This is a genomic window from Methylobacillus gramineus (assembly GCF_020532675.1).
Taxonomy (GTDB): domain Bacteria; phylum Pseudomonadota; class Gammaproteobacteria; order Burkholderiales; family Methylophilaceae; genus Methylobacillus; species Methylobacillus gramineus.
Genome location: NZ_JAJAVE010000003.1, coordinates 1 through 115,343, shown reverse-complemented (window position 1 = coordinate 115,343; position 115,343 = coordinate 1). Strand labels below are relative to the sequence as shown.

Sequence of the window (115,343 nt, the reverse complement as noted above, 5' to 3'; positions counted from 1 at the left end):
GTGAATAGTAGACAGAATGTCCATAATTGCGGAATTCACGCGTCACACCAGTTGTCTGGGTTAATACGCTATCCAGGGACGTCAGGTTCTGCTCGTCCATACGCTGGCGCGTCACCACGCTGACAGACTGTGGCACATCTCTCAGGGATTGCTCTCCCTTGCCGATAGTCACAGCCCGCGCAGCATAGGATTGGCTGCCTTCCGTCATGGCTTTTGATTCTCGGCTCCTGGCAGCCACCACGCCAACTTCGGGCAAGGTGGCACTGGATTTGGTATTGCTAGCAGGGCTGTTGAGGGTAGTTGCCTTGCGCAGCTTCCAGTTGGCGTTATCATCTACAACCGCCTCAAGACCACTTCCTGTCAACAAGCGGCTGAAGCCGTCCTTGAGGCCATAAGACCCTTGTAAGCCCTCACTCTGCAACCCGCTGGTCAATGCAGGATCCAGCGAGAGATTAACGCCACTCCGACCAGCGAAGCTAGCCAGTGCTTTATCTAGCGGTCCTGCGGGAATATTGTACTGCTGCTTGCTGCTTATCGCGGATGGTTCAGCGGCATATACCTGCATGCCCATTGTCCCTGTGGCCAGGACCCCAAATACCAGCCGCAAGGCGATCATGCTGCCCTTGAGCTGGTAAGCCTGTGTGTTGTTGCGTTCTTGCATAGATCATCCCTGTTCATTGGTTTTGTCGTGTTTACATTCCCAATGTCAGGCGAGCGCAAAAAAGGGGACAAAGTATCAGAATCTTTTATCTGGGTAGCAAGCGGGAATACAGCGAAACCGGACAGACGCTACTCTCTGCCAGCAATCGTCACCCAATACCGGGTACGCCACTTCAACTGCACAGGCAAGGTGTTGTGCAAGGCAGCCAGGATACGATCCGTATCATTCAGCTGGAAAACGCCAGACACTTCGAGGTGTGCCACTTCAGGCGCACAACGCAAGACCCCGGGCCGATAACGGCCAAGCTCGGAGATGAATGCATGCAGCGGCATTTTATCGACATAGAGTATGCCGTCCGCCCAGGCAATATGTTTGTCATCCAGAGGCTGGATTGCGTGAACTTCATTGGCGGATAAACTGGATTGCCTGCCCGCATGAAGGATGCTGGCCCTGGAGATATCCAGGGCTGGACTGGCTTCCACAGCGCCTTCCATCACAGCAAGCTTGGTCACCCCATCTTGCTGCCTGACCGTAAACCGCGTACCCAATGCGCGTAAACGTCCTTCTGGCGTATCCACCACAAATGGCCTATGCACCCGTGCGTTGTCCGGGGCAGTCTGGATCAGGATTTCTCCCGCCAGCAGCCTGACTTGTCGTAAATCGCCACTAAAATCCACATCAATGGCACTGGCGGTGTTGAGCAAGATGCGGGTGCCATCATCCAGCACCACCTCCCTAAGCTCGCCGGTAGCCGTACGGTAATCCGCCATCCACTGCTGCCAGGGAGTATGGCGATAGGCCAATATCCCTGTAGGCATGGCGACCATCAGCAATGTCAGGGGCTTGATGAAATCCCGGCGACTGATGCGCTCATTGCGATCCAACACGGGCATGCCAAGTTCAGAAGGGATATGCGCCAATTTGCGCGCCAGCTGTTCGGCCTGATGCCAGGCTTGCTCATGTTCCGGGCTGCTTGCACGCCAAGTAGCAAGTTTGCGGCGCTCGCCCTCCGTCATCTCACCCGAATGCCACAATGCCAGCCATTTGGCGGCCTGGCGGATTACTTCACGACTTGGGGCAGGGATGGTGAGGTCGCGACTCATACCATGGCCAGCAGGCATTGTTCAAATGCCAATGCCATATAACGCTTTACCGTCCGGCTTGATATTTCAAGCTGGATGGCAATCTCATCGTAGGTGAGGCCATCAAGCTGAGAAAGCAGAAAAGCACTTCGTGCCTTAGCTGGCAATCCATCCAGCATCTCGTCTACCTCATGCAGGGTTTGCAGGATCAGAAGGCGCTGCTCGGGGGAGATTGCCTGGGGTTCAGGCATGATGGCAAGCGCCTGCAGATAGGCCTGCTCCAAGGTTTGCCGCTGGTAATGATTAGCAAGAAGGCGTTTAGCTACAGTCGTCAGGAAAGCCCGTGGTTCCTTGATCCCAGCCAATTCGCTATGGGATGCCAGAATGCGGGTAAACGTGTCATGCGCAAGATCATCGGCCTGATTGGTACAGCTGAGTTTGCGACGCAACAAGCTCACCAGCCAGCTATGATGCGCTTGATAGAGATCCCCAAGGATGGCATTGCGGGAGACAGTGTGGTCGGGTATGGACATTCGCTAGCAGGCAATAATGTTAGGCTGCAACCAGCTATTACCACCACTGGTCAATCACAAGATAGCGAATGGTTATGCAAATAATAACCATTGTCAATAAAAACAATGACAAGCACTGGAATACGTCATGACAACGCACTCCAGTGAATGAATAGCGACTTAGAAGTTACCGCGCACTGTCAGCATGACGCTTTGTGGCTCGCCATAAAATGTTTGCAATGCATCCAGGTAGTAACGTTTGTCGAAAAGATTGTTGATGTTTAACGCCGCTGACCAGTGATCATCAATTTTATAGCTGGCTTGCGCACTCCAAACGGAATATCCACTTTGCTGACGCCTGATGTTAGTTCCAGTGATATAGGAAGTTTCACTTTGTACAAACACCCCTCCACCAATGGAGACACGATTCAAGTCCCCAGGCAGCTTGTATGTATTCCACAGGCGTAGTAACTGACGTGGATTATGATCTCCTGCCAGGCGATTAGAATTCACGCTATCGAATTGGGCTGTTTCATACTTGGCAGAGTTAAAAGTATATCCTGCAGACACTTGCCAGCCAGGACGCATCTCGCCATTGACTTCTGCTTCAAATCCCTGACTTTGCATCTTGCCACCATTGATTGAACAAGCACCTCCAGTAGGTGAACAATTGTTTCGATTCAAGGGGTCAGTAATTGCATAATTATCCTGAACGATACGGAATACAGTGAATGAAGTATTCAACTTACCGCCATATAGTTCACCTTTTATCCCGGCTTCATAGTTAGTACCAGTGGAGGGACTCAACGAGCTGCCACTAGCCGTAAAACTGTTACTTTGAGGCTTGAAAATATCGGTATAACTGCCATACAGTGACCACTCATCATTGATCTTGAAGATCAATGCTACATAGGGAGTGACCTCATTAGCCTGCTTGTAAGGCGCGCTGAAAGTGCTCTCATACTCATACCAACTCACACGCCCGCCAACAATCAGCTTGAGCGAGTCAACAAGTTGCAGTCTGGCGTTGCCGTAAACACCTTGCCTGGTTTCTTTGGATGAGTTGGGCACACCGTAAGCACCACGATACAGCCTGGGAACCTGGGACAGGTCTAGCGTATCCAGATTGATCGCATATAGTGGAGAATATGCTGTGCGTGCACTCTTGGTGGACGGTGTTTCATTCTGTTGCCAGTTTGCCCCCAAGAATAGTTCATGCGTTTGGCCCCAGCCATTGAATTTACCGTTAACTTGAGCATCTAGTGCTGTAGTTTCATACTGCACTTTCTGGAATTCCACACGGTTATATGCCACACCTGTCATGGTCTGTGGGTTTACCAGGCCATCATTGGTACGAATGATTAGATCATCTCTATCATTTCGCTGATGCATGGCACTCAGTTTAATCTTCCAATCATCATTGAAATGATGCGTCACATCACCAAAAATTTCCTTGGTCTTGCTCTCATACATTGTCCAGCTTGGACCCAATGATGTAGATCGTGATAAATTAAGGTTACTGCCATCTATAGACATCGGCAAACCGCCCCTCCAGCGCCCGCCGTCCTGTTGATAGTCCTGATAGCGAATACCAACAGCCGCCACAGTGTGGCGCCCTAGATCCGCCTCAAGAATGCCGTAAACCACAGGCAATTTCGATTGAGCTTCATCATGGAAATAATGCCTGTCCTCATATCCAGCTACCAAGCGTCCACGCAGGGTTCCACTCTCATTGAGCGGGCCTGTAACATCACCATCCAGGCGATAATAATCCCAGCTCCCAGCACGGGCAGTGATCTGAATCTGTTTCTCCGCCAAGGGACGCTTACGTACCATGTTAACCGTGCCACCTGGGTCACCATTACCAATAATCAGACCAGGGGCACCCCGCATCACTTCTATACGGTCCAGTATGATGGTATCTGGCGCGGTACCTATACCGCCATAATCACCTGTTGGCACACCATCCAGCATGTAATTGCTGATTTCAAAGCCCCGTGAAGCATACGTCGAATGCCCATAACCACGTAATTGTTTGGTCACTCCTGTCGTCTGCATCAACACACTGTCCAATGTGGTCAGATTCTGGTCATCCATGCGTTGCCTTGTGACAACAGTGACGGATTGCGGCGTTTCACGTAGCGATTGCTCACCTTTGCCTATGGTGACAGCCCGTGCAGCATAAGATCGGGTACCTTCACTCATGGCTCGTGAATCACGATCCAGAGCAGCCATGACGGTCACTTCAGGCAAGGCGGTACTACTAGAATGTGTCGATTCTTCGCGTAACTGGGTTGCTTTGCGCAACGCATAACCCGCGCTTGTTTTTTCAGGGGCATAGCCCGTACCAGCCAATAGCAGGTTAAACCCATCCTCTATGCTGTATGTCCCTTTAACGCCTTTGGTATTCAGCCCTTTGAGGTTCTGGGCGTCAACAGACACCGCAATCCCGGATTGCTGGGCAAATTTGGTCAGTGCAGGTGCCAAAGGGCCGGCAGGAATATCGTACTGTACGTTGGCTGCTGCGTTATCTGCATAAGCGACACTGGGGGTCACCATTGCAGCCGCGGGAATGAATGCAAGCTGTAAAGCCAATATGATGGGGCTTAAGCTGAAAGTAGTACTGCTGGAGAATTGCATGTTGTCATTGATCCTGGAATGAAGTGTTCAATTACCAAGACACTTGGCAAATGAAAACTGGAACCATTCAGGGAAAATATTCTGGTACCCCTCGTCATACCCAGCCAATTGAACGACGTTACAGGGATTAGGGATGGGGATCGACCAGCACGAACCAGGGGGTATAGCTGCGGACACTTAGCGGGAGACTGTCGGCAAGCAATTGCAGCGCATGATCCGTGTTATCCAGCGGCAATACCGCGGTAACGCGATATGCATGCAACTCATCAGGGTTAAACTGTATATGTCCACGCCTATGCCGTGAAAGGATAGCCAGGACATCCGATAGTGGCTGATCCTGCACCACCAGCTGGTGCAATTTCCAGGCATCATTCAGGCTGTCAGCATCAATCGTGCTGATAGACCCTACGCCATCTTGCTGGAACACGACACTTTGCCCCTGCGTCACTAAAGTGCCAGCCGCATGGTCAGCAAGTCCGCTGTTGACCATGACCTTGGACTCCAGCATCGCCAATGCCGTGGCATGATCATGATGACTCACCACAAACCGCGTCCCCAGCGCAGTGATGCTGCCATGCTCGGTTTTCACCACAAATGGCCGCGCAGCATCCTTGGCTACATCGACCAGGATTTCACCCTGCACCAGACGTAGCACCCGCTGATGTTGATCAAACTCGACATCAACCGCGCTGTTGCTATTGAGTGTGATGTGGGTGTTATCGGCTAATGTCTGGGATTTCCATTCCGCAGTTGAGGTACTGATATCCGCCATCAAATAATCCAGCGGGTAATGCTGTAATGCTATCCATACAGGCAGGCAAAGTGCGAGCAAGGTGAAGAGGGCGCCCGCAATCGGCTTGGCTTTGTGACGGCGCTTGCTCGGTGTCATCCCGGCCTTGAGGGCCGCATGCGCTGGAGTGCTGGCATGTTGAAAACCTTCCAGTTGCCCAATCAGGCCCTGCATCTGCTCTACCGCTTGTGCATGCCTGGGATCAGCCTGCTGCCAGCGGGCAAATGCTGCCTGCGTATCTGCACTGCTTTCATCAGAGAGCTGGATCAACCATTCGGCAGCCTGCTCGGCAATGTCTGTGCTGCTGGCACTCACGAGGCAATAGTCTGATCTTGTCCCAATGCAGCATGGCAATGCACCAGTGCCTGCACCAGGTATTTCTGGATCATCTTGGTCGAAACCCCCAATGCCGCAGCAATTTCGGCATGGGACAGGCCATCCAGATAGCGTAGCAAAAAGGCCGTGCGCGGTTTGTCTGCCAACCCTTCCAGCACGGCACTGATTTGCGCCAGGGCTTCGACGGCGACCAATACTTGTTCAGGAGAAGGCGCATGATCTTCCCCTAAAGCGATCAAACCCGCCAGGTAGGCTTCCTCTATGGCCCGGCGCCTGGCCTGGTTTATCAATAAATGCTTGGCCGTCGTAGTGAGATATGCGCGCGGCTCTTTGATGCTAAACAGGATATCGCGCGAGGACAGGATACGGGTAAACGTGTCCTGCACCAGATCTGCCGCTTCATGTGGGCAACCCAGCTTTTTACGCAGCCATGCAAATAGCCATGCATGGTTGTCTGTATACAGGTGACTGAGGCGCTGGGCCGCGGACGGCTCGGAAGAGGGCATGAAGGAGAAAGTAGATTAAGCAAGTTTATCGATAACAATTCTCATTTTAGTCTTTAACTGATCCTGCTGGCAAGCCACGCTCCCTTGGCCGTAAGACGGCCGTCATCCTCTGGCCTTGTGCTACCTGGCTACCTGCTGCCATCCTCCACCGAGCGCACGGTATAGATCAACCGATGCTTGCAAGCTGAGTTGATGCAACTGAACTGCCAAGTCCTGCGCCGCAAACAAGGTACGCTGGGTATCCAGCATGGTGAGCAAGGTCTCGGCACCCGCCTTGTAGCGAGACTCCGCCAGTGCAAAAGCACGCTGGGCATTTTCCAGCTCTACATCCTGTGCCTGGGTTTGGCGATCTATGCCATTGATCAGATTCAGCGCAGTTTCCACATCCGCAAATGCGGTAATAATGGCCTGGCGATAATTGGCTAACAATTCTTGTCGGCGCGCAATCGCGTAATCGCGTTGTGCGGCTAAACGGCCAGCATTGAAAATAGGGGCGGCGATCCCTGCAGCCAGGCTATACAAGGGGTTATCAAACACACTATGTAAGTGATCACTCCCAGTAGAAATGCCGCCAGTCAATGTGATGCTGGGTAACATGGTGGCACGGGCAACCTGAATATTGGCATCTGCTGCCAGCAGGCTGGCTTCTGCACGTGCGATATCGGGCCGTCGGGTCAACAACTCGGAAGGCATTACCAGCCCAATCATCGGCTTGGCCACCTGATTCAGGCTGTTGTCCGCGATTGCCAGCTCGCTGACTGACTTGGACAACAATACTGCCAGCGCCGCCTGGATATTGCCGTATTGCTGTTGCAACAAGGCCTGGCTACGACGCTGGGACGCCACCAGGCCGCGCTGTTGTGCCAGCTCTATCGGAGTGGCTGCGCCTGCCCGATAGCGGGACTCCACCAGCTGCAGCACCCGCTCGGCATTCTCCAGGTTACGTCCGGCAATCTGCACCCGGTCTTGCAGGCCAGTCTGCTGTATCCAGGCTGTCGCCACACTGGCCGTCAAGGTCAGTTGCAGGCTGTCACGGTCAAATTCACTGGCCCGCAACGTGGACAGGGCACCCTGGTAAGCCGCCCGGTTCTTGCCCCAGAAATCAATCTCATAACTGGCGGCCAGGCCTGCTGAGTAATTGCTCAGGCTGGCAGCATCACTACTGCCGCCCATCCTGCGCTGCCGACCCAGGCTACCGGTTGCCGACACCTCAGGCAACAACGGCGCTCCCGCCACCACGGCCAGCTTCTGTGCCTGCTCTACTCGCGCAATTGCAGCGGCCATATTGAAGCTGTCGGTGTGCACACTACGCACCAGGCGATCCAGGTCAGGGCTACCAAATGCCTGCCACCACGCCTGATCCAGCTTGTTATTGTCTAGGGATGAAGCATTGCGCCATGCAGCAGGCAGCGGAGACAGTCCATCTTCAGGTTGTAGCTGTAAAGGTTGCACGCTGGTACAGGCTGGCAACAATACCAGCAGAAATAAACTCAGGGCTTTCATATTACTCACTGGCAAGCGCCACTACCGGATCCAGCTTGGCGGCCTGACGCGCAGGCATAAAACCAAACACCACCCCGGTAATTACGGAACAGAAAAAAGCGCCGATGACTGCGCTAAAGGAAAAGATAACCGGCATGCCCCACAACACGAGGGCAACACCGATGGCCAGCCCGAGCACCACGCCGGTGACGCCTCCCACAGTGGTCACCAGCACGGCTTCAGTGAGAAACTGCTGCAGGATGTCGCGCTGGCGTGCGCCAGTCGCCATGCGGATGCCTATCTCGCGCGTACGCTCCCGCACCGTCATCAACATCACATTCATGACACCGATACCGCCCACCCCCAGGGAAACCACCGCAATCAAGGCCAGCATCACGCCCATGCTGTCCTGGGTCTTGGCTTGTGCCGCAATCCAGGCCGCAGCATTCTCCAGGGCATAATCCCGTACCCGATGCCGTTCAAACAAGAGATCATCCACCGCTTTTTCTGCCACATCGACCTGCTTCATATCGCCGACTTCCAGGGTGATGTAGGAAGGATCACGCTCGCCAAACACCCGCAGACTGGCAGTGGTATAGGGGATCACCACCAGGTCATCATCGCTCTGGTCGCCGGTCACAGCGCCCTTGGAATCCAGTACCCCGATCACCTGGAATGGCACATTGCCGATCAGTATGGTTTCGCCCACCGGATTCTCGACATCGGGCATGAGATTGCGCACCAAGCGTGGCCCCAGTACCGCCACGGTGGCCATACGCTGATCATCTTCCTCGGTAAAGAAACTGCCCCTGACCACAGGCCAGGACAACATCCTCGACATGGCCGCACGGGAGCCCTTGATGCGCGTTTGCACGTCCTCGTTGCCATAACGCACGATCTTGCTGCCAGAAAGATTAGGCAAAACATAGCTAATCTGCGGGATATCCGCCAAGGCTTCCAGATCGGCGCTATTAATGCCACGCCCGGGAATGCGCGAACTCTCTCGCTTGGGACTGATATAGATATGATTGGTGCCAAAGGCACCCAGCTCACTGACCACACGCTCCTTGGTGCCCATGCCGACTGCCAGCATCACGATCACCGAGGCCACGCCGATAATGATGCCGAGCAAGGTCAGTGCTGTACGGAAACGGTTGACCCACATCACCCGCCAGGCAGCACGGCAGGCTTCCAGCACATCACCACGCCATTGAGACTTGGCTGGGAGTGCTTTAGGACTGAACTCAAATGTCTGCCCTATGGTCTGCTCACCTAAAACACCAACACCGGTATCACTGATAATCTTGCCATCGCGGATTTCGATGATGCGCTTTGCACTGGCCGCCACGTCGCGGTCATGCGTGATCAGGATAACGGTATGTCCTGCATCGGCAAGCTCATTCAACAGGCGCATCACTTCCTCGCCACTACGCGAATCCAGCGCACCTGTGGGCTCATCGGCAAGGATGATACTTCCGCCATTCATCAAGGCACGGGCAATTGATACCCGCTGCTGCTGACCACCGGACAGTTGTTTTGGTCGATACTGGCAACGATCTGCCAGACCCAGGCGCATGAGCAAGGCCTTGGCCCGCTCTGCGCGCGCATGCTCTGGCATACCAGAGTAGAGCGCGGGTATTTCAACGTTTTCCTGAGCAGTCTCGTTTGCGATCAGGTTATAACTCTGGAACACAAAACCAAAGGCCTCACGCCGCAACCAGGCGAGCTCGTCTGCATCCATTTGCGCCACATTGCGCCCGGCGAAGTAATAACTGCCTTCACTTGGGCGGTCAAGACAGCCCAGGATGTTCATCAGCGTGGATTTTCCCGAGCCAGAAGCACCGACAATCGCCACAAACTCCCCTGCATGAATCTCCAGTGAAATACCGTGCAGGATATCCACGCGCGGCTTATCCCCGCCGCCATAGTGCTTGCGGATATCAAATAAGGATATCAGCGGCTTGGATTCACTCAAAACTGGAATCTCCAGGGGCTAGGTTTGCTTGCCTTGATGGCCGTGACCAGTTGCTCTCCCTCGTTCAGGCCAGATTGCACCTCTGCGCGTAAACGATTACGCACCCCGACCTTGACCTCGCGCCAGACTGTCTTGCCTTGGTCCGTCAATACCTGTACTTTGTACTGACTGGTTTTGGCATCCACCTCTGTCAGCGCTGCAACCGGTACGGTAATGGTCTGGTGTGCTGCCGCCACGATAAAGGATGCTTGTGCTGTCATTTGCGGCATGAGCTCACCATCGCGATTATCCACATCAAATAATACGGTGTAGAGCACCACCTTGTTGCCGCTGGTTGCCTGCGTAGCACTAGCCGTCTGGCCTTCAGGCTTGGGCGGTGCAGGAAGCACCTGGCGCACCGTACTGTTCCAGCGTCGCAGATCACCGCCCAGCGTCTTGAAATACACTTGCATGCCCGGTTTGACATGACGCACATCCGCCTCCGATACATCGGTCCATACCGTCATGGTCGACAGGTCAGCAATGCGCAACAGAGTAGGGGTTTGGTAGGTGGCATTTAGTGTCTGCCCGGCCTTGGCTTCGATGGAAATTACAGTACCTGCCATCGGCGCATAAATCTTGGTAAAGCCAAGCAGTGCCTCATTGCCCTGCAACGTGGATTGCGTTTGCTCAATCTGCGCCTTGAGATTCTTGATACGCGCCAATGCCGTTTTCAACGCAGCCTGCGCCTGTTGCACCTCTTCGGTCCGGGTCGATCCATCGGCTTGCATCTGTTGCTGGCGTTCCTGTTGCTGGCTTGCCAGCTCATATTGCGCCTCTTGCTCTTCCAGCTGGGCCTGCAGGCCTGCCAGTGCACCACGTCCTGCATCCACGGTGGCCTGAGGTACGCGCGGATCAATCTCGGCCAAAAGCTGACCCTTCTGCACCGCATCCCCAGGTTGCGCATGCAAAGCCAGGATCTGGCCAGATACCTGCGCGCCCACATCCACGTAACTACGCGGCTGCAAGGTACCAATGGCGGTCACGTTATACTCAATGTCACCACGCTTTACCTGTTCAGTCTCAAACGCGTGCGATGCGCGCCCGTTCCACCATAGCCACGCGCATATGAGTACGACCGCCAGTAATAGCGCCCAGGACAACCAGCCAAACCTGCGTGCTGCCATTTAATTCTTCACCACAAATGTCAGGGTAGCAGTATGCCGCACATCCTCGTACTTCTTGCCCTGATGTGTCATGGAGCCATTCACGCGTGCCGTCACTTCCAGCACATACAAGCCAGGAAAAGGGGTGGACATGGATACTGTGCCATCCTCGGCTGGTTTCAAAGTGCGTATCCAACCTTCACTGGTAGTGACATTGACCTGGGAGGCCGCGACTGGCGTGCCCTTCCACACCAGCTTGAAAGTGTTGCCGTTAGGTTCGGTAGGTACCAGCTCCAGGTCATTAACGGCCTTGGTTTCATTGCGACCCAGACGTGCCTGGTAAAAATTCAACACATTGCCATCGGTCACGGCCTGGGCTGTCAGCCTGACATCTGCACTGCCATCGGCATCCACCGTCAATTGATGTTTTTCCGCCTTTAATGGCAAATCCTTGCCATCTGCCAGATACGCGCGCGCAGCAGCCACAGTAGTGGGCGCCAGACGTTCGGATTCATAGAGCCCGATGTAAGCACTGGTACCTTTTTCTCCAGGCTCCAGCCACAGATAGTTAGCATAGGCATTCAGGCTGGCGAGCAAACCCAGCGCTCCGGCACAGGCCTTCAATATTGTTGTGTTCATCAGGTACCCCGTAAAGCATACATATTGTTATTGTTGAAAAATTGCGGTTCTTACTAGTAATGACACGCGAGATCGAAAAAAGGACACCCTCAAGCCCGAAAAATCATGAAAAATTCCAGAGTGCATGGGGTAAATACCCTGTTTATGCCATCTAAACTGTTGTTCCATCGTCACTTGTGACTAACATCAAAAAAAACGGGGCACATGGCCCCGTTTTGGTTACTGCATGAAATTTAACTGCAATTAATAGACGTCTCGCAGGTAGCGCTTTTCACGCTTGAGCTGATTGACGTAACCAGCCGCGGCATCTGCATCCAAGCCACCATGCTGGGCTATCACATCATGTAACGCCTGATCCACGTCCTTGGCCATGCGGCTGGCATCGCCACAGACATAGAAATGGCCGCCCTCTTGCAACCAGGCGAACAGCTCCTTGCCGTTCTCCTTCATGCGGGTCTGGACATAAATCTTGTCTGACTGATCGCGCGAGAAAGCCAGATCCAGACGACTCAATATGCCATCCTTCATCATGCCGGTCAGCTCATCTTCATAGATAAAATCGCTGGCACGCTTCTGGTCACCAAAGAACAACCAGTTACGTCCATTGGCACCAGACTCACGGCGCTCCTGCAGGAAGGCGCGGAACGGGGCAATGCCGGTACCAGGGCCCACCATGATGACAGGGGCAGCCTTGTCCGCTGGTACGCGGAATGCCTTGTTAGTCGTGACAAAAATCCCGGCCTGGTCACCTTCATTGACACGGTCAGCCAGGTAAGTTGAGCAGACACCACCGCGCAAACGTTCACCAGTGCGATAGCGCACACTCGCAATCGTGAGGTGTACCCGATCAGGGTTAGCCAATGCACTGGAGGAAATGGAATAGGCACGGTGTTGCAGTGGCTTGAGCAGACTGACAAAGTCATCCGCTTCAAGCGCTAGCGCTGGATTGAGTTGCAGCAGGTCCAGCGTATCCTTGCCCCACAACCAGTTTTCCAGGGCCTCTTTGTCACCACTGCGGACGATATTGCTCAAATCTTCATTGCCAGCACGCTGTTCAATGGCGGCAATCAACTCGCGTGACGGCGTTGAAATCTCCAATGAGCGGCTTAGCAGCTCACCCAATGGCTTGTCGTGCTTGGCAACCGCTTTATCGGCGGCCACGCCCAGGCGGTTCAACATCAACTCCACCAAGGCTGGGTCGTTCTCCGGCACCACATTGAGGGCATCGCCCGCTTCATAGGTCAGTCCGCTACCCGCCAGGTCAAATTCATAGTGGCGAATTTCCTTGGCAGAGTCATTGCCAGACAGGCGACGATTGACTGCCAGCGTGGAAACATAAGGGTTTTTACGGTTATAGGCCGATACCACAGGCGCAGCTTCTGGTGTATCAGGTGCTGCCGCCACTTCATCCGGGCCACCTTCTACTTCTGCGAACAACGGCATGGCAGCTTCTATCCAGCCATTGGCGGGCTCTTCAAAATCCACATCGCAATCCACCCTTGCCAGCAGGCGCTTTGCACCCAACTGCTCCAGGCGCATGTCGATCAGCTTGCCTGCTTCACAGAAACCATCGTAACCAGTATCCCCAATTGCCAGCACGCCAAAGGTCATCTCTTCCAGGCGTGCGATGGTTGGAGAGGAGATCGCCTCCCAGAACAGCTCGGCGTTATCCGGCATTTCGCCTTCACCATAGGTGGAAGTCACGATCATGACGCGCCGCATGGTAGCAAAAGCTTCCAGCTCAACCTCGTCCAGGGATTTGACGACCGGCTCCAGGCCATGGCTCTTGGCAGTGGCAGCCGCAGTACGGGCAAGGCCTTCTGCATTACCGGTCTGGGTGCCATAGAGGATATACACAGGCGGTTTGGCACGAGCAGCACCAGCTGCCTGATCACTCGCTAATAAGCGGGTATTCATGCCTGCCAGGAATCCAGCCAGCCAGGCTTTCTGGTCTGTATTGAAAGGGGAGTCTTCGGGAATGTAGGGAATATTCATGATTCAGTCGTTAGTCGTTCATGCCGTGCCCGCAAGCACGGCATGAGATCAAGCATATTATTATCAGTTGGACTTCAGCGCAGTGGCAAGCTCAAGCAGGGAAGACTTGGCAAACAGTTCTTCCAGGCTGGGCAACGCACCAATCAGGCCGCGGTTTTTGAAACTCTGGTGGATGATCCAGCCATACGTACCTGGGCTATCCATGGAGAGAATATTGCGCTGACTCAATGCAGCCTTGTAATCAGACAAACGCTTATCTGCGATCAATACGGCAAGCTCTTCATCACCATAGTCCTCAATCGCTTCACGCGCGTAGCGTTGCAGCTTCTGCATCAGCACAAAATCTTCCGTCAGAAGCAAGTTACGCACTGCCTTCTGCACGGCAGGATCAGCAGCATCCTTTGCTTGCGGTACCTTCGCCAGCGCTACCTGTTGTGCCATGTTCAGTACGGTATAGTTGTTCAGCAGCTCAAACATGTCCTGAGTGTCGGTGTCGCCATAAGCAGGCACCTTGCCGCCCAATACTGGCTTGCCATCCCGGTATGCCAGCTTGAACTTGCGCACTTGGAACGAAGCCAGCGCAACCGACAGCTCTTCCAGCAGGTCTTTCCGGGGCTTGGCCTTGAGGATTTCCGTACTGTCCTGATATAACAACAGCGCACGCGGCATGACATAGGCAAAGTTGTGCTGTTCAGCTTCCCAATTCTCCAGCAACCACGCGGCACGCTTGGAACCCGTGGCTTCCAGGTGCCATTGCAACAACTGCTGTACAGCCTGGCTATGCACCAGCGCCATTTCGCTACCGTCTGTAATAGAACCTAGCAGCACAGAGTCCGCAGCAGCCTTGCCCGCCAGCTCACCATAAGGATCATACTGGTAAGCAAAACCACCACTCATGCCGTTACCGAAGCCCTTGCCGAATGCACCCAGGTTCAGTACCGCGCCATTGGTCATGTATTCACAGGCAAAATCGCCCACGCCTTCAACCACGGCAGTGGTGCCTGAGTTACGCACGGCAAAGCGGTCGCCAGCCTGGCCTTCGACAAACAGGCGGCCACCGGTAGCGCCAAACAAGGCAAAGTTACCCACCAGCACGTTGCCACCAGCTTGCTCAGAACCGCCACCTGGAGAGGTGACGATGATGGAACCACCGCACTGGCCCTTGCCCACGCCGTCGTTACAGGTACCACTGTGACGCATGATCATGCCATCGTTGCAGAATGCTCCATAAGACTGACCAGCAGAACCACTGGTGCTGACCACCACGCTACCTGGCTTGAGGTAACGACGACCGCGCTTATCCATGGCCGCTGCTGGCAAGCTCAATGCCTGTTGCGCGTTCATGTCATGATTAAGCATGCGCTCGATATCAATAGCCAGCTGGCCACCCACACTCTTATGACAGTTGTTGAGTCTGCGGCCTTCACCCAGGCTCACTTCCAGTGCTTTGCCCTCTACAAGAGCAGCTCGCAGCTGGTCGATGAAAGCATCGTCCAATGCGTAGTCTTTTTCCATGTAGACAGGATTTTCAATCTTCACTTCAGGCACTACGGTCAACATGGCACGCAGGTCAAGCTGGCCGACGCTGGAAGGGTGATCAAGTAATTGCAGCAAGTCGGAACGACCACGCGCTTCCGCCAGCGAGTGCAGGCCAATCGTCGCGAGAATCTCGCGAGTTTCATGGGCCACGTTCAACAGGTATTGCGCCAGGGCACGTGGGTCACCATCAAATACTTCCGCATTGGTGGTCAGGCCAGCAGGGCACTTGACGTTACAGTTCTTCGCCATCACGCATTTCAACATCATCAATGCGGTAGTGCCAAATTCAAAACTGTCGCCTCCCAGCATGGCAGATTTCACCACGTCGCTAGCTGTCTGGTGCGCGCCGGAGCAACGCAGGATCACTTTGTCGCGCAAACCGTTGGCAGACAATGCCTGGTGCACTTCAGCAATACCGATTTCCGCAGCACGACCAGTGTATTTCAAGCTGGTCACAGAAGCGGCACCAGTGCCGCCAGTATTACCGGCCACGTTGATCACGTCGGCACCCGCCTTGGCAACGCCAACAGCAATCGTGCCTATCCCTTCTGAAGACACCAGCTTAACGATCACGCGAACGCGCGCAGCCTTGCAGTCATGGATCAACTGCGCCAGATCTTCAATCGAATAAGTATCGTGATGGGGCGGCGGTGAAACCAGCTCAACCCCTGGTGTACCGCCACGCGCAGCAGCAATTTCCACTGTTACCTTGGGAGCAGGAAGCTGACCGCCTTCACCTGGCTTGGCACCCTGACCAATCTTGATTTCCAGCTCTTCCAGCATAGGGTCAGCCAGATAGCCTGCCCATACACCGAAGCGACCTGAAGCCAACTGTTTGATACGCGAGGCACGGATAGTGCCGTAACGCGTCATATGCTCGCCACCTTCACCGGAATTGGACATACCGCCCACCATATTGGTACCGTGCGCCACCGCCTCATGCGCAGGTGCCACCAGCGCGCCATGACTCATGGCACCGGAAGCAAAGCTACGGGTAATCTCACTTGCTGGCTGCACGTCTGCCAGTGGCAGGCTTTCCGGGGCCACCCGCAATAGCTTGAGATAATCAGCGGCATTGCCACTGGCTTCTACTGTCAGGGCATCACTTTCCATCCAGTGACCACTGATATCGTGACCAAAATGTGCCACCAGCGCCTGGCCAAGGGTAGAAAGACGGGTAATGTCTGAGGCAAGAGGGCCAGTCAAATGCAGGCTGAAACGCCCATTTTCCAGTACCTCGCTCTTCAAGCCACGAATCATCACGCTGTTATTGCCAACAATGGCAAAGCGTCCCAGCACCTTGCGGAATTCGGCTTCAGTCTTGAGCTTGCTGACATCTGCCGGGAACTCCAGCACATCGCGCAACGCCGCAGGCCGCTTCTCGCGCTCTTCTGCCATCATGTGGGAAAAACTGCGATAGCTGCTGGTCACGTCAAACTGGTTGATCGCTTCATTACTCAGACGATCAAAGCTGCCATTATTAAAGGCATCTTCCTTTTTCAGGGCAAATGCATCTTCCAGGCGTGACAGTGTCATCAGGCGCAGGAACTCATCTTCAGGCCGCTTTTCCTGCTTATCGAAATGGATTTTTTCTTCGGTCATGTCGACAAAACCGCGAACCGCGATGGTGCCATAAGAGTGACCAGCACCTTCTGAACGCTCCTTGAACAGGCCGAGTAAAGGCACACTGTTTTCATCGGTCACGATCAGGGCACGCTGATGCCAATCCACCACCATTTGCGCGATCACGGCAAAGTCAGCCCCACCCACGGTGTTTTTCAGGTTGGGGAAATATTTTTTCAGCACCCGGTCGTTGGTATTCAGGAAGTTAGGCTCAAAGAACTCACCGCCAATATAGCTTTCAACAGTACAGAGGCCGACCTTGCCCATGGTCTTCATCAGGGCTTTTTCGGCAGCCTTGGCATAACGCTTGAAGGCCTTGTCCGCATCCGCTGCATACTTTTCTTCAGCACGAATCTGTACGCCCAGCGGATACACCGCAGAAGCGCCAAAACCCAGTGCCGCAGCAATATGATGGGAAGACACAACCTGGCCGCTTTCCGCTACCAGGGAAACATCCAGGCGCAAACCTTCATCAATCAGGCGCTGGTTGATGGCGGACACCACGACCAGCAAAGGCATGGAAGCCAGGGTGGAAGAGACATGGCGATCAGAAATGACGGCAATACCGCCTTCTTCACGGGCAAATGCCACCACGGCGTTGGCCAGTTCATCAATGGCCTTTTCCAGCACCACCGCATTCGCGTCTGCATCATTGATGATAGGCGCGTACAACATGTCAAAGCAGCGATAGGGTGTTTCCTGCTGATCACGCAGTTTCAGCATATCCAGATGACCCAGGATAGGCGAATCAATCACGATCTGGCGACCACTAGCCTTATTCATGTTCGGTTTGGCACCCAGCGCCACGCGCAAGGTCATGCCATCCGCTTCACGGATTGAATCCAGCGGGGGATTGGTCACCTGGGCAAAACGTTGCGAGAAGTAGTGCGCAACGCCGCCTTCATGATCGCTCAGCGCATTGATGGCATTGCCGTAACCCATGGCAGAGATTTTCTCTGCGCCGGTTGCCAGCATCGGGTCCATCATGAACTTGAAGCTTTCCTGATTGTAGTAATAGGCGACAAAGCGCTGATAGCGCTCAAGGTTGCCGTGATAACGCTGTGGAGAACTGGCTGTCTCCGCAGCTACTGCAGGCAAGTCACCAAGATTCGCGCGCGCTTTTTCCAGCAGCTCCTTGTAATCACGTTTGGCTGCCAGCATTTCCAGCGTTTCCAGTGTGCCAAAAGAGCGTTGCTGATCATGATCAAAATAGAGCATGCCACCAGCTTCAATACGACCACGACGCAAGACACTTTCAGGCGCAAAATTGATCTGGCCAGCTTCAGACATGACGCACAGGTATTCCTGGGTTTCAACGCTACGCAATGGACGCAGACCAAGTCGGTCCAGGCGGGCACCCACGACGGTACCATTGCCAAAGATCAGGGCAGCCGGGCCATCATTTTTCTCTTCATACAGCGAGAAATACTCCAGCATCGCCTGGATGTTTTCCGGCAGGGTTTCATCATTTTCCCAGGCAGGTGGCATCATCGACACTACCGCAGTCACCAGATCCAGGCCATCATCCATCAGGCGGCTGTTCAAGGTCTGATCCAGACGGGAGCTATCGGACTGCCCCTTGGGACGAAAAATCTTGCCATTGCGGGCGCGGGCTAATGCAGCTTCTGCAATGCGGTTCTTACGGTCGGTATTCAGCTCACCATTGTGCGCCATCATGCGGAATGGCTGCGCCATACTGGGATGCGGGTCAGTATTGGTGGAGAACCGGGTATGGAAATACATGGTGTGTACAGCATGATCCGCTTCCATAAGGTCATGGAAATAAGGGATCACTTCATTGGAATTCAAACGCCCCTTGAGCACCTGGGTGTGTGCAGACATGGAAAGCGGATACAGGCCAGCGAGTGCTGCGTCTGTATAAGCTTGCTCCTCGATCACCAGCAAGGCTTGGTAAATACGGCGATCAAATTCCGCTACATCAATATCCTGCGGCGCAGCAAAGACCCATTGCTGGATAGGCAACTGATAACGCACTGCAGCAGGGCGGATGGATGTATTGTCGACAGGCACTTCACGCTTGAGCAATACCGTGAAGCCCTTGGCACTCAACGCATCCTGAATAATGTGTTCGGCACGTGGATGCGCAGCCGCATCACTTGGCAAGAAGAAATTGCCCACTCCAAAACTGCCAGATTCAAGCTCCTGACCAGTCAGCCTGCGGAAAAAGGATAAAGAAAGATCAATTGAAACACCCGCGCCGTCACCCACACCCTCGGCAGACATACCACCTCGATGCGGAATAGTACACAACGCTTCATGACCCTTGATCAACACATCATGGGTCTGCACGCCGTCTTTGCGCGTAATAAAACCGACACCACAGTTATCTTTTTCAAGAGAACTGTCGTACAAACCAAAAGTGTTTTCGCCCAAAGGACTATCGATCGTGCTCAATTGAACTTCTCCAGCAATTTCGTTAAATTCTGACAGAGCGCTAACCGCAACCGGCATGTCTTGATTGGAGGAGAAAACAGCACTATGAGTTCATAAACACATCGTGTATTGTTAGCCTTGCCTCGCGATTCAGGCGCACCCCAACTTTTGTTGGGCTTTCACCGTAAGCAAGACCTGTACCACTGATAATTCATATCAATTAAGGCTTATCTATCATGGCAAAGTAAACAATAAGTCAATGAATTTTAATTACTTATTTTTATTATTGTTAATCCGTCGCATTAAAAACTGATTTACCCTTCCCAACAACCGCACCACAGTTGTGCAAATATCCTTAGATTGCACAAATTGTGTGCATATTGTCCTTTTCTGCTACAAAACCTACCTAACTCCTTGCCATTATTAGCCTCAACAAGCTATTTAGATTACTTCGAATGAGCAATCCAGATTTCTTTAACATAACGGGGAAAAGTAATAAATGACAATATAATAATTAAAATCAATTGCTTAATTAATTACATTACCCCTTGCGTTATTTCATGACACTCAGTAAAAAGCACCAAACTGGTGCATATGTTTGTCCTCTATCAATAAAAATACCCGGTGATTAGCCGGGTATTTTTAAACGTCATTGTCTTAGAACTGATACTTCAACGTCAGCATGGCATTACGTGGCGCGCCGTAAAAGCCCATATTGCTTGTCGTGTTGGTGTAATACGCCTTATCAAACAGGTTATTTAGATTTAATGCCGCTGAAAAATGCTCGTCAAATTGATAACGCGCCATCAAATTGACAACGGCATAACTCCCCTGTGTAAACCGATATGCATTGCCAGGACCAGTATCATTGGTATAAATCCGGCTTTGCCAGTTTGCACCGCCACCAATCATCACCTTGTTCCAGGCACCTGGCAGAGTATAGGTAGTGAACAACTTGAACAGGCTCTGCGGTGTCACGGTCTGTATTTTATTTCCATCTGCATTTTGCGAAATTCGGAAGGTATAGCCTCCACTGACTTGCCAGCCCGGTGCTAGCTCACCACTTGCCTCTGCTTCAAACCCCTTGGTGACAGTACCTTGTTCAGCACGTGAAGCACTACCGCCAGCAGGTGTAAGGAAACCCGTATCTGGTACAGCCAGGTTATCCTGCTCCACTCTGAAGATTGCCAGGCTGGTGTTCAGACGACCGCCATACAAGGCATGCTTTATTCCCGCTTCGTAGCTATCGCCTTCCTCTGGATCCAGATAGCTACCATTTCTATCCATGGCACTGACCTGCGGGTTAAAGATTTTCGTATAACTTGTGTACACAGAAGCGTTATCAGTGATGTCATAAGTGGCTGCCAGGTATGGGGTTACTATTCCTGTTTCATCACGGCTTGCCAACCTAGAGGCACCTACATAAGGAAGAGTTTCGACTGAGCGATGCCAATGTACTATTCTGGCCCCCGCCAGGATGGACAATCGATCTGCTGGCTTGAACTTGGCTGTCATATAACCGCCAAACTGGCGTGACCGGAAATCACTGCGTCCCGTTGATGGCATGTCTGGCTTAGCAATATCGCCATCCCAGTCAAAATAATTGTCTACTGGAAGTATTTGCCACAGTCTGTATGTTGGCTGGTTATACTCGGTATGTGAATAATTCAGCCCGAATATCAACTCATGCTGACGCCCGCCTAGTGAAAACGGTCCGGAAGCGTAAGCATCGAGCCCATTCTGCACCGGCTTCGCCTGCCAACGACCACCCCATAATGTAATACCTCTGCCTGTGTTCTGGTTGAGACTGCCAGAACCACCTGCACCTATCACGCTGTCATAACGATTTCGCGACTGATTGAATTGCACTTTGGCACGCCAATCATTTTCGAAAAAATGCTCAAGCGATGTAAAGAAGGCAAACTTCTCATTCTCGCTATAAGCCCATTTGGCCCCAGGATTCTTGGATCGATTCCATTTCGTATGGCTACCATTGCTATAGAACAAGGGAAGCCCAGCTTCCGGTGAATCATGCGTTTCATGATTCTGATACTCCATACCGGCAGTGAACAGCGTTGATGGCGTCAGGTCAGCCTCGACAATACCGTACAGCATCTCCCGCTCAACGCCATACCGATCAAGATTGGATCCACTATCTTGCTTAACCGCCACCAGGCGCCCACGCACACTTCCATCAGGATTTAGTGGGGTAGAAATATCGACCATGCCGCGGTAATTGTCCCACGAGCCAAGTTGACCTGTAACAGATGCCTGAAATTCCTTGGTGGGTTTTTTGCGGATGTAATTAATACTTCCCCCGGGTGAACCAATACCAAGCATCAAGCCATTGGAACCGCGTACGATTTCCACCCGATCATAAAAAGCCATATCGTTGGTCATCAATTCAAAACCGCCACTACCTAGAGGCAAGCCATCTACAAGATAATTATGAATGTTGAACCCACGGGACTGGAAAGTGTTCCAGTTGGCACCTACATAGCCGCTTTGTACCACACTAATACCCACTGTTTGCTCCAGCACTTCCTGCAACTGCGTCAGGTTCTGGTCGTCCATGCGCTGCCTGGTGATTACACTGACCGACTGTGGCGTGTGACGTAATGACATGGGCAATTTGGCGGAAGCACCGGTGGAGCTTGTGGTGTAGGAGCCGGTATTCTCAGTAGTAGGATCCTTGCTGGCGCTTACTTTGACTTCTTCAAGGGTAGATGCAGCTCCTTTACTTGGGGCTGCCACACCCGCCTTGCGCACGAGATAACCACCATTTTCCTGCTGCACCGCTTCCAGGCCTGTGCCAAGCAATAGCGCGTTGAGACCATCGCGCGCAGAATAGGCGTTATCAAGGCCGTTACTGTGCAGGCCTGAGGCTATTTCATTGGTGAAAGCAATCATGACACCAGCTTCGCGCCCGAATCGGTTCAGTGCTTCCTTTAGCGAACCAGCTGGAATATGGTAACGCTGCACATCGGCTTCAGCCGCCTGAGGGCTGCTGATCGCCAATACTGGCAAGGCGATGAGCGCCATGCTAGACAAGGCTTGTGCGACAGCAAAGCCTGCAATGCGAAGCCTGAAATGATGATGTTGAATCTGCTGACTACCGTGCTGTTGCTGCATTGATTTTCCCTTATTGACCATTGAAAACAGGTTTCCCTATTTCCTATGCCCCATAACAATCAAAAACAGCTCAGCTAATACAAATTAATCGCATTTAAATGATTGATATATGACTCAGCCCGGCTGATTCGCCGGGAATAACCTGACCCAGAACCTCGTAAGTGACTTAACTTCCAGCCGCAAGGTATTCCTGACCATATCAATCACCTTGTCGGTATCCTCCAATGGGTAAGTCCCTGACACCTTGAGTCCGGCAATACTGTCGTCACACCCCAGGCTACCTTGCCGGTGACGATTCAGCTCCGCCAGGAAATCATCCAAGCGCATATCATCCGCCACGATCATGTGCTGCACCCAGGCAGTGTCATTGTCATTGATCACTTCAAGTGGCGTCACCTGCGGGTGGTAAATGAAAGCTGCTCGCCATTGTCCACACGGACACTGATGGTCATCTCTGAAGGCATTACTTCAACCGCACCTTCCCATACGCCGATCTTGATCGGTCCGTCTTTTTCATTCGTCAACTGGCGCACCATAAAACGGGTGCCAAGTGCGCGCATGCTACCCTGATCAGTCGCCACCAGAAAAGGGCGTGGATTTAGCTGTCTATCGGGCGCAGTTGTCACCATGATTTCCCCATGCACCAGCATGACAATCCGCTGATGCTGGGTATAGGCAATGTTGATGGCACTTGATGAGTTCAACTCCACTACCGTGCCATCTTCCAGCACCACCTGCCTGCGCTCGCCTACGCCAGTGCTATGATCTGCCGTCAGTTGCCACCAGGACAATCTGTCCTGTGCCACAAAGGCCGAACCACCAGCAAACAGGACGGCAGCGAGCGTCTTGATTGCCCGGCGGCGCTGGCTTGAACCTCGTGGTGTAAGTGTCGCATGGGCAAGTGGTGAAGAAAGCCCGCTCAGTTTTTCACCCAGTCGCTCTATATGCTGCCATGCGCGTTCATTATCAGGGTGGGCATCGCGCCATTGTTGCCAGTGACTGCGCATCTCCTGGGTGACATGGTCAGATTGCAATTCAACCAGCCACTCCGCAGCCTGACGGCTGGTTTCTGCGGGAATCGATTGTGGGCCTATAGACACCATTACCGATTTACCCCAAAGCAACATTGCTGCACCGCACGCACGATATAGCGCTTGACCGTGGAAATTGACACACCAAGTTGCCGGGCAATGTCTGCCTGACTCAAGCCATCAAGCTGGGACCAGAGAAATGCCTTGCGTACATCGCCAGGCAAACCATCAAGTAAGGCATCAATTTCCAGCAGGGTTTCCAGAATAATGACCCGCAGCTCAGGAGAGGGTATATCTTGGGCAGGCAACAATGCGAGGGCATCCAGATAGGATTGCTCAATTTTCTTGCGTCTGTAGAAGTTGGAAAGCAACCCACTGGCGACAGTGGTGAGAAAAGCCCGTGGTTCACGTAACGAAGCCACATCACTGTTGGTCAGCACCCGCATGAAAGTGTCATGGGTCAGGTCTGCAGCGTCAAAACTATTGCCTATTTTCTTGCGTAACCAGCCATTGAGCCAACTGTGATGATCAGAGTAGAGTGCCTTGAATGCGATGACTGATGGTGATGGTTGAATTGACACGGCAGCAAGCACTTGCCAGATAAACCAGCAATTTCAAATGATAATGAATCTCATTATATAGCAATAACAGATCCCCGAAAAGCATGCGCCTTTATTTACACACGATTACTCATCAGATCTTGACCATCTGCGATGATCAGTTTGAGATGACTCAACTTCATCGGCTTACCAAAATAATATCCTTGTGCAATGGTACATCCCTGTATTTTAAGCAGATTGGCTTGTTGCTTGCTCTCCACACCCTCAGCAACCAGTTCCAATCGCAAGGCATGTGCAATACGGATGATGGCGGTAATCAGTTCCAGCTTGTCCTGCTTGATCGCAATATCGCGCACAAATGAGCGGTCAATCTTGACCTGGCTGATCGGGAACTGGCCCAGGTAGCTCATCGCTGAATACCCGGTACAAAAATCATCAATTGAAATAGTGATGCCCATGTTCTCGAAAGCACTGAGGGTGGCGATGATTTCGCTACTGTCCTCAAGTAGCAGGCTTTCGGTAATTTCCAGTTTGAGCCATTCTGGTCTGCAGCCCGTCTCAAGTAAAATATTCTGTACCGAGGACAAGAGGTCGTTAAAGAGGAACTGACGAGAAGACAGATTAACCGCCATGCCGAGGGGATTGGTTCGGCCGTAATTTAAACTGACTACCGCGGCACAAGCCTGACGCAAGACCCACTCACCGATATCGACAATCAAACCACTTTCTTCGGCAACCTTGATAAAGCGATCAGGCATCACCACGCCCAATTGTGGATTCCGCCACCGTAGCAAAGCCTCGGCCCCTATAATCTGCCCACTAATCAGATCCACCTGGGGCTGGTAGAACAACTCGAACTCCTCGTTCTTGAGTGCCTGGCGTAGCGAAGCCCCGAGTAATATGTATTCGGAAGCCTTGGAGCCCAACTCTTGCGAGTAAAACTGGTAATTATTGCGCCCATAATTCTTGGCGTGGTACATCGCCACGTCGGCACTCTTGAACAGCTTGGCACTATCCTTGCCATCATTGGGGTAAATGGCAATGCCGATGCTGGTGGAGATAAACAGCTCTTTATCCTGAATGGTAAATGGCTTGGCAATTTCCTCATTGATCTTTTTAGCAATCGTGGCCAGGTCATCCGCATTGCGTAATTCGGGCAGCAATATCGCAAATTCGTCCCCACTGAGCCGTGCCGTCGTGTCATAGGTACGCACTGATGCCTGCAGGCGCTTGGCCACGGCCACCAGCAAGGCATCACCAGCCTGGTGGCCCAAGCTGTCATTCACTTCCTTGAACCGGTCCAGATCCAGCATCATCAAGCCAAACTGGTTATCGTGCCAGCTGGCATCAGCCAAGACCTGATTTAACCGATCCGAAAACAAGGTTCTGTTGGGCAGGCTGGTCAATGCATCGTAATACGCCAGATGATGAATACGCTCGCGATATTCCATAAGCTCAGTGATATCGCGCTCTACTGCCAGCACGCCACTGACTTGACCGTTGTCATCAAACTCGGGAACGATACGCACATGAATGAACCAGGCTGAACCGTCCTGATTCTCTCCTCTAAGCTCAAAAAAATCCGGGGTTGCACTTGCAATCACCGCCTTGATCTTTTCTTCATATTTGAGGTAGATATCACCTCCTGGAAACTCGGTAGGCGAGGTGCCTAAAATCGCTTCAGTTGCGACACCGAGGCGCTTGAGCTTGGGCGTATTGATATACCGGCGACGTACCTGCAGATCGTAACGGGTAATCGTGTCCGGTGTATTATCAATCAACGACTGCAATTCACGTTCGCGCTGGATCAGCTTATCTTCATTCAGCTTGGCTTCCGTCACATCCCGCGCAAAACCAACCGTACCCACCACTTTGTCGTCCACCACGACTGGAGACTTATAAGTTTCAATCCAGCCGCGCTCGCCATCGGGCTTTTCAAACATATCAACCACAAAACAGGGTAGTCCGCTTTCCAGTACACGCCTGTCACTAGAGACATACTCTTCCGCTAGCTCTGGTGGGAAAAAATCAAAATCGGTTTTCCCTTCCAGTTCTTCCGTAGACTCGACCCTGGCCATTCTGGCATAAGCACTGTTAGCCGCCAGCAAGCGACTATCCAGATCCTTGAACCATACGACAAAAGGGAAGTTCTCAATCAATGCATTCTGGTATTTATCGCGTTGCTTAATCGCATTCTCTGCGTACCTTGTCTGGGAAATATCGCGAGTAATGGTCAGGACACCTGTAACCTCTCCATCGACATTACGATCAGGCACCGCATGTAAAGACTGGCAGACATATTCACCATCTTGCTCCCACTCAAGCTCAATCTGCTGTGCAACACCCGAGACCATCACTTGCCGCAATCTCTGCTCGTAGAGCTCGGGGCGCATAGCGGGCCTGCCCCATATCTCAGTCGGGGTTTTGCCCAAGACCAGCAATGCTGGCAGGCCAAATACCTGCTCATAGCCATCGCTCAAGAAAATACGGCGGCAATCTTGATCGTAACGAATAAAAATATCGGGGGAGTTTTTGACGAGCTGCCTGTATTGCAGCTCCTGTTCGCGCAGTTTGCTACGCATGGCAAGACGTGGAGTAATGTCACGCACCAGAGCTAAAGAGTATAGGCCTCCTGCATGATCAAAATAGTTACTCTTGATCTCGACCGGGATCATTTCCCCATTTTTTGCCTGATGCCGGCTTTCAAACACCAAGGTGTCATTCTGCTGAAGGTCATGCCAATAAGTAGGCCAGCGCTCGGGCGTCATATCAGGATCAATATCCAGCACCGACATATTGAGCAACTCGGCGTCGGTATACCCTAGGAGCTTGCTACTTTCTTCGTTGACAAACCTGATCCTGCCCTGCTCATCACACAAAAATATGGCTTCACGTATCCTACTCATGGCAAAGCTTAGTACTTTGAGCTGATCTCCTGCACTTAATAGCTGATCATTGACGTCCGCATTGCTCATTCATGTCACCGAGATTTATTTTTCATGATTTCAACAGGATTAAACCATAGACCTGTAGTGGATTCTTAACATTGCACTATTATTTTTATGCGCAATGCTATTTTCATTTTTTGCGCGGGAAATCAATCAGCACCTCAAGACCACCACTACTCAGATTTCGCAGGTGTATTTCACCGTCATGGGCTTCCACTATGGTTTTGGCAATACTCAAGCCCAGGCCGGATCCACCTGTGGTCGTATTTCTTGAGGTTTCAACCCGGTAAAACGGTTCAAATACCTGCTTTAACAGCTGTTCAGGAATACCAGGGCCATGATCGCGTATAACGATACGCAACCGCGTCTCACTATCCACCACCTCAATATGCGCAGACTTGCCATAGCGAATCGCATTTTCCAGCAGGTTTTGCAGACAGCGCTTGAGACTGACAGCATAGCCATCAAATGGCTGTGCTTCACCATGCAAAGAAACCTCGGCGCCAGTTTCTTGCGCGTCTACCTGCAGGCTCTGCAGCATGGCGTTGATATTGATCATATGGCGATTTTCATGCACTTCAACTCCGCGCATGAAATCCAGTGTTGAAGAAATCAGGCCCTCCATCCCTTCAAGGTCACGCCTGAATTTTTCTTTTAATATCGGGTTCTCAATCGACTCTGTCCGCAATCTCAAGCGGGTAATGGGCGAGCGTAAATCATGTGAAACCGCGGCCAGGAAGCGGGTTTTCTCCGTCACGGTATCAATCAGGCGCTGCTGCATCAAATTGAAGGCCTTGGCTGAACGCCTGACCTCTGTCGGACCGGTCTCATCCAGTTGTGGGCTGTAGATATTGCGCCCTAACCGCTCTGCAGCTATCGCAAGCCGGTTCAGCGGCTTCATGATCTGGCGTACGGCAAACAAGGCAATACCGATAATAATGACAATGCGCACAAAATAGATACGGAACAGGTAATCAAACAAGTCCATCAACGGCGCCAGGCTCATGCCGGCCTGGCCTTCATAGGCATCAAGCTTTAGCCATTGACCGCTATCAAGCTGCACATAAAGCAGAAAATGGGCAGAGGGGTAATACGATTCAAACAAGTCCAGCCAGCTGGCCTCCTTGCCCTGGTCATCATGAAGATCAACATCGAAGAGCTTGATCGGCAACAACCGGCCAAACTCTTGCTCGAATACTCGTTTGAACAACAACTCAATTGCCCGTTCCCGGGTTTTTAAGGCATTCGGGCGCGGAGGGGCATCCACTGGTGTCAGCTGATAGAGCGGATTACTCAATTTCTTGATCAGCAATCGCTCATCTTCAACCTTACTGATTTCGACCAAACTGATACTGTCGGAAAGTTTAGCAGCCAGCACACGGGTTGGAATCTCCAGCGCCTTGCCATAATTCATGTCATACCAGATAAACCCGGTCAGGATCTGTGCCGTCATGGTGCCAGCCACCAGCACAATCACCAGTCGGCCAAACAAAGAGGCTGGCCATAGCCATTTCATTTTTCGTGCTTGACCTGGCTAACCAGCATATAGCCAGCGTTACGCACTGTGCGAATAAGGACGGGGTTGCGCGTATCGATTTCCAGATGCTGGCGCAGACGGCTGATACAGACATCGATGGAGCGGTCAAAGGCCTGGCTGTCCTTGCCATAGACATGCTCAATCAGAAATTCACGGCTTAAAGGACGGTTAGGATGCTCAAGCAGGGCACGCAAGACGATGTAATCGGAACTGCCCAGCGACACAATCACGCCTTGCGGTGAAAACATCTGTCTCGCCTGTGTATCCAGGCGCCAGCCTTCAAAACTGATAAATGCAAACTCATCAGCAGCTGGTTTTTCAGTCGTCGATCTGGTCCGTCGCAATATCACTTTGATCCGGGCCAGCAACTCACGTGGATCAAAAGGCTTAGGCAGATAATCATCAGCCCCAACCTCCAGCCCGACAATACGATCAATCAATGTGCCCTTGGCTGTCAACATAATGACAGGCGTATCGTCCTGCACCCGTAACTCACGGCATAAGCTAAGACCATCTTCTTCAGGCAACATCAGATCGAGTACGATGAGGTCTATCTGTTCCTTATTCACCAGCCGCCACATCTCACGCCCATTGGCTGCTTCAGAAACAGTAAAACCAGAATCGCGCAGGTAGTCCGTCAGCAATTCCCGAATTTCGTGGTCGTCATCAACGACGAGGATATGATCCTGATTATTCATTTGATTGGATTCTAAGCAATTGCAGCATAAATTATTATAAGGCAGAGTGAGTAAACTCTCGACGAATTACATCTAGAAACTCGTTCATACATGGTGCTACATCAAAGACTGATGATTTTTCAGACAGCACTGGTCGAATTTACTCCTGTTGACTACAGCTTTGTACAACTTCCCCATATTTGAAGAAATTACGTACGCTCCACCCCAGAGAAATTGAATACACCCCTATGATTATTCATAACAGTCATGATTAAGTTCTTCTGACGTCGGCATAGGACATTCCCGTATAAAGCCTTATTGCGCTACAGACCTAGAATGAATGTCCGCCTGATTCAAAGGAATACTGATGCACAATCACTACCAGCCATGCATAGAAGCCCTTAAATCCTGTATTGAAGCCTGTGAGCACTGTGCCGCCGCATGTAGAAGCGAAGGTTCACCCTTGCATATGCAACGTTGCATCAAGCTTGATACTGATTGTGCGGAATTTTGCCGACTGACCTTGAATTTTTTGCAGCGGGAAAGTGAGTTTGCTGACTTGGTTGTCGAGGATTGTGCTGAAATCTGCCGCGCCTGTGGTGAAGAATGCGCGGGACATCAGTTTGATCACTGCCAGCAATGCGCTAAGGCTTGCCAGCATTGCCTGGACACTTGCTTGAAGGCTGTCGCTAATTAATCCAAGACTAATACGTATCTTGGCAATGCGAAAGTAGTCATCTGACTGGAACAAATAATGTTAGTCGGACGGCTCGGACCGAACTTATTGATCTATCGTAAACACTGTTGCAGATCAAAGTTGGTCGGGCTGCGATGATAGGCTGCACTGGAATAGCAAAGACAAGAAGCAATAAAAGAACATTATCTTTTTTAAAAAAAACTTCAGAACCTACCTACTTGGCTTATATGCGCCAGAGATACGTGACATCACATCGTCAAAGTTAAAGTATGGATTAAAGTTAGGTTCAAAGGAGGTTTGCTTGCCTTCAAAAACGTAGGTGTCAAACATTCATATATGCCCAGGCTCGGTAGATCGGCGCGATAAAATCAATGATGTTATTCGATCGCTCGGTGCCACGATGGAAATTCCCACTGCCAGCTCCTAGAGGGGTAGTGGGACTCGAACAGATCCAATCAACCCGCCTCCCTGCCATGATCATCATGCAGATCAATATCTGCCTTACGAATAGGCAACAAGCGGCCAAACTCCTGCTCAAACACATGCTTTACCACCCGCCACTATTGCTACTACCAAGTTTGAATCGAGCTACAACTGAGCATTAAAGTATCATACTGGTTGTAACTCAGTTTTGGACATAAATGTGCCAGTGCTTTCGCTAATTTAGCAAACCACCATAACTACAGGTATTGCAGTGTTGTGGACAGCTAGCGCGAGCAGTAGACTTGCGCTAGCTAGAGCGCCTGACTCTCGATGCGCACTAAACATGAACCTTTGATTATGCTGCCGCAAAATCGATATTGAATTTGATGGAGATAGATAATGAACGGCAGTTGGACTAACATCTTTCCATACTTTGCTGGAGCTTTTAAGCTTATTGTATTAAGTATTGGCGCCTATTTTGCTATTAAATGGCATTTTGATGAAGAGAGGAGGGTGAGGGAAGCAGAAGGCGTGGTATTTGATAAACCAAGCTTCATGAAAAAGTTGGCAATGATGATAGCCCTCCCAGTTATTCTTATTATTCTAGTTATTCTAGTTATTTATGCTACTAAATGGTTTTACGACTGACGGGCTTTATTGATACGATCAATGTTTAGTAATTTCAAATAGTGTACTCACACTGTTAAAGGCTTGGAGGAAACCACCTGCTCTTGTACCCGAAGAATGGCTAACTTAAGCGATGAGATACATTAAAGCGGTTACCCCAGATTCAAAACATAAAAAATCTCGCATATGCGAGATTTTTTACATTGTCTCGACAGACTTGATTAGTTTTTTATAATATCTGACCAGCTTTATTCAAACTCGACTCACGTTATTCGCTCTAGTCAGGTCACAGCGTGTTGATTACTCCACCGTCACCGACTTAGCTAGGTTCCGCGGCTTGTCGACATCCGTCCCCTTGAGCAAGGCAGCGTGATAAGCCAGCAATTGCACAGGGATGGTATGCAGAATAGGGGATAGGACACCGACGTGGCGCGGTGTACGAATCACGTGCACTCCTTCGCTTTCAGTGAAGTTGCTGTCAGCATCGGCAAACACAAACAGCTCACCACCACGCGCGCTGACCTCCTGCATGTTGGATTTCACCTTTTCCAGCAAGGCATCGTTGGGGGCAATCACCACCACGGGCATATTACGATCTACCAGTGCCAACGGACCATGCTTGAGCTCACCGGCAGGGTAGGCTTCTGCATGAATATAGGAAATCTCCTTGAGCTTGAGCGCGCCTTCAAGGGCAATCGGGTAGTGCATGCCCCGTCCAAGGAAAAGTGCATGAAACTTGTTGCTGAATGCCTTGGCCCACTCACGTATCTGCGGCTCCAGGTTGAGCGCATACTGCACACTGCCAGGCAGATGGCGCAAGCCATCAATGTAGGATTGCTCCTGTTCTGCATCAAGCAGCTTGCGTTGCTTGGCCAGGGTTGCAGCCAGAGTAAAGAGGGCAACCAGCTGGGTAGTGAATGCCTTGGTGGAAGCCACGCCGATTTCAGCACCCGCACGTGTATACAGCACCAAGCGTGAAGCGCGTGGAATGGCACTTTCCTGCACATTACAGATGGCCAGGGTCAGGCTCTGTCCTAAGGATTTGGCATGTTTGAGAGCTTCCATCGTATCTAGTGTTTCGCCAGACTGGGAAATGGTGACGATCAACTGCCTGGGATTAGGCACCGATTTGCGATAACGGTATTCACTGGCAATTTCCACTGAAGTGGGCAATTGTGCAATGCTTTCCAGCCAGTACTTCGCCGTCAGCCCGGCATAGTAACTGGTACCTGCGGCAATAATGAGCACGCTATCAATCTGAGCAAATACCTCATGCGCATCCTTGCCAAACAGCTCTGGAGTAAACGCGTTGTCATCAATAATGGCTTCCAGTGTATCGGTCAGTGCGCGCGGCTGTTCGTAAATTTCCTTCTGCATAAAATGGGAGTAAGGCCCCAATTCAAGAGAAGCGAGCGATACATCACTACGGTGTATGGTGCGCTCCACCACCTTGCCTGCCGTATCATAGATCGTGACTCCATCGCGGCGAATCTCACCTACATCGCCATCCTCCAGGTAAATCACATTACGCGTCACAGACAGCACGGCAGAAACATCTGAAGCAATGAAGTTCTCACCTTCCCCCAAGCCGATCAGCAAGGGGCATCCCTGACGTGCGCAAATCATGATGTCGGGGAATTTAATCGAGACTACACTAATGGCAAAAGCGCCGGTAAGCTGAATCACCGCATGTTGGACAGCGCTCAATAAATCATGTTGCTGGCTCAAGTAATAATGAATTAAGTGAGCGATCACTTCAGTGTCAGTCTGGGATTCAAATTGATAGCCCAGCCCTTGCAACCGTTGACGTTGCTCGTCGTGGTTCTCGATAATGCCATTGTGTACTACGGCAATTTCACCACGTGAGACATGCGGATGAGCATTGGACTCTGTCACTCCGCCGTGGGTGGCCCAGCGCGTATGACCTATGCCTACCTGGCCTGTGAGATTTTCTGCTGCGACCTTGCCTTGCATTTCTGCCACACGGCCCACTGCACGCACACGGCGTATGCCATCACCCAACACTGCGATACCCGCTGAGTCATAGCCGCGATATTCCAGACGGCTCAAGCCCTCGATCAGAATGGGAACAATATTACGTGCGCCAACAGCGCCTACAATGCCACACATGTTATTTCTTCACTTTCTCAGGGCGTTTCCAGTGTTCTATCGTGAATTGCCTGCCGCGCGACATGGTAAGTTTGTCTGCAGGCGCATTCTGGGTGATGGTAGAACCAGCAGCAATGGTAGCGCCTGCACCTATGGTGACAGGAGCGACCAGCTGTGAATCCGAACCAATAAAGGCATTGTCTTCAATGATGGTACGGAACTTGTTCACACCATCATAATTGCAGGTAATCGTACCAGCGCCGATATTCACCTTTTTGCCTACGGTGGTATCACCGACATAGCTTAAATGATTGATCTTGCTGCCGACATCCACCTGCGCATTTTTCAATTCGACAAAATTACCTATATGGGTGTCATTTGCCAGCACCGTACCCGGCCGCAAGCGAGCATAGGGGCCTATTTTGCAGCTTTCAGCCAGTTGGGCTTCCTCAATGTGGGTATAAGCCGCAATCACCGTCCCAGCACCGATAAACGCATTACGGATGACGCAATAGGGGCCTATGCGCACATTGTCAGCCAGCGTGACCTTACCTTCAAACACACAGCCCACATCAATCTCTACATCGCTGCCGATATTCAATTCTCCGCGTACATCAATACGCGCGGGGTCAGCCAATGTGGCACCTTGAGCCAGCAAGTGCCCAGCATAACGCTGCTGATAGACTCGTTCCAGCGCTGCAAGATCCTGCTTGGAGTTAACGCCAGCGACCTGCCACTCGTCATCCCCTGCTATCGCCGTGACTTGCTCGCCATCCTCCACAGCCATCGCCACGATATCTGTCAGATAGTATTCCTGCTGGGCATTATCGTTGTTGAGGCGTTGCAGCCACTGGCTCAGCCAGCGGTTCTCTGCCGCCATGATACCGGTGTTCACCTCAGCGATCATGCGCTGCTGTTCAGTGGCATCCTTGTGCTCGACTATGGCACGCACTTGACCGTTATCTCGCACAATCCGGCCATAACCATTGGGGTTAGCCTTGATCACAGTAAGCAGAGTGAGTGATTGCGGCTGTGCCAGTAGTTGCTGACAACTTTGCACACTGAGTAAAGGCACATCACCTAGCAAGATCAGCGTTCTGGCATCATGATCCAAATAGGGCAGGGCTTGTTGCATGGCATGACCTGTCCCCAGTTGCTCTGTCTGTTTAACCAAGACTATCTCCTCATGGGCTAAAGCCTGTGGCACCGCTTCACCACCAAACCCGTAGATCACAACAATCTTGCTAGGATTCAAAGATTTCGCGACATCAATCACATGTTGCAATATGGGCTTGCCAGCTAGTGCATGCAGCACTTTGGGCTTGCTGGAATGCATGCGCGTGCCTTTACCAGCGGCAAGGATCACGATATTAAGTCTGGAACTGGCGTGTGAGGAGGACAAAGTCAAACCCGGTTTATGCTGATCAGTAAATGTTCAAGTATAAATAAAAAAGGCAGCCAAATGGCTGCCTTCTCAAGCAAAACTTGCAGGATTAATGCGTCGTCTTGCGTAATTGCTCAATTGTCTGCAATTGTGCCAGTGCTTCTGACAACTCAGCCTGAGCTCGCGCATAATCTACGCCAGAGGCTTTGTTCTTCAATGCTTCTTCAGCAGCGCGCTTGGCTTCAATTGCTTTGGCTTCATCCAGGTCATGACCACGGATCGCCGTATCCGCCAACACGGTAATAACACCAGGCTGCACTTCGAGCAAACCGCCAGAAATGTAGATCGCCTGTTCTTCAGTGCTGTTGGCCACCTTGATGCGTAGTACGCCTGGCTTGATTGTCGTGATCAAGGGCGCATGGTTGGGATAAATACCCACCTCACCCAATTTCGCAGGCGCTGCAACAAACTCTGCCTCGCCTGAGAAAATGGACTCTTCTGCGCTCACCACGTCCAAGTGTATTGTTGATGCCATATCGTCCTATCCTTACCCTTTGACAGGTATTAGTTAAGGGTCTTTGCCTTTTCAACAGCTTCTTCGATCGCGCCTACCATGTAGAACGCTTGTTCTGGCAGATGATCGTATTCACCGTTAACAATAGCCTTGAAGCCCTTGATGGTGTCCTTCAGGGTGACGTACTTACCAGGTGCACCGGTAAACACTTCAGCCACGTGGAAAGGCTGGGACAGGAAACGTTGGATCTTACGCGCACGGGCTACCGCCAGCTTGTCTTCTGGGGACAGTTCATCCATACCCAGAATCGCGATAATGTCACGCAGTTCCTTATAGCGCTGCAGTGTAGATTGCACGGAACGTGCAACCGCATAATGCTCTTCACCAACCACCAGTGGATCCAATTGACGGGAAGTGGAATCCAGTGGATCAACCGCAGGATAGATACCCAGCGATGCAATGTCACGAGACAGCACCACTGTAGAATCCAGGTGCAAGAAGGTCGTCGCTGGCGATGGATCGGTCAAGTCATCCGCAGGTACGTAAACGGCCTGGATGGAAGTAATCGAACCGGTCTTGGTAGAGGTAATACGCTCTTGTAGACGGCCCATTTCTTCAGCCAGTGTAGGCTGATAACCCACGGCAGATGGCATACGGCCCAGCAACGCGGATACTTCAGTACCAGCCAGTGTGTAGCGGTAGATGTTATCCACGAAGAACAGGATGTCACGGCCTTCGTCACGGAATTTCTCAGCCATGGTCAGGCCGGATAATGCAACACGCAGACGGTTGCCTGGTGGTTCGTTCATCTGACCGAATACCATGCCTACCTTGTCCAGAACGTTGGAGTCTTTCATTTCGTGGTAGAAGTCGTTACCTTCACGGGTACGCTCACCTACACCAGCGAACACAGACAAACCAGCGTGCTGTTTGGCGATGTTGTTAATCAGTTCCATCATGTTCACGGTCTTGCCTACACCGGCACCACCGAACAAGCCAACCTTACCGCCCTTGGCAAACGGACAAACCAGATCAATCACCTTGATACCGGTTTCCAACAAGTCAACGGAAGGGGAGAGCTCTTCAAAGGTAGGAGCTTTTTGGTGAATGGAGCGATATTCATCCGCTACAATCGGGCCAGCCTCATCGATAGGACGACCCAATACGTCCATGATACGGCCCAGGGTACCGTGACCTACTGGAACCTGAATCTGATTACCAGTGCTACGTACTTTCATGCCGCGGGAAAGACCATCGCTGGAACCCATGGCAATCGCACGAACGACACCGTCGCCCAATTGCTGTTGAACTTCCAGGGTCAACCCTGCTTCTGCCGTGGATGTTTCTTCATCCAGGATCAGTGCATCGTATACCTTGGGCATCTGATCACGTGGGAACTCAACGTCAACCACGGCACCAATACATTGAACAACCTTACCTTGACTCATCTTGGTATCCTCAATCTATACTTAAATTCTTCGAGCTTTATCTAAGCTACGTTTCAGCACGACTAGACAGCCGCCGCGCCACCGACAATCTCTGAAATTTCCTTGGTAATTGCAGCCTGGCGTGCCTTGTTGTACACCAGCTTCAACTCACCAATCACAGTCTTCGCGTTATCCGAAGCGGCCTTCATTGCCACCATACGGGCGCTTTGCTCAGAAGCCATGTTCTCGGCAACGGCGTGATAAATAATGGACTCAATATAACGAGTCATCAGTTCATCGATGACGACATTTGCATCAGGCTCATAGATGTAATCCCAATGGCCTTGTGCTGTCGTGGCTGTTGTATCCAGGTGTTCACTAGACAATGGGAGCAATTGCTCCATGATCGGCGCTTGCTTCATCGTATTGATGAAGCGGGTGTAGCAAATGAACAGTTGATCAATTTCACCTGCCACATACGCATCCAGCATCACCTTGATCGTACCGATCAGTTTCTCCAGATGCGGCGTATCACCCAAACCAGTCACATGGGACTTCACGTCGGCACCAATACGATTCATGTAACCGAATCCCTTGTTGCCAATGGCGCTCACGGCAATCTTCTTGCCTTCGCTTTCCCATTCCTTCATCTGGTTCAGCGACAAGCGCAATACGTTGGTGTTAAGACCACCGCACAAACCCTTGTCCGAACTCACCACGATCAAACCTACGTTTGATACTTTCTCGCGCTTGACGATAAAGGCGTGCTTGTATTCAGAATTGGCTTGCGACAAGTGAGCTGTCACATTACGAATTTTCTCCGCATAGGGTCTGGCCATCCGCATCCGTTCCTGCGCCTTGCGCATTTTGGATGCAGCGACCATTTCCATCGCCTTGGTGATCTTGCGTGTGTTTTCCACACTCTTGATCTTGGTACGTATTTCTTTGCTACCGGCCATTGTCTAGTCTGCCTGTCTGTTCAACTTGAGCTTAGTAAGCGTTGGTTGCCTTGAAGTCTTGAATAGCGGCTTCTACAGCCTTCTCGTCGTCACCACCAAGGTCATTGGTGCTGTCGATCTTGTCCAACAGGTTCTTGTACTTGGACTTGAGGAAGGAGTGCAGGGCAGATTCAAACGCCAAAGCACGGGCAACAGGAACGTCATCGAAGTAACCCTTGTTGGCTGCCAACAGTGTTACCGCCATATCGGAAGTAGACAGAGGGGCATACTGGGCTTGCTTCATCAGTTCAGTCACCAGACGACCACGATCCAACTGTTTACGGGTCACTTCGTCCAGATCGGATGCAAACTGCGCAAACGCAGCCAGTTCACGATACTGAGCCAGTGCCAGACGGATACCGCCGCCCAACTTCTTGATCACCTTAGTCTGAGCTGCACCACCTACACGTGATACCGAAATACCAGCGTTAATCGCAGGACGGATACCAGCGTTGAACAAGTCAGTTTCCAGGAAGATCTGGCCATCGGTAATCGAAATGACGTTGGTTGGCACGAACGCGGACACGTCGCCTGCAGCCGTTTCAATAATCGGCAATGCAGTCAATGAACCGGTTTTACCCTTCACTTCACCATTGGTGAACTTCTCAACATATTCTTCGCTTACACGAGCAGCACGCTCTAGCAGACGGGAATGGATGTAGAACACATCACCTGGATAAGCTTCACGGCCTGGTGGACGACGCAGCAACAGGGAAATCTGGCGATAAGCCCAAGCCTGCTTGGTCAAATCATCATAGACGATCAATGCATCTTGACCACGGTCACGGAAATACTCGCCCATGGTACAACCAGCGTAAGGAGCCAGGAATTGCAGCGCAGCAGGATCTGAAGCAGTCGCTGCCACCACAATCGTGTACTCCAGCGCGCCATGCTCTTCCAGCTTGCGCACTACGTTGGCAACAGTCGATGCCTTTTGGCCGATTGCAACGTAGATACAGGTCATGTTCTGACCCTTCTGGTTGATGATGGCATCAACAGCAACGGCAGTCTTACCAGTCTGACGGTCACCAATGATCAATTCACGTTGACCACGGCCAACCGGCACCATGGAGTCAATCGCCTTGATCCCTGTTTGCACAGGCTGGGAAACTGATTTACGGGCGATCACGCCAGGCGCAACCTTTTCAATCTTGTCTGTCAGCTTGGCGTTAATCGGACCCTTGCCATCAATAGGCTGACCCAGCGCGTTGACCACGCGGCCAACCAGCTCAGGACCTACTGGCACTTCCAGGATCTTGCCGGTGCACTTAACGGTGTCACCTTCAGTGATATTTTCGTAGTCACCCAAGATCACGGCACCTACAGAGTCACGCTCCAGGTTCAGTGCCAGACCATATACATTACCTGGGAACTCGATCATTTCACCAGCCATCACGTTGGACAGGCCATGAATACGGACAATACCATCAGTCACTGAAATTACCGTACCCTGAGTACGCGCTTCAGCACTGGTGGAGAAATTCTCTAATCTACTCTTTATCAGTTCACTGATTTCTGATGTGGATAATTGCATTACTTTTTCCTAACCTTTCAGCGTGTAGGCCATCTCTTGCAATTGGCCACGGACCGAAGCGTCAATGACCGTATCGCCGACTACAATTTTGATCCCGCCAATAATTTCTGGATCCACTTTAACGCTTGCTTCAACCTTTTTACCGAACTTGGTTTCCAAACGCTTCACGACAGCAGCAACTTCTGCATCGCTAGGTTGGGTAGCGGCTGTAATCTCGGCCTCAAGCACACCTTCTTCCTGTGCCTTCAAGTCTTCAAATGCAGCTGCAATTTCCGGCAAAATGGACAACCGACCATACTCCACCAGCAGCTTGACCAGGTTGTTACCTGTTTCATTCAGCTTGTCTCCGCTGACGGAGAGGAATACACGTTCCAAGTCGGCTGCAACAACCTTGGGGTTGTCGATAAAAGCCCGCATCTGCTCATCTGCCGCGATAGTCGCGAGCAGATTCAGCATGTGTGACCAGTCCGCCAGTGCATTTTTTTCCTTAGCCAGGCGGTAAACCGCTACCGCGTAAGGTCTTGCAATGGTTATCGCTTCAGCCATATCGTGCCCCTTATCTTTCCTAGAGCTCGTTTGCGATACTGGTCAACAGATCAGCATGGGCTTTGGCATCAATCTCTTTGCGCAGAATCTTTTCAGCACCGGCGACAGCCAATGCGGATACTTGCTGACGCAAGCCTTCTTTTGCACGATTTACTTCTTGATCAATTTCAGCCTTGGCACCAGTGATAATACGATCACCTTCTGCCTTGGCATTTGCCTTGGCTTCTTCCACGATGTCGCTGGCACGTTTTTCGGCCTGCGTAATGATGGAAGTTGCTTTCTGCTTGGCATCGTTAACAACTTCAGTCGAACGCTGAGTTGCTACTTCAAGCTCCTGCTTACCGCGCTCAGCCGCAGCCAGACCATCCGCAATGGTTTTCTGACGGGCCTCAATTGCATTCAGGAGATATGGCCATACAAACTTTGTTGTAAACCAGATCAGAATGGCAAATGAGATAGCCTGCGCAATTAGTGTCAGGTTGATATTCATATTTGCTCCCGAGCCGTTAATCTAGTCAGCTTTAAGTTTAATTCACTCAAATCAAACTAGCTGATTAACCTGCTGCAACAACGCTCAGCAATGGGTTTGCAAATGCGAACATCATGGCCAGACCAACACCAATAATGAAGGAAGCATCGATCAGACCCAGCAGCAGGAATACCTTACCTTGCAGCGCAGGGATCATTTCTGGTTGACGTGCAGCGCCATCCAGGAAGCTCGCACACATGATACCAATACCGATACAGGCACCAGCAGCACCCAAACCAATGATCAAACCGATACCAACACCGGTGTAAGCTTGAATCATGGCCAACAATTGCAAATTCTCCATTTAATTTCCTTTCGGCTTTAGAGAGTGTTAACGATAAAAATAATTTAGTGACTTTCGTGCGCCATCGACAGGTAGACAACTGTCAGCATCATGAAAATGAATGCCTGCAAGCAAACGATCAGAATATGGAAAATCGCCCAGCCAGCGCCCAGCAATGCACCGAAGATAGTGCCTGCCAGACCAGTCGCCGCCCACATACCCAGCAGCAAGAAAATGATTTCACCCGCGTACATATTGCCGAACAGACGCAGAGAGTGCGACAGCGGCTTGGAGATGTACTCGATGAGATTGAATGCAAAGTTGGCAGGCCAAACCAGCGGATTGCTACCAAACGGAGAACAGAACAGCTCATGAATCCAGCCACCCAGGCCTTTGACCTTGATGCTGAAGAAAATCATCAGCAGCCACACTGCCAGTGCCAGCGCAAAAGTTGCATTGATATCAGAAGTGGGAACGCTGCGCCATTCATGCAACCCGAGCCAGCCGTAAACAATGGCCATAATGTCGATGGGCAGGAAATCCATCGCATTCATCACCAACACCCAGACAAATACCGTCAGGGCGAGCGGGGCAATAAAAGCATGGCGGTTACCGTGAAATATGCTTTTGACCTGGTTATCCACAAACTCAAACAACAGCTCAACAAACGCCTGGCGCTTGGTTGGAACACCGGCAGTCGCACCGCGCACCACCCACCACAGCAGGCCAAACACAACAATTCCCAGCAAAGCTGAAGTCACCAGGGTATCCACATGGAGCACCCAGAAACCTGTATCACCCACCACCTTTTGATTAAAGGAAAGGTGATGACCGATATATTCAGATGGAGTTAATTGACCTGTCGCCATAACATCAAATCCTAAGCGTTGTTTTTTTCGTTAATTGCAAAAATTGCTGCGCCGGACATGATGGCAGCTGCCGCCAATCCACCGATAAGGGCGATTGGTATCAAATGTCCGTAAAACTTGAACACCAAGAGCAGTGATATTGCAATCACAGCAATCTTGATGGCCTCAGCAATCAAAATATTTACCAGCACGGAACCGGCTCCTGTTGTCGCTGTCTTATTTTGCAGCTTCAACTTGGCAGCCAGACCACCCAACACTGCAGCACCACCGCCAGCCAGTGCTGAAAGTGCGCCATGCAACCCAAGCAAGGCAAAGGCAATGACAGCTACAACCAAGGTTGCTACCAGCTGCCGCTTGATCATGTTTGCCAGTAGTTCGTCCATGCCTTTTAGTTTCCCTGATTCACAAATTACGGGCAAAACCCGAGCTAGGCTTCTGCCCAAACCGTGAAAAGCCGAGATTCTGTTGTTAAATCAGGCTCAAGTCAAGCTGAAATTACTATTTCCCGCCTTTAAACCGTTGAATTAGCTCATCCAGCTGATCGAGATTGGCATAGTGAATCTTGACCTGTCCCGCCCCTTTGCTGCCCGCTCGAATTTCCACAGATGCCCCAAGCAGTCCTGACAGATCCTCCTGAAGACGCAACACATCACGATCAACCGGCTTGGCAGGCTTTTGCTGCGGTTCTTCCAGAAGTTGTTTAACCAGCTTCTCTGCCTCTCTCACAGATAGTGCTTTCTGACTAATTTGCTCTGCAGCGATGATCTGCTTTGCCTCTGGCAATGCCAATAAAGCCCTGGCGTGCCCCATGTCCAGCTTGCCATGCATCAGCATATTCTGCACATTTTCATTTAGATTCTGCAATCTAAGCAGATTGGTCACTACACTACGCGAACGTCCTACTGCATCGGCAGCTGCCTGGTGCGTCATATTGAACTCATTGATGAGGCGCTGTATACCCAGCGCTTCCTCCAGCGGATTCAGGTTCTCGCGCTGGATATTCTCGATCAGCGCCATTGCCAACGCTGATTCATCAGGAATATCCCGCACAAGGACTGGCACTTCTTGCAGACCAGCTAGCTGAGAGGCACGCCAGCGACGTTCACCGGCGATGATTTCATATTTGCCAACAGCAATTTCTCGCACCAGGATAGGTTGCATAATACCCTGGGCCTTGATAGAGGCAGCCAGACTGGCTAGCGACTCTTGATCCATCTGGGTACGAGGTTGATATTTCCCAGGCTGCAACTGCTCCACTCTTAACGCATGCGGCACATCGTTAGCACTTACACTATCTGAATCACCTGCCAACAGGGCATCCAAGCCACGTCCCAAGCCCTTTAACTTAACCATTGAAACTCCTAGCTGACTGCAACTTGTCGATTTGTAATGAGATGGCGATTGATGATTTCACCCGCCAACGCCAAGTAGGCCTTGGCACCCTTGGATGCACGATCATGGAACAACACCGGCACCCCATAACTAGGCGCTTCGGCCAGCCGGATATTACGCGGGATCACTGTACGGTAGACCTTGTCACCAAAATGCTGCGCCAATTCTGCTGATACTTGCTGTGCCAAGGTATTGCGATTATCAAATAGCGTGCGCAGCAACCCCTCAATCTCAAGGTTGGGGTTGAGATGTGCCCGCACTTTCTTGATGGTATTGACCAGATCGGACAACCCTTCGAGCGCATAGTATTCGCATTGCATGGGGATCATCACCGCATGGGCCGCCGTCAAGGCATTCACCGTCGTCAGGTTGAGGGCCGGGGGGCAGTCGATGAGGATATAGTCATACCCATCTCCCAACTCTGCCAATGCAGTCTTCAAGCGGGTTTCCCGCGCAAACTCATTAACCAGCTCAACTTCCGCACCAGCCAGCTCACGATTGGCAGGCACTACATCAAAGCGGCCTTTTTCCGAGCGCTGCGTAACTTCGCGCAAAGTCTTTTCACCGATCAGGACATGGTAAATCGTGTGCTTCATACTGGATTTGTCTATGCCGCTACCGGTGGTGGCATTGCCTTGCGGATCAAGGTCTATCAACAATACTTTGCGCTTGGTGGCTGCCAGACTGGCAGCTAGGTTGACGCATGTCGTCGTCTTTCCCACGCCACCTTTTTGATTGGTAATTGCCAGAATCCTCATGATTTAAGCCATCCCACTTTATTGAATTAATTCGTTCTGGTTGACCGGCAGGAAAACCAGGTGTCGCTGTGCATCCAAACCCGGCACATGCAAAGGCTCTATCCGAGAGGGCTGCAAATTCACCGCGGCCAACTCCTCAACAGGGTTAATCCCTTTCATTGCCAGCCAACACCCATCCTCGGCGATCAAATGGCGCGTCAGCTTGATAAACAAAGCCAGCTCGGAAAAAGCGCGAGAAATGACCGCATTGAATGGAGACTCTGGCTTAAACTGTTCCACGCGACCACTTACTACCTGTAAATTGCCTATCTGCAACTCCGCCTTGGCCTGGCGCATAAAACTGGCTTTTTTCTGCACCGCATCAATGGTAGTCACCTGCAAATCAGGCAAACAAATAGCCAGCACAATGCCAGGCAGCCCAGCACCACTGCCCACATCCAACAACCGACCAGGGGGAATATGCTGCAAAACAGATAGGCTATCGAGTAAATGCAAGGTCACCATTTCGTCAGGATCTCGTACCGCAGTCAGGTTATGTACTTTGTTCCACTTCTGCAGCAACACCAGATAGTCCAACAATTTCTTCACGGCCTCGGCAGGAAGTTGAATATCCAATGCCTGCAAACCTGTTTCCAGCTTTAATTGCAAACTCATGTCACCTGATCCGCAACACGGCCGTTTTTGCGATATTTCCGCTTCAAGTGCACTAGCAACAATGATATCGCTGCCGGGGTAACGCCAGAAATACGTCCAGCCTGGCCAACAGTTTCTGGCTTCTGTTTAGTCAGCTTTTGCTGCACCTCAATCGACAAGCCATGCACTTCGCTGTAATCCAGATCCGCTGGCAGCTTGTTACTGTCACTACCCTTGAGACGCGCCACCTCTTCAGTTTGACGGTCTATATAGCCCTGATATTTGGCGGCGATCTCCAATTGCTGGCGGACATGCTCATCAGCCTCACCCACACCCGCATTCGGCAAACTGAGCAACCCTTCATAACTAACCTCAGGCCGGCGCAACAGCTCAAACATGGAATACTCACGTTCCAGGAGTTTACCGAACACGCGCTGCAAATCATCCACCGGCACATGCTGAGGATGAATAAAGGTCTTCTTTAAACGCTCTTGTTCTCTCTGGATAGCTTCCTGCTTGCGTGAGAACGCTTCCCAGCGCACATCATCCACCAGACCAATTTTTCGGCCAGCCTCCGTTAATCGCATATCCGCATTGTCTTCACGCAGCATCAATCGATATTCAGCACGGCTAGTGAACATACGGTAAGGCTCACTCACCCCCCCAGTAATCAGGTCATCAACCAATACGCCCATATAGGCTTGATCACGAGTAGGGCACCAGGACTCTTTTTCCTGGGCATACAATGCGGCATTGGCACCTGCCAGCAGACCTTGCGCAGCAGCCTCTTCATAGCCTGTAGTGCCATTGATCTGCCCCGCAAAGAACAAGCCTTGTACCGCTTTGGTTTCAAGTGAGCTCTTCAAGCCGCGCGGATCATAATAGTCATACTCAATCGCATAACCTGGGCGCAGGATATGCGCACTTTCCAAGCCCTTGATAGATCTTACTAACTGATACTGGATATCAAACGGCAAACTGGTTGAAATGCCATTAGGGTAAATTTCATTGGTCGTCAGACCTTCAGGCTCCAGGAAAATCTGGTGCGATTCTTTATCAGCAAACCTGTGAATCTTATCTTCCACCGAAGGACAATAGCGTGGACCCACCCCTTCAATCACGCCGGTATACATAGGGGAGCGGTCCAAGCCACTCCGGATGATTTCGTGCGTTCTTTCATTGGTAAAGGTAATCCAGCACGGGAGTTGGGCAGGGTGCTGGGCCACATTCCCAAGAAAGGAGAACACTGGCACCGGGTTATCCCCAGGCTGCTCTGCCATCACACTATAATCGATAGTCCGGCCATCAATGCGGGGAGGGGTCCCAGTTTTCAAACGTCCTGCCGGCAAACCAATCTCGCGCAACCTCGCAGCCAAGGATACTGCGGGAGGATCTCCGGCACGCCCTGCCTGGTAATTGGACAACCCCACATGGATCAATCCAGCCAGAAATGTACCTGCTGTTAACACCACCGATTTGGATTCAAAGCGCAAGCCAAGCTGGGTGACAACTCCAGCCACCCTCTCGCCCTCGAGAATAATGTCATCCACTGCTTGCTGAAACAGCCACAAATTAGGCTGATTTTCCAGACGCCGACGTATAGCCGCCTTGTACAACACACGATCAGCCTGCGCCCGAGTGGCTCGAACAGCAGGGCCCTTACTGGAATTAAGGATACGGAATTGAATACCACCCTCATCGGTAGCGGCAGCCATAGCACCGCCCAAAGCATCCACCTCTTTGACCAAATGTCCTTTACCAATACCACCAATTGATGGATTACAGGACATCTGACCTAATGTTTCTATATTGTGTGTTAATAGCAGGGTTTTCTGACCCATGCGAGCACTTGCTAACGCCGCTTCCGTTCCCGCATGCCCACCTCCCACTACAATCACATCAAATTTTTCAGGATATTGCATTAAAATTACTCAGATAGAATTATCTGAATGATACTGCATTCATGCCTTACCTGTCAGTGATTATAAGGATGTTCCACGTGAAACATCCTTTTTAGACCTCATTTCTCTCCCTTTTTGTTTCACGTGAAACAATCGAAATTACCACTCATCACTGTCGTCAATATGTCCATTCGGACTATATGCGCGATTATGGAGTTATGGTATTTTTGGGATCAATAAAACATTGTGCTGTTATAAGTAAATAATTAGAAATATCAAAATAAATCAGTAGTTAAAAAGTCATTCAAGTTAATACTATCGGGGATTCATATGTTATTACGTGCCTTATTGTTACCTGCAATGGTAGCAAGCTCTTTTTTCAGCATCAGCGCTCATGCAGCACTTGATGCCAATCAAACATTTCAACAATTCAATGCGGTCGTATTGGGTAATATTGATTCAACATCTCACCTGCATGGACGCACTTGGGTCGGCGGCAGTGTTGTAGGAGGCGAGTATGTACACCGCACACTCCCAGCATCTGATTACGCGGGCCTGACTGTTATCGGTAATGTACAAAGTAGTGGTAGTGGCAAAGTGCTTTCAGCTGGCGCGGTTATCGGCGGCAGTCTTGATAACTTTCATGTCAACGGTGGCAGTGCAGCAATATTGGGAAATGCTAACAATGGTCATTTGAATGGTCCCACTTATGTGCAAGGGACAGCGACCAATATTAACTTCAATGGCGGCAAGCTAGACACGCCAAACTCAATATTGCAAACCAATATCAGCGCAGCCACCTCCACTGATTTTCGTACCCTGCTTGGCAACACTTCCTCTGACTTACGTCAACTGAGCAATACCAGCAGTGTAACCCTGAATGGCAATAAAGCTACTTTTACCGCCACTGCTGATAGCACCGGACTGGCCGTGTTCAATCTGAGCATCGAAGACTCTATCTCCATCTTCAAGCTGGGTGAATTTGATTTCATCCTGAACAACGCGACTACCATCATCATTAATTCCGGACTTACCGACATCGATATTTCCGCAAACTTCCTCGGTGGTTCAGCGCAAAAAATTGCCAGCTCGACCATCTGGAATTTTTACGATGCTGAAACTGTCGATTTCGGTGCCCAATTTGGTGGCTCAGTACTTGCCGTTAAAGCTGACCTGAAAAACACGGCGGATATTGAAGGTAATGTGTACGTCAACAACCTGACTCAACGTGGTCAAATTCATCAATACGGATTTACTGGTGATATCCCAGTACTGGCTGTACCAGAACCTTCTACTTATGCCATGTTCCTCGCGGGCCTGGGTCTGCTAGCGTTTGGTGCTCGTCGTCGCGCATAAATAAAGCACGATTGACAATAAAAAAGCCCGGGTTAACCGGGCTTTTTTATTCAACTAAATAACTCTATTTACCAATACAAAATCGGCTAAATATTTCTCCGAGCAAATCATCAGGGCTAAACTCCCCTGTGATCGTATTTAATTCTTCTTGTGCCAAACGCAACTCTTCCGCAAATAACTCCGGCTGTAACAATAACTCAGCAGCCAATTCCAGATGTTCCCGCACTTGGTCTAACGCAGTCAAGTGACGAGCTCTCGCCATAAAAACACCTTCACCGCTCGGTTGCCAGCCAGCAATTTCCAGCAGATGTTGACGAAGCAAACTCAACCCATCACCAGTTTTTGCCGAGAGGTGAATATGAGTCTGCTGATCGATTTTCTCAATTTTTGGGCTTGTTGAATCAAGATCAATCTTGTTGTGTACCCATATTTTTGGCAAAAACTGCGGCAATCGCTGCAAAATCAATTTTTCTGCATTTCCAATACCATGGCTTGCATCTAGCAATAATAATGCAACGCTGGCGTTTTCTAGCGCTCGCCAAGTTCTGGCAATTCCATGCTGTTCTACTTCATCTTCGGTCTCGCGCAAACCAGCAGTATCAATAATATGCAACGGTACTCCATTGATTTGTATGGAGTTTTTTATGGTATCCCGTGTGGTCCCGGCAATAGGGGTCACAATCGCCACCTCTTCCCCGGCCAGTTGGTTCATCAAGCTCGATTTTCCCACGTTAGGCTGGCCAACCAGGACAACCTGTATACCCTCACGCAATAAATTGCCTTGCTGCGCTTCCTTGAACACCGATTGCAAGCCGACAGCTACCGTTGCCAGCTTTTCTGCCACCCGTCCCTGAGAAATAAAATCGATATCCTCTTCGGGAAAGTCCAGACAGGCTTCCACGTAAAGACGCAGGTCTATCAGTTGTTGCAGCAATGCATGGATACGGGAGGAAAATTCGCCTGAGAGGGATCTCACTGCACTTCTGGCTGCAGCTTCAGTCGCCGCATTAATCACATCCGCCACTGCTTCAGCCTGGGCCAGATCAAGTTTGTCATTGAGATAAGCGCGCCTGGTGAATTCACCAGGTTCAGCCTGGCGTGCACCCAGGGCAATACAGCGCTTTAGTAGTATCTGCATGAGGGCAGGGCCGCCATGGGCCTGCAACTCCAGGACATCTTCACCGGTGTAGGAATAAGGACCGACATAGTAAATGGCGATGCCTTTATCGATCAACTGCTGATCGGCTTCCTTGAAATCAAGGTAAGCCGCATGACGTGGAGCAGGGCAGTGGCCAAGGATGGCCACGGCGATTTCCCTGCTCGCAGAGCCTGATACACGCACCACGCCAATGCCCCCAGAACCTGGGGCAGTGGCTATGGCAGCAATCGTATCAACGGCGTACATTTCCCTTCTTCTTGGTAGCAGCTGCACGTTCTGTTGAACGGTTGATATGCCATTGCTGTGCAATAGAAAGAATATTATTCACCAACCAGTAAAGTACCAACCCGGCCGGGAAGAAAAAGAAGAATACGCTGAACACAATCGGCATGATGGCCATGACCTTGGCCTGGACTGGATCGGCTGGCTTAGGATTCAGCCTGGTCTGGATGATCATGGTCGCGCCCATCAGCAAAGGCAGCAAGCCAACCGGCATGTTCAACCAAGGGATAGTGCCGAACAAAGTATCCGGCGCAGACAAGTCTTGTATCCACAGCATGAATGGGGCATGACGCATTTCCACACTACCGAGTAGCACCCAGTAAAGAGAGATGAATACCGGGATCTGTACCAGGATAGGCAAGCAACCGCCCATTGGGTTGATCTTCTCGGTCTTGTACATCTCCATCATGGCTTGATGCATCTTCTGCTTGTCATCGCCATATTGCTCTTTCAGGCGTTGCAGACGTGGTGCCAGTTCCCGCATATTGGCCATGGAGCGATAGCTTGCCGCAGACAATGGATAGAACGCCAGCTTGATCAGCACAGTCAGCAGAATAATTGAAACACCCCAATTATTCACAAGTTTCTGGATAGATGACAATACCCAGAACAAGGGAGAAGCAATGACAGTAAGCCAGCCATAATCGACGGTATATTCGAGGCCAGGGGCGACACTATTGAGCTCAGTCTGCGTTTGTGGACCGGCGTATAGTCTAGCTTTCACATCCGCAGTCTTACCAGGCTCGATGTTGCCAACATGGCTAACGCTACCGATAGAGTAAATCTTATCAGCCAGTTTCTTGGAGTAAAACTCGCGCGCCAAACCATTCTGAGGAATCCAGGCACTGACAAAATAATGTTGTACCAGTCCCACCCAGCCATCGCTGGCATTCTTGGAAAGATTGGTCTTGGACATGTCAGAGAAGCTCAACTTCTTATACTTGTCTGACTCTGTAAAATAAGCCGCACCGGTAAAAGTGGGCATCATGCGTGATCCTTGATGGGATTCACTATCATGCACAATCTGGTAATAGATGGATGGATCAATCGCAGCAGTGCCATTATTGCGGATTTGATAATTTACATCAATTGCATAACTGTCACGGTGGAAGGTATAAATCTTGTCGACTTCAACACCATTTTCACCCTTCCAGGTCAGGCGTACATCCAGTGTATTAGCACCGGCTTGTAGCTTGTAATTGCTGGATTCACTGGTGAATGTAGCCTTGTGGGTAGGCAGCTGATTACCAATCAAGCCGGTTTGGGCCACGTACAGGGCAGGGGAGCCCCTATCATCCATCAAGATGAAGTCCTGATTCAGGTCTTCATCATCTTTATGCTCACGCAATTGCAGACGACGCAGGTCGCCGCCTATCGTATCAATACCTGCCTTGTACAAATCAGTTTCAACATTAATACGTTCAGCGGTTTGCAAGCGGAAACCATTCTCGACCGGCAAGCCGGACTGAGCTGCTGGCTGACCAGCTGATTTGGCTGCTTGGGGAATGCTGCCATCCTCTGCTTGTTGAGCTTGACTAGCAGTAGTGGGGACCGGTTTATGGTCACGTTGCCAGGAATCCCAGAGCATCAATATGGAAAAGGAAAAAATGACAAACAGAATCAGGCGCTTGGTATCCATAAATCTCTTATCTAGTAATTAAGGCCATCAATATCATGGCACTGGATCATGTCCGCCTGCATGCCAGGGATGGCATCTAGACAACCGGCGTATCGTATAAAAAGCACCGCGCAATGCACCATGCTTATGCATGGCTTCAATCGCATACTGCGAACAAGTGGGGAAAAATCTGCAGCTCTGACCGATGAATGGACTCAATGTCCATTGATAGATCTTGATCATCCCTATCAATAGACTAGAGAACAGCTTCATGCTCGTCATTATGCTTGATCAGCTTACGTTGTAAATTCTCAACCAGCTCAATAAACTCCTGCTGAATTTCAGCAAAATTTTCAGCAGAAAACTGTTTTTGAGGTCTGGCTACAATATCCAATCCCTGCAATTGATCTTGCCTAACCCTGAACAGTTCCCGTAATACACGTTTCATGTAATTACGATCAACGGCCCGACGAGCGACTTTCTTTCCCACTACAAGCCCCAGACGAGCATTTCCCAGCGTATTGCATTGATAATGCAAGACAATATAACGCCCGGAAACCCGCTTGCGGAAATTAAAAACGGATGAAAATTCATCCGTTTTTAATAATTTTGCCCGACGTGTAAAAGCGTATGAAGGCAAAACCATGTATAGCTAAATCGCCTTAACGGCGAACGGCTGAATTAAACAGCCAGGCGAGCACGGCCCTTGGCACGGCGCGCAGCGATAACAGCGCGACCACCGCGGGTCTTCATACGCACCAGAAAACCGTGGGTGCGAGCGCGACGAACTTTCGAAGGCTGATAGGTGCGTTTCATGAGAATCTCCGATGACTTCTATGCGTTACTAATCAAAAGGGCGTAATTTAACCTGATTACACAGGGTTATGTCAATGTTTATTTAGGAAATACATCAGCTTGTGAAAATGATTGTGGCTTGCCTGTGGATAAGTTGTGGTAAACAAGCTAGAATCACCCATCCGGCTGAGGGTAAAACTCCCTCGCTTACGGGCATCCACCCGGTCAATCAATAAGAACCGGAAGTATTCATTCTAGATTAATCTTTAATCAGTCACTGCGGGAGTTTCGGGCAACCGATGGAAAATTTTTGGTCTATTTGTCTCGGTCGCTTTGAAGAGGAATTATCGGCGCAGCAATTCAATACTTGGATCAAACCGCTCAGGTTTGAAACCCATAATGGTATCTTCCGTTTACTTGCCCCCAATCGCTTTGTACAGCAATGGGTAAAAGATAGATTCCTGCAGAAGATCCAAATCCTGGCAGAAGAAGTCTATCCCGAGTCAGTTCAAATTGAATTGGCCTTGTACGATGCGACCGACAAGAAACAAGCGCCTGCCATTTCTGCCATTCCCAGTAAACCAGCAAAAACCAGCCCTGACACTGCTATCCCTTCTTTGGATGCTGAAATAAGCAAGGTAACCAAGCCTGTCAGTCCTAGTCGCGCTGCCAACGTTGTCAAGAAAACCAAGCCCGCGGTTGAAACCAATGGACTGAATCCATCGTTCTCTTTTGATAACTTTGTCACTGGTAAAGCGAATCAACTAGCCAGAGCTGCCGCCATCCAGGTCGCAGAAAATCCGGGCACCGCCTACAACCCCTTGTTTATTTATGGCGGTGTAGGGCTAGGCAAAACCCATGTGCTGCAAGCCATCGGCAATCACCTCAAACAGCAACGGCCAGATGCCAAGATCCGCTATCTACATGCAGAACGCTATGTCTCTGATGTGGTAAAAGCCTACGAACACAAGGCGTTTGATGAGTTCAAGCGTCAATATCACTCTCTTGATCTACTGTTGATTGACGATATCCAGTTTTTCGCCAAAAAGAGTCGTACCCAAGAAGAATTTTTCTACGCCTTCAACTCGCTGATTGAAGCCAAGAAACAGATCATCATCACCTGTGATACCTATCCCAAGGAAATCGCAGATGTCGATGAACGTCTGCGTACTCGTTTCAGCTGGGGCCTGACCGTAGCTGTTGAACCACCTGAGTTGGAAATGCGCGTGGCGATTCTGTTGAAAAAGGCCGAGGCTGCACGTGTCAACTTGCATGAGGATGTCGCCTTCTTCATCGCCAAACAGGTCCGTTCCAGCGTGCGTGAGCTGGAAGGTGCACTCAATCGTATCATTGCCATGGCCAATTTCACCGGACATGCTATCGACGTCAACTTGGCAAAGGAAGCATTGAAAGACCTGATCGCCGTACGCGGTCGCCAGATTACAATTGAAAATATTCAAAAAACGGTGGCTGACTATTACAAGATTAAAGTAGCGGAAATGTATAGCAAGAAACGCTCACGTAATTTTGCCCGTCCACGGCAGGTAGCCATGGCGCTAGCGCGTGAGCTGACCAATCATAGTTTTCCAGAGATTGGAGAAGCGTTTGGTAGTCGCCATCACACCACCGTGATGCATGCCTGTGATGAAATTGAGCAATTAAGGCAGAATGATCCCAATGTAGGGCGAGATATCTCGGTGCTGATCCAGGTGATCAGGGATTAAGCAGTTAAGTTATGGATAGCCTGTGAATAGAAATGCGGTTTAGGCGCGATTTTCAGAAAGCGTTAAAATAACCAACATTCTATCCACACCAGTATCTAACAATGTCAAGACAGTTGAGTCTGACTTAGTAATTTGAGTTTAAAAGAAAAAATAGAGTTATCAACAGAAGTCTCTAACATTATTGTTATCATTAATTTATATTTTACTATTTAGGTTTTAAAGATATGAATATCAAAATCAATCGCGATACGCTGCTAAAACCCCTTTCATCTGTAAGCGGCATTGTTGAAAGACGTCATACCTTGCCTATCCTTTCCAATCTGTTACTGGAAGCAAAGCAAGATAAAATCGTCCTGACAGCCACAGATCTTGAAATGCAAATCTCACTTTCTGTGGAAACCGCGGTTGGTGGAGAATTATCGACCACAGTATCAGCAAAAAAACTGCTGGATATCTGCAGGTCACTACCTGAAAACGCTGAAATCAACATGGCAACGCAGGAAAATCGAATTCAGGTCAAAACCGGAAAAAGTCGATTTAATTTGCAAACCTTGCCTGCCAACGATTACCCGGTAATGACCAAGGCCGCTGGCGCAAGCAATACCGTGATTAAAATTGGCCAGAAATCCCTGAAGCGTCTTTTCAAGCAAGTTGAGTTTGCGATGGCACAACAGGACATCCGGTATTACCTCAATGGATTGCTATTCGAAGTGAATGGCAATCGTCTCAATGTGGTAGGTACTGACGGACACAGGCTGAGTTTTACTTCAACTGAACTCACGACGAGCTACGAAAAACAGGAAATAATCCTGCCGCGTAAAACCGTGATTGAATTGATAAAGTTGTTGGATGAAAGCGAGGAAGAAGTCACAATAGAGGTTGCCAGTGGTCAAGCTAACTTTGCTTTTGGTGATATCCGTTTGATTTCAAAGGTAATTGACGGGAAGTTCCCTGATTACACACGTGTTATCCCTAGTGGTCATCAAAACAGTTTCACTGTAGATCGCATGATGATCCTGCTTTCCATGCAACGCGCTTCGATTCTTTCCAATGAAAAATATCGTGGAATCCGTATGGTATTGACTGGCAATAGCTTGAAGCTCATCAGCACCAACAGTGAGCAGGAAGAAGCAGAAGAAGAACTTGAAATAAACTATCCAGGCAATGCGCTGGACATCGGCTTTAATGTGACTTACATGATTGACGTTCTGAATAATGTTGATAGCGAAAACGTCGTGTTTTCTTTTGCAGATGCCAACAGCAGCTGCTTGGTCACGGTTGAAAATGACAACAACTACAAATATGTTGTAATGCCAATGCGTATTTAAGGCATTGTTTTATTGAATTAAATTGATTGTTTCACGTGAAACCCTAGGACTATGACTGAATACAATTCCGATAGTATTAAAATCCTTGAAGGCCTGGATGCTGTACGTAAGCGCCCTGGTATGTATATTGGCGATACCTCCGACGGTAGCGGTTTGCACCACATGGTATTCGAGGTTCTGGATAACGCTATTGACGAAGCCCTAGCTGGTCACTGTGATGACATCAAGGTAATTATCCATCCGGATAATTCCATCAGTATTTCAGATAATGGTCGTGGTATTCCAACTGACGTCAAAGAGGACGACAAGCACGAGCCCAAGCGCTCTGCCGCTGAGATTGTCATGACCGAACTGCATGCTGGCGGTAAATTTGACCAGAATTCCTACAAAGTATCTGGCGGTTTGCACGGTGTGGGTGTTTCCGTAGTAAATGCACTTTCAGACTGGTTGCGTTTGCGTATTTTTCGCAATGGTAAAGTGCATCAGATGGAGTTTAATCGAGGCGTCGCTGTTTCGCCTTTGTCCATGACAGGCACTACCGAGCGACGTGGTACAGAAGTACATTTTCTTGCCTCAATAGAGACATTTGCGCTGATTGAGTTTCACTTTGAAATTCTCGCCAAGCGGATTCGAGAACTGTCTTTCCTCAATAACGGCGTCAAGATCGAGCTTATAGACCAGCGTAATGGCAAGAGTGAGAATTTTGCCCATTCAGGCGGTGTGCGTGGTTTTGTTGAATACATGAACCGCAGCAAGACGGTACTGCATCCCAAGCCTTTCTACGCCATGGGCGAAAAAGACGGCATGACCATAGAGGTTTCCATGCAATGGAATGACTCTTACAGTGAAACCGTTCAATGTTTTACCAACAACATTCCACAGCGTGACGGTGGTACCCACCTGACAGGCCTGCGTACTGCAATGACGCGTACGCTCAATAATTACATTGAGCAAAACGACATGGCTAAAAAAGCCAAAATCGACACCAGTGGTGATGATATGCGTGAAGGTTTGACCTGCGTGCTGTCGGTCAAGGTGCCAGAGCCTAAATTCTCATCGCAGACCAAGGATAAACTGGTTTCCGGTGAAGTGCAGCCAGTGGTGCAGGAAGTGGTATCTGCCAAACTGGCGGAATATCTGCTGGAAAACCCGACTGAAGCCAAAATCATCTGCAGTAAGATCATTGAAGCTGCCCGTGCCCGTGATGCAGCCCGCAAGGCGCGCGAAATGACACGTCGTAAAGGCGTGATGGACACCATGGGATTGCCAGGAAAACTGGCTGATTGTCAGGAAAAAGATCCCTCACTGTGTGAAATTTATCTGGTCGAGGGTGATTCTGCGGGTGGGTCAGCCAAGCAGGGCCGGGATCGTAAATTTCAGGCCATTCTTCCCCTCAAGGGTAAGATTCTTAACGTGGAAAAAGCGCGTTTCGACAAATTGTTATCTTCCCAAGAAATTGCCACCCTGATTACCGCTCTCGGCACAGGGATAGGCAAGGATGATTTCAATCCGGAAAAACTGCGTTATCACCGTATTATCATCATGACCGATGCGGACGTTGATGGTGCCCACATCCGTACATTGTTGCTCACATTCTTCTATCGCCAGATGACCAATTTGGTAGAACGTGGTCACATTTACATTGCTCAACCTCCATTGTTCAAAGTTAAACAGGGCAGGGATGAACGTTATCTCAAGGACGAACAGGAGCTAGACCAGTATCTGCTGCAATCAGCCCTCAAGGGCGCAGAACTGCTGACCAGAGAAGGCGGCGAAACCCTGGTAGGGGATGCATTTGCTGAAATTGCCAATCAACTGGTATTGACGGAAGCCGTGATTCGTCGACTAAGTCCACTGTATGACGAAAGCATATTGCGGGCATTGCAGGAACTTGGTGCACTCGATCTGAGTACGGAAGCAGCGGCTGAAGCTGGCGCTGAAAAATTGCGCCCCTTGCTGGGCCATACTGGTAGCCAGGTGCTGGTTTCATTCAATCAAGAAACCGAAAGTTACCGCCTGGAAATCAATAAATATGTGCATGGCAATCTACAATCCTGTGTGATCAACCCTGATTTCCTAGCCAGTGGAGATTACCGCCAGATTTACAAGGTTTCCCAGTTACTGGCAGGCCTGGTTGGTCCTGGTGCCAGTATCAAGCGTGGTGAAAAAGAACAGAATGTGAATAGCTTCAAAGCTGCCCTGGACTGGCTAATGGGTGAAGCCAAGCATGGCCTCAATATCCAGCGCTACAAGGGTTTGGGCGAAATGAACCCGGAACAGCTGTGGGAAACTACCATGGATCCAACGGTACGACGCCTGTTGAAGGTACAGATAGACGATGCCATTACCGCAGATGAAATCTTTACCACATTAATGGGCGATCAAGTGGAACCAAGGCGAGCATTTATTGAAGGAAATTCATTAAGAGTCAATAATTTAGATATCTAAAATTTTTTTAAATTTAGATATCATATTTTAAATATCAAGCCCCAATAAAAGTTGGGGCTTTTTTACTTCCATCAGTTAATTATTAGCCATATGTCCATAAACGATATCAAAACCAATCTGTTAAGCGGCCTTACCGTGGCTTTGGCCATGGTGCCAGAGGCAATCGCTTTTGCGCTGATTGCGCATGTCTCGCCGCTTACGGGGCTTTATGCGGCTGTCATAGTGTCTTTCATCACTTCTGCCTTTGGTGGGCGTCCAGGGATGATATCGGGAGCTGCAGGGGCATTGGCGGTGGTGATGGTGGCTTTGGTTGTGCAGCATGGCGCGGAATATCTGTTTGCGACTGTAGTGCTGATGGGGATATTACAGATGTTGTTTGCGGTGGCTAAACTGGGCAAATACATCCGCATGGTGCCGCATCCCGTGATGTTGGGGTTTGTGAATGGGTTGGCGATCGTGATTTTTATTGCGCAATTTCACCACTTGAAAACAGTAGGCGCGGATGGCAATGAAGTCTGGATGAGCGGGTTACCGCTTTACGTCATGGCGGGATTGATTGCGCTGACGGTATCAATTATTTACTGGTTACCCAAATTGACCAAGGCGATTCCCTCCGCCTTGGCGGCTATTGCGGTGGTAACGGTAGGCGCGGCTGTGCTGGGTATTAGCACCAAAACGGTGGGTGATCTGGGATCGATTGCTGGAGGTTTGCCCGCGTTTCATTTACCCCAGGTACCGATCACGTTTGAGACCCTGAAGATTATTTTCCCTTATGCCTTGATCCTGGCGGTGATAGGCCTGACAGAGACCTTGCTTACGCTTAACCTGATTGATGAAATGACGGATACGCGTGGAGAGCCTAACCGCGAATCGCTGGCGCAGGGCAGTGCCAATGTGGTGACTGGGCTTTTTGGTGGCATGGGTGGCTGTGCCATGATAGGGCAGAGCATGATCAACGTGGGCAATGGGGCCTTGCACAGGTTGTCAGGTATTGCCACTTCATTGTTCCTGCTCTCGTTTATCCTGTTTGCTTCGCGCTGGATTGAGATGATCCCGTTGGCAGCGTTGGTGGGCGTGATGTTTGTGGTGGCAGAGAAGACGTTTGAATGGGGTAGTTTCAGGTTGTTTGGCAAGGTACCCAAGCCGGATATTGTGGTGGGGTTGCTGGTTGCTGCGGTGACGGTGGCTGCCAATCTGGCGATTGCGGTGCTCACCGGGGTGATTGTATCGGCACTTGTATTTGCCTGGGAACATGCGAAACAGATCAAGGCAGAGTCACACCTCAATGAGCAGGGCTGGAAAGTCTATGAACTGAAGGGCAGTTTGTTTTTTGCCTCGATTGCCGCGTTTAATGCGTTATTTACGCCTAAGCAGGATCCTGACCATGTCATTATCGATTTCAGGCATGCCAAGGTGGTGGATCATTCTGCCTTGGCGGCTATTGATGCCTTGGCAGAACGGTATTCAAGCGCAGGCAAGCGGCTTTATCTCAAGCACCTGAGCCCGGATTGCCAGGAGTTGCTGGATAAAGCCAAGGGCATGGTAGAGGTCAACCTGCTGGAGGACCCCAAATACCATGTAGCGGATGACAAGCTTGCCTGATTACCTGGCCTCGAAGCGATAGTGATTGCTTCCCATCAATTTGCCATTGCGATCCGCAATCTGTGCCTTGAGTTCGTATTGGCCGGGCTGCAAGGAAGGCAGCGGATAATCACGTAGTTTGTGGCCTGAGTCAGGCAGCATTTCCAACGGCAGTTTGAGCTGGTCTATCTGTTTGCCATTGTTATAGAGGGTAATGGTATAGCTTGCATGTTCATAACCCTGCCAGGTGTCATTGATGGCCCATAATCCTATCTTGGGTGATTCACCAGCCTTGTATTCGTCCTGCTGCCATTCCAGGCTGGGCAGGATGGGCTGGTAGGCGACGCGCAATGCCTCATAGCCAGCCTTCGGTTGGCGCCAATAATCAACAACCCCCCAATTGATTGAAGGCCAGTTTTCCACAAACATGAACTGGAACACGGCAGAAACCGGCGCATAACGTTGCCGTCTATAGTTTTCCACAGCGAATTGGATCAGTCTGGCTTGGTAATGCTGTGTGTTGTGGATAAATTCTTCAATATTTTTACCTTGCGCGACATGGGCTAATTCAAACGTTTCCTTACGCTGGAAATTATGGAATTCCCATTTCTTCCACTTTGCCTCGGTATCCGGCCACAGTTCATCAGCCTTGAACATGCGCTTGAGGCTGCTCAGGTGAGGCAATGCCTGTGCGCCAAACTCAGTGCTCCATGGATTGGGGGCAGGGCGCGTGAATGATTGCCACGAGTCAAAATACCAGCCCATCCACTCATGCTCTTTGATGCCAGATTCTTTGCGAACAACGCGTAGATCATCCAGTTTTTTCACGTCTGCATAGAGCAGTTCGTCGAGTTTGCGATTGATGTCTGGGGTATAAGCAGGGTATTTCTGCGCCATCCAGGGCGAATCCCATGGGGGTTCGTTATGCATGGTCCAGGAGATGATGGAAGGATGGTGGTTGAGCCCTTTTACCATATCTTGGGCCTGGGACCTGGCTTCGATGGTGAAGGCTTCATCATCACTATATCCCCACAGCAAGGGAAAGTCCTGGGTCACCAGGATACCCATGCGGTCACATAAGTCATAAAACGTCGGCGCACTTACATGTGCATGCACTCGGATGGCATTGATATTGGCTTTCTGCATCATGGTCAGGTCTTGCTTGAAGCGTTCTGGTGACATATCTGCCAGCCATTGACTGGCAATGTAGTTGGTACCACGCAAGAACATGCGGTGACCGTTGATAAACCATTGCAGGCGATCATCTACCCGAACTTCGCGAAACCCAATCACTTTGTCTTGTTGATCCAGAATACGATTGTTTTTCCCTTCATCCTTCAACGTCAGTTTCAGGCGATAGAGATTGGGTTGTCCATATTCAGCTGGCCACCATAATTCCGGTTTGTCGACAGGCAGCTTAAGCGCCAGGTTGTTCTGCCCAGGCCTCAAGGTGTAGGTTTGTTTGAATTGGTAAGACTTGCCTTTGAAGTTTTCTGGAGTGATGTCGGCTTCAATGGTGATAGATGTTTCATGTGAAACATCGCTGCTGACATTGCCAAAGGCTTCAACATCCCAGCGATCAGCCAATTTGCTACTCTTGCTTTTGCGTGGAGTAACGGTCAATTCCCTAAGGGCCGCATCATCTGAAAACTCAATGGCGACAGGTGCCCAGATGCCTCCCGTATTCTGTTCTTGCCCGCGTTCTGACCAGGCACCGCCGGGGCGGGTATCGTGATGGCTGAAAATCCCTTTGATCAGCCGTTTGTGTAATGACCAGTCCTGAGGGGCTTCCAATGGACTATCAACTAAAACGGTGAGCGTATTCTTGCCCTCAACCAGGTGCTTGGATACATCAAACTCAAAAGCCTGGAAATAGCCAATATGTTGCCCAAGATAATGTCCATTGAGCCATACATCCGCCCTGTAATCCACGCCCTTGAATACCAGCTGGGCATGACGCCCGGATTGCCTGCGATCCAGCATGAACTCTTTCTGGTACCAGGCCTGCCCACTGATATCCCTACCCTGGCGATACCAGTTACCCGGCACCTTGATGCTTTGCCAGCCTTTAGTTGGAAGTGGGAGTTCTGAGGTGACCGGTACACGTTCTATCGGCAGAAACTGCCAGGCACCCCCCAGCTCAAGTTGAGATGCAATGCGGGATTGTGCAGAGGCATTGATTGTGCTGAAAAGCAGGCCTAGCAAGCAGCAGAGTTTGAAGATGGAAAACGAGTGCATCAAGGAAACAACCTGTCAGGAATGATGTGGTTATCAATAAAATAGGCCGGGGTGAAGACCCCGGCCTGTGGTTTAAGGTTGCTGGACCGCTTTTTTATTGCTGTGCAGCAAGTAATGGGTGACGCGCTTGGCAATATAACCTGCGATCAGGGTTTTAATCAGTAGTCTCATGAAGATTCTCCTGTTGGTTAATGACGGGTATTACGCGTATTTGAGGTGCCCTGTTCGACTTTACCTCGCCACGCGCCGGTTTCTTTGCCGCGGGATTCAAGAAATCCCTTGAAGCGTTTGAGGTCACCCTCAACCCGGTGGCTGAGTATACCCAGCGCATCTCCTGTGTTTTCTACTACGCCTTCTGGATCATAATCCATCTGCAACATGATTCGGGTAGTTGAGTCATCAATATGATGAAAAGTGATTACCCCTGCATTCTTGGTGCCAGACAGGCTATGCCAAGCAATACGCTTATCCGGGATTTGCTCGGTGATTTCAGCGTCCCACTCCTTGCGCTGGCCTGCTACATTGGCGCACCAGTGCAGATGGGTATCATCCAGCTGTCTCACCTCGGTAATTCCCTCCATAAATTGAGGAAAATCCTCAAACTGGGTCCATTGGTTATAGGCAATGTTGGCAGGAACATTCACTTGGATTGATTTCTCTATCACTGACATTTCGTCCTCCTATGATGGATACTGATTTGTCTTAACAGTTCCGTTGCAAATCGCTCTGTGTAAAATTTTCAGAGAATAGGACAACGGCGCTACGTGTTAAAAATCGTATCATGGACACTGGCTGTGCCACATCAGCAGCCTTCCTATATGGCTGTCGGACAAAGTGAATGCAAACATTCTCATGCCTTGACTGTGATCGCGACCAATTTCATGACTATAGGCCTGACGGCCATCACACAGATAAAAGCAACGGGCATCGCCAGCTTATAGGCCATGAATACACGATCTATATATCCTGTACCCAAGCCACTGTTGGCTCCCACGATCACCAGGCACATCAGCATTGCCATGATGGCGGCCATGAAAAAAGCAAAAACGACAGGGGTGTAGCGAGTAGGAATGCGGATATCAGCATAACGGGCACGGCTGTAAAGGGGGTTGTTCATGATGCTCTTTCAGGATAGTGAAGGGAGTCATCACTGTAAGTGTCTGCCTTGCATCGGGGTAGCTGACTATAACTAATCATATAATCAAGTTAAACTTATGAATTGATAGATTGATTAATAATCTAATCTAATCTAATCTAATCTAATCTAATCTAATCTAATCTAATCTAATCTAATCTAATCTAATCTAATCTAATCTAATCTAATCTAATCTAATCTAATCTAATCTAATCTAATCTAATCTAATCTAATTAGCTGGAGTCGGAATGGATACCCTCAAGGGTGTAGAAAGCTTTGTGAAGGCAGTAGACGAGGGCAGTATTGCAGCAGGAGCACGCAGGATGGGGATTTCTGCCGCGGCGGCAAGCCAGAACATAGCAAGGTTGGAGCAGAACCTGGGTACCCGCTTACTGGCCCGCACTACCCGCAGCATTGCACTGACAGAGAGTGGTCAAATCTATTATCAACGTGTTAAACAGGTGGTGAATGACCTTGAGGAAGCGCAAGCGGCAGTTGGTGAGCTGCATGGCCAGCCACAGGGAAAACTGCGTATTGCATCATCAGGTGCGTTTGGGCGCCATGTGCTTTCTCCCTTGATTCCGGTGTTTGCCCAGCGCTACCCCAGAGTGAGCATAGAGTTAATCCTGACTGATCACAATGTGGATCATGTCCGTGAAGAGGTCGATATCAGTATCCGTTTCCCACAACAACTGGAGCCGGGTCTGGTGGCGCGCAAAATTGCCCAGGTACCGCTGAGGTTCTGTGCATCGCCAGCGTATCTTGATCAATACGGTGTGCCTCATGACCCGGCGCAATTGCGGGAGCATCAATGCCTGGTGTTTCGGTTGCCTTATGACGGCAGGCTGCTGGGCTGGGTATTTGTGCGCGAGGGTGTCAGGTTTGAAGCTGAGCTCAACCCCGTCATCATCAGTAACGATATAGACTCGCTTGCCAAGTTGGCAGTCGAAGGGGCAGGCATTGCACGGATTGGGGCATTCCTGGCTGATGCACTGATTGAACAGGGGAAATTGCTGCCCTTGTTTTTATCAAATCCTGATGCTGAGCATAGTGCCAGCGCCGATATCGAGCCGCTTGATTTTTATGCCTGTTACCGTGATCGACCTTCCGCCGGTGGTAAGGTGCGCTTGTTCCTGGATTACCTGATGGAAAATGTGCCGGCAGCATGGCGTACTTGAGATGCAACAGGCATCAGTTAAACAAGGATGCCTGCAAGGGCTGTTGTGCCTCCACATCCTCTTCTCGAACCAAGGTGGTGACCTTAACCCCAAGCAGGCGAAAATGTTGATCCAGCGATACGCGTTTGAGGCATTCACCCGCAGCACGACGAATGGCTGCACTGTCATTGGTGTAGTGCGGCAAGGATAGGTCACGGGTGGCGGTACGGAAATCGTGATATTTGATCTTGATGCCCACAGTACGTCCTACATAGCCTTTATGCTGCAAATCTTCTGCCACCCGCTCGCATAGAGCAGTAAACACCTCGGAGAGCCTGGCCTTATCCTTGCGGGCATGCATGTCACGTTCAAAGGTGGTTTCGCGGCTCATGGATTTTGGGGTTGAAAAGGTCACTACCGGTCGGTTGTCACGACCATGCGCGACTTCCAGCAGCCAGTGCGCATAACTCAATCCAAAATTTTCCTGTAGCAGAGAGGCATCGGTTTGCGCGAGCTCTGCAATGGTATGGATATTCAAGGTGGCCAGTTTTTTTGCTGCCTTCGGGCCTATGCCGTTGATCTTGCTAGCCTTGAGTGGCCAGATCCGGCCAGTAAAATTTTCTGCATCAATGATGGTGAGCCCATTGGGCTTGTCCAGGTCGGAGGCAATTTTTGCCAGGAGTTTGTTGGGCGCGATGCCGATTGAGCAGGAAAGACCAGTAGCGGCTTGAACGGCATGCTTGATCTGTTGCGCTAATGCTTCAGTGTCTTCGGAGTGGTGGGTCAGGTCGATATATATTTCATCAATACCCCGGTTTTCTATCAAAGGTGCAATATTGGCGACGGCTTGCTTGAACAACCGTGAATAATGGCGGTAAGAGTCAAAATTGGCCGGTAGCAGAATCGCCTCCGGGGCAAGCTGTGCTGACTTCATCAGGCCCATGGCAGAAAATACCCCTAGAGTCCTGGCTTCGTAGGTGGAGGTGGTGACCACCCCACGACCACTATATTCTCGCAGCCTGAAAAATTTCCGGCTGCCATCCGGCAATGTCTCTGGTTGATATACAGCACGACCTCCTACCACCACGGGCAGTCCACGTAGTTCTGGATAACGTAATAACTCCACCCCGGCAAAGAACATATCCATGTCCAGATGGGCAATACGACGGGAAGAAAATGAGTTCAAAGGTCTATGCGTTGGTGATGTCAGGTCGCTATGCTATCAATTTCCTGCATATATTTAAAAATAAGCTGGCGTAACTCAGTGTTTTTGGTTAGAATTCGCACCCTCTAGAAACGTTAAGTTTCATGTCCCCATCGTCTAGAGGCCTAGGACACCTCCCTTTCACGGAGGCGACCGGGGTTCGAATCCCCGTGGGGACGCCAATTTTATAAAAGCAGACACTCAGGTGATCTGCTTTTATTTTGCCCTGTAAAATGGTAAGTCCTTGATAAAAAAGGATAGTCATGTTTGTCGGTACGCGGCAGTTTCAGTTTACAGATCATGAGGCTGGAGTTTCATTTCCGGTGCTGGTGATGTATCCCACAGCCCAACCTGCGGTTTCCACGGCTTTTGGCCCTTATGTGATGGATGTCAGCCCGGATGCACCCGTGGCTCAGGGCGTTTATCCTCTGGTGATTGTGTCGCATGGTAGCGGTGGTTCCCATTTACTCTATCGCAGCATTACCATGCATCTGGCGCGAAATGGCTATATTGTGGCCATGCTGGAGCATGCGGGTAATAATCGGCTGGATAATCAGTTTCAGGGGAAGATCCAAAATCTGCAATATCGGCCACGGCATGTCACGTTGACGATTGATGGTATTTTGGCTGATCCTGAGTTGAGTCGCCACAGCCAGCAGCATCATGTTGCGATCATAGGCCATTCGATGGGGGGATATACCGCTTTGGCAATTGCTGGTGGTCAACCTTGGTATCCGCCAGACCAGCTACAACCTGAACAATTACATACTGCACAACAAGTAGAAGTTGAACACGATCCCAGGGTGGGTGTTCTCGTACTGCTGGCACCTGCAACGCCATGGTATATGCCAGAAGGTGCATTAAGCCGGGTGGATTTACCTATCCTGATGCTGACAGCTGAACATGATCCCTATACGCCTCAATGGCATGCCGACATAGTCCTGAATGGGGTGCCTGACCGCGAAAAAGTGACATTTAGGGAGGTAAAGAATGCCGGGCATTTTTCTTTCCTCAGTCCTTTCCCACCCAAAATCCAGAGTGGTGGCTCATTGCCCACCATAGATCCAGAAGGGTTTGACCGCGAACAATTTCATGAGCAGCTTAAAGTGGAATTACTGGCTTACTTGAATCTCAAGTTGAAAACAACGTGATCTGGGTTGAATAGACCATAAAAATGGGGCATTTATGCCCCATTTTTATGTCACGCACAGCCGTTATTATTCGGCAACTACGATGTCATTCTTTACTGCAGTCACGCCCTTGATGCTCTTGGCCAGTTTGGCTGCGTGGTCAGATTCTTTCTTGCTCTTGGCTGTACCAGAGAGCTGTACCAAGCCAGCACTGTCAGTTTCAACCTTGATGTCGGTAGCGCTTACCAGCTTGTCCTTGGCAAAAGCAGCTTTCACTTTCGTGGTCACTACAGAATCACTCAATTTGGTTTCGATTGGATCACCATCTGCAGCAAAAGCAGCTACAGGCATTAACAGGGCGCTGATCAGAACGAGGCTTTTAAAATTAGTTTTCATGTAAGACTCCTTGATTGATTTAGTATTGATCTAAAAGACGAGTCCATTCTACGGGGCGTTAGGTCAAGCACTAATCGGCATGTCGCTGAATCAGGTGTAGGAATCAGCTTACTGCTCGCATGATTCAAGATCCCAAGAGGTCTGGAATGGATATAACCGCTAACAAAGACTGTGTTGGTGAGGTTCATCATTGAAGGCGGCGATCTTCGACAAGACAATCAAGAATGTGTGACAAATATCTTTCTGATTGACCTGCCTAAGTCGCACTATTTTTTCTTACAAAATGATGGTGATGCTGGGATGCTTGCCTACAGGTGATTGCTATGGCTGAAGCCTGATTAAGCAGTATGTAGTGGTGCTGGGAAATGTAGAAAAAAGCGAGTGAAGTGTGATCAATAAAACCTGTGACCAGATTGCGATAAGCAACTATTAAAAACCTATACCTGCAATCTGGTCACTGGTCTTGCTCATGGTTAACCAAAAAAGAAACCGAGAGCAATTGGGCCAAACATTACAGTGACCAACATCAGATTCATTAGCGCATTCATGAGCTTATTCCTTGTTTAGTAGAGGGTGTAGCCAATGTAAGCGATGGAAAAAAAGATGTTTATCTGGAAAATTCCGATTTCCTTGTAGGACAAAAGGAAGTCCACTGCAAGTTTTTACTGAGATGAGGATGCAACCCTCTAAATGGCCGCCATTATGAGGTCTTGAGCTTCAAGGTCTGTAGCGTTCTTTCTCTCACTTGATGTAACAAGTCCGCATCTTGTACAAGCGAATGACCATAAGAGTGCACCATTTCCTGCATGCGCTCTTGCCAGGCCGGGTCTTGCAGCCGGGCGCCAAAGCAACGCTCCAGTACCTGGATCATGGCTGGCACGGAGGTGGAAGCCCCAGGTGATGCACCCAGCAGGGCCGCCAGGCTACCATCTTTGGCGGCAACTATTTCGGTACCGAATTCCAGTTTCCCGCCTTGTTCACTGCATTGTTTGATGATTTGCACGCGCTGCCCTGCATATAGTAGTGACCATTCACTTTCTTTGGCATCAGGGAGGAAGTTACGCAGTGCAGCCACACGTTGCTTGTGGCTCTGAAATACTTCCCCTATCAGGTAGCGGGTGAGGTCCATGTTATGACTACCTGCGCCCAGCATGGATTTCAAGTTGTTGCGTTTGACAGAGCGTAGCAGGTCAAGCAATGAACCTTGCTTGAGGAATTTGGTGGTAAAGCCAGCATAAGGCCCGAAGAGCAGGGCGGGTTGCCCATCAATGATGCGGGTATCCAGATGAGGAACCGACATGGGGGGGGCACCTATTGGCGCTTTACCGTACACCTTGGCATAGTGCTGTTTGACAACATCCTGGTTATTGCAGACCAGCCATTGGCCGCTTACTGGAAAGCCACCATATCCCTGACTTTCGGCAATACCTGCTTTTTGTAACAGCGGTAACGCCCCGCCCCCAGCGCCTAGAAAGACAAACCCCGCATCCAAGGTGATTTTACTGCCTCCGGTTTTATCCTGAACCTCAACCTGCCAGCGCTGGTTATTTTGCTGTTTAAGGCTGCGGACTGCATGCTGGGTATGTAATTTGAAGTTGGGGGATTGTTGCAGATTGGCTATCAATAGGCGCGTGAGCGCACCAAAATCCACATCTGTCCCATATTGAATCCTGGTAGCAGCCACAGGCAGGGAACTGCTTCGGTACTGCATCACCAAGGGCATCCATTCTGCGAGTGTTTGCCTGTCCTCGGTATATTCCATATCGGAAAATAGATGATGGGCACTCAACGCTTGATGGCGCTTACGCAGGAAGTTGACATCTTTTTCGCCCCAGACAAAGCTGGCATGAGGGGTGGCATTGATAAAATGCGTTGGGGAGGGCAGGGCTTGTTGTTCTACCAGCCAGGACCAGAACTGCAAGGATTCTTCGAATGCCGCGTTAATACCCAGGGCGCGGGTGATCTGGATGCTGCCATCGGCCGATTCGGGGGTGTAGTTCAACTCACAGTAACCAGCATGCCCTGTACCAGCATTATTCCAGCCATCACTACTTTCACTGGCGACCTTGTCCAGTTGTTCGACCATCATGATATGCAGGGACGGATCGAGCTTCTGCAGCATTGTGCCCAGTGTGGCACTCATGATGCCGCCACCTACTAGCAATATATCGGTCTGGAGCGCTTGGGTCATGGTCTGGTTCTAATCAATCTTCCGCTTGGGACGCCATGATATGCATACTGCGCGATTCTGTAAAATCCATGCAATATTGGGTACTATTAAGCACGTTCCAGCCAGTGCGCAATGACATTGACCACATATTCCTGCTCGATCATGCTCAGTGCGCGTCCATGCGGGATTTGGTGCCATTGTTCCAGGCATCCTCTGCAACAGCATGCTGTGGCATGTTGGGCCACAAATACCGGGTGGCCACGGAAAGGCGTCTGCTTGCCATCATTGGCAATGTCTGCGGGCGCAAGGCGCTTGGCAACAAAGTCACGCGCATGGTCAGTGACCACAGGCAGGCCTTTGCTGTGCAAATAATCCCTGTCTTTGCTGGCAAGCTTGAACGAGCTGCGGAATTTAGATGCTTCCAGTGCCAGGAATAGCGCATCCAATGTGCGCATGCCTAGAGAGGTTCAAAACTGAGGGATGCCGAGTTAATACAGTAACGCACGCCAGTGGGCGGAGGCCCATCGGGAAATACATGGCCCAGATGTGCATCGCACACATTGCAGATCACTTCAGTGCGGATCATGCCGTGAGAGTGATCCACTTCTTCGCGTACATTGTCTGGATCCAGGGCTTTGAAATAGCTGGGCCATCCACATCCGGCATCAAACTTGGTGTCTGATTCAAATAGCGGCGTTTCACAGCATACGCAGCGATATATGCCATGCTCAAAGTGGTAAGCAAATTCGCCAGTACCCGCACGTTCGGTCGCAGCATGCCGGGTGACTTCATATTGCAGGGGAGTGAGCTGTTGCTGCCACTCAGCATCTGTCTTGAAAAACTTGGCCATTTCTTTCTCCTTTTCCTCTTGATGATCACTGTTTTTATAGAATGCCAGACACCTCTAAACCTAGTAAAATCCCGCTCTTCAGCCATCAAGGACAATCCAGTGACACAACACGGTAAAGCGATCAGCATCCAGGGCGTTAACGCTATCATCCGGGACATGGATTACGGTGAGTCCCGTGAAGATACCAACGCAGTCCCACATTTTAATATCAGATTCGATCTTGAGCTGAATGAAAAGCTTTATTCAATCACTTATAGCAGACCTGTGCAGGCAGATGATCATTTCGCCGTGTCGGGCGATGATTACGAGCCTTTGTTGCAGGCGCTTGAGCCTGATCAGGCTCTGACAGCAAAAAATCAATACAGTGCACTGACAGAGCAAGCGCTGCATGCCGAGCTGTTGCCGATTGCCGAGTCTGTCTATGAGGACATTGAATATCACTCGCCAGATCAGGATGAAGAGTAAGTCTCAGGACATTGCCATGCTCACTGTTGACCAGCGGGAGGTTAGTGATCCCTGGGTGCAGCAGTTGATCGTGGCGTTGGATCAGGAGCTGTTGCAAATTTATCCTGACATGCCGCCAGCGTCTCCATTGAAGACACCGTGTATGTTGGTAGCTGCCCTCGATGCAACCCCGTTGGGTTGCGTTGCGCTGCATATCTACTCTTCAACTGAGGCCGAAATCAAGCGTCTATATGTCATCCCTAGTGCCAGAGCGCGCGGCATTGCCCGCCATCTGTTAGTGTTGATAGAGGAACAGGCTGTTGCAAGGGGACTGACCCGCATGCTGGTGGAAACAGGCAATTTACAACCTGCGGCGATCGCGCTTTATCTAAGGATGGGGTATAGCGAGATTGCCCCGTTTGGGCATTACGTCGGGAATCCTGTCAGTCGCTGCTTCGAGAAGTCCCTGGTTTAGGGCGGCGACTGCAAATAAAAACGCCAGCGTTGTGCTGGCGTTTGATTGAACCATGCTTGCGCAGACTTAGTTCAAAGCATCCTTAAGTGCCTTACCAGCCTTGAAGCTAGGAGCCTTACGAGCAGCAATCTTGATTTCATTGCCAGTTTGAGGATTGCGGCCAGTGCGAGCAGCACGTGCGGAAACGCCAAAAGTACCGAAGCCGATCAGTGTCACTGTGTCGCCACCCTTCAGGGCTGTAGTAACGGATGCAGTGAATGCATCAACAGCTTTACCAGCAGCAGCTTTGGAAATACCAGCTTCCTTGGCGATTTCTTCGATCAGTTCTGTCTTGTTCATATGTATGTCCAGTCCTTGTGTTTATTGGGTTATCAAGCAATTTTGGTAAGGCGGATACCTCGCCTCGTTACCAGAATGAATAGTAACAGGGGAGAAAATATCACAACCTGCGCTCAAATAAACCCCTTTTCAACAAGAACTAGGCAAATTTTTCTAATAAGAGCCCGTATTGACGCTGTTTTGAGACAAATTTGACCACATTTTTCAAATGGTTAAAGCGAGTTGGTTCCTACCAACCCGATGATGCCAATGATGATCAGGTAAATGGCAACGATGTAATTTAGTAGGCGAGGTATGGCCAAAATCAGGATGCCAGCAATCAGTGCCACCAGAGGGGCTAAGCTTAAATGCAGATTCATGGAGTGGTTCCTCAGTGATTTATTGGGCAAAAAAAGGGAGCATATGCTCCCTCAAGGCTTAAGCCCTGTTTGTGTAAGATTTCGCGATGCGTTTAACCACATAACTCAATACAGCGGCTTTGATCAGGAATTTCATGATGTATCTCCTTCAAGATTGAAGCATCATATTGAACCTGTTGTCGAGCTATCAATATAGGAAATGAACTGATAATCATGTAGGGCAACTTTGTACAATTCGGTTTTTGCCTCTTCGCATATGAAATGTTCGGCATATATCTCCCAGATCATTCAGATCATTTTTCTGAACCTCTGCTTTATCCTGCGTACTAAAGTGCACTCCCCGTCATCGTATACATCGGCCAGGTGCTGCTTTATAAGCTTCATCGGTCCTGGGTAATGGTTTTGCGGGAGGGCAGTGTGTGTGCGATATTGGCAAAGGTGTAACAGGCAGGAAATAACAATGACAGAAGACTTAAATGATTTGATGGGGTGGTTGCAGGGGCATCAGCAGGTATTCAGCATGCTGTGTGTTCTGCTGTTGATAGTGGGAGCATGGATTGTTAACTGGATAGTCAGGCATATCCTGTTACGCGGTTTGCATCGCTTATTGCGCTCCGCGGTGATTGGGGATGCGGTGAGGCAGCGTCGAGGCGCTGCGCGTTTGGCCAGTATAGTCCCGGCCTTGTTGATTGCCTATGGGATTACCTGGATTCCAGATTTGCCACCGGCATTGGTGACGGTGGTACAAAATGTAGCGCATGCGTTTATCGTATTGAGTATCGGCCTAGCGATTGGCTCTGTACTCAACGTGTTCAACGATATCTGGCAGCAACGACCTGATGCGCATATGCGCCCGATCAAAGGCTATGTGCAGGTAGTGAAGATCGTGATTTATCTCATCGCCACTATCCTCATGGTGGCAACACTGATTGACCGCTCACCCTTGATCCTCTTGTCCGGGATAGGGGCGATGGCTGCGGTGCTCATGCTGATATTCCAGGACACATTGCTTTCGCTGGTGGCCAGCGTGCAGATTACATCCAATGACATTATCCGGGTGGGAGATTGGGTGGAAATGCCCCAGCTCAATGCCGATGGGTTTGTCATTGATATTGCGCTGCATACAGTCAAGGTGCAGAACTGGGACAAGACCATTACTACCGTCCCGACCAAACGCTTCATCAGTGACTCGTTCAAGAACTGGCGCGGGATGTTCGAGTCTGGCGGGCGTCGAATCAAGCGCAGTATCTTCATCGACCAGAACAGTGTTCACTTCCTCACACCGGAAGAGCTTGGACACCTGCAGCAATTCAGCCTGCTGGATGATTACCTAAAGAAAAAACAGGACGAACTCGACGAATGGAACAGGGCGCTGGGCGAGAAAGGCAGGAAACCGATCAATACCCGCCGCGTCACCAATATCGGTACTTTTCGCGCCTATGTTGAGCAATACCTGAAGAATCATCCACGCGTCCACCAGGAAATGCTCATGGTGGTGCGGCAGCAAAATCTTTCCGCAGAAGGCATTCCGCTGGAAATCTGGTGCTTTTCCAACACTACGGTTTTTGTGGAGTATGAGGCCATCCAGTCCGATATTTTCGATCACTTGCTGGCCATATTGCCGGAGTTTGGCTTGCGCGTATTCCAGAATCCAAGTGGCGCGGATCTTAAAAGCTTGCGACAAACGCCTACCGAGGGCCTGTAAGCGGGTTAACTTATTCTGCCGTGGTATCGGTCACCCGGCCACGATAAAGCGCAGCAATCAGGTCAGACTGGGTCACTATGCCTGCCAGTCGGCGCTCATGGTCTATGACCGGGATATGATGGATTCCATGTTCCGAAAGCAGGGGAACGAGTTCAACAATATGGGTATCTATGCTGGTGGTGAGCACCTGGCTGGTCATGATCTGGCCTACTACCTCGGGTTTGTCTGTCGCGACTAAATGCGTGCGCTGTACGAAACGCCGCAACTTGTCCTCAAACCCGCTGTAAACCTCCAGGTTGGCATGCTGCATGAAGTCAAAGCGTGTCAGGATGCCAATAATACGCCGCGAGCGGTCCAGTACCGGTAAGGCCTTGATGTGATGTTTAAGCAATAAGGGCCAGGCTTCTTCCAGTAAAGTCCCAAACTCAACGCTGACCACATCACGTGACATGATATCGCCGCAGGTAATTTCACCAAACCGGCGCCGGTAGGCATGCATCTCGGTTTGCAGGAACAGGGTTTCCAGGTCGTCACGTGCGACGTCCAGCACTTGATTGTATTGCTTCAATACAGCATCCAGATCGCCTGCGGTGAAGCCGATACGGTCACTGGGGCGTAAATCCTTGGTCAAGTGCGCGCGATTGCTGTGATCAGGATTGGGCTGGTGGGGATAACGCCGCCGCGTGGCGTTATTGAAGAGCAAGGCTACCAATAGCAGAATGAGAGAATTCACGGTCACGAGTAGCAGGAAGTCAGCGCTGTGCTCTCGTATAACCGCCCCCCCCAGAATGGCAGTTAATGCCACCGCCCCACCCGGGGGATGCAGGCAGCGCATGGCAAACATCAGGCCAATCGCGCCCGCAATCGCCAATGAGCATGCCAGGGCCGGGTCGGCAATCCAATGGCTGCAGGCGATGCCGGCAATCGCGGAGAACACGTTGCCACCGAAGATGGACCAGGGTTGAGCCAAAGGGCTGGCAGGCACCGCATAGAGCAATACGGCGGATGCTCCCATCGGCGCAATCAGGAATGGCAGGCTTTCAGCGCCCAGTAACCAGTAACTCAGATATCCCGTCATCAATATACCCAGCAGGGCGCCCACGCAGGCGCGCAGCTTTTCTGTATGGTTGACCGAGGTTTGTTGTGGCGTAAAGCCTTTCAGCCAGTGTAAGACTGCATTCACACAAGTGTTCCTGAAATCACAATCTGGCAATTTAACATTTTTCGCCCCAATTTGGTGCAGATAGAGATATGGATTTTCCTGATAATCTATATTTATAGATTATTAATTGCTAGACTTCGATATGCATTATTTATCAAATGGTACAAAATCGATATGACACTGAGTGAATTGAGATTTATTGTCGCGGTTGCCAAGGAGCGTAATTTCCGACGCGCTGCGGAAAAAACCTTTGTCAGCCAGCCGGCATTGAGTCTGGCCGTGAAAAAGCTGGAAGAAGAGCTGGGAGTGATTATTTTTGAACGTAGTCACAAGGACGTAGCGATGACGCCGATCGGAGAGCAGATAGTCTTGCAGGCAAGCCGGACACTGGAAGAAGCCAATCGGGTCAAGGATATTGCGCGCCAGGGTAATAACCAGTTGGCAGGCGCTTTCAAGCTTGGAGTGATTTATTCCACAGGGCCTTATTTGCTCCCAGAGATTATTCCTGCTTTACGCCACATGGCCCCAGAAATGCCTCTGGAAGTGGAAGAAAACCTGACAGCAAACCTGGAAACGCAATTGCGCAACCGTGTCTTGGATGCTGCCATCATTGCCCTGCCTTTTGATGTGCCTGGTGTATGTTATGAGCCGCTTTATGATGAAACCTTTGTGGTGGCCGTACCGGATATTCATCCGTGGGCCAATCGTACGTCCATCCATGCAGAAGAGCTCGCGGATGAAAAGGTGCTATTGCTGAATAGTGGCCACTGTTTCAGTAACCAGGTGGTGCTGGCCTGTCCACAGCTTTCCCGGCATGGTGAAGTACTACAGGGCAATTCGCTGGAGACTATACGCAATATGGTGGCTTCTAATCTGGGGATTACCGTATTGCCCTGCAGTGCTGCAGTGGAGCGCTACCGCAATCCATTGATTAAGGTGATTCCGTTTGCTGACCCTGTGCCGACCAGGCGGATGGCACTTGCCTGGCGCAAGGGATATACCAGGGAAAAAGCGATAGAGTGTATGTTGGCTGCGATCAGGAGTATTCAGTCGCCATGTTTGCAGGCCTTGACCTGAAAAACTGGAAAATCATTGAGACAAATGAAAACAGGGGCGATTAGCCCCTGTTCTTTTATGTACGGTACAAAAACTTAACGGTTGCAAACGTACATGGTTACTTCAAAACCGAAACGCATTTCAGTCACTTCTGGCTTGGTCCACATGATATGTCTCCTTTAGGTTTGAGTGAAAAATCATGTAGTGGTGTTTCCATCTACACAATCCATGACTCACATCATATAGAACCACGTCATGAATGCTATGCGCAGCATCATGATCTATACCTAGTGATTTTCATTAGATATTTTGCTGCAGAATGCCAGGATCAACGCTTATTTACTATGCCACACAGGATGAGGGGGAAAATTAATAGGTGACAAAAACGCGGTAGCCAGACACTGGTTCTCCGCTGGTGGAGAGTGAGAGTCTGATCTGGACTTCCTCGTTTGAGGGAATCCCTGCCTCAATGTCGGTATCATCTGGCAGATATTCACTAGGCTTGAAAATGCGGCGCAGCTTGGGTTTGTCATCATCGTCCGTCAATGTCAGTTCCAGCATGGGATAAGCCTGGATAAATGCGGCGTTGTTGATCAAGGTGGTGGAAAGCTGGATAACTTCGGGATGTTCTATATCTTCTTGCAGGTCTGAGTCGTCCAGGGCCAGAAGCTCAGGGTTCTTGGACAGTGGAATTTCGCAGCCCAATAACTCACAGCTTGAGATCAGCAAGGGTTTGGAAGCTGGCCAGTGGCTGGCTAACTCTGTACGGAAGAAATAGGCGGCCTGACCTGCAGCCATCAGCAATAACAATATGCATAACGGAATGCTTAACCATAGCGAAAGATTGTGCTTGGTAGTTTTACTGGGCTTCTTTCCCTTGAGAAACGCATCCGGGATGGGGGCTGGTTGAGTTTGAGTGGATGCTTGCGATGCCACAGTGGATTCGGCATTGGCATGTGAAGGCGGAACGGCTAACGGCATTGCTGTTGCATCGGCATCTACATGAGGCCATGCCTGCTCGGATGTTAAAGCAATGGTTTCTTCAGGCGCTGTGAGTCGGTCTTCAGGGATAGCATCATTGTGAGCGTTTTCTTCAGGCACTGGCTCTAGTGGGTCTGTCAGCGATAGCGCATGCCCAATTAGGACTTCAGTATCTGCTGCGGGGTTGCTATCGTCGCTGCTGGCGTTTTCTGACTCTATTTCTGCAAGTAGGCTTGGTTCCTTAACTAGGTCTGGCAATGGTACAGGCAGTGGCTCCAGTAGCTCATAGAGTCTGTCCTGGGTATTAAATACATGCTGGCATTGTCCGCAACGGACGGTACCGTGATGTGCGGCCAGTTGTTCCGGCTTGACGTGGAATTGGGTGTCACACGCTGGGCAGGATGTTACTAGCCGCATATCAGGCCTTATCTCCGGATTCCGGTGAGCAGCACCCAGCTATCCATGAAAGTAGGTGGGTTCATGTCGAACCATTCGGCATAGATAGCCGAGACTTGCTCGGTTTGCTCACGCAAAATACCAGAGAGCGCTATCCTGCCACCGGACTTGCTGGCACTTGCCAGTGCCGGGGCTAGCACCGACAAGGCGCTGGACAGGATATTGGCTACCACGACGTCGAACTGTGCAGAAGGCAGTTTGTCCGCCATAAAGAAATCAGCAATGACATGGTTCTGCGTAGCGTTGTATTCACTGGACTGGATAGCCTGGGCATCAATATCGACGCCAATCACCTGGGCTGCACCGAGCTTGCTGGCAGCAATGGCCAGAATGCCAGAGCCGCAGCCATAATCGAGCACTGTTTCACCGGTTTTTATGGTGTCTGCAAGCCAGGCCAGGCACAGGTGAGTGGTCGGATGGCTACCGGTACCAAAAGCCAATCCCGGATCCAGTACGATATTTAGCGCCTTTGCATTGGGGGCATCATGCCAGGAAGGCACAATCCATAGGTCGTCGCGGATACGGATGGGTTCGAATTGGGATTGGGTGGCACGCACCCAGTCTTGTTCGGCGATGGTTTCCGTGGAGTAGATGAGTTCTTCTAGTCCAGTGGCGGTACGTAGTTCTGCCAGCACCCCTGCAATGTCAGCATCCTCATCAAACAGTGCACTGACCACGTTTTGCTGCCAGATACCGGGGGGGGGATCCCCCGGTTCGCCGAAAATAGGCTGTTCGTCGGGTGTTTCTGCATTGGCATCTTCGATGATGGCAGACAGTGCACCAAGTTCCATCAAGGCATCACTTAGCTGGTCGGCATTGTTATCATGTGCCTCGATTTTAAGTGAGATCCATCCCATTACTTGGTCGCGATACCGAGCTTGTGTTCCAGGTAGTGAATGCTGGTACCACCTTGGTGGAATGCGGCATCTGCCAGCAATTCCTTGTGCAGGGCGACATTGGTCTTGATGCCTTCAATCACCATTTCAGACAGTGCGATCTGCATGCGGGCGATTGCCTGTTGGCGCGTATCACCATAAGCAATCAGTTTGCCTATCATTGAATCGTAATTGGGCGGCACCATATAACCTTGGTAAGCATGAGTATCGACGCGGATACCAGGGCCTCCTGGCATATGGAAGGTGGTGATGCGACCAGGTGATGGCACAAAGTTGAAAGGATCTTCGGCATTGATGCGGCATTCGATAGAGTGCCCGGAGAGCTTGATATCCTTCTGGCTGAAACTCAGCTTCTGGTTGGCTGCAATCAGGATTTGCTGCTGTACGATATCAATGCCAGTGATCATTTCGGTCACTGGGTGCTCTACCTGGACACGGGTGTTCATTTCAATGAAATAGAACTCACCGTTTTCATAGAGAAACTCAAAAGTGCCGGCACCGCGATAATTGATGCGCATGCAGGCTTCAGCGCAGGCAGTGCCTATCTTCTTACGCATTTGTTCGGTGATCCCGAACGCAGGCGCTTCTTCCAGTACCTTCTGGTGACGTCGTTGCATGGAGCAATCACGTTCACCCAGATATACCGCGTTACCGTGCTGGTCTGCCAGTATCTGGATTTCAATGTGGCGTGGCTGTTCCAGGAATTTTTCCATGTAGACCACGGGATTACCAAAAGCAGCCTGTGCTTCTGCTTTGGTCATACTCACTGAGGCGAGCAATGCAGCCTCTGTATGGACAACCCGCATGCCGCGACCGCCGCCGCCGCCAGCCGCCTTGATAATGACGGGGTAGCCGATTTCTTTGGCAATGCGGATCACCTCATCTGCATCTTCAGGCAAGGCACCTTCTGAACCGGGCACGCAGGGCACACCAGCGGCTTTCATGGTGTCCTTGGCACTGACTTTATCGCCCATCAGGCGGATGGTCTCGGCACGGGGACCGATAAAGGCAAAGCCACTTTGTTCCACGCGCTCGGCAAAATCGGCATTTTCTGAAAGAAAACCATAGCCCGGGTGGATTGCTTCCGCATCAGTTACTTCCGCTGCACTGATCACCGCAGGAATATTAAGGTAGCTAAGCCCGGAAGGTGCGGGGCCTATGCATACAGATTCATCGGCAAGCTTAACGTACTTGGCTTCACGATCAGCTTCAGAGTGTACTGCGACAGTCTTGATACCCAGTTCGCGACAGGCACGCTGGATACGCAGGGCGATTTCCCCACGGTTTGCAATGAGGACTTTATCGAACATGTAAACCCCTAGCCTATGATGAACAGCGGTTCGCCGTATTCGACCGGTTGGCCGTTTTCGACCAGGATAGCCTTGATAACGCCAGATTTGTCGGCTTCAATTTCATTGAGCAGTTTCATGGCTTCAATGATGCAGAGCGTATCACCAGCGTTTACGCTGCTGCCGATATCGACAAAGGATTTTGCATCGGGTGATGGAGCACGGTAGAACGTGCCTACCATGGGTGATTTCACAACATGGCCTTCAATTACTGGGACAACAGGCTCGGCAGCAGCAACAGGGGCTGCGGCAACGGGTGCCGCGGCCAGATATGGCTGGGCAAATTGAACTGGCGCCTGTGCCAGATGGCGGGAGATGCGTACTTTTTCTTCGCCTTCGGTCAGTTCCAGCTCGGAGATACCGGATTCCTCAACCAGGTCGATCAGTTTTTTAAGTTTGCGTAAATCCATGTTTAACCTCTAAAGATAGTTGCCCGCTTAGGCGCGGGTAATAGTGTTGATAGCGTAGTCCAGCGCCAGTGAATATCCTTGTGCGCCCAGGCCACTGATCACGCCGACAGCAATGTCGGAGAAATACGAATGGTGGCGAAAGGATTCGCGTGCATAGATATTCGAAAGATGGACCTCAATAAAGGGAATCTTCACGGCCGATACTGCATCGCGCAGTGCCACTGAAGTATGGGTAAAGGCTGCGGGGTTGATAATGAGGAAGTCTGCCGGGTTTTTTGCCAGCGCATGAATCTTCCCGATTAATTCGGCTTCATGGTTGCTTTGAAAAGTTTCCAGCAGGATGCCGGAGCTGTGCGCCTGAGTTTTCAGAGTCGCATCAATGCTTTCCAAAGTGGTTCTGCCATAGTGCTCTGGTTCACGCAGGCCCAACAGATTCAGGTTGGGGCCATGCAGGACAAGAACGGATTTGGAAGAATGATCAGCCATAAAGGGGGCTTTTGATAGCCAGTGCAACTTTGATGGCTGCAAGTTTGCCGTAATTTGGGGTATTTTGTCTAGCGGATTGACGAAATTTACCGAAATTGGCGTTTGGCAAGGTTTAGCTGGCTGGGGGAAGGGATTGGGCGAGCAATGGCTGTAAAGTTTCCTCAAGCAGCGCCTTGCTGATACGGCCAAAATAACTTTTCACGATTTTACCATCAGTGCCAATGATGACGGTATATGGCACTACCCCTTTATCATTGCCCAATGATGCACTAATAGCCATGCCTTCACTATCCGCAGCTAGCAGTGGGTAATTCATCGGGGTTTTTACAGCGAATCCCCGCATTTTCTCTGCATTATCCAGAGAGATGCCCAGCACCTCGACACCTTGAGCCTGGTATTGCGCATGCAGTTCTGCAAGTTCAGGCATTTCCTCTCGGCAAGGGGCGCACCAGGTTGCCCAGAAATTGACTACCAGGATCTTGCCTTGCCACTGGCTGGCGGATTGTTGGGCATTATTCAGATCAGTGAAGCTGGCCTGGAAAAAAGGGGCGGTAGAGGCATAAACAGTCACCGGTGGTGCCAGGCTGGGTTTGGTGACAAAGTTCTGTACCAAAATACCTGCTGCCATCAGCCCGAGAGCGAGATAAACAAAGTGTTTCTTATCAAGGCGTTTAGTCATTGCGATGCTGCACTTTCACTAAGGATTGTTCAAATTGGCCTACATTTTGGTAGCCAATGACTCTGGCATGGCGAATTTCCTCGCCCTTGCCATTGAAAAAAATGATGCCTGGAGGGCCATATAGGCCAAAACGCTTGAGCAGCGCCTGGTCGCCGGTATCGTTTTTGGTAACGTCTGCCTGTAACAGAACGATGTTGTCCAGGCGGGCGCGGATTTTTGGATCACTGAAAGTGAATTGCTCCATTTCCTTGCAAGCGACACACCAGTCGGCATAGAAATCCAGCATGACCAGGGTGTCCGGGTGTTGTTGCAACTGGTGATCCAGTGCCGCCAGGTCCTTGATGCGCTGGAAGGGCAGGGCAGCGACCCTGTCGGGAGCAATGCGTAAGCCTTCCAAAGGGTGCAAGGCTGATTTGGCACCAGAGGCAGCGCCTATGACCAAGGTGGTGCCGAGCAACAGCATGATGATGGCAATACCTTTCCAGAACCTGGTCCAGCCACTTGCAGTGTCAGGCAGGCGATCCAGTGCCCGCATAAAAATGGCTGGCACGATCAGCAGGGCGGCCCATATTAATAGCTGCAGACTGGTGGGAATCAATGGCGAAACAATCCATACGGCTACTGCCAGCATGATCACACCAAATAGTTGCCTGACTGCGCTCATCCACGGTCCGGCCTTGGGCAGAATAGCACCGGCGGAAGCACCGATCAGCAATAATGGCACTCCCATGCCGATTGAGAGTGCAAACAAGGCTGTGCCGCCCAGCACAATATCTTGTGTCTGGCCGATATAAACCAATGCGCCAGCCAGCGGAGCTGCCACACATGGGCTCACGATCAACGCACCCAGCACCCCCATGGCAAACACACCGAGTAAGTGCCCACCCTTAAAACGTTGGCTGGTCTGCATCATGCGAGTTTCCAGGCTGGCGGGTAACCGGATTTCGTAAAAGCCGAACATGGAAAGTGCGAGGAGGATAAAAACCAAAGCACTGGCGCCAAGTACCCAGGCATTCTGCAAGGCAGCACTCAACAGTTGTCCGGAAAGGCCAGCCGCCACGCCAGCCGCTGTATAGCTGAGTGCCATGCCCAATGTATAAGCCAGGGACAGATTGAAGCTATGCAGCCGACCAGTATGTTTACTGCCGACGATGATGGCGGACAGAATGGGAATCATGGGTAACACGCAGGGGGTTAAGGAGAGTAGCAGGCCAAACCCGAAGAATCCTAGAATGATCAACCACATGTTGCCACTGGCAAGCAGCTTGGTGGATTCATCCTGTTCTGCTGGCGAACCTATGAGGATGCTGGTGGTCGGATGTGCAGCGTCAAGTTCAAACGTTTTGTTGATCGGTGGATAGCACAGGCCTTTTTCGCTACAGCCCTGGTAAGTGGCGCTGATCTTGATGATGTTGTGGGTCTTGTCATCATTCGGGCTGGCGAGTGCGAGCTTGATTAAGGCCGCAAAGTCGTGATGGAACACCTCGGTTTTGCCGAAGGTTGGATCCTCTTTCCAGTCACCTGAGGGTAGTGTGATTGAGCCAAACTGATGGTGATCGGATTCAATCGTGAACTTGATTTTGTCTTTGTATAAGTAGTGGCCAGGCGCAATCTGGAAATCTGCCTGCAGGGTGTCCGCAGCAATAAATTCGACCGAGAGCTTGAAAGCTTGCTCTGGTGGCAGAATATTATCCTCATTGCTGTCAACAAAGACACTGCGCCCTTTATTGATAAAGTCACTGAGCTGACTTGTGCCTGGCTGAGCCAATGCCATGGCGGGGGAAAGCCCGGTCAGTATCAGTAGTGAGAGGAGAAAAAAACGGTGTAATGCCGAGATCACGCTTTGGTTTCCTGGTGTAGCCATGTGAGATAGGCGGGTAATCCACCTGTGATTGGGACATGGATGATTTCTGGAAGTTCGTAAGGATGTAGTGCCTGAATGGCCTCTTCAATGGCAGGGTAGTTCTGGAGAGTAGTTTTGATCAGCAGTGGGATTTCCTCGGCCCGTTCGATTTTCCCCTGCCAATGATAAATAGAAGTGCAGGGTGCCAGCAGGTTGACGCAGGCAGCGAGTTGATTGGCGATCAGGTGCTCTGCAATTTTTTCAGCACTGTTCTGGTCTGGCAGATTGGTCAGTACCAGAATAGTGTCAGTGGTTTCTGATGATGGAGATTGAGGTTTCATGCGTTTTCTGTTCCTTTTGTTGATTTTACTCGCTTTCCCTATTGCTGAGATATGGGTGTTGATTGAGCTGGCTGCGCGTTATGGCTGGCTGGTGCTGGCTTATCTGCTGGTGGTCGGGGTGCTGGGATGGCGCTTGATACAGGATGAGAAGTTGCTGATGTTAGGTCGCATGGCGCAAACCATCCAGTCTGGAGGTACCCCGATCAAAGCCTTGTTCGGCAGTGCCAAGAACCTGATTGCAGGGATATTGTTGATTCTGCCAGGCGTGATCAGTGATGCGATTGCCGTCATTCTGCTATTGATTCCTGCCGGTGCCAAAGAACCCGCGGATGCTGCCAATGAGCCTGACTTCGTTTCACGTGAAACACGTCAGCAGGATACCGAGAGAGGGACGGCCAGCCACAGTGGTGAAGTGATCGAGGGTGAATATCGTCGCGAAGAGTAAGCTGACAGGGCCGTGCCAGCGCTATGCTAGACTAGCGCCCTTCGTGTGAGTGCCTGTTTGCATTAGGAAATACTGCATGTCTTATCAAGTCATCATCAAACCCAGTGACCGTGTACTGACGGTGGAAAATGGCGATACAGTGCTGGATGCCGCCATTGATGCCGGTATTAACCTGCCGTATGGCTGCCGCAATGGTACCTGTGGCGCCTGTAAGGGTCAGGTGCTGGCGGGAGAGGTGAACTATGGGGATTATTTTGAAAGTGCCTTGAGCGAAGACGAGAAGAAAACCGGTAAAGCCTTGTTTTGCTCCGCGCAGCCCTTATCCAACCTGGTGATTGAGTGCAGGGAAGTGGCGGGTGAGGGCATACCACCGCGCATCATGCCGGTTCGGGTGGAAAAGCTGGAAAAACTCTCACATGACGTCATGGGCATGACACTGAAGTTGCCTAGCAACGAACGCATGCAGTTTATGGCGGGACAGTATATTGAGTTCCTGTTGAAGGACGGTAGGCGTCGAGCCTTCTCTCTGGCCAACGCACCTTATCACGACCGATTCCTTGAGCTACATATGAGGCTGGTGCCTGGTGGGCAATTCACCCACTATGTTTTCAGTGAAATGCAGGAAAAAACCATCCTGCGACTGGAAGGGCCGTTCGGCACATTCTATTTGCGTGAGGAAAGTGATAGCCCCGTGATCTTTGTGGCTGGGGGCACCGGTTTTGCTCCGGTCAAAGGGATTATTGAGCATGCCCTGCATCATGGGGTACAGCGCAAGATGATCCTGTATTGGGGAGCACGTTCCAAACAGGATATTTACATGCATGAGCTGCCACTGAAATGGCAGGCAGAACATCCTCTGTTCGAATATATCCCGGTGCTTTCAGACCCGGCACCTGAAGATGACTGGCAAGGCAGGACGGGTCTGGTACACCATGCGGTGCTGGAAGATCACGCTGATCTCAGTGATTATCAGGTGTATTGCTGTGGTGCGCCGCAAATGGTGGAAACTGCCCATCAGGATTTTCAAGCGCATGGCCTGCCTGCGCATGAATTTTTCTCGGATGCCTTTACCTTCTCCAACCCTGTTGCCAAAGCTGGCACATCCTAAACATCAGCGATGAAGCCGGTGCTATTTGCCTTCCTGGCAGAATTGTACGCTCAGGCGGTATTGGCGGTTGGCAGCTTCTGTTTCTCCACGGCTTTCCAGCAGGCGCGCCAGCGTTAAATGCGCATTGGCATGCGGTTCAACGCTGATACTGGCTTCAAGGTAGCTTTGGGCCTTGCCCCAGAGACTAAGGCGTACACACATCTTGCCCAGTGCCAGCAGCAGCTTGGCATCTCCTTCATGACGCATTAGCCAGTGTTCAGCCTGTTGCAATTGCTTGTGAGGGTTGGTAGTCGCACAGTCACCGAGCAGGCCGGCAAGTGTGCTGTCCCAGCGTTTGGTGAGGCTCATTTCCAGTACTTCTGCTGCCTGGTTGCCTGCATTCAGGGCGATGAATGCTTCTGCGGCCATGGCGGCAATACGCGAAGTCAGGCGATCTTCATCGGGGATTTTCTTCCAGTAGGCCATCAAGCCATTGAGGTCATTTGCATTACGTTCAATCAGGTGCTGATGGGCTTGATGACGGATCTCGCGCGCTTGCCAGGATTCCATGCCATCGCGCTTTTCCAGTTGCTGCAGGATCAGTAGCACTTGCTCCCAATTGTTCAGCCGTAGCTGGACTTTTAATTCCAGACGCAGAGCCGGGACAAATTTGGATTCTATTTTTTCTATCTTGTGCAGGATGCTCAGCGCCTGGCTATATTGCCTGTCATCCAGTAGCAGTTCTGCATTGAGTAATAGGCGCGCCACCGCGGCATCCGGTGCCAGTCTTTCTGCTTCGGCAAGGTAATAGTCGCGCTGGCCCTTTTGCTTCAGTTTATGTGAGGCACGTGCGGCAATCAGTGCGGTCAGGCTGGCATCTTCTCCCAGATCCAGTGCCTTGGAGGCCGCTTTCTGGGCAGCCTGGTAACGGCCTTCGCCGATGGCATGCAGGGATTCCAATAATGCAGCATGGCCCTGACGTATGCGCTTATTCTCTTTGTAAGCACGTACATTGGCCGGCAAGTCGCGTGCATAGTTGATAAAGCGCAGCAGCAGGTGCATGGAAGCAAATGCCAATATGACCAGGATTAACAACAGGTTCAGTGAAAGCTCAAGCCGGTAGGGCGGTCTGACGATGAGGACGTAGCCTTCATTGCTGCCAGCCAGCAGTGATACCCCGATGGCCAGCGACAGAATAAACAGGATCCAGATGAGTAAACGCACTATTGGCCCCGCTCGGCATTGATGCGATCTGAAGTGCGCTCAGAATTGTTGGAGCGCTCCAGTGTCAGTTTGTATTTGCTGACCAGTCCCAGCGTCTCGCTGATATCAGGTACCTGAATCACGATATTGCTCGCAGACAACTGCTTGAGCGTAGTCAGTGCGGTTTTGGTCGCATTTTCCCGCAGGTCGAAGTGTCCCTTGATCCATTGATCAGTGGCATCCAGGTCGGCGCGATAAGTGTTCTCATCATGCTGCAACAGAGCGATGCGGGCGGTCAGCAAATGCAGCTTGATATTCTCGCGCAGGAAGAATGTCTGGTCAGGCGCCAGTAATGGCGGCTCAGCGCGGTCAACCCGCTCAAGCCGGATCATCTGCTTGAGGTCTTCCCACACTTCGCGTGCCAGTTTGCGTAGCTGGTTTTCATCATCCAGCAGGGCTTCCGGCAACATTGGTTTGGGGTGGCGGTCACTCACCAGCGGCAGCTTATCAATACTTTCAGTCAGATTCTCCAGTTTGAGACTCATGCCGATCACATCAATCAATGGTAGCTCTTGCAGGCGCTGGATATCCTTGGCAATCGCCTTGCGCAGTTGTATCGCCAGAGGGGAGTCCATATGCTGCAGACGGGAATCGGCGGTTTGTAACGCCAGCAATGCGGGCTTGATGTTGGCGGCCAGTTGCAGTTGCTGGTTGGCAATCGCGAGTAGCTGCTCCACTTCGGCAATCACGCGCTCATCATGATTGTTGACCAGTTCCAGATACAAGGTTTGCAGGGACTCTTGCTGGTCACGTGATTCTGCCAGTTGTTGTTCAAGCTTGATGATGCGTACATTGGACTCTGTGCTGCGTTCATCAGCATTCTTGGCCAGCGCCAGACTTTGCTGGTTATTGTTGTTGAACTGCTCCAGCCGCTGGGTCAGCGATTGTTCCAGCTCGATAAAACGATGGCGCGTATTGAGCCACTGCCATGCCAAGATGCCGAGTGCAAGCAACACCAGGATAAATGCGATCACGGCGAAAAACGACGGTTTTCTCGTTACTGTCACCAGGGGTGTTGCAGCAGCGGGGCTGCTGGCAGTATTGGATTCTGGAGTGTTTTGTTCAGTCATATTGGGCTAACTTTACTTAAGCATTGCAGCATGGCATCGTCTCCTGGTGCCTCGGCCACCAAGACCCTCAGGCCTTGTGCCTCTGGTAACTCGGCGATTCTGGCGTGATTGACGCAGATGGTGACGTCTTGTATCCATTGATCCTGGCCGTTGTTCGTCATGTCCAGCAGATGGCGCATGGCTTCACTGCTGGTGACAACGACAGTATCCAAGCCCCCATTTTGCCACAGAGCGGACAAAATGCCTGCATCGGTTTGTGGGTTGATGCGGCGATAGCATTCAGCAAACGTGATCTGGGCCCCGCGCTCGCGCAGGGTATCGGCCATCAGTTCACGGCCACCTACCCCTCGGACAATCCAGATATGGTGTCCTGCGACATCCTGCATTTCCGGCAATGCCAGCAAGGCTTCGCTGTCGAAACGCTGCCTCGGCTGAAGGACGTCTGATACCCCATATTGCTGCAATTCCTGCGCTGTAACCGGGCCAATTGCGGCAAAACGCAAGCCAGCTGGCAGTGAGTGATACCTGGCTTTGATCCTTGGCATGGCATTTTGCACGGCGTTGGAGCTGATAAATATGGCCCAGTCCTGTTGCGGCAGCCGCTCAAGTTGTTGCTCGAAATGGCTGTAATCCGCCAGTGGTGCAATCGCAATCAGAGGAAAAGAGATGGCATGGCCGCCAGTCGCTTCTATCAATGCTGTTAGCCGACTCGCCTGACCTTGTGGCCTGGTGATGGCGATATGGCGGTCTTGCAACTCAGGCATCTGCTGCCAATGCAGCCAGGATACGATCTGCACCGCGAGCGATGAGTTTCTGTGCCAGTGCCTGCCCCAGGGCTTCTGGTGCTGCCACCGGGCCCTCTGCTTGCTCGTGCAGTAGCTCGAGGCCGTCTATGCTGGCGACAAAACCTGTCATGGTCAGGGTGTTGCCATGCTGTTCTGCATAAGCCCCCAGCGGTACCTGGCAACTGCCTGCCAATGCACGACTCATACCGCGTTCGGCTTCCACGCAGGCAGCCGTTTGTGGATGGTTCAAGGGCGCCAGTACGGCGAGCAGGTCCTGGCGGGCTGCATTGATCTCTATACCCAAGGCGCCCTGACCAACGGCGGGGATGCTCTGTGTGGTGTCTATGGCTTGGCGAATACGCTGTTCCAGGCCCAGGCGCTTGAGCCCTGCTGCGGCGAGGATGATGGCGGCATATTGCCCTTCATCCAGTTTGCGCAAGCGTGTCTGCAGGTTGCCGCGCAGGGACTCAATCTTGATATGCGGAAACCTGGCCTGCAACTGGCTCTGGCGACGCAGGCTGGAAGTGCCGACGATACTGCCAGCAGGCAGATCCTCCAGGCTGGCGTAGTCATTGGATACAAATGCATCCCGTGGGTCTTCACGTTCGCCTATGGCGGCAAGTGCAAAACCATCCGGCAAATGCATGGGCACATCCTTCATGGAATGCACGGCAAGATCGGCACGCCCATCAGCAAGTGCCTGCTCCAGTTCTTTGACAAACAGCCCCTTGCCGCCTATCAGTGCCAACGGAGAATCCAGAATCTGGTCACCCGTTGTCGTCATGCCCAGAATCTCAATGATGGCTTCTGGGTAAAGGGCTTGCAGGCGGCTTTGAATATGCTTGGCTTGCCACATGGCAAGTGCGCTTTCGCGAGAGGCGATAACCAGTTTGGTCGGTGGAGTCATAAAAATATCAGGCAGGGCAGCTAAAAGGGAATCATGAAGGTGCTAATTCTAACATAGCAGCCGGGTTGGCTAGCGCGACGAAAGCTCGCGCAGGACGTGATACTGGCGACGGCTGACTGCAATGGTTTCCGGGATATCTCGAAGCACGGCGTGCCACCCAGGCTCGCCATTGCTCTCGCGTTTTTCATAGCCTGCGATGCTGTCCTGCGCCACCAGGCAATTCCGATGCAGGCGCAGGAAAGTGTCGCTCAGCTCATGCTCAAGCGAGACTAGGGAATCTTCAATCAGGTATTCCCGTTCCCGGGTCCTGACCGTAATGTATTTGAGCTCTGCACGTAGGTAGATCACATCACTGACCGGCACCAGAAGTACACGGCCACGCTCATTTATACTGAAGTGTGAGCGTCTGTGTTGCAGGGGTTTTAGCGCAGCCAATTGAGCGGGGAGCAGTGCGCGGGCCTTGCTGAGGGCCGCGGCCAGGCGCTCCTGCCGGATGGGTTTGAGCAGGTAATCCACGGCGCTCATCTCAAAGGCCTGGACGGCATATCCGTCAAAAGCGGTGGTGAAAATAATGGCAGGGGGTGTTTGCAGTTTTTGTGCATGCTGTGCCGCTTCTATGCCGTCCATTTCCGGCATGCGTATATCCAGCAGCAAGACCTGTGGCTGAAGTTGTTGTGCCAGATCCAGTACTTCCTTGCCATTCTTCGCTTCACCAACCATTTGTATGTGCGGGATATCGGAGAGCAGCTCACGCAGCCGATTCCGCGCCGGTGTTTCATCATCGGCAATCAGTACGGTCAAGGCCGTTTCATTCATTTACCTTGCCCTCCACGGTAAGGCACCGCAATGTGGACTTCATAGTGATTTTTCGTTGAGCTGGTATCCAGTCTGGCTTCAGCGTCAAAATGTAATTGCAGACGTTCGCGTATATTGTTCAATGCCATGCGGTTGCCCTGATGGTGATGGCCAGGTGGCAGAAACGGGTTGTTCAGTACGATATGGAGTTGATGGCGCGTGCTATAAATGCGTACGGTAATAGCGCCACCCTGCGGCATGGGCTCAATACCATGATATACCGCGTTCTCCAGCAAGGGCTGTAACACCAATGGGGGAATCAGCGCATCTGGTGGCATGGTGTCTATCTGCCAGTCGACGCGCAGTCTGTCATCCAGCCGCAGTTTCTCCAGCGCTAGATACTGGCGACTCAATGCCAGCTCTTGTGCCAAAGACACCAGTTCACGGTTGTCTGCCATCAATACCCGGAATAAGTCCGCCATATCCATGAGGGCAGTTTCTGCCTGCTTCGGTTCACTGCGGATAATCGAAAGCACCGCATTGATACTGTTGAAGAGAAAATGAGGTCGGATGCGCGCCTGTAGCGCCTGTAACCGGGCTTCCGTCACCGCAGGGGAGAGCGCGCGTTGGCGCAGGTTGAGATAGCCGAGCACTGCCAGCGTGATCAATAGGGTGATCAGCCAGGTGCGTGGCAGGCTATTGATGCTCTCCGGGCCAAGCAGATATTGCGCCAGCAGGTGAGCCAGGGTGCTGAATAGTAAGGTGGTGCCAACAATGAGGCCCGCACTGACAGGATAAGTCAATTGCCGTAACCAAGGGCTGAGGCCATAGAGCGCCAGCAAACTCACCAATAATACAGGTTGCAGGAAGGCTGAAAGCCGGGTGAAGGCTGCTGCCATATCGGTCAGGTTTTTGCTGGCCACCAGGCAGGCAAACAGGCCTAACAGGTTCACCAGGATCAGGATACGCAGGCAAATGCCCAGGTTGCGCAGGTCGGGCAACTTAGCGGAATAGGTGGCATTTTGCTTTATAATAGCCATATTTAGCGCAATATCATTCCCCGTGATTTCATCACGCAACATCATGACAGAGAAGTCGACGATTTTGAAAGAAAACCCATCTAAAACCTGGTCTGGTCGTTTTAACGAGCCTGTAGCTGAATTGGTCAAGAAATATACGGCATCGGTCAGTTTTGACCAGCGTCTTGCCGAATTTGATATACAGGGTTCGCTTGCGCATGCACGCATGCTGGGCGCACAAGGCATTATCAGCCACGAAGATGTGGCCCGCATTGAACAAGGACTGGCAGACATTCTGCAAGAGATACGGGATGGTCAGTTTGAGTGGCTGCTGGATCTTGAGGATGTGCACCTGAATATCGAGAAACGCCTTACTGACAAGATTGGTGATGCAGGTAAGCGCTTGCACACAGGGCGCTCTCGGAATGACCAGGTAGCGACGGATATCCGCTTGTGGCTGCGCGCAACGACAGATGAGATCATCACGCTTCTGCGCAAACTGCAGTTATCTATCGTGGATCTGGCAGAAGAGCATGTGGATACAGTGATGCCCGGCTTTACCCATTTACAGGTTGCGCAACCTGTTACCTTTGGTCACCACCTGCTGGCTTATTTTGAGATGCTGCAGCGTGATGCCGAGCGTTTTGCCGATGCCCGCAAGCGTATCAATCGATTGCCATTGGGAGCTGCAGCCTTGGCTGGCACTAGTTATCCGATTGACCGGGAGCGTGTAGCACGTGAGCTGGGATTTGAGGCTCTATGTGAGAACTCGCTGGATGCGGTCTCTGATCGCGATTTTGCCATTGAATTTACCGCAGCGGCAGCCTTGGTGATGACGCATCTTTCACGTTTTTCTGAAGAGTTGATTCTGTGGTCCAGCCCACGGTTTGGTTTTATCGATATTGCAGATCGTTTCTGTACCGGTTCTTCCATCATGCCGCAGAAGAAGAATCCTGACGTCCCTGAACTGGTGCGTGGCAAGACCGGGCGCGTAAATGGCCATCTGGTCGCCTTGCTGACCCTGATGAAAAGCCAGCCGCTGGCATACAACAAGGATAACCAGGAAGATAAAGAACCGCTGTTTGATACGGCGGATACGATATTGGTGACGCTGGAAATCTATGCAGACATGCTGCGAGGGATTCGTGTCAACAAGCCAGCCATGCGCCTGGCTGCAGCGGAAGGATTTGCCACAGCTACTGACCTGGCCGACTATCTGGTGAAGAAGGGTACGCCTTTCCGCGATGCCCACGAAGTGGTCGCCCTGGCGGTACGGCATGCAGTGGAAAAGGGATGCGATCTCTCCGATTTGCCCTTGGCAGAATTACAGACGTTCAGTCCGCTGATTGCAGAGGATGTCTACGGTGTCCTTACCCTTGAGGGTTCGCTCGCTAGCCGGAACCACCGTGGTGGTACAGCACCTGCGCAGGTGAGCCAGGCGATCGCCAGGGCCAGACAGCGTCTTGCTTGAATGGTGTAGCTGTTAAAAAGCCCGCAAGTAGACACTTGCGGGCTTTTGTTTTTTTAAGGGGATAGCTGCTATTGCTGAGCTGGTGGCGTTGCCAGGCTGGTGGCACCGATCACGCGATTCCGGCCACTGTTTTTTGCCTGGTACAGTGCCTTGTCGGTACGGCCGATCACGGTATCAGCATCTTCTCCCGACATCCGTTCAGCAACGCCTGCACTGAACGTGATCAGTACTCGATTACGATCGTGCATGAAAAAATTGCGCGTGAGTTCACGCTGTGCCCGCGTAATCACGCTGATCGCGTCTTTTTCCGAGGTGCCTGGCAATAGGATAATGAACTCTTCGCCACCATAACGGGCAATCACATCGGTGGTACGCAATGACTCCTTGATCACCGCTGCCAAGTGCGCCAGGGCCTGGTCACCTGTGGCGTGGCCCATGTTGTCGTTGATCTGCTTGAAATGATCAATATCCATCATGGCGATGCTCAAGGGCATGCCAAAACGATCCGCACGGCTAAACTCGCGGATCAGTGCTTCATCCATGCCGCGACGGTTGAGTGTCCCGGTCAGGTAATCTTCATGTGCGATTTCGTTGATGTGGTCGAGTTGTAGTGTCAATTCGTAAATCTGTTTCTCTGATTCACGTACTTTATTCTGTGCATCCAGTATCTCTTCACGCGAGCGTTGGGTGACGACGCTGATAATGCGCGTATCTTCCAGTAGCTGGCTCAGTATCTGGTTCAGGTCTTTGATTTCATCGCTATGGCTGATTTCTTCCTGATAGCCTTCAAGCTTGGTTTGATACTCCCCGGTGGCTTCAGTGAGTTCAGATAGCTGGGTGACGAAGATTGAGGCCATCTTTTTCAATGTTTTCTTGGCCTCGACCAAGCCAGGCTTGAGTTGCCCCTGCATGAAGATCAGGTCTTTCAGGGTACATTCGGCCTTGATCAGGGAGTCGATATTCAAGGGGCTGGATAGAATCTCGCGGATGGCTGCCGTGGGGCCTTGTAGCCACTTGTCTTCCAGCAGCAGGGCTTCCATGCTGACGAGGAGCAAGCGTAACAGTTGCAGCAAGTGTAATTGCAGCTGGCTTTGACTATCCAGCTGCATTTCCAGGGTAAACAAGATGGATTTGAGGGCTTCTTCCAGCTTCAGGATGTCATGGCGTGTTTCTGCCAGTTTGGCCTCTGAAAGCAGTTCACGTGTGCGTGACTCAACCTCGGGAATGCTTTTGAGCTGGGGAATGACAACCAAGTCCAGTGTTTTGACCAGCATGTCACGCCATAGCTGGATCAAGTCCCCATTGCCGCTCAGTTCCAAATGGTAGGCACTGGCCTGGGCCACTTCAGGCAAGACCATGTTGGAGAATAGCCGGCGTAATACGCCTTCGAGTTCAGGCCAGTTCTGTTCTTCAATCTGGAAGATGATGGAGCGTACAGTCTCGTGATGCGGGTGCTGCGCATCAATCTCATGTAACACTTTGCCCAGGAGCTTGCTGACAGATAAGGATTCATCTGCGATGGCCTGAGTGCTGCCATTGATTGCGTTGTATACCTTGCGGTAGTTTTCAGGGGTAGGTTCTATTCGGCTCTTTGCGAGCTGAATCAGCGTTTGTCGTGCAGTTTCAACGGATTTATTATGATGATCCATATCTGACCCGAATTTTATTGTATGGGTTTCTGTCAGCCCTCGATTGCCCTAGGGTGCTGCTGTCTGACGGACGCTGATGTTGATAATGTACAACGTTTCTCAGGAGGCTGCATTGTAATACAGAGATTGTCCTACAAATTGAAACAGCATGAAAAATTCATGATCATCGGCTTGCTAATTCAGGAATAGTTGTAGCAATTCATTCAAGAACCGCTGACCAAGCAGGCTTGGGGCAATATGGTTGGCGTCTATGACTAACAGGCCTTTGTCCACTGCGAGTTTAAGCTGATGGTCTATGCAGCTGATTGGCAGGCCAGTACGCGCCTGGAATAAATCGGTTTCAAACCCACCGGTGAAGCGTAAGGTATTCATCATGAATTCAAACGGCAATTCATCAGCAGGGATGGTCCAGGTGTTATCTACAGCCAAGCCTTTTGCAGCCTGTTCCAGATAGCGTTTGGGGTGCTTGTGCCTGCTTTCGCGTGTAATGCGATCGTGAAAGCTCAATTTGCTATGCGCACCAGCGCCTATGCCAAGATAATCTCCGAATAGCCAATAGTTCTGGTTGTGCCGACATTGGTTGCCGGGCCGGGCAAAGGCCGAGGTCTCATAATGCTGATAGCCGTGATCTTCCAGTACCAGTTCTATCGCCTCTTGCATGGCCGCGCTGGTGTCGTCATCTGGCAGTATGGGCGGCGTACGATGAAACGGCGTATTAGGCTCTAAGGTGAGGTGGTAAAACGAGAGATGCGCAGGCTGCAGGCTGCAGGCGCGGCGTGCGTCAGCCAGCGCATCCTGCATACTCTGGCCGGGTAATGCATACATCAGATCCAGGTTCACCGCATCAAAGGTGGCGAGTGCGAGCTCTGCGGCAGCAATCGCTTGCTGTTCATCATGAATACGCCCCAGTTTCTGCAGATAGTCACTATTAAAACTCTGTATACCCAGCGACAGGCGATTGATACCTGCCTCACGATATCCCTTGAAATGAGCGGCATCTACAGTGCCTGGATTCGCTTCCAGGGTGATTTCTGCATGATGGGCAAGCGGCACCAGCGCCCGTACATGGCTGAGGATACGGTCTATCGCCGCATCAGAAAACAGGCTGGGTGTGCCGCCGCCAAAGAAAATGCTATGCACTTTTCTGCCCCAGATCCGCGGCACAGATTGTTCCAAATCCGCAATCAGGGCATCGACATAGGCTTGCTCCGGGATCTCGGCGCGTGATTCATGCGAGTTGAAATCGCAATAAGGACACTTCTTCACGCACCAGGGGATATGGATGTAGAGGGAGAGCGGAGGTGAATGCGTCAGGCCTGATGCCGTCACTTCGCCTGCCACCGGGGCTATGCTGGGTGGCGGATCAATCGTCGCTATGTGAATGACGTTGCTGATAGGGGTTCACCAGTTCATCTACCAGGCGATGCAATGCTTCACGCATCTGGGCTTCGGAGACTTCCATGAGCAGGCCGTCTTCCAGGGCATCCTGGGTAATTTGCTTGATTTCGTCAAAATTCTCGGTCATGACTTTGACCTTTTCCGTACACGACACCACACTGCCGTCATCACGTAACCACTTGGGCCATTGATCGCTCATGAGGCCAGTCTTTCCAGTTGATGCAGCAATTTGGTCAGCGCATGTCCTCGATGACTGATGCGGTTCTTGATCTCGGCAGGTAGTTCGGCAGCAGTCTGGCCAGTTTTGGCATCCAGGAACAGTGGGTCGTAACCAAAGCCACCTTGTCCTTTTGCCTCGGTCAGAATCTCGCCTTGCCATATGCCTTCTGCAATCAGCGGTTGTGGATCATCAGCATGACGCACCAATACCATCACGCAATAATAATGAGCATGGCGGTCTTGCTGTCCCTCCAGGCTTTGCAGCAGTTTTTCATTATTGCGGGCATCGGATTTAGGCTCACCCGCATATCGTGCGGAATGTACACCCGGTGCGCCTTGCAGGGCATTGACGCAAATGCCGGAGTCGTCTGCAAGTGCAGGTAAGCCGGTATGGCGGCTGGCGTGCCGTGCCTTGGTCAGCGCGTTTTCTATAAAGGTGACATAAGGCTCTTCAGTTTCTGGCACATTCAAGGCGGCTTGCGGCAGCACCTCAATCTCCAGGGTGTGCAGCAAGGCCTGGATTTCCTTTAGCTTGCCTTGGTTACCACTGGCGATGACCAGCTTTTGGAACGGCATAGCCACTTTTATACTCCCAGCACGCTTTTCTGTTTGACCAGCAGTTCATTGATACCGGCTTCAGCCAGGGCGACCATGCTGTTCATGGCATCGCGCTGGAATGGTTCACCCTCAGCAGTACCCTGAATTTCCACAAATCCGCCCTTGCCTGTCATGACAATATTCATGTCGGTATCACAGTCTGAGTCTTCAATGTAGTCAAGATCCAGAACAGGCGTTCCTTTATAGATGCCTACTGAAATGGCAGCGACTGCATCCTTGAGGGGGGATTCCTTGATCAGGCCTTTGCCTAGCAGATACGACACTGCATCATGGAGGGCCACGTAAGCACCGGTAATGCTGGCCGTGCGGGTGCCGCCATCTGCCTGGATGACGTCACAGTCGATATGTATGGTGCGTTCACCCAGCTTCCCTAGGTCGATGATGGCACGCAGGCTGCGCCCGATCAGGCGCTGGATTTCCTGTGTACGGCCAGATTGCTTGCCGCGTGCAGCTTCCCTATCCATGCGGCTACCAGTGGAGCGAGGCAGCATACCGTATTCTGCGGTTACCCAACCCTGATTCTTGCCACGCAGGAAGCCCGGGACTTTTTCTTCCACACTAGCGGTACAGAGCACATGCGTATCCCCAAATTTCACTAGAACCGAGCCTTCAGCGTGCTTGGTGTAATGACGGATGAGTTCAACTTCACGAAGCTGGTGAGCGGCACGTTGGCTGGGGCGCATGGGATATCCTGATACTTTAAAACGCCTATTATAAGCGATCGAAATAATCGATTCGCTTAAATTTCCATCGAACCCCAGTTTTAAGGCATGGCCATGATGTAGACGCTATATCAACGTTTACTGCGATTGATGGCAACCTGGATCTCAGCAATGGCGCGATCAATATCGTCCTCGGTCAAATCGGCTAGTGCATGAGCATCAGGACTGGCCGCTTGTCCCGTGATAGGACTCATGATGGTATTCGCGTTTTCCAGCGGCATATGCAATGTGGAAATGGTCAGGGCATCTTCCAGCGAGCTACCCCATTGCATCCCGGCAGCGCTGATATTGTCGCTGCTATCTCCGCCTCGCCGCTCAGCGGTATCGATGAGGCCGGGAATGTTCTGGTTGATGCTCATGCCATTATTGAGAATGTCCACGATGCGCTCATCACTGAGGTGGCCCCATAGCCCGTCGGAGCAGAGCAAAATGATATCGCCCTGGTGTAGCGCTCGTGGCTTGCTGATGTCGATGGTAGGCGGCGTTTCACCGCCCAGGCAGTTATATATTTTATTGCGATCAGGATGCTTGCTCATGTCCTGCGCCTTTACCAAGCCCTGTTTCAGCATCATCTGGATAATGGAATGATCTTCCGTGCGGTAAAGTAGCTGGCGCTGGCGGATGTGATACAGCCTGGAGTCGCCCACATGGGCGCAATAGAGCGTGTCATCCTGCACAATGCTGGCCACGATCGTGGTTTTTGGGATTTCTTCCAGCGACTTTTGCTTGGCAAGATGATGGATGGCTTCGTGGATTTTCTGGATTTGCATGCGCAGAAAATGGTCTGGGTCCAGCAAGCTGGGAGCTGCCATTTGTTGAAAGGCTGCCGTCAAGGTCTTGACGGCAAGCTGTGCTGCCATTTCCCCATGGCTATATCCGCCCATGCCATCGGCTACCACCATTAACAATGCATGTTTGCTGTATGAGTAGGCGAGTCGGTCTTGATTGTATCGACGGCCGCCCCGTCGGCTGCTCTGGTGAATAGTGAATTTCATGAGGATGATCTCCCGATTCTGGCGATGTCTGGCTTACTTGAACATGGCTTTAAATTGATGCAGCCATCCCGCTTTTGCAGGATTGGGCTGCTCTTCCATCAGGACCTTTTGTAATGCAAACAGGCTTTGTGGCCGCTCCAGGTGATCTAGCGCCATGCAGCTATCGATAAGCCTGAGCAGATGGCTGGAGTAAACACCTTTGCCAATTCTGGCTGCGGGGGGCAACAAGTCTTTCTTCAGCCGTATATCAGCGGCCAGTGGCGCAGATTGCATCAGGCAGGCATACATGCTGGCCCCTATGCTGTAGACATCACTCCATGGCCCCAGGTGTTTGCGTTCACCATATTGTTCCGGTGCGGCAAAGCCAGGTGTATAGCTGGGAGGAAGTGTAGATGGCGTATTGGTGAGTGCCTGTCTGGCCGAGCCAAAGTCCAGCAGTACGGGTGAGCCATCCAGCCTGATATAGATATTGGCGGGCTTGATATCCAGGTGCAGCAGTTTTTGTGTATGTACTTCGCGCAGACCATTCAATAATTCGCCGAAGACACGGCGTATGATGATTTCGGCCATCGCCGTGTCCTGCGACAAGATATGTTCTTGCAGGGATTTGCCACGTTCGTAATGCATCACCATGTAAACGGTATCGTTGGCCCGAAAAAAATTGAGTACCCGTACAATATTCTTGTGCTCGATATTGGCGAGCGCGCGGCCTTCCTCGAAAAAACATTTGAGGCCAAAACGAAACCCCGTGGAGGCTTCTTCTGAGGGGATTTTGACCTGCACACCTTCCTGGCGCAAGGCCAGGGTGTTGGGAAGATATTCCTTGATCGCCACCGTGCTCTGGTTCTCCAGGTCGCGTGCGATATAGACGAAGCTGAAGCCACCTGCACTCAGGAGTTTTCTGATTTCATAACCCTGAAGTTGATACCCCGCCGGCAGGGCTAGATTTTGGTTGGCTTGCATGCTGGATTTTGGTGTATTACCACTAAACTTTCGCCAGCTATTCTGTCATGAATCCTCTGGGATTTGATACCATGGGCCAAATTTAATCAGGAACGGCTATCACCATGATGTTCAGTATGACCGGCTATGCCTCGCTTGAAAGTGAGGTGGCAAGCGGTGTTTTGCTGCTGGAGCTGCGCTCGGTAAACCACAGATATCTCGAGTTACACCTGAAGCTGGATGACAATGTACGCATGTTTGAACCGCTGGTGCGGGAACTGATCAGTGCGCGTTTGGGGCGTGGCAAGGTTGAATGTCGCATCAGTCTGATGCAGCGCAATGCCGACCAACGCCAGGTGCAATTGGATGACAATGTCCTGCAGCAACTGGCGCAGATGACGGTGAGCGTGCAGCGTCATTTTCCGGAAAGTCGTCCCCTGAGTGTTGCCGATATCCTGCGCTGGCCAGGCGTGATGCTGGGGGATGCGGCAGATCATGAGGTGCTGGCAGAGGCTATCAAGGAAAGCCTGGTGAAGGTATTGCAGGATATGACCGAGTCACGAGCACGTGAGGGCATCAAGCTCAAGGCATTGATACACGCCCGCCTGGCGGAGATGGAAGTGCTGGTGGATCAGGTAAGGCCATTGCTGCCTGCCCAGTTGAAGGTATATCAGGAGCGCCTGTCAGCCAAGTTGCAGGAGGCGCTGAAGTCGGTTGATGAGGAGCGAGTGCGCCAGGAGCTCACCATTTTTGCTCAACGCATTGATGTGGATGAGGAGCTGAGTCGCCTGGGGGCACACATTGAAGAGGTCAAGCGTATCCTGGAAGCGGGCAGCCCTGCTGGCAAACGCCTGGACTTCCTGATGCAGGAACTGAACCGGGAAGCTAATACCTTGGGCGCCAAGTCAGTCTCGACCGAGGTTTCGCAGGTTTCAATGGCCCTCAAGCTCTTGATAGAGCAAATGCGCGAGCAAATTCAGAACATCGAGTAATCGTCAGCACGTAAAATACGAGTCCTTGCCAGTGTATTTGCCTGGTCGGACCAGACATTCATTTCAAACGATCCGGAATATTAATGCGCGATTTTCGATACTCATTTCTTGTGACATTCGTCTGCCTTGGCCTTGCTGCGCTTTGGGGGTATGAGCTCAAAGGCAGCATCGCCGGTATCTGGCCTGCATTGAGTGTGGCCTTGATACTGGGCATTATGGAAGTGTCTCTCTCCTTTGATAATGCCGTGGTGAATGCGTCTATTCTCAAGGAGATGGATGAGAAGTGGCGGCATATATTCCTCACCATCGGGATACTGATCGCCGTATTTGGGGTGCGTTTGCTGTTCCCCTTGCTGCTGGTGGCGGTGGCTACTGGGCAGGGCTTGTTTGATGTTGCGCACATGGCGATCAACAATCCAGTGCTATATGCAGATTATCTGGATGATGGACATACCGCGATTGCTGCATTTGGCGGTTCCTTCCTGTTCCTGGTCTTCCTCAGTTTCATTTTTGATTCCGGCAAAGAGCTGCACTGGCTAGGGCGTATCGAAGCTGCGCTGAGCAGGCTGGGCCGCATGGAGTCCATCAGTATCGTCGTGATCTTGCTGATCTTGCTGGCCTTGCAGAACTTTCTGCCGATTTCACAGGAAGAGCGCCTGACCATCCTCTTGTCGGGATTATGTGGGGTCGTCTTATATGTGCTGATTGATAGCATGGGTAATTTTTTCTCCTCCCAGGCCGAGGGTGATGCGATCGCCAAAACCGCCAAGCGCAATGGGGCCATGGGGTTTCTCTACCTTGAGATTCTGGACGCTTCGTTCTCGTTTGATGGTGTGATTGGCGCATTTGCCATTACCCGCGATGTCGTGATCATCATGCTGGGCCTGACCATAGGCGCGATGTTCGTGCGGTCACTCACTGTACGCATGGTGTATAAGGGCACGCTGGATAATTATGTATTCCTGGAGCACGGGGCGCATTACGCCATTGGCGTGCTGGGGCTGGTGATGTTCTATTCCATTTACCAGCATGTTCCCGAGGTGGTCACGGGGCTGGTCGGGGTAGTATTCATTGTGGCGGCCTTGTTGTCGTCCATACGCTATAAGCGCAATATTGTGCTGTAAGAGAGCTTTCTAGAGATTTCACGATGGACATATGATGGGTAATCTTTTTATCATTACGGCCCCCTCAGGGGCTGGCAAGACTTCATTGGTTGGCGCTTTGCTGGATGCCGATGAGCACGTCAAACTATCCGTTTCCCACACCACGCGTCAGCCGCGCCCAGGTGAAATGGAAGGGGTGCATTATTATTTTGTGGATGAGGCTGTATTCATAGAAATGCTGGGGCATGGTGATTTTCTTGAAAGTGCCCAGGTGCATGGTGCACGCTATGGGACTTCCCAATCCACGGTGAATGGGGTGCTGGCGTCAGGGTATGACCTAGTGCTGGAGATCGACTGGCAGGGCGCCCAGCAGGTCAGGCAGCAATATCCTGATGCCATCAGTATTTTTATACTGCCACCGTCCATAGAAGCCCTGGAGCAGCGCCTCAACAATAGAGGGCAGGACAACGCGGAAGTGATCCAGCGCAGACTGGCGGCTGCCAGGGATGAGATGAGCCACGTGGCCGAGTTTGACTATGTTACAATCAACGACAGATTCGAACATGCGTTGGAAGACCTACGCGCAATCATCCGCACCCAGAGACTCAAGCGTGATACACAGTTGGCCAAGCACCAGACCATGGTAAAAAACCTGCTGTAAAGCGCTTTAATACTTGGTGTGTAGACCCGAAAATATTCAGGAGAACCCCATAAAATGGCACGTATTACCGTTGATGACTGTCTGGAAAAAATTCCAAATCGCTTCCAGCTTACCCTTGTTGCTGCATATCGTGCACGCCAACTGGCGAATGGATCTGAACCGCTGGTCAATGTGCATGGTCACAAGGACAAGCCTACAGTATTGGCATTGCGTGAAATTGCTGCCAACAAGGTTGGCCTGGAAGTACTTAATCGCGGACATGCCTGATTCGCCAGTGTTGCATCACGCTTAACAGTTCGGTTTTGCAATCGGTGCACAAGTTGTGCACCGAGTTGGCGAGCGTTTTTGTTAGTCACTTATTCATAAACTTATGCCTAAAACCGCTGCCAAACGACCAGCAGAACCCATAGCCCCAGCCCCTTTGCTGCCAGCCGATAGCGAAGAATCTCGACTCACCCTGCGTCTGCGGGAATATCTCAAACAAGAAGACATAGAGCAAATCTGGGCGGCTTATCGCTTCAGTGCTGCTGCCCATGAGGGCCAGGTGCGCCGTAGTGGTGAGCCATATGTTATTCACCCCGTCAGTGTCGCTGGCATACTGGCCGACCTGCACCTGGATCCTCCCACGCTGATTGCTGCCTTGCTGCATGATGTGGTTGAGGATACTGGCGTCACCAAGCAGGAAATTAGTGATCAGTTTGGCAAGCAAGTGGCTGAATTGGTTGATGGTTTATCCAAGCTCGACAAAATCGAGTTCCAGAGTGCTACCCAGGCTCAGGCAGAAAATTTCCGCAAAATGTTGTTGGCCATGTCGCAGGATGTGCGTGTGATTCTGGTCAAGCTGGCTGATCGCCTGCACAACATGAGTACGCTGGATGTGATGAAGCCGGAAAAGCAGAAACGCATCGCACGTGAGACGCTGGATATCTATGCGCCGATTGCCAACCGCTTGGGCTTGAACGAGATTTACCAGACGCTGGAAGACCTGAGCTTCAAGTTTCTCTATCCCATGCGCTATCGCGTGATTTCCAAGGCCGTGATGGCGGCGCGCGGCAATCGCAAGGAGGTGGTGGGCAAGATACTGGATGCGATTCGCCAGCGCTTGCAGGATAGCCAGATAGAAGCCGATGTGACTGGCCGTGAGAAGCATCTCTACAGTATCTATAAAAAAATGACGGGCAAGACCGTCACGTTCTCCCAGATTTACGATATTTACGGCTTCAGGGTAATCGTGCGTGACCTGCCCACCTGTTATTACACGCTGGGTGTGCTTCACAGCCTCTACAAGCCGATTCCAGGCAAGTTCAAGGACTATATCGCCATCCCCAAGGCCAATGGCTACCAGTCATTGCATACCACGCTGTTCGGCCCGTTCGGCACGCCCATAGAAGTACAGATACGCAGTAATGAAATGCATAATATTGCCGATGCTGGGGTGGCAGCGCACTGGCTATACAAGACGACAGATGCCCACCTGACGGCATTGCAGCAGCAGACACACCAGTGGTTGCAGCGTTTGCTTGACATCCAGAGCGAGAGCAGCGACTCACTGGAGTTTCTGGAGCACTTCAAGGTGGACCTGTTCCCGGACGAGGTCTATGTCTTCACGCCCAAGGGCACCATCATGGCCCTGCCCAAGGGCGCTACAGCGGTGGATTTTGCCTATGCCGTGCATACGGATATCGGCAACCGCTGTGTAGCGGTGAAGATCAACCAGGAACTGGCGCCCCTGCGTACCGAATTGCACAATGGCGATCATGTGGAAATTATTACTGCAGCGCATGCGCATCCCAATCCAGCCTGGCTCAATTATGTGTTGACCGGCAAGGCACGTGCGCATATCCGCCATTATCTCAAGTCCATGCAGTCTACTGAATCTGCCCTGCTGGGTGAGCGCATGCTCAATCAGGCATTGCGAGCGCTACATGCCAATCCTGCCACCATTGACGATACGGCTTGGCAGCGTCTGATACGGGATTATGGCGCCAAGAGCAAGGATGAAATATTGGCCGATGTCGGCCTGGGCAAGCGCCTGAATGTCATGGTGGCGCATCAATTGATGGCGCAGGCTGGCCAGCACGATGCGGCGGATGGCAACCAGAAGTCTTCGCCCAAGGTGCTGGATACCATCACAATTCGCGGTTCCGAGGGCATGGCAGTGCAGTTCGCCCAATGCTGCCGCCCGATCCCAGGGGATCCTATCCTTGGCTTTATCAATAAGGATAAGGGCTTGGTCATCCATACCCATGACTGTCCGGCGATACGGAAATTCCGTCTTGACCCGGATAAGTGGCTGGATGTGGAGTGGGATCCTCAAGGCCATAGACTGTACAAGGTCAGTCTCAAGCTGGTGGTGGCCAATCGCAGGGGCATGCTGGCCAAGATCGCCTCTGGTATCGCGGAAGCAGGATCCAATATTGACAATGTCAGCATGGAAGAAGCGGATAACAGCACGTATACCAATATGAATTTCACGGTGCAGGTGGAAAATCGCGTGCATCTGGCTGAACTCATGCGCCGCCTGCGCAAGATCCCTGATGTGGTCAGGATCAATCGCGTCAAGGGTGCGGGCAATGAGCAGCGGGTCCAATAACAAGACGTTTTTACATTCAGGAGAAACATTCATGGCAAAGCAGATCATACATACCGACGGTGCCCCACAAGCCATTGGCACTTACTCACAGGCGGTCAAGGTCAATGGCAGTACCGTTTACCTGTCCGGCCAGATCGGTCTGGATCCTGACAACATGGAAATGGTGGATGGTATTGAAGCGCAAGTGCATCGTGTGTTCAAGAATCTCAAGGCAGTGGCTGAAGCTGCTGGTGGATCGCTGGCCGATGTGGTCAAGCTGAATATTTTCCTCACAGACCTGTCACATTTTGCCCTGGTGAACACCATCATGGCAGAGTACTTTACCCAGCCTTATCCTGCACGTGCAGCGGTAGGCGTGGCACAGCTGCCCAGGAACGCGCTGGTGGAAGCCGATGGCGTGCTGGAGATTGGCGCCTAGTCTTTACTTCTTGATGCGCCATCCAGATTGTGTGAGCAGGCCCTAAAGCATGGCGCAACCCATTCCCGGCAATACCAGGCTTGAGGGTCTGAAGGCCTTTACCAAGGCCTTGCTCACCCGTTTGCATAAGCTTGGCATTTTGGATGTGCAGGGTTTGTTGCTCCATATGCCCTTGCGCTATGTCGATGAAACCAGGATCACTGCGATTCGTGAACTGCGCAGTGGTGAGCAGGCCCAAGTGCAGGGAGCAATTGTTCATGCGGAGGTGCAATACCGTCCGCGCAAGGCCTTGATCTGTCGTCTGAAGGATGATTCAGGGCAGATCACCCTGCGTTTCCTGCATTTCTATCCCAGTCAGCTAGCCAGCCTTAAAGTTGGTGCTTACGTCCGCGCCTTTGGTGATGTGCGTGGCGGCTTCTTTGGCTGGGAAATGGTACATCCCCAATATCGGACGGTGGCTGAGGATGAGCCGGTACAAGATGCCCTGACCCCGGTTTACCCTACCACCTCAGGCTTGAGCCAGGCGAGTTTGCGCAAGTGGATTGCCTGGGCGCTGGAGCGTGCGGATCTGGGTGAAACCCTGCCGCAGGATATCTATCACCGGCTTGATCTGCCAGGGTTTGCTGCCAGTCTCAACGGTTTGCATCACCCCGCGGCCGATGCTGATCTTTACAGTCTGCAGGAACGGGAAAGCCCTGCGTGGCGCAGACTGGCATTTGATGAGTTGTTGGCGCAACAACTCTCCATGCGCAAGCACCATGCAAGGCGGCGACATCAAGGGGCGCCTGCTTTTGGCCCATCACGCAAGCTGATCACCGGATTGCTGCGTAGTCTGCCGTTTGCCCTGACATCTGCCCAGCAGAAAGTCGCCATGGAAATTTGTCACGATCTGGAGCAATCCCACCCCATGCAGCGTTTGCTGCAAGGAGATGTGGGTAGCGGCAAAACCATAGTGGCGGCGATGGCAGCCTTGCAAGCCATAGAAAGCGGCTGGCAGGCAGCGATCATGGCCCCAACGGAAATCCTCGCCGAACAACATTACCGCAAGATGCAAGTATGGCTGCAGCCTTTGGGCATAGCCGTTGCCTGGCTTGCGGGCAGCCAGGGAAAGAAAGAGCGGCGTGGCATGCTGGAAAGCGTTGCCAGTGGTGAATCCCAGCTGGTGATCGGTACCCATGCCCTGTTTCAGGATCAAGTGCAGTTTTCCCGATTAGGATTGGCGATTGTCGATGAACAGCATCGGTTTGGGGTGCAGCAACGCCTGTCATTACGGCAGAAGGGCATACAGCCTCATCAGTTGATGATGAGTGCAACTCCTATTCCGCGGACTTTATCCATGAGTTATTTTGCTGATCTTGATGTGTCGGTGATTGATGAGCTGCCACCAGGACGCACCCCGGTGGTGACGCGCCTGGTGTCTGATGCGCGCCGGGATGAGGTGCTGGAGCGGGTGCGCGAAGCATGTATGCAGGGCAGGCAGGCATACTGGGTATGCCCCTTGATTGAGGAATCTGAAGCCCTGCAATTGCAGACAGTGATGGACACCTACGAGATCCTGCAAACCTCCTTCCCTGATCTGCGTGTGGGCCTGGTGCATGGGCGCATGAAGGCAGCGGAAAAACAGGCTGTCATGGCCGCATTCAGTGGTGGCGAGACGCAGTTGCTGGTGGCGACTACGGTGATTGAAGTGGGCGTAGATGTCCCGAATGCCAGCTTGATGGTGATTGAGCACGCTGAACGCATGGGTCTGTCGCAACTGCATCAGTTACGCGGCCGGGTTGGGCGTGGTGCAGCAAAGAGTAGCTGTATATTGCTGTATCAAGATGGAAAATTGTCTGAGACCGCACGGGCGCGGCTTAAGATTATTTACGAATCCAGCGATGGATTTGCTATTGCCAAGGCCGACCTGGCATTGCGTGGCCCTGGTGAGTTCATGGGCATACGCCAGAGCGGCGTGCCCATGCTCAAGATTGCAGATCTGGATCGTGATGCCGATTTGCTGCAGGCCGCGATGGAGATAGCCGAACAATTACTGCAACAGCAGCCCCAGGCTGCCGCTGCCCATTTGCAGCGCTGGCTGGGGCATGCGGAAGAATTGGTCAAAGTTTGAGATAATCCACAGGTGAAAGTATTTTCCTATCCCCACAAGGCGCGTGATCGCTGGCTGAATACGCCGGTGGGAAGTGCTGCTTATAAACCCTGGCTGACAGATGGTGGTTCACTGACACGCCGCCTGCAGCTGCGTTGTCAGCATTTTTCTGTGCGTCCAGTGCGCGTGCAAGAGGCCAGGCCGCATCTGAGTGAAGCACGGCTGTTGCGTTGCCTCTCAAGGCGCAAGGCCTGGTTGCGCGATGTGCACCTGCAGTGTGAAGGCAGGGCCGTGGTGTTTGCGCATAGCGTATTGCCACATGCGGTCATGCAAGGTGCCTGGCGTGGTTTGGTCACTCTGGGTAATCGATCACTTGGTAGCACCCTGTTCTCTGATCCGACCATACGCCGCGTACCCTTGCAGTATAAAAAACTGGGCCCGCATCATTTTCTTTACCGCCAGGCTGCTGCCGGGTTGGACGGATTGCCAAAGGTATTGTGGGCCAGACGCTCAGTATTTACCTTAAAATGTTCGGCCATCTTGGTCACGGAGATATTCCTGCCAGCAGTCTTGCATTTAGAAATGCAGCAAGGTGACACTTAAATATCATGCATGCTCAACGAGGTAAAAACTGGCAGCAGAAGCTGCATGCCTATATACGGTTGATGCGGCTGGACAAGCCCATCGGCATATTGCTGTTGCTGTGGCCCACCTTGTGGGCATTGTGGATCGCGGGGCAAGGCCGGCCGGATTGGCTGGTGGTATTGGTATTTGTCGTGGGCACGGTATTGATGCGTTCCGCTGGCTGCGTCATGAACGATCTGGCTGATCGTCGTTTTGATGGACATGTATCGCGTACACAGAGACGGCCTTTGGTGACGGGTGAGGTCAGTGTGAAAGAGGCGATAATACTGGCGGCAGGCCTTAGCCTAGTGGCATTTGGCCTGGTTCTGTTGCTGAATGGTCTGGTGATTGCGCTGTCATTCGCTGCACTTTTCCTGGCTGTGACCTATCCCCTGACCAAGCGTTTCCTCTCCATACCACAGGCTTATCTAGGCATTGCATTCGGATTTGGTATCCCCATGGCATTTGCTGCACTCACAGGGGAGATCGCGATTGAAGCATGGATCATGTTACTGGCCAATGTGTTCTGGGCTGTAGCCTATGATACCGAATATGCGATGGTCGATCGGGAGGATGACCTCAAGATCGGCATACGTTCTTCCGCCATTTTCTTTGGCCGCTATGATGTGTTGGCCATCATGGTGTGTTATCTGGCATTCTTGAGTTTAATGGCTTTGGTGGGCTGCAGGCTGCAGCTTGCGTGGCCCTATCATGCGGGGCTGCTGGCGGCCATCACGATTGCAGGGTATCATTACAGCCTGATCCGTGACCGTCGGCGCGAGCCTTGTTTCAAGGCTTTCCTGCATAACAACTGGTTGGGTGCAGTGGTGTTTCTGGGGCTCATCACAGCTGTTTATCTTTAAGCATGCTTTTTAAGTATTTATGCGGATTGAAATTTTAGCCCGATAAATGTTTGACAAAGCGCGCTTAAGTGACTTACAATCCGCCTCTTAATTTTTTCAGCGAATATTGGTTTGTCCGATGAAGACCTTTTCTGCAAAAGCGCATGAAGTAAAGCGCGACTGGTTCGTGGTAGATGCTACGGATTTGGTGCTGGGCCGTTTGGCGAGTGAGATTGCACACCGTCTGCGTGGCAAGCATAAAACTATTTACACACCGCACGTTGATACGGGCGATTATATCGTTGTGGTCAATGCCGACAAGATCAAGGTAACTGGCAACAAGGCGCTGGATAAGCAATACCACCGCCACAGTGGTTACCCAGGTGGTATCTACACAACGACATTCGGTAAGATGCAAGAGCGTTTCCCAGGCCGTGCCTTGGAAAAAGCGGTTAAAGGCATGTTGCCAAAAGGCCCGCTGGGTTACGCCATGTTCCGCAAGCTCAAGGTATACGCTGGCGAGAAGCATGACCATGTTGCCCAACAGCCGCAACCTTTGAAAATCCAAAGTCAAGCGTAAGGATAAGCAGCGATGATTGGTAATTATAACTACGGTACAGGCCGCCGCAAAAGCTCGGTAGCTCGTGTATTCCTGAAGTCCGGTAGCGGTAACATCGTTGTTAACGACAAGCCAGCTGACGAATACTTCTCTCGCGTGACTTCACGCATGATTTTGCGTCAGCCACTTGCATTGACTGAAAACGAAGGCAGCTTCGATATTCTGGTGAATGTTACTGGCGGTGGTGAGTCAGGCCAAGCTGGTGCTGTTCGTCACGGTATCACTCGTGCATTGATCGATTACGATGCAGCGCTGAAGAGCGCCCTGTCCAAGGCAGGTTTCGTAACGCGTGACGCACGTGAAGTTGAGCGTAAGAAAGTCGGCCTGCGTAAAGCGCGTCGTCGTAAACAGTTCTCCAAGCGCTAAGCTTTACTGTTGTTGTACTCCAAAAAAGCCGCACTTGTTGCGGCTTTTTTGTTTTGAATTTTTAAAATTTAACCGCCTTTTGTTACTATGGGTCTGTTAAGCGCAATGCCATACAGGTGTTGATTGCCACAGAATGGTGTATTGGATATGCAAAACAAAAAAATCAAGGCAGGTATCGTAGGTGGAACGGGGTATACCGGCGTCGAACTGCTGCGCTTGCTTGCACTGCATCCGCATGTGGAGCTGGTAGCGATCACATCGCGCAGCGAGGCAGGTTTGCCTGTGGCCGATATGTATCCGAGTTTGCGTGGCTATGTTCACCTGAAATTTACCGATCCTGCAGATTCCGCTTTGCAAGATTGTGATGTTGTATTCTTCGCCACGCCTAATGGTGTGGCTATGCAGCAAACGAGAGCTCTGCTTGATCAGGGCGTACGTGTGATCGATCTTGCTGCGGATTTCCGGATCAAGGATCTGAGTGTCTGGGAAAAATGGTACGGCATGACGCATGCTTGTCCTGATCTTGTAGAGCAGGCGGTATATGGTTTGCCAGAACTGAATCGCGAGCAAATCAAAGACGCACGTCTTCTGGCTAATCCCGGATGTTATCCGACGGCAGTTCAGCTGGGTTTCCTGCCGTTGCTGGAAGCTGGCGTGATCGATAGGGACTACCTGATCGCCGACTCCAAGTCTGGGGTGAGTGGTGCTGGCCGTAAGGCAGAAACTCATACCTTGTTTGCCGAAGCTGGGGATAACTTCAAGGCATACGGTGTTGCTGGTCATAGACATCTGCCCGAAATCAGCCAGGGCTTGGCCTTGATGGCGAACACGGCTAAAGTTGGACTCACATTTGTACCGCATCTGACGCCATTAATTCGTGGCATTCATGCGACGCTCTACGGCAGACTGACACAGGATGTGGATTTACAGCATCTGTTTGAACAGCGTTATGCCAATGAAGCTTTTGTTGATGTATTGCCTGCTGGATCTCATCCCGAAACCCGTTCCGTACGTGGTTCCAACCAGTGTCGTATCGCAGTGCATAGACCACAAGGTGGCGATACTGTCGTAGTGCTTTCTGTGATTGATAACCTGGTGAAGGGCGCTGCAGGGCAGGCAGTGCAGAACATGAATATCATGTTCGGTATTGATGAGCAGGCGGGCCTCAATATTGTGCCGCTGTTACCTTGATTTGGATTGAAACTTAAAGCATGAAGCGGATATCACGCCGTTTCAAGCGACACTTTAATACACCGAGCAGACGTGTCGCGGTCAAGTTGCATCGTGCCTGGTATTGGCAGGCATTGGCTGCCATATTGCTGGTTGGCATAGGCTATTTGCTGGCGTATTGGCATTTAACCGTAGGTGGAAAATTCAGCCCGACCTTTGTAAAGCCAGTATTGACCGATGAGGTGTTGCTGGCTAAGGTTGTGTTTGCCGAGCGCCAGTTACAAGTGCAGCGCGCAGTTCAAGAAGGCTTAGCTAAAGAGCTTGCTGCGGTCCAGGACGAAAGCATGAAACTCAAGGAAAACGTGACTTTTTACCAGGGTATTCTGGAGGAAAGTGCGAATGGTGATCGAGTGCGGCTCAATAGTTTCAAGCTGGAAAAGGGCAAAACGGCTGATCGTTATCAATACCACGTAGTGCTTTCGCAACAAGGCTCGCACAATAAGGCAATCCAGGGGGCGCTGAAGTTTGTTCTGGAAGGTACAGATGAAAAAGGTGACCAGATCAAGCTGGTGTTGAAGCATGAACCCGCTGCCAACGCGCAGGCCAATGTTAATTTCAGGTATTACCAGCGCATGGATGGCAGTTTTACCTTACCGCCCAATATCGCTGGGCAGGGGGTTGAGGTCAGTTTTCTTGAAAATGGTGCCAAGCAACCCTATATTAGTCAAAAGGTTGACTTGCCAGATTAAGCGCTGGGCAATACTTAGTTGAGGATCAACATGTTTTCCAAGAACAAGAACAAGCCACAAAGTCGTATTGATACATTGATTGGCGCGGAAACGCGGTTAGAGGGCAATATTTCATTCAGCGGCGGCTTGCGTGTAGATGGGAGCATCAAGGGGGATGTGACGGAGGCAGATACTCCAAGTATGCTGATTGTACAAGGCAAGATTGAGGGCTCTGTGACGGTGGCGCATATTGTGCTGAACGGGCAGGTGACGGGTCCAGTGCATGCCAGCCAGTATTTGGAGTTACATGCCAAGTCCAGAATTAATGGGGATGTCTATTACAAATCCCTCGAAATCCATACCGGCGCCATTATTGAAGGCAAGCTGGTGTATATCGGGGATGCAGTTAACGCAAATACGACCGTCTTGCCTGTGGATAAAGATTGACCCTGTAGGTTATGCGCAGGATAATGAATTCAGTTGAGGATTTAAGGAGTTATATATGAACGCTGTGACAGAACAAATTCCAAGCCCGCTGGTGTTTACCGATAATGCGGCAAAGAAAGTAAAAGAACTGATTGAAGAGGAAGGCTCACCAGACCTTAAGCTGCGCGTGTTCGTGAGCGGTGGCGGTTGTTCGGGTTTCCAGTATGGATTTACGTTTGAAGAAACCGTGAATGAAGATGATACGCAGGTTGAGAAAGATAATGTGACCTTGCTGATCGATCCCATGAGCTTGCAATACTTGGTGGGAGCAGAAATCGATTATCAGGATAGCCTGCAAGGTTCCCAGTTCGTCATTCGTAACCCGAATGCGACAACTACGTGTGGTTGTGGATCATCCTTCTCTGCATAATATTGTTTAGTAATATGAAGTTAAACAAAAAGGGGCTGATTGCCCCTTTTTTGTTTTGTCCCGCCAATATCTGCTCTAGCGTTGGTTCAATGGTACAAAGTCCCGACGAACTTCGCCAGTATATAGCTGGCGTGGCCGACCTATCCTTGAGCCTGGGTCAGACATCATTTCGTTCCATTGCGCCACCCAGCCTACGGTACGCGCCAGGGCAAAGATCGCAGTGAACATGGAGTTGGGGATGCCCATCGCGCGCATGACAATGCCGGAGTAGAAGTCTACGTTAGGATATAGCTGCCGGCTGACAAAATATTCGTCTTCCAGCGCAATTTTTTCGAGCTCCAGCGCCAGCTTGAACATGGGGTCGTCGTGCAGGCCCAGTTCATCCAGGACTTGATGGCAGGTCTGGCGCATAATCGCTGCACGTGGATCCATGTTGCGGTAAACACGGTGACCGAAGCCCATGAGACGGAAAGAGTCTGTCTTGTCCTTGGCGCGCTTGATGTACTCACCAATACGGCTCACATCGCCTATCTCTTCAAGCATCTTCAGCGTAGCTTCGTTGGCACCGCCATGGGCCGGGCCCCACAAGGAGGCAATACCAGCGGCTACACAGGCAAACGGATTGGCTCCGCTGGAGCCTGCCAGTCGCACAGTGGAGGTGGACGCATTTTGCTCATGGTCGGCATGCAGAATCAGTATGCGTTCAAACGCCTTGGCCAGTACCGGATTAGGCTCGTAGTCTTCACACGGTGTAGCAAACATCATATGCATGAAGTTTTCCGCATAATTGAAGCGGTTCTTCGGATACATAAACGGTTGGCCGATATTGTATTTGTAGCTCCAGGCCGCAATCGTCGGCACTTTGGCTAGCAATCGATGCGCTGCAAACTCACGGTTCTTGGGGTCGCTGACATCAATTGCTTCATGATAAAAGGCTGAAAGTGAGCCCACCACGCCCACCATGACGGCCATAGGATGTGCATCACGCCTGAACCCGCGGAAAATATGAGTGAGCTGGTCATGTACCATGCTATGACGGAGGATGGTGTTGGTGAAGCTGGCTTTCTCTTCAGCATTAGGCAGTTCTCCATGCATCAGCAGGTAGGAGACTTCCATGAAATCAGAATGCTCTGCCAGCTGCTCTATAGGATAACCCCGATAAAACAGCAATCCTTGTTCACCATCAATAAAGGTGATGTTGGAGTCACAGGAAGCGGTCGACAAGAAACCGGGGTCATAGGTAAAAATACCATGTTTACCCAGGCTGCGAATATCAATGACACTCGGGCCGAGGTTGCCTTGCAGGACAGGTAGCTCGATAGGAGCGGAGCCATCATCGAAAGTAAGTGTGACTTTGCTTGGTTTCATAGTTCTGGATTCAAAATTGATTAGACGTTTACAGAATCACGCAGCATAAACTGCGCCAAGTATTCTTGGGCCTTTGGCCCCGGTGACAGCTGGCAGGTTGCCCGGTAAGCCATGCATGGCCTGGCGTGCCAGCCAGGCAAATGCTGCTGCTTCCACCGAATTGACAGCAAGTCCAAGCTCATCGCTAAGATTGATGGTGACAGGCTGTAGTAGTTGCTGCAAGCGTTGCAGCAAAACACTATTATAAGCGCCACCACCACATACATACAGCTCATCTACATTACTGCAGTTCTGTGTCACTGCTGTGGCGATAGATTGTGCAGTGAGCTCCAGAAGAGTGCGTTGTACATCAACTGCTTGATAATCCTGGTGCAGCAGTGCTGCCAGCCAGGTTGTATTGAAGGTATCTCGGCCTGTGCTCTTGGGCGCTGGCTGGGTAAAGAATGGTTCAGCGAGCATATGCTCCAGTAGTGCAGGGATTACTTGTCCACTGGCAGCCCAGCTACCATGAGCATCATATGGCTTGCCTTGGTGTTGCTCTATCCAAGCATCCATCAACATATTGCCTGGCCCCGTATCAAACCCTGTGACAGGACCATCAATTGCCAGGTCGGTAAGATTGGCAATGCCGCCTATATTGAGCAGTACGCGATGAATATAGGCGTCAGCAAAGAGTGCCTGATGAAACGCCGGTACCAGTGGAGCACCATGGCCCCCGGCAGCCAGATCACGACTTCGAAAATCTGCGACTACCGTAATGCCGGTTAACTCTGTGAGCAATGCGGGATTGAAAATCTGCAATGTGAAGCCAAGTTCCGGCCGATGGCGTATGGTCTGTCCATGACAGCCAATGGCGGTAATGTTGATTGGTTCTAGATTGGCGGTGCTTAGCAGCAGCTGTACGTTTTCGGCATAAAGGCGGGACAGGGTGTTGCCGGTCAATGCCGTGATTTCAAGCTCGTTGGCGCTGCTGGTATGCAATGCCAGCAGTTGCTGGCGTAGCTCAGGTGGGTAGGGCGTGAACTGCTGGTGCAATACCTGGCAATGATGGCCATCAAGCTCAACGACAACGCTATCTGCACCGTCCAGGCTGGTGCCTGACATCAGGCCGATAAATAACTCGCGTGACACTAGTCCAGGGAAGCAACAGCGCTTGCGCCCAGCAGCCTGAGTTGTGCGGAGAGACTTTCGCTATGGGTGAAGAAGTCTGCCTTGTATTGTGGTGCAATTGGTACGGCTGCTGGGAGTGCTACCTTGAGTGGGTCGCGATGTACGCCATTCAGCAGGAATTCATAATGCAGGTGGGGCCCAGTGGCCATGCCACTCATGCCGACAAAACCAATGATATCGCCCTGGGAAACCTTCATCCCGCTGCGCAGGCCAGGAGTAAAACGGGATAGGTGACCATAAACGGTGCTGACGCCACTGGCGTGCTGTAGATACACCACATTGCCATAACCACCCTTGACGCCGACAAAGCTCACTACACCGTCAGCGGGTGCCTTGATGCGGGTGCCAATAGGTGCTGCGAGGTCCACGCCCTTGTGTGCGCGCATTCTTTGCAATATCGGGTGGAAGCGACCCATCGTGAAGCCCGAGCTGATACGAGTAAATTCAAGGGGTGAGCGCAGGAAGGATTTATGCAGGCTTTTGCCTTCTGGGGTGTAGTACGCAACCTTGCCTTCCGGGTTGCGGTACATGACCGCCTTGTAGGTTTTGCCTTGATTGGTGAATTCAGCTGCCAGTACTTGCCCTGTGTTGACCAGCGTCCCGTTGTCATACTTGGCTTCATAGATCACGACAAAGCGATCGCCTTTGCGCAGGTCTGAGTGGAAGTCGATATCTGAAGAGAAGATTTCGGCGATCTGGATGGCAATGGAGTCTGGAATATCAGCGGCATCGGTAGCGGCAAATAGAGAACTTCTGATTTCCGCGGTCTTTAATACACTATGTATCTCTAATACGGGCTCACCGGTCTTGGCCTGGTAGCCGGAGTCAGTACGTTCAATGGTCAAGGTAGAGGTGGCGCTGAGCTGATATTGCAGCTTGAGTAACTCACCGCTTTCATTGACTTGTGCCTGAATGGAACGACCTGGTCGCAGTTGAGAGGCCAGCGCGCTCGCTTCTGGGTTGTGCCGCAGGAAATCCAGTGCTTCGGTATTCTGTACGTTCAGCCTGGCCATCAAGCTTGCCAGTGTATCGTCGCGGCGCACTTGGTCAGCTTGCCAGTAGTTCTGACTATCAAGATTATCTGAAACGAGAGGAGTGGTGAATTCTGGAAGCTCAATCTGTTCCACGATAGTGGAAATTGCGATGTCTTGTGTTGAGGTCTGGGGCGCAATACCAAAAGCGGTAATGATGCCAAATAAAGGTAGGCTGGAAATGGCAAGCAACCAACGCAGGCGCAGCTTTCGTTCTTTTAATGCAGGGTTTTGCGTTAAAATAACTTCTTTATGGCTCTGCTCAGTCTGCTGCACTGGTCGCTACCTCTTTACTGGTTCAAAACAATGAAGGGGCATGCTAACAGAAAAATTCAGCATGGTGAAGGCAAACCGCACTTAAGATACGGATATTAATCAGATATGGCGAATTTGAATGATGACCTAGCGCTTATCAAGCGCGGGATAGAAGACCTGATTGGCGAGCAGGAATTGGTAGAAAAACTCAAGCAGGGAAAGTCACTGCGCATCAAAGCTGGTTTTGATCCCACTGCGCCTGATCTGCACCTGGGACATGCCGTCCTGATTAACAAGTTGCGCCAGTTTCAGGATATGGGTCATCAGGTGCTGTTTCTGATCGGTGACTTTACCGGCATGATCGGTGACCCCACAGGCAAAAGTGCCACCCGTCCTCCTTTGACTGAGGAGCAGGTGCAACAGAATGCCAAGACTTATCAAGAGCAGGTATTCAAGATACTCAAGCCTGAACAGACTGAAGTCGTGTTCAACTCCACCTGGATGAACAAGCTGGGGGCTGCAGGTATGCTCAAGTTGGCGGCCACCCATACGGTGGCACGCATGCTGGAGCGTGACGATTTTGAAAAGCGCTATAAAAGTAACCAGCCTATTGCCATTCATGAATTCCTCTATCCTTTATTGCAGGGCTACGATTCTGTTGAGTTGAAAGCAGATCTGGAGCTTGGTGGTACCGACCAGCGCTTTAACCTGCTGATGGGGCGTGAGCTGCAAAAGCATTATGGACAGTCGCCGCAATCGGTTTTAACGGTTCCTTTGCTGGAAGGCTTGGATGGTGTGAACAAAATGTCCAAGTCCCTAGGTAACTATATAGGGATAGCAGAACCGGCTAATACTATATTCAGCAAGCTGATGTCAGTATCTGATGAGTTGATGTGGCGCTATATCAATCTTTTATCATTTGAATCGATTGCTACCGTAGAGCAGTGGAAAGAGGCGGTGGTCAATGGCGAGAATCCGCGCACGATCAAAGTACGTTTTGCGCAGGAGATTGTTGCACGCTTCCACAGTGTTGCAGCGGCAGAGGAGGCTTTGGCTGATTTTGAGTTGCGTTCCAAAGGCTGTATTCCAGATGAAGTGCCAGAAGTGACTATATATATAGAGCAAGACTCGATAGCGATTGGCCCCTTGCTCAAGCAGGCTGGACTGGTTGCAAGCACGTCCGAGGCTTTTCGCATGATAGAGCAGGGCGGGGTAAAGCTTGATAGTGAGAAGGTTAGCGATCGTGGTTTGCAGATAGGCCTTGGCGCAGTAGTGGTGGCGCAGGTAGGCAAGCGCAAGTTTGCCCGTATTACTATTGAGAAGTAATGGGCTCAAAATGGCACCAAATGTAATTAATTTGTAACAGTGCCAAAAAGGGCTTGACCAAAATTCTGCGGTACGTAGAATGCGCACCTCGCTTCAACGGCGGGGCTCGCAGGAGAGTTTAAAGAAATGAAAATTCTCCTTGACCAATTAAAAAAGGTCTGTAAAATGCGCGGCTCGCTTGAGAAAGCGAAGTGCAGTTAAGCAGTTTGAAATTAGTTTCAAAAACAGCTTGACCGGTTCAAAAGAAACTGTAAAATGCGCGGCTCGCTGAACGAGGTGGTGGTAGCGAAGTTGGTGAAGAAGTTGATGTAAATTAATTTCGAAACTAGCTTGACCGAATTAAAAAGGTCTGTATAATGCGCCCCTC

Annotated in this window: 107 protein-coding genes and 1 tRNA gene (1 of these 108 running past the window's edge); 33 read left to right on the top strand and 75 right to left on the bottom strand. The window is 51.1% G+C overall.

Features of this window, described 5'->3' with window-relative positions; translation table 11 throughout:
• The 19 genes from LG201_RS11135 to LG201_RS11045 all read right to left on the bottom strand — a co-directional run.
• On the bottom strand, positions 1-661 hold the 5' portion of the coding sequence (locus LG201_RS11135) for a TonB-dependent siderophore receptor (RefSeq protein ID WP_226772277.1). The gene continues 1,838 nt to the left of window position 1, outside the view; only the first 661 of its 2,499 coding nucleotides appear in the window; it begins with the start codon at positions 659-661; its stop codon lies beyond the left edge, outside the window.
• Between the two features lie 128 nt (positions 662-789).
• Positions 790-1,764: a FecR domain-containing protein gene (locus LG201_RS11130; protein WP_226772276.1), complete on the bottom strand. Its 975-nt coding sequence runs from the start codon at positions 1,762-1,764 to the stop codon at positions 790-792.
• The gene (locus LG201_RS11125) at positions 1,761-2,276 is read right to left on the bottom strand and encodes a sigma-70 family RNA polymerase sigma factor (protein ID WP_226772275.1); all 516 of its coding nucleotides are present in this window, start codon (positions 2,274-2,276) and stop codon (positions 1,761-1,763) included. Before LG201_RS11125 ends, LG201_RS11130 begins: the two co-directional genes overlap by 4 nt.
• 159 nt (positions 2,277-2,435) lie before the next feature.
• Complete coding sequence (locus tag LG201_RS11120; protein WP_226772274.1) at positions 2,436-4,895, bottom strand: TonB-dependent siderophore receptor; 2,460 nt, start codon at positions 4,893-4,895, stop codon at positions 2,436-2,438.
• 127 nt (positions 4,896-5,022) lie between these two features.
• Complete coding sequence (locus tag LG201_RS11115) at positions 5,023-6,000, bottom strand: FecR family protein (RefSeq protein ID WP_226772273.1); 978 nt, start codon at positions 5,998-6,000, stop codon at positions 5,023-5,025.
• The gene (locus LG201_RS11110) at positions 5,997-6,527 is read right to left on the bottom strand and encodes a sigma-70 family RNA polymerase sigma factor (RefSeq protein WP_226772272.1); all 531 of its coding nucleotides are present in this window, start codon (positions 6,525-6,527) and stop codon (positions 5,997-5,999) included. Before LG201_RS11110 ends, LG201_RS11115 begins: the two co-directional genes overlap by 4 nt.
• Positions 6,528-6,647: 120 nt before the next feature.
• Positions 6,648-8,030 carry an efflux transporter outer membrane subunit gene (locus tag LG201_RS11105; RefSeq protein WP_226772881.1) on the bottom strand — a complete coding sequence of 461 codons (1,383 nt, stop codon included), beginning with the start codon at positions 8,028-8,030 and terminating at the stop codon, positions 6,648-6,650.
• A gap of 1 nt (position 8,031) precedes the next feature.
• The gene (locus LG201_RS11100; RefSeq protein ID WP_319006054.1) at positions 8,032-9,984 is read right to left on the bottom strand and encodes a MacB family efflux pump subunit; all 1,953 of its coding nucleotides are present in this window, start codon (positions 9,982-9,984) and stop codon (positions 8,032-8,034) included.
• Entirely contained in the window at positions 9,981-11,150 is a 1,170-nt protein-coding gene (locus LG201_RS11095) for an efflux RND transporter periplasmic adaptor subunit (protein WP_226772271.1), read from the bottom strand. Before LG201_RS11095 ends, LG201_RS11100 begins: the two co-directional genes overlap by 4 nt.
• A complete protein-coding gene (locus LG201_RS11090) occupies positions 11,151-11,768 on the bottom strand; it encodes a hypothetical protein (protein WP_226772270.1) in 618 nt (205 codons plus the stop codon).
• A 243-nt stretch (positions 11,769-12,011) separates the two neighbouring features.
• Complete coding sequence (locus LG201_RS11085; RefSeq protein WP_226772269.1) at positions 12,012-13,763, bottom strand: sulfite reductase subunit alpha; 1,752 nt, start codon at positions 13,761-13,763, stop codon at positions 12,012-12,014.
• Between the two features lie 63 nt (positions 13,764-13,826).
• Entirely contained in the window at positions 13,827-19,340 is a 5,514-nt protein-coding gene (locus LG201_RS11080) for a glutamate synthase-related protein (protein ID WP_226772268.1), read from the bottom strand.
• A 636-nt stretch (positions 19,341-19,976) separates the two neighbouring features.
• The gene (locus LG201_RS11075) at positions 19,977-22,451 is read right to left on the bottom strand and encodes a TonB-dependent siderophore receptor (protein ID WP_226772267.1); all 2,475 of its coding nucleotides are present in this window, start codon (positions 22,449-22,451) and stop codon (positions 19,977-19,979) included.
• Positions 22,452-22,565: 114 nt separating this feature from the next.
• The gene (locus LG201_RS11070; protein WP_226772266.1) at positions 22,566-22,847 is read right to left on the bottom strand and encodes a FecR family protein; all 282 of its coding nucleotides are present in this window, start codon (positions 22,845-22,847) and stop codon (positions 22,566-22,568) included.
• Positions 22,844-23,554 carry a FecR domain-containing protein gene (locus LG201_RS11065; RefSeq protein WP_226772265.1) on the bottom strand — a complete coding sequence of 237 codons (711 nt, stop codon included), beginning with the start codon at positions 23,552-23,554 and terminating at the stop codon, positions 22,844-22,846. The genes LG201_RS11070 and LG201_RS11065 overlap by 4 nt, the downstream gene beginning before the upstream one ends.
• The gene (locus LG201_RS11060) at positions 23,554-24,063 is read right to left on the bottom strand and encodes a sigma-70 family RNA polymerase sigma factor (RefSeq protein ID WP_226772264.1); all 510 of its coding nucleotides are present in this window, start codon (positions 24,061-24,063) and stop codon (positions 23,554-23,556) included. Before LG201_RS11060 ends, LG201_RS11065 begins: the two co-directional genes overlap by 1 nt.
• A gap of 95 nt (positions 24,064-24,158) precedes the next feature.
• Positions 24,159-27,017: a bifunctional diguanylate cyclase/phosphodiesterase gene (locus LG201_RS11055; protein WP_226772263.1), complete on the bottom strand. Its 2,859-nt coding sequence runs from the start codon at positions 27,015-27,017 to the stop codon at positions 24,159-24,161.
• Positions 27,018-27,120: 103 nt separating this feature from the next.
• Positions 27,121-28,506 carry an ATP-binding protein gene (locus tag LG201_RS11050; protein WP_226772262.1) on the bottom strand — a complete coding sequence of 462 codons (1,386 nt, stop codon included), beginning with the start codon at positions 28,504-28,506 and terminating at the stop codon, positions 27,121-27,123.
• Positions 28,503-29,225, bottom strand: coding sequence for a response regulator (locus LG201_RS11045; protein WP_226772261.1), 723 nt, complete (start codon positions 29,223-29,225; stop codon positions 28,503-28,505). Before LG201_RS11045 ends, LG201_RS11050 begins: the two co-directional genes overlap by 4 nt.
• 346 nt (positions 29,226-29,571) lie before the next feature.
• Here LG201_RS11045 and LG201_RS11040 point away from each other — a divergent pair, with 346 nt between their 5' ends.
• Complete coding sequence (locus LG201_RS11040) at positions 29,572-29,901, top strand: four-helix bundle copper-binding protein (RefSeq protein WP_226772260.1); 330 nt, start codon at positions 29,572-29,574, stop codon at positions 29,899-29,901.
• An 822-nt stretch (positions 29,902-30,723) separates the two neighbouring features.
• Positions 30,724-30,972, top strand: a complete 249-nt coding sequence (locus LG201_RS11035) for a hypothetical protein (protein WP_226772259.1) — start codon at positions 30,724-30,726, stop codon at positions 30,970-30,972.
• Between the two features lie 279 nt (positions 30,973-31,251).
• Here the strand turns inward: LG201_RS11035 and glmS are convergent, their stop codons facing one another.
• From glmS to mnmG, 15 genes are all read right to left on the bottom strand, one after another.
• On the bottom strand, positions 31,252-33,081 hold the full coding sequence (gene glmS, locus LG201_RS11030; RefSeq protein ID WP_226772258.1) for a glutamine--fructose-6-phosphate transaminase (isomerizing): 1,830 nt from the start codon (positions 33,079-33,081) through the stop codon (positions 31,252-31,254).
• A 1-nt stretch (position 33,082) separates the two neighbouring features.
• Positions 33,083-34,462 (bottom strand): bifunctional UDP-N-acetylglucosamine diphosphorylase/glucosamine-1-phosphate N-acetyltransferase GlmU, encoded by a 1,380-nt coding sequence (gene glmU / locus LG201_RS11025; RefSeq protein ID WP_226772257.1) that lies wholly within the window; start codon positions 34,460-34,462, stop codon positions 33,083-33,085.
• Between the two features lie 91 nt (positions 34,463-34,553).
• Positions 34,554-34,979 carry a F0F1 ATP synthase subunit epsilon gene (locus LG201_RS11020; protein ID WP_226772256.1) on the bottom strand — a complete coding sequence of 142 codons (426 nt, stop codon included), beginning with the start codon at positions 34,977-34,979 and terminating at the stop codon, positions 34,554-34,556.
• Positions 34,980-35,008: 29 nt separating this feature from the next.
• Positions 35,009-36,406 (bottom strand): F0F1 ATP synthase subunit beta, encoded by a 1,398-nt coding sequence (gene atpD, locus LG201_RS11015; protein ID WP_226772255.1) that lies wholly within the window; start codon positions 36,404-36,406, stop codon positions 35,009-35,011.
• A gap of 62 nt (positions 36,407-36,468) precedes the next feature.
• Positions 36,469-37,344, bottom strand: coding sequence for a F0F1 ATP synthase subunit gamma (gene atpG, locus LG201_RS11010; protein ID WP_226772254.1), 876 nt, complete (start codon positions 37,342-37,344; stop codon positions 36,469-36,471).
• 31 nt (positions 37,345-37,375) lie between these two features.
• Positions 37,376-38,917, bottom strand: coding sequence for a F0F1 ATP synthase subunit alpha (atpA, locus tag LG201_RS11005; protein ID WP_226772253.1), 1,542 nt, complete (start codon positions 38,915-38,917; stop codon positions 37,376-37,378).
• A gap of 9 nt (positions 38,918-38,926) precedes the next feature.
• Positions 38,927-39,463, bottom strand: coding sequence for a F0F1 ATP synthase subunit delta (locus LG201_RS11000; RefSeq protein ID WP_226772252.1), 537 nt, complete (start codon positions 39,461-39,463; stop codon positions 38,927-38,929).
• 19 nt (positions 39,464-39,482) lie between these two features.
• On the bottom strand, positions 39,483-39,953 hold the full coding sequence (locus LG201_RS10995; RefSeq protein WP_226772251.1) for a F0F1 ATP synthase subunit B: 471 nt from the start codon (positions 39,951-39,953) through the stop codon (positions 39,483-39,485).
• A gap of 64 nt (positions 39,954-40,017) precedes the next feature.
• Entirely contained in the window at positions 40,018-40,296 is a 279-nt protein-coding gene (gene atpE / locus LG201_RS10990; RefSeq protein ID WP_226758161.1) for a F0F1 ATP synthase subunit C, read from the bottom strand.
• Between the two features lie 44 nt (positions 40,297-40,340).
• Positions 40,341-41,144 (bottom strand): F0F1 ATP synthase subunit A, encoded by an 804-nt coding sequence (gene atpB / locus LG201_RS10985; protein WP_226772250.1) that lies wholly within the window; start codon positions 41,142-41,144, stop codon positions 40,341-40,343.
• Between the two features lie 11 nt (positions 41,145-41,155).
• Positions 41,156-41,527 (bottom strand): ATP synthase subunit I, encoded by a 372-nt coding sequence (locus LG201_RS10980; RefSeq protein ID WP_226772249.1) that lies wholly within the window; start codon positions 41,525-41,527, stop codon positions 41,156-41,158.
• 115 nt (positions 41,528-41,642) lie between these two features.
• Positions 41,643-42,497 carry a ParB/RepB/Spo0J family partition protein gene (locus LG201_RS10975; protein WP_226772248.1) on the bottom strand — a complete coding sequence of 285 codons (855 nt, stop codon included), beginning with the start codon at positions 42,495-42,497 and terminating at the stop codon, positions 41,643-41,645.
• Between the two features lie 8 nt (positions 42,498-42,505).
• Complete coding sequence (locus LG201_RS10970; protein WP_264193348.1) at positions 42,506-43,294, bottom strand: ParA family protein; 789 nt, start codon at positions 43,292-43,294, stop codon at positions 42,506-42,508.
• Positions 43,295-43,312: 18 nt separating this feature from the next.
• Complete coding sequence (gene rsmG, locus LG201_RS10965) at positions 43,313-43,948, bottom strand: 16S rRNA (guanine(527)-N(7))-methyltransferase RsmG (RefSeq protein WP_226772247.1); 636 nt, start codon at positions 43,946-43,948, stop codon at positions 43,313-43,315.
• Positions 43,945-45,849, bottom strand: a complete 1,905-nt coding sequence (gene mnmG, locus LG201_RS10960; protein ID WP_226772246.1) for a tRNA uridine-5-carboxymethylaminomethyl(34) synthesis enzyme MnmG — start codon at positions 45,847-45,849, stop codon at positions 43,945-43,947. The genes rsmG and mnmG overlap by 4 nt, the downstream gene beginning before the upstream one ends.
• Positions 45,850-46,188: 339 nt before the next feature.
• Here mnmG and LG201_RS10955 point away from each other — a divergent pair, with 339 nt between their 5' ends.
• Positions 46,189-47,184 (top strand): choice-of-anchor A family protein, encoded by a 996-nt coding sequence (locus LG201_RS10955; RefSeq protein ID WP_226772245.1) that lies wholly within the window; start codon positions 46,189-46,191, stop codon positions 47,182-47,184.
• Between the two features lie 64 nt (positions 47,185-47,248).
• Here the strand turns inward: LG201_RS10955 and mnmE are convergent, their stop codons facing one another.
• The 5 genes from mnmE to rpmH are packed head-to-tail and all read right to left on the bottom strand — an operon-like array spanning position 47,249 to position 51,059.
• Entirely contained in the window at positions 47,249-48,589 is a 1,341-nt protein-coding gene (gene mnmE, locus LG201_RS10950) for a tRNA uridine-5-carboxymethylaminomethyl(34) synthesis GTPase MnmE (protein ID WP_226772244.1), read from the bottom strand.
• Positions 48,576-50,264, bottom strand: a complete 1,689-nt coding sequence (yidC, locus tag LG201_RS10945; RefSeq protein ID WP_226772243.1) for a membrane protein insertase YidC — start codon at positions 50,262-50,264, stop codon at positions 48,576-48,578. Before yidC ends, mnmE begins: the two co-directional genes overlap by 14 nt.
• Positions 50,265-50,297: 33 nt before the next feature.
• Positions 50,298-50,516, bottom strand: coding sequence for a membrane protein insertion efficiency factor YidD (yidD, locus tag LG201_RS10940; RefSeq protein WP_226772242.1), 219 nt, complete (start codon positions 50,514-50,516; stop codon positions 50,298-50,300).
• A complete protein-coding gene (gene rnpA, locus LG201_RS10935) occupies positions 50,500-50,889 on the bottom strand; it encodes a ribonuclease P protein component (RefSeq protein ID WP_226772241.1) in 390 nt (129 codons plus the stop codon). Before rnpA ends, yidD begins: the two co-directional genes overlap by 17 nt.
• A 35-nt stretch (positions 50,890-50,924) precedes the next feature.
• The gene (gene rpmH / locus LG201_RS10930; protein ID WP_045751845.1) at positions 50,925-51,059 is read right to left on the bottom strand and encodes a 50S ribosomal protein L34; all 135 of its coding nucleotides are present in this window, start codon (positions 51,057-51,059) and stop codon (positions 50,925-50,927) included.
• 278 nt (positions 51,060-51,337) lie between these two features.
• Here rpmH and dnaA point away from each other — a divergent pair, with 278 nt between their 5' ends.
• The 4 genes from dnaA to LG201_RS10910 all read left to right on the top strand — a co-directional run bounded on the left by dnaA (position 51,338) and on the right by LG201_RS10910 (position 58,140).
• Positions 51,338-52,762 carry a chromosomal replication initiator protein DnaA gene (dnaA, locus tag LG201_RS10925; protein WP_226772240.1) on the top strand — a complete coding sequence of 475 codons (1,425 nt, stop codon included), beginning with the start codon at positions 51,338-51,340 and terminating at the stop codon, positions 52,760-52,762.
• 224 nt (positions 52,763-52,986) lie between these two features.
• A complete protein-coding gene (gene dnaN, locus LG201_RS10920; RefSeq protein WP_226772239.1) occupies positions 52,987-54,090 on the top strand; it encodes a DNA polymerase III subunit beta in 1,104 nt (367 codons plus the stop codon).
• Positions 54,091-54,141: 51 nt separating this feature from the next.
• Positions 54,142-56,538, top strand: coding sequence for a DNA topoisomerase (ATP-hydrolyzing) subunit B (gene gyrB, locus LG201_RS10915; protein WP_226772238.1), 2,397 nt, complete (start codon positions 54,142-54,144; stop codon positions 56,536-56,538).
• 90 nt (positions 56,539-56,628) lie between these two features.
• Entirely contained in the window at positions 56,629-58,140 is a 1,512-nt protein-coding gene (locus LG201_RS10910) for a SulP family inorganic anion transporter (protein WP_226772237.1), read from the top strand.
• On the opposite strand, the gene LG201_RS10905 is transcribed toward LG201_RS10910, so the two are convergent.
• From LG201_RS10905 to LG201_RS10895, 3 genes are all read right to left on the bottom strand, one after another.
• A complete protein-coding gene (locus LG201_RS10905) occupies positions 58,141-60,357 on the bottom strand; it encodes a glycoside hydrolase family 2 protein (RefSeq protein ID WP_226772236.1) in 2,217 nt (738 codons plus the stop codon).
• 188 nt (positions 60,358-60,545) lie between these two features.
• Positions 60,546-61,028 carry an SRPBCC family protein gene (locus LG201_RS10900; protein ID WP_226772235.1) on the bottom strand — a complete coding sequence of 161 codons (483 nt, stop codon included), beginning with the start codon at positions 61,026-61,028 and terminating at the stop codon, positions 60,546-60,548.
• Between the two features lie 179 nt (positions 61,029-61,207).
• Positions 61,208-61,474, bottom strand: a complete 267-nt coding sequence (locus tag LG201_RS10895; RefSeq protein ID WP_226772234.1) for a DUF2798 domain-containing protein — start codon at positions 61,472-61,474, stop codon at positions 61,208-61,210.
• A gap of 266 nt (positions 61,475-61,740) precedes the next feature.
• Between LG201_RS10895 and LG201_RS10890 the strand changes: the two genes are divergently transcribed.
• Positions 61,741-62,670 (top strand): LysR family transcriptional regulator, encoded by a 930-nt coding sequence (locus LG201_RS10890; protein ID WP_226772233.1) that lies wholly within the window; start codon positions 61,741-61,743, stop codon positions 62,668-62,670.
• 13 nt (positions 62,671-62,683) lie between these two features.
• On the opposite strand, the gene dinB is transcribed toward LG201_RS10890, so the two are convergent.
• On the bottom strand, positions 62,684-63,835 hold the full coding sequence (gene dinB / locus LG201_RS10885; protein WP_226772232.1) for a DNA polymerase IV: 1,152 nt from the start codon (positions 63,833-63,835) through the stop codon (positions 62,684-62,686).
• Between the two features lie 124 nt (positions 63,836-63,959).
• On the opposite strand from dinB, the gene LG201_RS10880 reads away from it, so the two are divergent.
• Positions 63,960-64,035, top strand: a tRNA-Glu gene (locus LG201_RS10880).
• An 81-nt stretch (positions 64,036-64,116) separates the two neighbouring features.
• The gene (locus tag LG201_RS10875; RefSeq protein WP_226772231.1) at positions 64,117-65,004 is read left to right on the top strand and encodes an alpha/beta hydrolase family protein; all 888 of its coding nucleotides are present in this window, start codon (positions 64,117-64,119) and stop codon (positions 65,002-65,004) included.
• Positions 65,005-65,070: 66 nt separating this feature from the next.
• Here the strand turns inward: LG201_RS10875 and LG201_RS10870 are convergent, their stop codons facing one another.
• The 4 genes from LG201_RS10870 to msrB all read right to left on the bottom strand — a co-directional run bounded on the left by LG201_RS10870 (position 65,071) and on the right by msrB (position 68,399).
• Positions 65,071-65,379 carry a BON domain-containing protein gene (locus LG201_RS10870; RefSeq protein ID WP_226772230.1) on the bottom strand — a complete coding sequence of 103 codons (309 nt, stop codon included), beginning with the start codon at positions 65,377-65,379 and terminating at the stop codon, positions 65,071-65,073.
• 700 nt (positions 65,380-66,079) lie between these two features.
• The gene (mqo, locus tag LG201_RS10865) at positions 66,080-67,570 is read right to left on the bottom strand and encodes a malate dehydrogenase (quinone) (protein WP_226772229.1); all 1,491 of its coding nucleotides are present in this window, start codon (positions 67,568-67,570) and stop codon (positions 66,080-66,082) included.
• Between the two features lie 86 nt (positions 67,571-67,656).
• Positions 67,657-68,004 (bottom strand): DUF4186 domain-containing protein, encoded by a 348-nt coding sequence (locus LG201_RS10860; RefSeq protein ID WP_226772228.1) that lies wholly within the window; start codon positions 68,002-68,004, stop codon positions 67,657-67,659.
• Positions 68,005-68,006: 2 nt separating this feature from the next.
• Entirely contained in the window at positions 68,007-68,399 is a 393-nt protein-coding gene (gene msrB / locus LG201_RS10855) for a peptide-methionine (R)-S-oxide reductase MsrB (RefSeq protein ID WP_226772227.1), read from the bottom strand.
• A 99-nt stretch (positions 68,400-68,498) separates the two neighbouring features.
• Here msrB and LG201_RS10850 point away from each other — a divergent pair, with 99 nt between their 5' ends.
• The gene (locus LG201_RS10850) at positions 68,499-68,864 is read left to right on the top strand and encodes a hypothetical protein (protein WP_226772226.1); all 366 of its coding nucleotides are present in this window, start codon (positions 68,499-68,501) and stop codon (positions 68,862-68,864) included.
• A gap of 16 nt (positions 68,865-68,880) precedes the next feature.
• Positions 68,881-69,318, top strand: coding sequence for a GNAT family N-acetyltransferase (locus LG201_RS10845; protein ID WP_226772225.1), 438 nt, complete (start codon positions 68,881-68,883; stop codon positions 69,316-69,318).
• A gap of 66 nt (positions 69,319-69,384) precedes the next feature.
• Here LG201_RS10845 and LG201_RS10840 read toward each other — a convergent pair whose 3' ends face one another.
• Both LG201_RS10840 and LG201_RS10835 read right to left on the bottom strand, forming a co-directional pair.
• The gene (locus LG201_RS10840) at positions 69,385-69,657 is read right to left on the bottom strand and encodes an HU family DNA-binding protein (protein WP_226772224.1); all 273 of its coding nucleotides are present in this window, start codon (positions 69,655-69,657) and stop codon (positions 69,385-69,387) included.
• 212 nt (positions 69,658-69,869) lie between these two features.
• Positions 69,870-70,016 (bottom strand): DUF3096 domain-containing protein, encoded by a 147-nt coding sequence (locus LG201_RS10835; RefSeq protein ID WP_226772223.1) that lies wholly within the window; start codon positions 70,014-70,016, stop codon positions 69,870-69,872.
• Between the two features lie 460 nt (positions 70,017-70,476).
• On the opposite strand from LG201_RS10835, the gene LG201_RS10830 reads away from it, so the two are divergent.
• On the top strand, positions 70,477-71,721 hold the full coding sequence (locus LG201_RS10830; RefSeq protein ID WP_226772222.1) for a mechanosensitive ion channel family protein: 1,245 nt from the start codon (positions 70,477-70,479) through the stop codon (positions 71,719-71,721).
• 10 nt (positions 71,722-71,731) lie between these two features.
• Here LG201_RS10830 and LG201_RS10825 read toward each other — a convergent pair whose 3' ends face one another.
• Positions 71,732-72,904: an HPP family protein gene (locus LG201_RS10825; protein WP_226772221.1), complete on the bottom strand. Its 1,173-nt coding sequence runs from the start codon at positions 72,902-72,904 to the stop codon at positions 71,732-71,734.
• Positions 72,905-73,057: 153 nt separating this feature from the next.
• On the opposite strand from LG201_RS10825, the gene LG201_RS10820 reads away from it, so the two are divergent.
• Positions 73,058-73,960, top strand: a complete 903-nt coding sequence (locus LG201_RS10820) for a hydrogen peroxide-inducible genes activator (protein WP_226772220.1) — start codon at positions 73,058-73,060, stop codon at positions 73,958-73,960.
• A gap of 74 nt (positions 73,961-74,034) precedes the next feature.
• On the opposite strand, the gene pqqA is transcribed toward LG201_RS10820, so the two are convergent.
• The 9 genes from pqqA to cutA form a co-directional block, all read right to left on the bottom strand.
• On the bottom strand, positions 74,035-74,106 hold the full coding sequence (pqqA, locus tag LG201_RS10815; RefSeq protein ID WP_081774944.1) for a pyrroloquinoline quinone precursor peptide PqqA: 72 nt from the start codon (positions 74,104-74,106) through the stop codon (positions 74,035-74,037).
• Positions 74,107-74,308: 202 nt separating this feature from the next.
• On the bottom strand, positions 74,309-75,337 hold the full coding sequence (locus LG201_RS10810; RefSeq protein ID WP_226772219.1) for a DUF3426 domain-containing protein: 1,029 nt from the start codon (positions 75,335-75,337) through the stop codon (positions 74,309-74,311).
• Positions 75,338-75,345: 8 nt separating this feature from the next.
• On the bottom strand, positions 75,346-76,233 hold the full coding sequence (gene prmA / locus LG201_RS10805; RefSeq protein WP_226772218.1) for a 50S ribosomal protein L11 methyltransferase: 888 nt from the start codon (positions 76,231-76,233) through the stop codon (positions 75,346-75,348).
• Positions 76,233-77,582: an acetyl-CoA carboxylase biotin carboxylase subunit gene (gene accC, locus LG201_RS10800; RefSeq protein ID WP_226772217.1), complete on the bottom strand. Its 1,350-nt coding sequence runs from the start codon at positions 77,580-77,582 to the stop codon at positions 76,233-76,235. The genes prmA and accC overlap by 1 nt, the downstream gene beginning before the upstream one ends.
• Positions 77,583-77,590: 8 nt before the next feature.
• The gene (gene accB, locus LG201_RS10795; protein WP_226772216.1) at positions 77,591-78,031 is read right to left on the bottom strand and encodes an acetyl-CoA carboxylase biotin carboxyl carrier protein; all 441 of its coding nucleotides are present in this window, start codon (positions 78,029-78,031) and stop codon (positions 77,591-77,593) included.
• A 27-nt stretch (positions 78,032-78,058) separates the two neighbouring features.
• On the bottom strand, positions 78,059-78,517 hold the full coding sequence (gene aroQ / locus LG201_RS10790; RefSeq protein ID WP_226772215.1) for a type II 3-dehydroquinate dehydratase: 459 nt from the start codon (positions 78,515-78,517) through the stop codon (positions 78,059-78,061).
• A gap of 112 nt (positions 78,518-78,629) precedes the next feature.
• Positions 78,630-79,196 (bottom strand): TlpA family protein disulfide reductase, encoded by a 567-nt coding sequence (locus LG201_RS10785; protein WP_226772214.1) that lies wholly within the window; start codon positions 79,194-79,196, stop codon positions 78,630-78,632.
• The gene (gene dsbD / locus LG201_RS10780) at positions 79,189-81,036 is read right to left on the bottom strand and encodes a protein-disulfide reductase DsbD (RefSeq protein WP_226772213.1); all 1,848 of its coding nucleotides are present in this window, start codon (positions 81,034-81,036) and stop codon (positions 79,189-79,191) included. Before dsbD ends, LG201_RS10785 begins: the two co-directional genes overlap by 8 nt.
• Complete coding sequence (gene cutA / locus LG201_RS10775) at positions 81,033-81,380, bottom strand: divalent-cation tolerance protein CutA (protein ID WP_226772212.1); 348 nt, start codon at positions 81,378-81,380, stop codon at positions 81,033-81,035. The genes dsbD and cutA overlap by 4 nt, the downstream gene beginning before the upstream one ends.
• On the opposite strand from cutA, the gene LG201_RS10770 reads away from it, so the two are divergent.
• Together LG201_RS10770 and LG201_RS10765 are read left to right on the top strand one after the other, a co-directional pair.
• Positions 81,379-81,825, top strand: a complete 447-nt coding sequence (locus tag LG201_RS10770; RefSeq protein WP_226772211.1) for an FxsA family protein — start codon at positions 81,379-81,381, stop codon at positions 81,823-81,825. The genes cutA and LG201_RS10770 overlap by 2 nt on opposite strands.
• A 76-nt stretch (positions 81,826-81,901) precedes the next feature.
• Positions 81,902-82,933 (top strand): CDP-6-deoxy-delta-3,4-glucoseen reductase, encoded by a 1,032-nt coding sequence (locus LG201_RS10765; protein WP_226772210.1) that lies wholly within the window; start codon positions 81,902-81,904, stop codon positions 82,931-82,933.
• 21 nt (positions 82,934-82,954) lie between these two features.
• Here LG201_RS10765 and LG201_RS10760 read toward each other — a convergent pair whose 3' ends face one another.
• The 6 genes from LG201_RS10760 to LG201_RS10735 all read right to left on the bottom strand — a co-directional run bounded on the left by LG201_RS10760 (position 82,955) and on the right by LG201_RS10735 (position 88,772).
• Positions 82,955-84,136, bottom strand: coding sequence for a heme biosynthesis HemY N-terminal domain-containing protein (locus LG201_RS10760; RefSeq protein ID WP_226772209.1), 1,182 nt, complete (start codon positions 84,134-84,136; stop codon positions 82,955-82,957).
• On the bottom strand, positions 84,136-85,245 hold the full coding sequence (locus tag LG201_RS10755; RefSeq protein WP_226772208.1) for a uroporphyrinogen-III C-methyltransferase: 1,110 nt from the start codon (positions 85,243-85,245) through the stop codon (positions 84,136-84,138). Before LG201_RS10755 ends, LG201_RS10760 begins: the two co-directional genes overlap by 1 nt.
• Positions 85,242-86,009, bottom strand: coding sequence for a uroporphyrinogen-III synthase (locus tag LG201_RS10750; protein WP_226772207.1), 768 nt, complete (start codon positions 86,007-86,009; stop codon positions 85,242-85,244). The genes LG201_RS10755 and LG201_RS10750 overlap by 4 nt, the downstream gene beginning before the upstream one ends.
• Positions 86,002-86,937, bottom strand: coding sequence for a hydroxymethylbilane synthase (hemC, locus tag LG201_RS10745; protein WP_226772206.1), 936 nt, complete (start codon positions 86,935-86,937; stop codon positions 86,002-86,004). Before hemC ends, LG201_RS10750 begins: the two co-directional genes overlap by 8 nt.
• A 69-nt stretch (positions 86,938-87,006) precedes the next feature.
• The gene (locus LG201_RS10740; protein ID WP_226772205.1) at positions 87,007-87,753 is read right to left on the bottom strand and encodes a LytR/AlgR family response regulator transcription factor; all 747 of its coding nucleotides are present in this window, start codon (positions 87,751-87,753) and stop codon (positions 87,007-87,009) included.
• Positions 87,750-88,772, bottom strand: coding sequence for a sensor histidine kinase (locus LG201_RS10735; RefSeq protein WP_226772204.1), 1,023 nt, complete (start codon positions 88,770-88,772; stop codon positions 87,750-87,752). Before LG201_RS10735 ends, LG201_RS10740 begins: the two co-directional genes overlap by 4 nt.
• 43 nt (positions 88,773-88,815) lie before the next feature.
• On the opposite strand from LG201_RS10735, the gene argH reads away from it, so the two are divergent.
• Entirely contained in the window at positions 88,816-90,222 is a 1,407-nt protein-coding gene (gene argH / locus LG201_RS10730) for an argininosuccinate lyase (RefSeq protein ID WP_226772203.1), read from the top strand.
• A gap of 68 nt (positions 90,223-90,290) precedes the next feature.
• Here argH and LG201_RS10725 read toward each other — a convergent pair whose 3' ends face one another.
• The 7 genes from LG201_RS10725 to LG201_RS10695 form a co-directional block, all read right to left on the bottom strand.
• Positions 90,291-91,871, bottom strand: coding sequence for a GGDEF domain-containing protein (locus LG201_RS10725; protein WP_226772202.1), 1,581 nt, complete (start codon positions 91,869-91,871; stop codon positions 90,291-90,293).
• 174 nt (positions 91,872-92,045) lie between these two features.
• Complete coding sequence (gene hemW, locus LG201_RS10720) at positions 92,046-93,212, bottom strand: radical SAM family heme chaperone HemW (protein ID WP_226772201.1); 1,167 nt, start codon at positions 93,210-93,212, stop codon at positions 92,046-92,048.
• Positions 93,213-93,234: 22 nt separating this feature from the next.
• Positions 93,235-93,468 (bottom strand): hypothetical protein, encoded by a 234-nt coding sequence (locus LG201_RS10715; RefSeq protein WP_226772200.1) that lies wholly within the window; start codon positions 93,466-93,468, stop codon positions 93,235-93,237.
• Positions 93,465-94,070 (bottom strand): RdgB/HAM1 family non-canonical purine NTP pyrophosphatase, encoded by a 606-nt coding sequence (gene rdgB / locus LG201_RS10710; RefSeq protein ID WP_226772199.1) that lies wholly within the window; start codon positions 94,068-94,070, stop codon positions 93,465-93,467. Before rdgB ends, LG201_RS10715 begins: the two co-directional genes overlap by 4 nt.
• 2 nt (positions 94,071-94,072) lie before the next feature.
• Positions 94,073-94,789, bottom strand: coding sequence for a ribonuclease PH (gene rph, locus LG201_RS10705; RefSeq protein WP_226772198.1), 717 nt, complete (start codon positions 94,787-94,789; stop codon positions 94,073-94,075).
• 110 nt (positions 94,790-94,899) lie between these two features.
• Complete coding sequence (locus tag LG201_RS10700) at positions 94,900-95,823, bottom strand: PP2C family protein-serine/threonine phosphatase (protein ID WP_226772197.1); 924 nt, start codon at positions 95,821-95,823, stop codon at positions 94,900-94,902.
• Between the two features lie 33 nt (positions 95,824-95,856).
• The gene (locus LG201_RS10695) at positions 95,857-96,786 is read right to left on the bottom strand and encodes a serine/threonine protein kinase (protein WP_226772196.1); all 930 of its coding nucleotides are present in this window, start codon (positions 96,784-96,786) and stop codon (positions 95,857-95,859) included.
• Positions 96,787-96,890: 104 nt separating this feature from the next.
• Between LG201_RS10695 and LG201_RS10690 the strand changes: the two genes are divergently transcribed.
• From LG201_RS10690 to erpA, 15 genes are all read left to right on the top strand, one after another.
• Entirely contained in the window at positions 96,891-97,757 is an 867-nt protein-coding gene (locus LG201_RS10690; RefSeq protein ID WP_226772195.1) for a YicC/YloC family endoribonuclease, read from the top strand.
• Positions 97,758-97,840: 83 nt separating this feature from the next.
• Entirely contained in the window at positions 97,841-98,881 is a 1,041-nt protein-coding gene (locus LG201_RS10685; RefSeq protein ID WP_226772194.1) for a DUF475 domain-containing protein, read from the top strand.
• Positions 98,882-98,912: 31 nt separating this feature from the next.
• Entirely contained in the window at positions 98,913-99,521 is a 609-nt protein-coding gene (gene gmk / locus LG201_RS10680) for a guanylate kinase (protein ID WP_226772193.1), read from the top strand.
• Between the two features lie 54 nt (positions 99,522-99,575).
• Positions 99,576-99,788, top strand: a complete 213-nt coding sequence (gene rpoZ, locus LG201_RS10675; RefSeq protein WP_226758221.1) for a DNA-directed RNA polymerase subunit omega — start codon at positions 99,576-99,578, stop codon at positions 99,786-99,788.
• A gap of 103 nt (positions 99,789-99,891) precedes the next feature.
• Positions 99,892-102,114, top strand: coding sequence for a RelA/SpoT family protein (locus LG201_RS10670; protein ID WP_226772192.1), 2,223 nt, complete (start codon positions 99,892-99,894; stop codon positions 102,112-102,114).
• A gap of 31 nt (positions 102,115-102,145) precedes the next feature.
• Positions 102,146-102,532 carry a RidA family protein gene (locus tag LG201_RS10665; protein ID WP_226772191.1) on the top strand — a complete coding sequence of 129 codons (387 nt, stop codon included), beginning with the start codon at positions 102,146-102,148 and terminating at the stop codon, positions 102,530-102,532.
• Between the two features lie 49 nt (positions 102,533-102,581).
• Positions 102,582-104,642, top strand: coding sequence for an ATP-dependent DNA helicase RecG (recG, locus tag LG201_RS10660; RefSeq protein ID WP_226772190.1), 2,061 nt, complete (start codon positions 102,582-102,584; stop codon positions 104,640-104,642).
• Between the two features lie 12 nt (positions 104,643-104,654).
• Entirely contained in the window at positions 104,655-105,224 is a 570-nt protein-coding gene (locus LG201_RS10655) for a chorismate--pyruvate lyase family protein (RefSeq protein ID WP_226772189.1), read from the top strand.
• Between the two features lie 5 nt (positions 105,225-105,229).
• Positions 105,230-106,108 (top strand): 4-hydroxybenzoate octaprenyltransferase, encoded by an 879-nt coding sequence (ubiA, locus tag LG201_RS10650; protein WP_226772188.1) that lies wholly within the window; start codon positions 105,230-105,232, stop codon positions 106,106-106,108.
• Positions 106,109-106,226: 118 nt separating this feature from the next.
• Complete coding sequence (gene rplM, locus LG201_RS10645; protein ID WP_226772187.1) at positions 106,227-106,667, top strand: 50S ribosomal protein L13; 441 nt, start codon at positions 106,227-106,229, stop codon at positions 106,665-106,667.
• Between the two features lie 12 nt (positions 106,668-106,679).
• Positions 106,680-107,072: a 30S ribosomal protein S9 gene (gene rpsI / locus LG201_RS10640; RefSeq protein WP_226758228.1), complete on the top strand. Its 393-nt coding sequence runs from the start codon at positions 106,680-106,682 to the stop codon at positions 107,070-107,072.
• 147 nt (positions 107,073-107,219) lie between these two features.
• Entirely contained in the window at positions 107,220-108,263 is a 1,044-nt protein-coding gene (argC, locus tag LG201_RS10635; RefSeq protein WP_226772186.1) for an N-acetyl-gamma-glutamyl-phosphate reductase, read from the top strand.
• A 20-nt stretch (positions 108,264-108,283) separates the two neighbouring features.
• Positions 108,284-108,991, top strand: a complete 708-nt coding sequence (locus tag LG201_RS10630; protein ID WP_226772185.1) for a DUF6776 family protein — start codon at positions 108,284-108,286, stop codon at positions 108,989-108,991.
• Between the two features lie 30 nt (positions 108,992-109,021).
• Complete coding sequence (locus LG201_RS10625; protein WP_226772184.1) at positions 109,022-109,417, top strand: bactofilin family protein; 396 nt, start codon at positions 109,022-109,024, stop codon at positions 109,415-109,417.
• Between the two features lie 55 nt (positions 109,418-109,472).
• Positions 109,473-109,826 (top strand): iron-sulfur cluster insertion protein ErpA, encoded by a 354-nt coding sequence (gene erpA / locus LG201_RS10620; RefSeq protein ID WP_226772183.1) that lies wholly within the window; start codon positions 109,473-109,475, stop codon positions 109,824-109,826.
• A 75-nt stretch (positions 109,827-109,901) separates the two neighbouring features.
• On the opposite strand, the gene gltA is transcribed toward erpA, so the two are convergent.
• From gltA to LG201_RS14500, 3 genes are read right to left on the bottom strand one after another with little or no spacing between them, the layout of a single operon-like run.
• Positions 109,902-111,194, bottom strand: coding sequence for a citrate synthase (gene gltA, locus LG201_RS10615; RefSeq protein ID WP_226772182.1), 1,293 nt, complete (start codon positions 111,192-111,194; stop codon positions 109,902-109,904).
• A gap of 36 nt (positions 111,195-111,230) precedes the next feature.
• Complete coding sequence (locus LG201_RS10610) at positions 111,231-112,325, bottom strand: anhydro-N-acetylmuramic acid kinase (RefSeq protein ID WP_226772181.1); 1,095 nt, start codon at positions 112,323-112,325, stop codon at positions 111,231-111,233.
• The gene (locus tag LG201_RS14500; protein WP_226772180.1) at positions 112,325-113,671 is read right to left on the bottom strand and encodes a peptidoglycan DD-metalloendopeptidase family protein; all 1,347 of its coding nucleotides are present in this window, start codon (positions 113,669-113,671) and stop codon (positions 112,325-112,327) included. Before LG201_RS14500 ends, LG201_RS10610 begins: the two co-directional genes overlap by 1 nt.
• 105 nt (positions 113,672-113,776) lie before the next feature.
• Between LG201_RS14500 and tyrS the strand changes: the two genes are divergently transcribed.
• Positions 113,777-114,976, top strand: a complete 1,200-nt coding sequence (gene tyrS / locus LG201_RS10600; protein ID WP_226772179.1) for a tyrosine--tRNA ligase — start codon at positions 113,777-113,779, stop codon at positions 114,974-114,976.
• Positions 114,977-115,343 lie beyond the last annotated feature (367 nt).

What these genes read in the sequence shown, in the direction of transcription:
- LG201_RS10895 (WP_226772234.1), bottom strand. Translation starts at nt 61,474, where the DNA reads ATGAACAACCCCCTTTACAGCCGTGCCCGTTATGCTGATATCCGCATT.
- LG201_RS10875 (WP_226772231.1), top strand. Translation starts at nt 64,117, where the DNA reads ATGTTTGTCGGTACGCGGCAGTTTCAGTTTACAGATCATGAGGCTGGA.
- LG201_RS10755 (WP_226772208.1), bottom strand. Translation starts at nt 85,245, where the DNA reads ATGACTGAACAAAACACTCCAGAATCCAATACTGCCAGCAGCCCCGCT.
- LG201_RS11050 (WP_226772262.1), bottom strand. Translation starts at nt 28,506, where the DNA reads ATGAAATGGCTATGGCCAGCCTCTTTGTTTGGCCGACTGGTGATTGTG.
- LG201_RS10955 (WP_226772245.1), top strand. Translation starts at nt 46,189, where the DNA reads ATGGTAGCAAGCTCTTTTTTCAGCATCAGCGCTCATGCAGCACTTGAT.
- glmS (WP_226772258.1), bottom strand. Translation starts at nt 33,081, where the DNA reads ATGTGTGGCATTGTAGGCGCTGTTGGCGCACGTAATATTGTTCCCATT.
- LG201_RS11045 (WP_226772261.1), bottom strand. Translation starts at nt 29,225, where the DNA reads ATGAATAATCAGGATCATATCCTCGTCGTTGATGACGACCACGAAATT.
- LG201_RS10740 (WP_226772205.1), bottom strand. Translation starts at nt 87,753, where the DNA reads ATGAATGAAACGGCCTTGACCGTACTGATTGCCGATGATGAAACACCG.
- LG201_RS10810 (WP_226772219.1), bottom strand. Translation starts at nt 75,337, where the DNA reads ATGCGGCTAGTAACATCCTGCCCAGCGTGTGACACCCAATTCCACGTC.
- gyrB (WP_226772238.1), top strand. Translation starts at nt 54,142, where the DNA reads ATGACTGAATACAATTCCGATAGTATTAAAATCCTTGAAGGCCTGGAT.
- LG201_RS11075 (WP_226772267.1), bottom strand. Translation starts at nt 22,451, where the DNA reads ATGCAGCAACAGCACGGTAGTCAGCAGATTCAACATCATCATTTCAGG.
- rpsI (WP_226758228.1), top strand. Translation starts at nt 106,680, where the DNA reads ATGATTGGTAATTATAACTACGGTACAGGCCGCCGCAAAAGCTCGGTA.
- LG201_RS10870 (WP_226772230.1), bottom strand. Translation starts at nt 65,379, where the DNA reads ATGAAAACTAATTTTAAAAGCCTCGTTCTGATCAGCGCCCTGTTAATG.
- LG201_RS10715 (WP_226772200.1), bottom strand. Translation starts at nt 93,468, where the DNA reads ATGAGCGATCAATGGCCCAAGTGGTTACGTGATGACGGCAGTGTGGTG.
- yidD (WP_226772242.1), bottom strand. Translation starts at nt 50,516, where the DNA reads ATGAAGCTGTTCTCTAGTCTATTGATAGGGATGATCAAGATCTATCAA.
- LG201_RS10845 (WP_226772225.1), top strand. Translation starts at nt 68,881, where the DNA reads ATGCTCACTGTTGACCAGCGGGAGGTTAGTGATCCCTGGGTGCAGCAG.
- rplM (WP_226772187.1), top strand. Translation starts at nt 106,227, where the DNA reads ATGAAGACCTTTTCTGCAAAAGCGCATGAAGTAAAGCGCGACTGGTTC.
- LG201_RS10670 (WP_226772192.1), top strand. Translation starts at nt 99,892, where the DNA reads ATGCCTAAAACCGCTGCCAAACGACCAGCAGAACCCATAGCCCCAGCC.
- LG201_RS10765 (WP_226772210.1), top strand. Translation starts at nt 81,902, where the DNA reads ATGTCTTATCAAGTCATCATCAAACCCAGTGACCGTGTACTGACGGTG.
- LG201_RS10750 (WP_226772207.1), bottom strand. Translation starts at nt 86,009, where the DNA reads ATGCCTGAGTTGCAAGACCGCCATATCGCCATCACCAGGCCACAAGGT.
- rpoZ (WP_226758221.1), top strand. Translation starts at nt 99,576, where the DNA reads ATGGCACGTATTACCGTTGATGACTGTCTGGAAAAAATTCCAAATCGC.
- LG201_RS10840 (WP_226772224.1), bottom strand. Translation starts at nt 69,657, where the DNA reads ATGAACAAGACAGAACTGATCGAAGAAATCGCCAAGGAAGCTGGTATT.
- atpG (WP_226772254.1), bottom strand. Translation starts at nt 37,344, where the DNA reads ATGGCCGGTAGCAAAGAAATACGTACCAAGATCAAGAGTGTGGAAAAC.
- mnmG (WP_226772246.1), bottom strand. Translation starts at nt 45,849, where the DNA reads ATGCAATATCCTGAAAAATTTGATGTGATTGTAGTGGGAGGTGGGCAT.
- gltA (WP_226772182.1), bottom strand. Translation starts at nt 111,194, where the DNA reads ATGAAACCAAGCAAAGTCACACTTACTTTCGATGATGGCTCCGCTCCT.
- LG201_RS11020 (WP_226772256.1), bottom strand. Translation starts at nt 34,979, where the DNA reads ATGGCATCAACAATACACTTGGACGTGGTGAGCGCAGAAGAGTCCATT.
- prmA (WP_226772218.1), bottom strand. Translation starts at nt 76,233, where the DNA reads ATGGGATGGATCTCACTTAAAATCGAGGCACATGATAACAATGCCGAC.
- atpE (WP_226758161.1), bottom strand. Translation starts at nt 40,296, where the DNA reads ATGGAGAATTTGCAATTGTTGGCCATGATTCAAGCTTACACCGGTGTT.
- tyrS (WP_226772179.1), top strand. Translation starts at nt 113,777, where the DNA reads ATGGCGAATTTGAATGATGACCTAGCGCTTATCAAGCGCGGGATAGAA.
- cutA (WP_226772212.1), bottom strand. Translation starts at nt 81,380, where the DNA reads ATGAAACCTCAATCTCCATCATCAGAAACCACTGACACTATTCTGGTA.
- LG201_RS10995 (WP_226772251.1), bottom strand. Translation starts at nt 39,953, where the DNA reads ATGAATATCAACCTGACACTAATTGCGCAGGCTATCTCATTTGCCATT.
- LG201_RS10685 (WP_226772194.1), top strand. Translation starts at nt 97,841, where the DNA reads ATGCGCGATTTTCGATACTCATTTCTTGTGACATTCGTCTGCCTTGGC.
- accC (WP_226772217.1), bottom strand. Translation starts at nt 77,582, where the DNA reads ATGTTCGATAAAGTCCTCATTGCAAACCGTGGGGAAATCGCCCTGCGT.
- recG (WP_226772190.1), top strand. Translation starts at nt 102,582, where the DNA reads ATGGCGCAACCCATTCCCGGCAATACCAGGCTTGAGGGTCTGAAGGCC.
- LG201_RS10625 (WP_226772184.1), top strand. Translation starts at nt 109,022, where the DNA reads ATGTTTTCCAAGAACAAGAACAAGCCACAAAGTCGTATTGATACATTG.
- LG201_RS10665 (WP_226772191.1), top strand. Translation starts at nt 102,146, where the DNA reads ATGGCAAAGCAGATCATACATACCGACGGTGCCCCACAAGCCATTGGC.
- LG201_RS10910 (WP_226772237.1), top strand. Translation starts at nt 56,629, where the DNA reads ATGTCCATAAACGATATCAAAACCAATCTGTTAAGCGGCCTTACCGTG.
- LG201_RS11000 (WP_226772252.1), bottom strand. Translation starts at nt 39,463, where the DNA reads ATGGCTGAAGCGATAACCATTGCAAGACCTTACGCGGTAGCGGTTTAC.
- LG201_RS10835 (WP_226772223.1), bottom strand. Translation starts at nt 70,016, where the DNA reads ATGAATCTGCATTTAAGCTTAGCCCCTCTGGTGGCACTGATTGCTGGC.
- rpmH (WP_045751845.1), bottom strand. Translation starts at nt 51,059, where the DNA reads ATGAAACGCACCTATCAGCCTTCGAAAGTTCGTCGCGCTCGCACCCAC.
- accB (WP_226772216.1), bottom strand. Translation starts at nt 78,031, where the DNA reads ATGGATTTACGCAAACTTAAAAAACTGATCGACCTGGTTGAGGAATCC.
- argC (WP_226772186.1), top strand. Translation starts at nt 107,220, where the DNA reads ATGCAAAACAAAAAAATCAAGGCAGGTATCGTAGGTGGAACGGGGTAT.
- LG201_RS10860 (WP_226772228.1), bottom strand. Translation starts at nt 68,004, where the DNA reads ATGCGCACATTGGATGCGCTATTCCTGGCACTGGAAGCATCTAAATTC.
- LG201_RS10890 (WP_226772233.1), top strand. Translation starts at nt 61,741, where the DNA reads ATGGATACCCTCAAGGGTGTAGAAAGCTTTGTGAAGGCAGTAGACGAG.
- LG201_RS10970 (WP_264193348.1), bottom strand. Translation starts at nt 43,294, where the DNA reads ATGAGGATTCTGGCAATTACCAATCAAAAAGGTGGCGTGGGAAAGACG.
- LG201_RS11040 (WP_226772260.1), top strand. Translation starts at nt 29,572, where the DNA reads ATGCACAATCACTACCAGCCATGCATAGAAGCCCTTAAATCCTGTATT.
- dnaN (WP_226772239.1), top strand. Translation starts at nt 52,987, where the DNA reads ATGAATATCAAAATCAATCGCGATACGCTGCTAAAACCCCTTTCATCT.
- LG201_RS10735 (WP_226772204.1), bottom strand. Translation starts at nt 88,772, where the DNA reads ATGGCTATTATAAAGCAAAATGCCACCTATTCCGCTAAGTTGCCCGAC.
- LG201_RS11105 (WP_226772881.1), bottom strand. Translation starts at nt 8,030, where the DNA reads ATGAAAGCCCTGAGTTTATTTCTGCTGGTATTGTTGCCAGCCTGTACC.
- atpA (WP_226772253.1), bottom strand. Translation starts at nt 38,917, where the DNA reads ATGCAATTATCCACATCAGAAATCAGTGAACTGATAAAGAGTAGATTA.
- LG201_RS11055 (WP_226772263.1), bottom strand. Translation starts at nt 27,017, where the DNA reads ATGAGCAATGCGGACGTCAATGATCAGCTATTAAGTGCAGGAGATCAG.
- dnaA (WP_226772240.1), top strand. Translation starts at nt 51,338, where the DNA reads ATGGAAAATTTTTGGTCTATTTGTCTCGGTCGCTTTGAAGAGGAATTA.
- LG201_RS11110 (WP_226772272.1), bottom strand. Translation starts at nt 6,527, where the DNA reads ATGCCCTCTTCCGAGCCGTCCGCGGCCCAGCGCCTCAGTCACCTGTAT.
- LG201_RS10900 (WP_226772235.1), bottom strand. Translation starts at nt 61,028, where the DNA reads ATGTCAGTGATAGAGAAATCAATCCAAGTGAATGTTCCTGCCAACATT.
- rsmG (WP_226772247.1), bottom strand. Translation starts at nt 43,948, where the DNA reads ATGAGTTTGCAATTAAAGCTGGAAACAGGTTTGCAGGCATTGGATATT.
- yidC (WP_226772243.1), bottom strand. Translation starts at nt 50,264, where the DNA reads ATGGATACCAAGCGCCTGATTCTGTTTGTCATTTTTTCCTTTTCCATA.
- LG201_RS10700 (WP_226772197.1), bottom strand. Translation starts at nt 95,823, where the DNA reads ATGAAATTCACTATTCACCAGAGCAGCCGACGGGGCGGCCGTCGATAC.
- LG201_RS10820 (WP_226772220.1), top strand. Translation starts at nt 73,058, where the DNA reads ATGACACTGAGTGAATTGAGATTTATTGTCGCGGTTGCCAAGGAGCGT.
- mqo (WP_226772229.1), bottom strand. Translation starts at nt 67,570, where the DNA reads ATGACCCAAGCGCTCCAGACCGATATATTGCTAGTAGGTGGCGGCATC.
- mnmE (WP_226772244.1), bottom strand. Translation starts at nt 48,589, where the DNA reads ATGTACGCCGTTGATACGATTGCTGCCATAGCCACTGCCCCAGGTTCT.
- erpA (WP_226772183.1), top strand. Translation starts at nt 109,473, where the DNA reads ATGAACGCTGTGACAGAACAAATTCCAAGCCCGCTGGTGTTTACCGAT.
- gmk (WP_226772193.1), top strand. Translation starts at nt 98,913, where the DNA reads ATGATGGGTAATCTTTTTATCATTACGGCCCCCTCAGGGGCTGGCAAG.
- hemC (WP_226772206.1), bottom strand. Translation starts at nt 86,937, where the DNA reads ATGACTCCACCGACCAAACTGGTTATCGCCTCTCGCGAAAGCGCACTT.
- LG201_RS11095 (WP_226772271.1), bottom strand. Translation starts at nt 11,150, where the DNA reads ATGGCAGCACGCAGGTTTGGCTGGTTGTCCTGGGCGCTATTACTGGCG.
- ubiA (WP_226772188.1), top strand. Translation starts at nt 105,230, where the DNA reads ATGCATGCTCAACGAGGTAAAAACTGGCAGCAGAAGCTGCATGCCTAT.
- LG201_RS10785 (WP_226772214.1), bottom strand. Translation starts at nt 79,196, where the DNA reads ATGACTAAACGCCTTGATAAGAAACACTTTGTTTATCTCGCTCTCGGG.
- LG201_RS10695 (WP_226772196.1), bottom strand. Translation starts at nt 96,786, where the DNA reads ATGCAAGCCAACCAAAATCTAGCCCTGCCGGCGGGGTATCAACTTCAG.
- aroQ (WP_226772215.1), bottom strand. Translation starts at nt 78,517, where the DNA reads ATGGCTGATCATTCTTCCAAATCCGTTCTTGTCCTGCATGGCCCCAAC.
- LG201_RS10830 (WP_226772222.1), top strand. Translation starts at nt 70,477, where the DNA reads ATGACAGAAGACTTAAATGATTTGATGGGGTGGTTGCAGGGGCATCAG.
- LG201_RS11120 (WP_226772274.1), bottom strand. Translation starts at nt 4,895, where the DNA reads ATGCAATTCTCCAGCAGTACTACTTTCAGCTTAAGCCCCATCATATTG.
- rph (WP_226772198.1), bottom strand. Translation starts at nt 94,789, where the DNA reads ATGCGCCCCAGCCAACGTGCCGCTCACCAGCTTCGTGAAGTTGAACTC.
- LG201_RS11035 (WP_226772259.1), top strand. Translation starts at nt 30,724, where the DNA reads ATGAACGGCAGTTGGACTAACATCTTTCCATACTTTGCTGGAGCTTTT.
- LG201_RS10980 (WP_226772249.1), bottom strand. Translation starts at nt 41,527, where the DNA reads ATGGACGAACTACTGGCAAACATGATCAAGCGGCAGCTGGTAGCAACC.
- msrB (WP_226772227.1), bottom strand. Translation starts at nt 68,399, where the DNA reads ATGGCCAAGTTTTTCAAGACAGATGCTGAGTGGCAGCAACAGCTCACT.
- LG201_RS11125 (WP_226772275.1), bottom strand. Translation starts at nt 2,276, where the DNA reads ATGTCCATACCCGACCACACTGTCTCCCGCAATGCCATCCTTGGGGAT.
- argH (WP_226772203.1), top strand. Translation starts at nt 88,816, where the DNA reads ATGACAGAGAAGTCGACGATTTTGAAAGAAAACCCATCTAAAACCTGG.
- LG201_RS10905 (WP_226772236.1), bottom strand. Translation starts at nt 60,357, where the DNA reads ATGCACTCGTTTTCCATCTTCAAACTCTGCTGCTTGCTAGGCCTGCTT.
- LG201_RS10690 (WP_226772195.1), top strand. Translation starts at nt 96,891, where the DNA reads ATGATGTTCAGTATGACCGGCTATGCCTCGCTTGAAAGTGAGGTGGCA.
- atpB (WP_226772250.1), bottom strand. Translation starts at nt 41,144, where the DNA reads ATGGCGACAGGTCAATTAACTCCATCTGAATATATCGGTCATCACCTT.
- LG201_RS10770 (WP_226772211.1), top strand. Translation starts at nt 81,379, where the DNA reads ATGCGTTTTCTGTTCCTTTTGTTGATTTTACTCGCTTTCCCTATTGCT.
- LG201_RS11130 (WP_226772276.1), bottom strand. Translation starts at nt 1,764, where the DNA reads ATGAGTCGCGACCTCACCATCCCTGCCCCAAGTCGTGAAGTAATCCGC.
- LG201_RS10975 (WP_226772248.1), bottom strand. Translation starts at nt 42,497, where the DNA reads ATGGTTAAGTTAAAGGGCTTGGGACGTGGCTTGGATGCCCTGTTGGCA.
- LG201_RS10630 (WP_226772185.1), top strand. Translation starts at nt 108,284, where the DNA reads ATGAAGCGGATATCACGCCGTTTCAAGCGACACTTTAATACACCGAGC.
- rnpA (WP_226772241.1), bottom strand. Translation starts at nt 50,889, where the DNA reads ATGGTTTTGCCTTCATACGCTTTTACACGTCGGGCAAAATTATTAAAA.
- LG201_RS11085 (WP_226772269.1), bottom strand. Translation starts at nt 13,763, where the DNA reads ATGAATATTCCCTACATTCCCGAAGACTCCCCTTTCAATACAGACCAG.
- LG201_RS11090 (WP_226772270.1), bottom strand. Translation starts at nt 11,768, where the DNA reads ATGAACACAACAATATTGAAGGCCTGTGCCGGAGCGCTGGGTTTGCTC.
- LG201_RS11065 (WP_226772265.1), bottom strand. Translation starts at nt 23,554, where the DNA reads ATGGTGTCTATAGGCCCACAATCGATTCCCGCAGAAACCAGCCGTCAG.
- LG201_RS10725 (WP_226772202.1), bottom strand. Translation starts at nt 91,871, where the DNA reads ATGGATCATCATAATAAATCCGTTGAAACTGCACGACAAACGCTGATT.
- atpD (WP_226772255.1), bottom strand. Translation starts at nt 36,406, where the DNA reads ATGAGTCAAGGTAAGGTTGTTCAATGTATTGGTGCCGTGGTTGACGTT.